The organism is Sphingomonas arabinosi, assembly GCF_036663715.1.
Lineage (GTDB): Bacteria > Pseudomonadota > Alphaproteobacteria > Sphingomonadales > Sphingomonadaceae > Sphingomonas.
Window position 1 is genome coordinate 136,435 of the sequence record NZ_JAXOJN010000001.1, and the last position, 115,343, is coordinate 251,777.

The 115,343-nt window shown below is 66.2% G+C and carries 102 protein-coding genes and 4 tRNA genes (2 of these 106 only partly in view); 63 read left to right on the forward strand and 43 right to left on the reverse strand.

Going from position 1 to position 115,343, the window contains the following annotated elements; genetic code table 11:
• Window positions 1–125 carry the beginning of an argininosuccinate synthase gene (locus tag U1708_RS00645; RefSeq protein WP_332741719.1) on the reverse strand. 1,120 nt of this gene lie to the left of the window's left edge, so only the first 125 of its 1,245 coding nucleotides appear in the window; the start codon lies at window positions 123–125; the stop codon falls past the left edge of the window.
• A gap of 146 nt (window positions 126–271) precedes the next feature.
• Between U1708_RS00645 and U1708_RS00650 the strand changes: the two genes are divergently transcribed.
• Entirely contained in the window at window positions 272–664 is a 393-nt protein-coding gene (locus U1708_RS00650) for an EF-hand domain-containing protein (protein WP_332741721.1), read from the forward strand.
• Window positions 665–1,232: 568 nt separating this feature from the next.
• Here the strand turns inward: U1708_RS00650 and U1708_RS00655 are convergent.
• The 3 genes from U1708_RS00655 to U1708_RS00665 are packed head-to-tail and all read right to left on the reverse strand — an operon-like array spanning window position 1,233 to window position 4,014.
• The gene (locus tag U1708_RS00655; protein ID WP_332741723.1) at window positions 1,233–2,459 is read right to left on the reverse strand and encodes a class I SAM-dependent methyltransferase; all 1,227 of its coding nucleotides are present in this window, start codon (window positions 2,457–2,459) and stop codon (window positions 1,233–1,235) included.
• A gap of 50 nt (window positions 2,460–2,509) precedes the next feature.
• Window positions 2,510–3,271, reverse strand: coding sequence for a molybdopterin-dependent oxidoreductase (locus U1708_RS00660; RefSeq protein ID WP_332741725.1), 762 nt, complete (start codon window positions 3,269–3,271; stop codon window positions 2,510–2,512).
• Window positions 3,268–4,014: a cytochrome b/b6 domain-containing protein gene (locus U1708_RS00665; protein WP_332741727.1), complete on the reverse strand. Its 747-nt coding sequence runs from the start codon at window positions 4,012–4,014 to the stop codon at window positions 3,268–3,270. Before U1708_RS00665 ends, U1708_RS00660 begins: the two co-directional genes overlap by 4 nt.
• Window positions 4,015–4,065: 51 nt before the next feature.
• Here U1708_RS00665 and U1708_RS00670 point away from each other — a divergent pair, with 51 nt between their 5' ends.
• A complete protein-coding gene (locus tag U1708_RS00670; RefSeq protein ID WP_332741729.1) occupies window positions 4,066–4,683 on the forward strand; it encodes a flavin reductase family protein in 618 nt (205 codons plus the stop codon).
• Window positions 4,684–4,746: 63 nt separating this feature from the next.
• On the forward strand, window positions 4,747–5,907 hold the full coding sequence (locus U1708_RS00675; RefSeq protein ID WP_332741731.1) for an MFS transporter: 1,161 nt from the start codon (window positions 4,747–4,749) through the stop codon (window positions 5,905–5,907).
• Between the two features lie 298 nt (window positions 5,908–6,205).
• Here the strand turns inward: U1708_RS00675 and U1708_RS00680 are convergent, their stop codons facing one another.
• A complete protein-coding gene (locus tag U1708_RS00680) occupies window positions 6,206–7,537 on the reverse strand; it encodes an MFS transporter (protein ID WP_332741733.1) in 1,332 nt (443 codons plus the stop codon).
• Window positions 7,538–7,723: 186 nt separating this feature from the next.
• Between U1708_RS00680 and U1708_RS00685 the strand changes: the two genes are divergently transcribed.
• From U1708_RS00685 to U1708_RS00735, 11 genes are all read left to right on the forward strand, one after another.
• Window positions 7,724–8,962 carry a ubiquinol oxidase subunit II gene (locus tag U1708_RS00685; protein ID WP_443029902.1) on the forward strand — a complete coding sequence of 413 codons (1,239 nt, stop codon included), beginning with the start codon at window positions 7,724–7,726 and terminating at the stop codon, window positions 8,960–8,962.
• 9 nt (window positions 8,963–8,971) lie between these two features.
• Complete coding sequence (cyoB, locus tag U1708_RS00690; RefSeq protein WP_307088283.1) at window positions 8,972–10,972, forward strand: cytochrome o ubiquinol oxidase subunit I; 2,001 nt, start codon at window positions 8,972–8,974, stop codon at window positions 10,970–10,972.
• 4 nt (window positions 10,973–10,976) lie between these two features.
• A complete protein-coding gene (cyoC, locus tag U1708_RS00695) occupies window positions 10,977–11,603 on the forward strand; it encodes a cytochrome o ubiquinol oxidase subunit III (RefSeq protein WP_332741737.1) in 627 nt (208 codons plus the stop codon).
• The gene (gene cyoD, locus U1708_RS00700; protein WP_307088286.1) at window positions 11,600–11,983 is read left to right on the forward strand and encodes a cytochrome o ubiquinol oxidase subunit IV; all 384 of its coding nucleotides are present in this window, start codon (window positions 11,600–11,602) and stop codon (window positions 11,981–11,983) included. The genes cyoC and cyoD overlap by 4 nt, the downstream gene beginning before the upstream one ends.
• Window positions 11,983–12,705 (forward strand): SURF1 family protein, encoded by a 723-nt coding sequence (locus U1708_RS00705; protein WP_332741740.1) that lies wholly within the window; start codon window positions 11,983–11,985, stop codon window positions 12,703–12,705. The genes cyoD and U1708_RS00705 overlap by 1 nt, the downstream gene beginning before the upstream one ends.
• Window positions 12,702–14,015: an ATP-binding protein gene (locus tag U1708_RS00710; RefSeq protein ID WP_443029903.1), complete on the forward strand. Its 1,314-nt coding sequence runs from the start codon at window positions 12,702–12,704 to the stop codon at window positions 14,013–14,015. Before U1708_RS00705 ends, U1708_RS00710 begins: the two co-directional genes overlap by 4 nt.
• 20 nt (window positions 14,016–14,035) lie before the next feature.
• Window positions 14,036–14,569, forward strand: a complete 534-nt coding sequence (locus U1708_RS00715) for a response regulator transcription factor (RefSeq protein WP_332741742.1) — start codon at window positions 14,036–14,038, stop codon at window positions 14,567–14,569.
• Window positions 14,570–14,605: 36 nt separating this feature from the next.
• Window positions 14,606–15,673, forward strand: a complete 1,068-nt coding sequence (locus U1708_RS00720; protein ID WP_332741744.1) for a spore photoproduct lyase family protein — start codon at window positions 14,606–14,608, stop codon at window positions 15,671–15,673.
• Between the two features lie 76 nt (window positions 15,674–15,749).
• The gene (locus U1708_RS00725; RefSeq protein WP_332741745.1) at window positions 15,750–16,544 is read left to right on the forward strand and encodes a DODA-type extradiol aromatic ring-opening family dioxygenase; all 795 of its coding nucleotides are present in this window, start codon (window positions 15,750–15,752) and stop codon (window positions 16,542–16,544) included.
• Between the two features lie 11 nt (window positions 16,545–16,555).
• Window positions 16,556–17,128 carry an NADPH-dependent FMN reductase gene (locus U1708_RS00730; protein WP_307088298.1) on the forward strand — a complete coding sequence of 191 codons (573 nt, stop codon included), beginning with the start codon at window positions 16,556–16,558 and terminating at the stop codon, window positions 17,126–17,128.
• A 1-nt stretch (window position 17,129) separates the two neighbouring features.
• A complete protein-coding gene (locus U1708_RS00735; protein ID WP_332741746.1) occupies window positions 17,130–17,984 on the forward strand; it encodes a pirin family protein in 855 nt (284 codons plus the stop codon).
• On the opposite strand, the gene U1708_RS00740 is transcribed toward U1708_RS00735, so the two are convergent.
• A complete protein-coding gene (locus U1708_RS00740; protein WP_332741747.1) occupies window positions 17,981–18,838 on the reverse strand; it encodes a peptidylprolyl isomerase in 858 nt (285 codons plus the stop codon). The genes U1708_RS00735 and U1708_RS00740 overlap by 4 nt on opposite strands.
• An 88-nt stretch (window positions 18,839–18,926) precedes the next feature.
• Between U1708_RS00740 and U1708_RS00745 the strand changes: the two genes are divergently transcribed.
• Both U1708_RS00745 and U1708_RS00750 read left to right on the forward strand, forming a co-directional pair.
• Window positions 18,927–19,017, forward strand: a tRNA-Ser gene (locus tag U1708_RS00745).
• A 365-nt stretch (window positions 19,018–19,382) separates the two neighbouring features.
• A complete protein-coding gene (locus U1708_RS00750; RefSeq protein ID WP_332741749.1) occupies window positions 19,383–20,606 on the forward strand; it encodes a methyltransferase family protein in 1,224 nt (407 codons plus the stop codon).
• Between the two features lie 83 nt (window positions 20,607–20,689).
• Here the strand turns inward: U1708_RS00750 and U1708_RS00755 are convergent, their stop codons facing one another.
• The 3 genes from U1708_RS00755 to U1708_RS00765 form a co-directional block, all read right to left on the reverse strand.
• The gene (locus U1708_RS00755; RefSeq protein WP_332741751.1) at window positions 20,690–22,063 is read right to left on the reverse strand and encodes a glutamate--cysteine ligase; all 1,374 of its coding nucleotides are present in this window, start codon (window positions 22,061–22,063) and stop codon (window positions 20,690–20,692) included.
• 64 nt (window positions 22,064–22,127) lie between these two features.
• Entirely contained in the window at window positions 22,128–22,901 is a 774-nt protein-coding gene (locus U1708_RS00760; protein WP_332741753.1) for a 16S rRNA (uracil(1498)-N(3))-methyltransferase, read from the reverse strand.
• A 354-nt stretch (window positions 22,902–23,255) separates the two neighbouring features.
• A complete protein-coding gene (locus U1708_RS00765) occupies window positions 23,256–23,417 on the reverse strand; it encodes a hypothetical protein (RefSeq protein WP_332741755.1) in 162 nt (53 codons plus the stop codon).
• A gap of 83 nt (window positions 23,418–23,500) precedes the next feature.
• On the opposite strand from U1708_RS00765, the gene ubiA reads away from it, so the two are divergent.
• Genes ubiA through U1708_RS00780 form a run of 3 tightly spaced genes read left to right on the forward strand, consistent with a single transcriptional unit; the run spans window position 23,501 to window position 26,606 of the window.
• Entirely contained in the window at window positions 23,501–24,442 is a 942-nt protein-coding gene (gene ubiA, locus U1708_RS00770; RefSeq protein ID WP_332741757.1) for a 4-hydroxybenzoate octaprenyltransferase, read from the forward strand.
• 9 nt (window positions 24,443–24,451) lie between these two features.
• The gene (locus tag U1708_RS00775) at window positions 24,452–25,798 is read left to right on the forward strand and encodes a TldD/PmbA family protein (protein WP_332741759.1); all 1,347 of its coding nucleotides are present in this window, start codon (window positions 24,452–24,454) and stop codon (window positions 25,796–25,798) included.
• Between the two features lie 43 nt (window positions 25,799–25,841).
• Window positions 25,842–26,606: a 3'(2'),5'-bisphosphate nucleotidase CysQ gene (locus U1708_RS00780; protein WP_332742576.1), complete on the forward strand. Its 765-nt coding sequence runs from the start codon at window positions 25,842–25,844 to the stop codon at window positions 26,604–26,606.
• A 25-nt stretch (window positions 26,607–26,631) separates the two neighbouring features.
• Here U1708_RS00780 and U1708_RS00785 read toward each other — a convergent pair whose 3' ends face one another.
• Window positions 26,632–27,954, reverse strand: a complete 1,323-nt coding sequence (locus U1708_RS00785) for an MFS transporter (protein WP_332741761.1) — start codon at window positions 27,952–27,954, stop codon at window positions 26,632–26,634.
• On the reverse strand, window positions 27,951–28,274 hold the full coding sequence (locus tag U1708_RS00790) for an antibiotic biosynthesis monooxygenase (protein WP_332741763.1): 324 nt from the start codon (window positions 28,272–28,274) through the stop codon (window positions 27,951–27,953). Before U1708_RS00790 ends, U1708_RS00785 begins: the two co-directional genes overlap by 4 nt.
• Window positions 28,275–28,466: 192 nt before the next feature.
• On the opposite strand from U1708_RS00790, the gene U1708_RS00795 reads away from it, so the two are divergent.
• Window positions 28,467–29,081, forward strand: coding sequence for a class I SAM-dependent methyltransferase (locus U1708_RS00795; protein WP_332741765.1), 615 nt, complete (start codon window positions 28,467–28,469; stop codon window positions 29,079–29,081).
• 258 nt (window positions 29,082–29,339) lie between these two features.
• On the opposite strand, the gene U1708_RS00800 is transcribed toward U1708_RS00795, so the two are convergent.
• Window positions 29,340–30,500 (reverse strand): phospholipase D-like domain-containing protein, encoded by a 1,161-nt coding sequence (locus tag U1708_RS00800; RefSeq protein WP_332741767.1) that lies wholly within the window; start codon window positions 30,498–30,500, stop codon window positions 29,340–29,342.
• A gap of 128 nt (window positions 30,501–30,628) precedes the next feature.
• Between U1708_RS00800 and rpoZ the strand changes: the two genes are divergently transcribed.
• The gene (gene rpoZ / locus U1708_RS00805; protein ID WP_055882033.1) at window positions 30,629–30,973 is read left to right on the forward strand and encodes a DNA-directed RNA polymerase subunit omega; all 345 of its coding nucleotides are present in this window, start codon (window positions 30,629–30,631) and stop codon (window positions 30,971–30,973) included.
• Window positions 30,974–31,526: 553 nt separating this feature from the next.
• On the opposite strand, the gene U1708_RS00810 is transcribed toward rpoZ, so the two are convergent.
• Together U1708_RS00810 and U1708_RS00815 are read right to left on the reverse strand one after the other, a co-directional pair.
• Entirely contained in the window at window positions 31,527–32,198 is a 672-nt protein-coding gene (locus tag U1708_RS00810) for an RlmE family RNA methyltransferase (RefSeq protein WP_056487962.1), read from the reverse strand.
• Window positions 32,195–33,238 (reverse strand): Ppx/GppA phosphatase family protein, encoded by a 1,044-nt coding sequence (locus U1708_RS00815; RefSeq protein ID WP_332741772.1) that lies wholly within the window; start codon window positions 33,236–33,238, stop codon window positions 32,195–32,197. Before U1708_RS00815 ends, U1708_RS00810 begins: the two co-directional genes overlap by 4 nt.
• Before the next feature lie 185 nt (window positions 33,239–33,423).
• Here U1708_RS00815 and U1708_RS00820 point away from each other — a divergent pair.
• A tRNA-Gln gene (locus U1708_RS00820) sits at window positions 33,424–33,497 on the forward strand.
• A gap of 460 nt (window positions 33,498–33,957) precedes the next feature.
• On the opposite strand, the gene U1708_RS00825 is transcribed toward U1708_RS00820, so the two are convergent.
• Window positions 33,958–34,044: transfer RNA gene (locus tag U1708_RS00825), tRNA-Leu, on the reverse strand.
• A gap of 113 nt (window positions 34,045–34,157) precedes the next feature.
• Here U1708_RS00825 and U1708_RS00830 point away from each other — a divergent pair.
• The 8 genes from U1708_RS00830 to U1708_RS00865 all read left to right on the forward strand — a co-directional run bounded on the left by U1708_RS00830 (window position 34,158) and on the right by U1708_RS00865 (window position 44,189).
• The gene (locus tag U1708_RS00830; RefSeq protein WP_332741774.1) at window positions 34,158–35,111 is read left to right on the forward strand and encodes a complex I NDUFA9 subunit family protein; all 954 of its coding nucleotides are present in this window, start codon (window positions 34,158–34,160) and stop codon (window positions 35,109–35,111) included.
• A 59-nt stretch (window positions 35,112–35,170) separates the two neighbouring features.
• Window positions 35,171–35,980, forward strand: a complete 810-nt coding sequence (locus tag U1708_RS00835; protein ID WP_307087468.1) for an undecaprenyl-diphosphate phosphatase — start codon at window positions 35,171–35,173, stop codon at window positions 35,978–35,980.
• 152 nt (window positions 35,981–36,132) lie between these two features.
• Entirely contained in the window at window positions 36,133–37,575 is a 1,443-nt protein-coding gene (locus U1708_RS00840; RefSeq protein ID WP_332741778.1) for an NAD(P)-dependent oxidoreductase, read from the forward strand.
• Entirely contained in the window at window positions 37,572–37,868 is a 297-nt protein-coding gene (locus U1708_RS00845; protein ID WP_307087465.1) for a nucleotidyltransferase domain-containing protein, read from the forward strand. Before U1708_RS00840 ends, U1708_RS00845 begins: the two co-directional genes overlap by 4 nt.
• Window positions 37,865–38,338 carry a HepT-like ribonuclease domain-containing protein gene (locus U1708_RS00850; protein ID WP_332741781.1) on the forward strand — a complete coding sequence of 158 codons (474 nt, stop codon included), beginning with the start codon at window positions 37,865–37,867 and terminating at the stop codon, window positions 38,336–38,338. The genes U1708_RS00845 and U1708_RS00850 overlap by 4 nt, the downstream gene beginning before the upstream one ends.
• A complete protein-coding gene (gene gltB / locus U1708_RS00855; protein WP_332741783.1) occupies window positions 38,335–42,843 on the forward strand; it encodes a glutamate synthase large subunit in 4,509 nt (1,502 codons plus the stop codon). Before U1708_RS00850 ends, gltB begins: the two co-directional genes overlap by 4 nt.
• Window positions 42,844–43,180: 337 nt before the next feature.
• On the forward strand, window positions 43,181–43,855 hold the full coding sequence (locus tag U1708_RS00860) for a glutathione S-transferase family protein (RefSeq protein WP_056054264.1): 675 nt from the start codon (window positions 43,181–43,183) through the stop codon (window positions 43,853–43,855).
• Window positions 43,842–44,189 carry a tRNA-binding protein gene (locus U1708_RS00865; RefSeq protein WP_332741786.1) on the forward strand — a complete coding sequence of 116 codons (348 nt, stop codon included), beginning with the start codon at window positions 43,842–43,844 and terminating at the stop codon, window positions 44,187–44,189. The genes U1708_RS00860 and U1708_RS00865 overlap by 14 nt, the downstream gene beginning before the upstream one ends.
• Before the next feature lie 151 nt (window positions 44,190–44,340).
• On the opposite strand, the gene U1708_RS00870 is transcribed toward U1708_RS00865, so the two are convergent.
• On the reverse strand, window positions 44,341–45,015 hold the full coding sequence (locus tag U1708_RS00870; protein ID WP_307087454.1) for a YiaD family glycine zipper/OmpA-like lipoprotein: 675 nt from the start codon (window positions 45,013–45,015) through the stop codon (window positions 44,341–44,343).
• A 195-nt stretch (window positions 45,016–45,210) separates the two neighbouring features.
• Here U1708_RS00870 and U1708_RS00875 point away from each other — a divergent pair, with 195 nt between their 5' ends.
• The gene (locus tag U1708_RS00875; RefSeq protein WP_332741791.1) at window positions 45,211–46,512 is read left to right on the forward strand and encodes a hemolysin family protein; all 1,302 of its coding nucleotides are present in this window, start codon (window positions 45,211–45,213) and stop codon (window positions 46,510–46,512) included.
• Between the two features lie 378 nt (window positions 46,513–46,890).
• Here U1708_RS00875 and U1708_RS00880 read toward each other — a convergent pair whose 3' ends face one another.
• The 3 genes from U1708_RS00880 to purD all read right to left on the reverse strand — a co-directional run bounded on the left by U1708_RS00880 (window position 46,891) and on the right by purD (window position 50,456).
• Complete coding sequence (locus U1708_RS00880) at window positions 46,891–48,102, reverse strand: MlaA family lipoprotein (protein WP_332741792.1); 1,212 nt, start codon at window positions 48,100–48,102, stop codon at window positions 46,891–46,893.
• A 177-nt stretch (window positions 48,103–48,279) separates the two neighbouring features.
• Window positions 48,280–49,071: a helix-hairpin-helix domain-containing protein gene (locus U1708_RS00885; RefSeq protein WP_332741794.1), complete on the reverse strand. Its 792-nt coding sequence runs from the start codon at window positions 49,069–49,071 to the stop codon at window positions 48,280–48,282.
• Window positions 49,072–49,193: 122 nt separating this feature from the next.
• Complete coding sequence (gene purD / locus U1708_RS00890) at window positions 49,194–50,456, reverse strand: phosphoribosylamine--glycine ligase (protein WP_332741795.1); 1,263 nt, start codon at window positions 50,454–50,456, stop codon at window positions 49,194–49,196.
• Here purD and xseA point away from each other — a divergent pair.
• From xseA to U1708_RS00915, 5 genes are all read left to right on the forward strand, one after another.
• Complete coding sequence (gene xseA / locus U1708_RS00895) at window positions 50,455–51,879, forward strand: exodeoxyribonuclease VII large subunit (protein ID WP_332741796.1); 1,425 nt, start codon at window positions 50,455–50,457, stop codon at window positions 51,877–51,879. The genes purD and xseA overlap by 2 nt on opposite strands.
• Window positions 51,880–51,893: 14 nt before the next feature.
• Complete coding sequence (locus U1708_RS00900; RefSeq protein WP_332741798.1) at window positions 51,894–52,094, forward strand: DUF2093 domain-containing protein; 201 nt, start codon at window positions 51,894–51,896, stop codon at window positions 52,092–52,094.
• Complete coding sequence (locus U1708_RS00905; RefSeq protein ID WP_332741800.1) at window positions 52,091–52,930, forward strand: M23 family metallopeptidase; 840 nt, start codon at window positions 52,091–52,093, stop codon at window positions 52,928–52,930. The genes U1708_RS00900 and U1708_RS00905 overlap by 4 nt, the downstream gene beginning before the upstream one ends.
• Window positions 52,931–53,202: 272 nt before the next feature.
• Window positions 53,203–56,226 carry a carboxypeptidase regulatory-like domain-containing protein gene (locus U1708_RS00910; RefSeq protein ID WP_332741802.1) on the forward strand — a complete coding sequence of 1,008 codons (3,024 nt, stop codon included), beginning with the start codon at window positions 53,203–53,205 and terminating at the stop codon, window positions 56,224–56,226.
• A 97-nt stretch (window positions 56,227–56,323) separates the two neighbouring features.
• Window positions 56,324–57,757 (forward strand): tetratricopeptide repeat-containing sulfotransferase family protein, encoded by a 1,434-nt coding sequence (locus U1708_RS00915; RefSeq protein ID WP_332741804.1) that lies wholly within the window; start codon window positions 56,324–56,326, stop codon window positions 57,755–57,757.
• On the opposite strand, the gene clpB is transcribed toward U1708_RS00915, so the two are convergent.
• Complete coding sequence (clpB, locus tag U1708_RS00920) at window positions 57,754–60,333, reverse strand: ATP-dependent chaperone ClpB (protein WP_332741806.1); 2,580 nt, start codon at window positions 60,331–60,333, stop codon at window positions 57,754–57,756. The genes U1708_RS00915 and clpB overlap by 4 nt on opposite strands.
• 180 nt (window positions 60,334–60,513) lie before the next feature.
• Between clpB and U1708_RS00925 the strand changes: the two genes are divergently transcribed.
• Entirely contained in the window at window positions 60,514–60,927 is a 414-nt protein-coding gene (locus U1708_RS00925) for an acyl-CoA thioesterase (RefSeq protein WP_307087438.1), read from the forward strand.
• 20 nt (window positions 60,928–60,947) lie between these two features.
• Here U1708_RS00925 and U1708_RS00930 read toward each other — a convergent pair whose 3' ends face one another.
• A complete protein-coding gene (locus U1708_RS00930) occupies window positions 60,948–61,106 on the reverse strand; it encodes a DUF1674 domain-containing protein (protein ID WP_332741809.1) in 159 nt (52 codons plus the stop codon).
• Window positions 61,107–61,209: 103 nt separating this feature from the next.
• Here U1708_RS00930 and U1708_RS00935 point away from each other — a divergent pair, with 103 nt between their 5' ends.
• The 6 genes from U1708_RS00935 (at window position 61,210) to U1708_RS00960 (ending at window position 68,800) form a co-directional block, all read left to right on the forward strand.
• Window positions 61,210–62,487 carry an RsmB/NOP family class I SAM-dependent RNA methyltransferase gene (locus U1708_RS00935; protein WP_332741811.1) on the forward strand — a complete coding sequence of 426 codons (1,278 nt, stop codon included), beginning with the start codon at window positions 61,210–61,212 and terminating at the stop codon, window positions 62,485–62,487.
• Between the two features lie 167 nt (window positions 62,488–62,654).
• A complete protein-coding gene (rpe, locus tag U1708_RS00940) occupies window positions 62,655–63,311 on the forward strand; it encodes a ribulose-phosphate 3-epimerase (protein ID WP_332741813.1) in 657 nt (218 codons plus the stop codon).
• A 17-nt stretch (window positions 63,312–63,328) separates the two neighbouring features.
• Window positions 63,329–65,044, forward strand: a complete 1,716-nt coding sequence (locus U1708_RS00945) for a heparinase II/III family protein (RefSeq protein WP_332741816.1) — start codon at window positions 63,329–63,331, stop codon at window positions 65,042–65,044.
• Between the two features lie 193 nt (window positions 65,045–65,237).
• Window positions 65,238–66,812 (forward strand): bifunctional phosphoribosylaminoimidazolecarboxamide formyltransferase/IMP cyclohydrolase, encoded by a 1,575-nt coding sequence (gene purH, locus U1708_RS00950; protein ID WP_332741818.1) that lies wholly within the window; start codon window positions 65,238–65,240, stop codon window positions 66,810–66,812.
• 273 nt (window positions 66,813–67,085) lie between these two features.
• Window positions 67,086–67,424 carry a P-II family nitrogen regulator gene (locus tag U1708_RS00955; protein ID WP_056053652.1) on the forward strand — a complete coding sequence of 113 codons (339 nt, stop codon included), beginning with the start codon at window positions 67,086–67,088 and terminating at the stop codon, window positions 67,422–67,424.
• 23 nt (window positions 67,425–67,447) lie between these two features.
• The gene (locus U1708_RS00960; RefSeq protein WP_332741822.1) at window positions 67,448–68,800 is read left to right on the forward strand and encodes an ammonium transporter; all 1,353 of its coding nucleotides are present in this window, start codon (window positions 67,448–67,450) and stop codon (window positions 68,798–68,800) included.
• A 117-nt stretch (window positions 68,801–68,917) separates the two neighbouring features.
• Here U1708_RS00960 and U1708_RS00965 read toward each other — a convergent pair whose 3' ends face one another.
• Window positions 68,918–70,312: a helix-turn-helix domain-containing protein gene (locus tag U1708_RS00965; RefSeq protein WP_332741824.1), complete on the reverse strand. Its 1,395-nt coding sequence runs from the start codon at window positions 70,310–70,312 to the stop codon at window positions 68,918–68,920.
• Window positions 70,313–70,412: 100 nt separating this feature from the next.
• On the opposite strand from U1708_RS00965, the gene U1708_RS00970 reads away from it, so the two are divergent.
• From U1708_RS00970 to U1708_RS01015, 10 genes are all read left to right on the forward strand, one after another.
• Window positions 70,413–71,939 carry an acyl-CoA carboxylase subunit beta gene (locus U1708_RS00970; protein WP_332741826.1) on the forward strand — a complete coding sequence of 509 codons (1,527 nt, stop codon included), beginning with the start codon at window positions 70,413–70,415 and terminating at the stop codon, window positions 71,937–71,939.
• Between the two features lie 57 nt (window positions 71,940–71,996).
• A complete protein-coding gene (locus U1708_RS00975) occupies window positions 71,997–72,281 on the forward strand; it encodes a hypothetical protein (RefSeq protein WP_332741827.1) in 285 nt (94 codons plus the stop codon).
• Window positions 72,278–72,496 carry a hypothetical protein gene (locus tag U1708_RS00980; protein ID WP_093400484.1) on the forward strand — a complete coding sequence of 73 codons (219 nt, stop codon included), beginning with the start codon at window positions 72,278–72,280 and terminating at the stop codon, window positions 72,494–72,496. Before U1708_RS00975 ends, U1708_RS00980 begins: the two co-directional genes overlap by 4 nt.
• Window positions 72,493–73,005, forward strand: a complete 513-nt coding sequence (locus U1708_RS00985) for a hypothetical protein (protein ID WP_332741835.1) — start codon at window positions 72,493–72,495, stop codon at window positions 73,003–73,005. Before U1708_RS00980 ends, U1708_RS00985 begins: the two co-directional genes overlap by 4 nt.
• Window positions 73,002–73,427, forward strand: a complete 426-nt coding sequence (gene mce, locus U1708_RS00990; protein ID WP_332741837.1) for a methylmalonyl-CoA epimerase — start codon at window positions 73,002–73,004, stop codon at window positions 73,425–73,427. Before U1708_RS00985 ends, mce begins: the two co-directional genes overlap by 4 nt.
• A 10-nt stretch (window positions 73,428–73,437) precedes the next feature.
• Window positions 73,438–74,223, forward strand: coding sequence for an enoyl-CoA hydratase-related protein (locus U1708_RS00995; protein WP_332741839.1), 786 nt, complete (start codon window positions 73,438–73,440; stop codon window positions 74,221–74,223).
• A 130-nt stretch (window positions 74,224–74,353) separates the two neighbouring features.
• Entirely contained in the window at window positions 74,354–76,630 is a 2,277-nt protein-coding gene (gene scpA, locus U1708_RS01000) for a methylmalonyl-CoA mutase (RefSeq protein WP_332741841.1), read from the forward strand.
• Between the two features lie 125 nt (window positions 76,631–76,755).
• The gene (gene bioB, locus U1708_RS01005; RefSeq protein WP_332741843.1) at window positions 76,756–77,742 is read left to right on the forward strand and encodes a biotin synthase BioB; all 987 of its coding nucleotides are present in this window, start codon (window positions 76,756–76,758) and stop codon (window positions 77,740–77,742) included.
• A 128-nt stretch (window positions 77,743–77,870) separates the two neighbouring features.
• The gene (locus U1708_RS01010; RefSeq protein ID WP_332741845.1) at window positions 77,871–80,051 is read left to right on the forward strand and encodes an ATP-binding protein; all 2,181 of its coding nucleotides are present in this window, start codon (window positions 77,871–77,873) and stop codon (window positions 80,049–80,051) included.
• 463 nt (window positions 80,052–80,514) lie between these two features.
• Entirely contained in the window at window positions 80,515–82,920 is a 2,406-nt protein-coding gene (locus U1708_RS01015; RefSeq protein WP_332741847.1) for a DUF3772 domain-containing protein, read from the forward strand.
• Here U1708_RS01015 and U1708_RS01020 read toward each other — a convergent pair.
• Window positions 82,905–83,987, reverse strand: coding sequence for a spore coat protein U domain-containing protein (locus tag U1708_RS01020; protein ID WP_332741849.1), 1,083 nt, complete (start codon window positions 83,985–83,987; stop codon window positions 82,905–82,907). The genes U1708_RS01015 and U1708_RS01020 overlap by 16 nt on opposite strands.
• A gap of 131 nt (window positions 83,988–84,118) precedes the next feature.
• On the opposite strand from U1708_RS01020, the gene U1708_RS01025 reads away from it, so the two are divergent.
• The 5 genes from U1708_RS01025 (at window position 84,119) to U1708_RS01045 (ending at window position 93,003) form a co-directional block, all read left to right on the forward strand.
• Complete coding sequence (locus U1708_RS01025) at window positions 84,119–85,441, forward strand: sugar porter family MFS transporter (RefSeq protein ID WP_332741851.1); 1,323 nt, start codon at window positions 84,119–84,121, stop codon at window positions 85,439–85,441.
• Window positions 85,442–85,533: 92 nt separating this feature from the next.
• Complete coding sequence (locus U1708_RS01030; RefSeq protein ID WP_332741853.1) at window positions 85,534–88,170, forward strand: TonB-dependent receptor; 2,637 nt, start codon at window positions 85,534–85,536, stop codon at window positions 88,168–88,170.
• A gap of 135 nt (window positions 88,171–88,305) precedes the next feature.
• Entirely contained in the window at window positions 88,306–91,140 is a 2,835-nt protein-coding gene (locus U1708_RS01035) for a M16 family metallopeptidase (RefSeq protein WP_332741855.1), read from the forward strand.
• A 46-nt stretch (window positions 91,141–91,186) separates the two neighbouring features.
• Entirely contained in the window at window positions 91,187–91,486 is a 300-nt protein-coding gene (locus U1708_RS01040; RefSeq protein ID WP_060525867.1) for a hypothetical protein, read from the forward strand.
• Window positions 91,487–91,728: 242 nt separating this feature from the next.
• A complete protein-coding gene (locus tag U1708_RS01045) occupies window positions 91,729–93,003 on the forward strand; it encodes a DegT/DnrJ/EryC1/StrS family aminotransferase (protein WP_332741859.1) in 1,275 nt (424 codons plus the stop codon).
• Window positions 93,004–93,024: 21 nt separating this feature from the next.
• Here the strand turns inward: U1708_RS01045 and U1708_RS01050 are convergent, their stop codons facing one another.
• The 3 genes from U1708_RS01050 to ykgO all read right to left on the reverse strand — a co-directional run bounded on the left by U1708_RS01050 (window position 93,025) and on the right by ykgO (window position 94,803).
• Window positions 93,025–93,729 carry a murein L,D-transpeptidase catalytic domain family protein gene (locus U1708_RS01050; protein WP_332741861.1) on the reverse strand — a complete coding sequence of 235 codons (705 nt, stop codon included), beginning with the start codon at window positions 93,727–93,729 and terminating at the stop codon, window positions 93,025–93,027.
• A gap of 329 nt (window positions 93,730–94,058) precedes the next feature.
• Window positions 94,059–94,673 carry an HAD-IA family hydrolase gene (locus tag U1708_RS01055; protein ID WP_332742578.1) on the reverse strand — a complete coding sequence of 205 codons (615 nt, stop codon included), beginning with the start codon at window positions 94,671–94,673 and terminating at the stop codon, window positions 94,059–94,061.
• Between the two features lie 4 nt (window positions 94,674–94,677).
• Window positions 94,678–94,803, reverse strand: a complete 126-nt coding sequence (gene ykgO / locus U1708_RS01060) for a type B 50S ribosomal protein L36 (RefSeq protein WP_003046794.1) — start codon at window positions 94,801–94,803, stop codon at window positions 94,678–94,680.
• 157 nt (window positions 94,804–94,960) lie between these two features.
• Between ykgO and U1708_RS01065 the strand changes: the two genes are divergently transcribed.
• From U1708_RS01065 to U1708_RS01085, 5 genes are all read left to right on the forward strand, one after another.
• Entirely contained in the window at window positions 94,961–95,587 is a 627-nt protein-coding gene (locus tag U1708_RS01065; protein WP_332741863.1) for a DUF4136 domain-containing protein, read from the forward strand.
• A gap of 11 nt (window positions 95,588–95,598) precedes the next feature.
• Entirely contained in the window at window positions 95,599–96,717 is a 1,119-nt protein-coding gene (locus tag U1708_RS01070; protein WP_332741865.1) for a M14 family metallopeptidase, read from the forward strand.
• Window positions 96,718–96,822: 105 nt separating this feature from the next.
• Window positions 96,823–97,509 carry a 2,3-diphosphoglycerate-dependent phosphoglycerate mutase gene (gene gpmA, locus U1708_RS01075; RefSeq protein ID WP_332741867.1) on the forward strand — a complete coding sequence of 229 codons (687 nt, stop codon included), beginning with the start codon at window positions 96,823–96,825 and terminating at the stop codon, window positions 97,507–97,509.
• A 195-nt stretch (window positions 97,510–97,704) separates the two neighbouring features.
• Complete coding sequence (gene purE / locus U1708_RS01080) at window positions 97,705–98,181, forward strand: 5-(carboxyamino)imidazole ribonucleotide mutase (protein WP_332741871.1); 477 nt, start codon at window positions 97,705–97,707, stop codon at window positions 98,179–98,181.
• Window positions 98,182–98,194: 13 nt separating this feature from the next.
• Entirely contained in the window at window positions 98,195–99,262 is a 1,068-nt protein-coding gene (locus U1708_RS01085; protein ID WP_332741873.1) for a 5-(carboxyamino)imidazole ribonucleotide synthase, read from the forward strand.
• Window positions 99,263–99,439: 177 nt separating this feature from the next.
• Here the strand turns inward: U1708_RS01085 and U1708_RS01090 are convergent.
• The 17 genes from U1708_RS01090 to U1708_RS01170 form a co-directional block, all read right to left on the reverse strand.
• Window positions 99,440–99,515, reverse strand: a tRNA-Phe gene (locus U1708_RS01090).
• A 53-nt stretch (window positions 99,516–99,568) separates the two neighbouring features.
• Window positions 99,569–99,757: a DNA gyrase inhibitor YacG gene (locus U1708_RS01095; RefSeq protein WP_307089428.1), complete on the reverse strand. Its 189-nt coding sequence runs from the start codon at window positions 99,755–99,757 to the stop codon at window positions 99,569–99,571.
• A 5-nt stretch (window positions 99,758–99,762) separates the two neighbouring features.
• Window positions 99,763–100,710 carry a ribonuclease gene (locus U1708_RS01100; RefSeq protein WP_332741876.1) on the reverse strand — a complete coding sequence of 316 codons (948 nt, stop codon included), beginning with the start codon at window positions 100,708–100,710 and terminating at the stop codon, window positions 99,763–99,765.
• Complete coding sequence (locus U1708_RS01105) at window positions 100,703–101,269, reverse strand: Maf family protein (protein ID WP_332741878.1); 567 nt, start codon at window positions 101,267–101,269, stop codon at window positions 100,703–100,705. Before U1708_RS01105 ends, U1708_RS01100 begins: the two co-directional genes overlap by 8 nt.
• A gap of 48 nt (window positions 101,270–101,317) precedes the next feature.
• Window positions 101,318–101,536 carry a translation initiation factor IF-1 gene (gene infA / locus U1708_RS01110; RefSeq protein ID WP_031441079.1) on the reverse strand — a complete coding sequence of 73 codons (219 nt, stop codon included), beginning with the start codon at window positions 101,534–101,536 and terminating at the stop codon, window positions 101,318–101,320.
• 180 nt (window positions 101,537–101,716) lie between these two features.
• Window positions 101,717–103,201 (reverse strand): DNA methyltransferase, encoded by a 1,485-nt coding sequence (locus tag U1708_RS01115; protein WP_332741881.1) that lies wholly within the window; start codon window positions 103,199–103,201, stop codon window positions 101,717–101,719.
• A gap of 104 nt (window positions 103,202–103,305) precedes the next feature.
• A complete protein-coding gene (locus U1708_RS01120; protein WP_332741883.1) occupies window positions 103,306–105,261 on the reverse strand; it encodes an alpha/beta hydrolase family protein in 1,956 nt (651 codons plus the stop codon).
• A gap of 244 nt (window positions 105,262–105,505) precedes the next feature.
• Complete coding sequence (locus U1708_RS01125; RefSeq protein WP_332741885.1) at window positions 105,506–107,662, reverse strand: sodium-translocating pyrophosphatase; 2,157 nt, start codon at window positions 107,660–107,662, stop codon at window positions 105,506–105,508.
• 91 nt (window positions 107,663–107,753) lie between these two features.
• Window positions 107,754–108,647 (reverse strand): thiamine-phosphate kinase, encoded by an 894-nt coding sequence (gene thiL, locus U1708_RS01130; RefSeq protein WP_332741887.1) that lies wholly within the window; start codon window positions 108,645–108,647, stop codon window positions 107,754–107,756.
• A gap of 103 nt (window positions 108,648–108,750) precedes the next feature.
• Window positions 108,751–109,206 carry a transcription antitermination factor NusB gene (nusB, locus tag U1708_RS01135; RefSeq protein WP_056488135.1) on the reverse strand — a complete coding sequence of 152 codons (456 nt, stop codon included), beginning with the start codon at window positions 109,204–109,206 and terminating at the stop codon, window positions 108,751–108,753.
• A 209-nt stretch (window positions 109,207–109,415) separates the two neighbouring features.
• Window positions 109,416–110,711: a histidinol dehydrogenase gene (gene hisD / locus U1708_RS01140; RefSeq protein WP_332741891.1), complete on the reverse strand. Its 1,296-nt coding sequence runs from the start codon at window positions 110,709–110,711 to the stop codon at window positions 109,416–109,418.
• A gap of 127 nt (window positions 110,712–110,838) precedes the next feature.
• A complete protein-coding gene (gene hisG, locus U1708_RS01145) occupies window positions 110,839–111,504 on the reverse strand; it encodes an ATP phosphoribosyltransferase (protein WP_332742581.1) in 666 nt (221 codons plus the stop codon).
• 103 nt (window positions 111,505–111,607) lie between these two features.
• Window positions 111,608–112,087: an RcnB family protein gene (locus U1708_RS01150; protein ID WP_332741893.1), complete on the reverse strand. Its 480-nt coding sequence runs from the start codon at window positions 112,085–112,087 to the stop codon at window positions 111,608–111,610.
• 219 nt (window positions 112,088–112,306) lie between these two features.
• Window positions 112,307–113,182, reverse strand: coding sequence for an alpha/beta fold hydrolase (locus U1708_RS01155; protein ID WP_332741895.1), 876 nt, complete (start codon window positions 113,180–113,182; stop codon window positions 112,307–112,309).
• A gap of 230 nt (window positions 113,183–113,412) precedes the next feature.
• Entirely contained in the window at window positions 113,413–114,312 is a 900-nt protein-coding gene (locus U1708_RS01160; protein WP_332741898.1) for a pirin family protein, read from the reverse strand.
• A 5-nt stretch (window positions 114,313–114,317) separates the two neighbouring features.
• Complete coding sequence (locus tag U1708_RS01165; RefSeq protein ID WP_443029904.1) at window positions 114,318–114,701, reverse strand: NUDIX hydrolase; 384 nt, start codon at window positions 114,699–114,701, stop codon at window positions 114,318–114,320.
• Between the two features lie 196 nt (window positions 114,702–114,897).
• A protein-coding gene (locus U1708_RS01170) for a glutathione S-transferase (RefSeq protein WP_332741900.1) crosses the window boundary here: on the reverse strand, window positions 114,898–115,343 show its 3' portion. 262 nt of this gene lie beyond the right edge of the window; the window shows 446 of its 708 coding nt (coding positions 263–708); its start codon lies beyond the right edge, outside the window — the gene reads right to left on this strand; it ends in the stop codon at window positions 114,898–114,900.

The following is a 115,343-nucleotide window of genomic DNA, read 5'->3' on the forward strand; positions in this document are numbered from 1 at the left end:
ACCTCGCAATTATACGTCTGCTGGAGCCATTTCAGGATCACGCTCGTGTCCAGGCCACCGGAATAGGCCAATACGACCCGATTGATGCCGGCGTCGCCGGCGGGACGATTGATCTGATCGGTCACGGCAGAATCCTTCGGGCAATATCCAATGCCCGCGCCCCTATGCGCTAGGGGGCGTCCATGCAACCGGCGCCTGCAACTATGGCGTTAATGGCGCGTACAACCGAACCGGTCTATCCGCCGCCCAAATCCTCTGGAGTTACCGCACCGTGCTACGCCAAACGCTTACCGTTCTCGCCCTTGCCGGCCTTGCGACCCCGGCGCTCGCGCAGGAAACCCGCGCGTCCGCTTCGGCCAAGTTCAAGTCGGAGTTCGCCGCGTCGGATACGAACAAAGACGGCGTCCTGACGCGCGCCGAAGTGCAGGCACGGATCGGCAACATGAAGGTCGGCGGGCAGGGGCGTCCGGACCCGGTCCACGCCAAGCGCCTCGCGGACCTGTGGTTCACCAGCGCGGACAAGAACAAGGACGGCAAGGTAACGCAGGCGGAGGCGCAGGCGCTGCTCGCGGCGACGTTCGCGAAGTACGACGCGAACAAGGACGGCAAGATCGGCGGCGACGAGCGCGCTGCGGCGAAGGCTGACGTGCAGGGGCCGCGCTGAGGCTTGGCAGTTCCCCTCGCTGGGAGGGAGGGGTTTAGGTGGGTTGGCTGTTTTGCTCGGGTCGTTGGTCCCAAGCGGCCGACCCACCCCCGGCCCCTCCCTTTCAGGGAGGGGGGCAGGTTAGCCCTTGCGTGAGGGCTGCTCGTCTTTCGATCATTTGGGTATGAGTCGGCGTCGGCGAGTGTGCTGCGACGAGGGTGATCGGGCAGGACCTGCGTCGAGTCACGACGGGTTCCCCTCGCTGGAAGGGAGGGGTTAGGGGTGGGTTGGCTTGTTTTGCTGGCGCTGCTGGTTCCAAGCGGCCGACCCACCCCCGGCCCCTCCCTTTCAGGGAGGGGGGCAGGTTAGCCCTTGCGTGAGGGCTGCTCGTCCTTCGATCGTTTGAGTATGAGTCGGTTTTGGCGAGCGCGTTGCGGGAAAGGCGGACGTGCAGGGGCCGCGTTACAACGCAACCGATCCCCCTCCCTGGAAGGGAGGGGTTAGGGGTGGGTCGGCCTGTTATGTGAGCGCCGCGTATTCCAAGCGGCCTACCCACCCCCAGCCCCTCCCTTTCAGGGAGGGGGGCAGGTCAGCCTTCGCGCAATGCCCGCTCGCCCTCGATCATGTAGTCGCGGGTTAGGGGGAGGGTCATGCGGCTTTTCGATAGCTGGATCTGGTAGTTGACCATGCCCCCGGTCCGGAACGCCGCGGCGGCGCCCGCGAGGTAGAAGGTCCACATGCGGTAGAATCGCTCGTCGTACAGCGCGACGATCGCATCCTTCGCGGCCACCGTGCGGTCGTACCATTGATCGATCGTCAGCGCATAATGGACTCGCAAGACTTCGATATCGGTCGGGAACATCCGCAGTCCCTCATACCCCTTCACGATCTCCGACAGGGCGGGGTTGTAGCCGCCCGGGAAGATATACTTGGTCGTGAAGGTGTCGGTGACGCCCGGCCCGCCCATCCGGCCGATCGTGTGGAGCAGCATCACGCCGTCCTCGGTCAGAAGGTCGCGGCATTTGCGGAAGAACGCCTTGTAGTGCGCCGGGCCGACATGTTCGAACATGCCGACCGAGACGATCCGGTCGAACGTCCCGGTCAGCGCGCGGTAGTCGATCAGCTCGAACTTCACCTTGTCGGCGACGCCTGTTTCCTCGGCGCGACGGCGGGCGACTTTCAACTGTTCCTCGGAGAGGGTGACCCCGAGCACTTCGGCGCCGGTCTTTGCGTGCAGGTACAGCGCCATGCCGCCCCAGCCGCAGCCGATATCGAGCACGCGCATGCCTGGCTGGATCGCGAGCTTGGCGGCGATGTGCGCCTTCTTGTCCGATTGCGCCTGCTCCAGGCTGTTGCCGGCATCGGTGAAGTACGCGCAGGAATATTGCCGGTCCGCGTCGAGGAAGAGGTCGTACAGCCGGTCCGACAGGTCATAGTGATGCGCGACGTTCTTCTTCGAGCGGCGCGCCATGTTCACCCGGTCGACGCGGTGGACGACCTTGTCGAGCAGCTTGATCGGCAGCGATGGATTGAGCCCGCCGCCACGCTCCCACGGGCTGTTGCCCTTGAGCAGGTTGACCAGATCGCGGATGTCGCCGCGCTCGATCACGAGGCGGCCGTCCATGAACGCCTCGGCCGCGCCGAGCGCTGGGTGGCGGACGATCGCGCCCGCCACGCCGGGCTGGGTCAGTCGGATCGTGACCGGGTTATAGGCGGGGTCGGGCTTGCCGAAATGCTTGGTCGTGCCGTCCGCATGGATGAGCGTGAGTTCGCCGGTTTTAACCTGCCGGGCCAGGAAACGATCGAAAAGAGCCATGCGCGTTAGCTAATGACTGGTACGGAATTGCGCTACCCCTAGGGCGCGGCTCAGATCCCCGCGTACCAGTCATAATCGACGTTATCCTCCCAATAGCCGCCCTTGCCCTTGCCGATCCCGGCGAGGCTGGCGACCGCGTCGATCGCCATGACGTATTTCGCGTGCTTGTAGCCGAGTTGCCGCTCGACGCGCAGCCGGACGGGGGCGCCGTGCGCGACGTCGAGCACCCGGTCGTTGAGCGCCCAGGCGAGGATCGTCTGCGGGTGGAACGCGTCTACCAGGTCGATCGACTCGTAATAGGGCGTGCCGCGATACAGGTCGGCGCAGGTGAAGACGATGTAGCGCGCGGTGCTCTGCAACCCGGCGGCGGTCAGCAGCGCGCCGAGCTTTGGCCCCTGCCATTTGCCGATCGCGCTCCAGCCCTCGACGCAATCGTGGCGCGTGATTTGAGTGCGTGCGGGCATCCGGCGGAGTTGGGGCAGGGCGACGGACAGCGGCCGGTCGACCAGTCCGCCGACCTTCAGCCGGTAATCCGCGAAGTTGTTCGCGACCATCGCAGTGTATCCGGGCGTACCCGGATCGCGCGTGCCGTTCGAGCGGAAGATCGGCGACATCTGTGCCGGCGTGAACTCGGGTGCGAGCGCGTTGCGGTTGGTCAGCGCGCGTTGCAGCCCGCGATTCATGTCCTCGCCCATGAACAGGATCTTCCGCGCCGCCGGGTTCTGGATGACCTTGTCGCAGCCGGTGAGCAGCGCGCCGGCACCGATCGTGGCGCCGGCGACGAGGGCGCGGCGGGTGATAAGCGAACTCATGCGACGTCCTCTTCGGCATGGGCGGGGACGGCCCAGCGCCCGGTGATCATCGATCGCACCTCGTTCCAGGTGCCCGCCAGGATGACCAGCGCCATGTGGACGACGATGAACAGCACCAGCCCGGTCGCGGCGATGAAGTGGATCGAGCGCGCCGACTGCCGTCCGCCGAAAATCTCGAGCAGCCACGGCCATGCCGCATCCATATTCGGCGACATGGCGAGCCCGGTCAGGATCATCACCGGGATCAGCACGAAGATCGTCGCCACGTAGGACAGCTTCTGGAGGATGTTATACGCGCCCGGCCGCTTCGGATCGTGGAAGCGGAAGGCGAGATGCTCCTTCACGTCGTGCGCGACCTCCCGCGGGGACAGCTCGGCGGCGCGCACGCGGAGGTCGCGGTGGAAATGGCGGTTGATCAGGCTGACGATCATGAAGCCGAGCAGCGCGAACGAGAGCACGAGCGCGAACAACAGATGCCAGCGCCGCGAGATCGCGAGGTTATAGCTCGCCGGGATCGTCAGCAGGTTGAGCAGCGTCACCAACCAGCTCGGCCACTGGTCTAGCGTGGTCCACGCGGTGTCGAAATTCGCGCCGTACCGCCCCCAATACAGCCGCGGGTGCGCCTTCAGAATGCCGATCCCGCTGCCGATCATGATGAACATCGCCACCACCGTCACCCAGTGCCAGACGCGGGTCGCCAGCCGGTGGCGCTTGATCGTTACGGGGGGAGAGGGATCGTTCATGCTCGGTCTTCGCTCTAGCCAGTCGAACCTGAACCTAGCAGGGATACGCGCATGACCGAATGGCATTCTTACGAACCCGCGAACGGCCACCGCCTGCCGCACGATCCCCTCAACGCGATCGTCGCGCCGCGACCGATCGGCTGGGTCAGCACCGTCTCCGCCGACGGCGTGGCGAACCTCGCGCCGTACAGCTTCTTCAACCTGTTCAACTACACCCCGCCGATCATCGGCTTCTCGTCGATGGGGTGGAAGGACAGCGTCGCCAATATCGAGGCGACCGGCGAGTTCGTCTGGAACCTGGTGTCCCGCGACCTGAGCGAGGCGATGAACACGACCGCCGCGAACGTTGCCGCCGATGTCGACGAGTTCGCACTGGCGGGACTCGAGATGGCCGCCTCGACCCAGGTGAAGCCGGCGCGCGTCGCGGCCAGCCGCGCGCAGTTCGAGTGCAAGCTGACGCAGTTGATCCGACTCGAGACGAAGGAGCGCCGCGAGCTCGATCAGTGGCTGGTGCTCGGGGAAGCGGTCGCGATCCACATCGACTCGGCGATGCTGGAGGACGGCGTGTACCAGACGGCGCGTGCGCAACCGATCCTGCGCGGCGGTGGCCCCGCGGATTACTTTGCGATCACAGAGGATTCCTTGTTCAAGATGCGCCGGCCGGGCTGATAGAGGGGTGATGTTGCGGCGCAGCATTTGCCGCCGCTCAGCCACTCACGAAAGCGATACCCCATGAAACCTGTCGATACGCGCATGGCGCTGCTCGCGCTCGCCGTCGGCGGGTTCGCGATCGGCACCACCGAGTTCGCCGCGATGAGCCTGTTGCCGCAGTTCGCGAGGGGACTCGGGATAGACGAGCCGACCGCGGGGCATGTCATCAGCGCCTATGCGCTCGGCGTCGTCGTCGGTGCACCGACGATCGCGGTGCTGGCGGCGAAGATCGAGCGGCGGGTGTTGCTGATCGGGTTGATGACGTTTCTGGGGATCGCCAACGGGCTGTCCGCGCTCGCGCCGACCTATCATCTGATGCTGCTGGCCCGGTTCCTCAGTGGATTGCCGCATGGCGCGTATTTCGGGGTCGGGTCGCTGGTCGCGGCGTCGATGGTCCCGCATGAGAAGCGGTCGCGGGCGGTGTCGCGGATGATGCTGGGGCTGACGATCGCGACGATTGCCGGGGTGCCGCTCGCCAACGGCCTCGGCCAGTGGTTCGGTTGGCGCTGGGGGTTCGGGGTCGTCGCGATCATCGCCGCGGCGACGGTGGCGATGCTGTTCCGCTTCGCACCGGTGCTGCGGCCTGCGAAGGATGCCAGCCCGCTCGGCGAACTCGCGGCGCTGCGCAACGGGCAGGTCTGGCTGACGCTCGCGATCGGCGCGATCGGCTTTGGCGGGATCTTCTGCGTCTACACCTACCTCGCTTCGACACTGACCGACGTTACCGGCGTGTCGTCCGCCTTCACCCCCGTCGCGTTCGCGCTGTTCGGCGTCGGCCTGACGATCGGCACGTTGGTTTGCGCGAAGGCGGCGGACGTGGCGCTGATGCCGGCGGCGGGGATCACGTTGCTGTTCGGGGCGGGGGCACTCGCGCTCTACGCGCCGGCGACGTCGAATCTCTGGACCATGTTGCCGGTGGTGGTGCTGATCGGCTGTGGGGGAGGGCTGTCGACGATTCTCCAGACGCGGCTCATGGATATCGCGGAGGAGGCGCAGACCTTGGCCGCGGCGCTGAATCACTCGGCGTTCAATACGGCCAATGCGCTTGGGCCCTGGCTCGGCGGGCTGGCGATCGCGGGCGGGTATGGGCTGCCGTCGACCGGGTGGGTCGGGACGGCGCTGGCGCTTGGCGGGTTTGCGATCTGGGCGCTGTCTTGGTGGTTGGATCGTCGGCGGGTTTGAACTGCTTCTGTGGTCTCGCGCGGAAGGGGGGAGAACAGGGTTACTAGCGCTGGCGTTGGTGGCTCCTGGACCCCCGCCTTCGCGGGGGAACGGTTTTTGCGGGGCGTTCTCGAAGCTACTTGGCTAACCACCACCCCGGCGGGGGCCGGGGCCCAATTGGGGGGGGGGGCTGTGGTAACCTTGGGTGGCGCTTCGTTACTACGACCTTGCCAATTGGGCCCCGGCCTTCGCCGGGGTGGGGCTTGTGGGGGTGATGCTAGTGGCAGCTAGTGGGGGGTGCTCGCACCCCCCCGAACGCTCAGCGTGCGATGTCGCGTTTGGCTAGTTGCTTGTTCAGCCCCAACGCGATCAGCGTGAACACCGCGCCTGAGAACAGGTAAGCGCCGCTTGCTGCCAGCCCGAGCTTGCTCGACAGCAGCAGGGCGGCCAGCGGGGCGAAGCCGGCGCCGAAGAGCCAGGCGAGATCGGTCGTCAGGGCCGAACCGGTGTAGCGGTGCTGCGGCGAGAGGCTTGACGCCACGGCGCCCGACGACTGGCCGAACGACAGGCCGAACAGCAGGAAGCCGATGCCCATGAACAAGCGCTCGCCCGAGTCGCCGCCATCGAGCAGCGACGGTGCGGCGATCGCGAACAGGGCGATCAGGACGGCGATGGTGCCGAGCATCGTCCGGCGCCCGAACCGATCCGCGAGCAGCCCCGATACCAGGGTCGCACCGAGACCGATGACCGCGCCGACCATCTCGACGACCAGGAAGCGACCCGGCGCCTCACGCGTGTACAGCACGATCCACGACAACGGGAACACCGTGACCATGTGGAACAGCGCGAAGCTTGCAAGCGGCACGAACGAGCCGAGCCAGATCGCCTTCCACTCCGACTGGATCGTATCCACGACCGGCGCCGGCTGAAGCTCGCGCTTCTCGTACATGTCTTGGAATTCAGGGGTGACGACGAGGCGGAGGCGGGCGAACAGCGCGACGACGTTGATCGCGAACGCCACGAAGAACGGATAGCGCCAGCCCCAGGCGAAGAAGTCCTCGGTCGGCAATGCCGCGACGAAGAACGCGAACAGGCCACTTGCGACCAGCAGGCCGAACGGCGCCCCGAGCTGTGGCAGCATCGCGTACCAGCCGCGATGCTTTTCGGGGGCGTTGAGCGACAGCAGGGACGCCAAACCGTCCCATGCGCCGCCGAGCGCGATACCCTGGCCGATACGCAGCAACGCGAGGATCGCGACCGACCAGTTGCCGACCGAATCATAGCTGGGGATAAACCCCATCGCGACGGTCGAGGTGCCGAGCAGGAACAGCGACATCGTCAGCTTGACGCTGCGCCCGTACGCGCGATCGACCGCGATGAAGATGATCGAGCCGATCGGGCGGGCGATGAACGCCAGCGCGAACACCGCGAACGAATAGATCGTGCCCTGCAACCGGTCGACATACGGGAAGACCAGCGTCGGGAACACGAGCACCGAGGCGATCGCGTACACGAAGAAGTCGAAGAATTCCGACGTCCGGCCGATCACGACGCCGATCGCGATCACGCCCGGCGAGACATGCTCGCCATCGCTGTGGATTTCGCGAACGTCGCTCTCGAAGCTCGTTTCTGGAACCGTGTCTGCAGTCATTCTTCAACTCGCTCTTGCAGGGACTTAGCCCGACGATACCCCGACGATACGCTGTTCCGACGGATGCGGGCAGGGGCAATCTATGCTACCCCGCGTAATGATAAAGCCATGCCGATGTTGCAGTGCAGCGCCCATTGGACAAATTGTCCACTGTAGTGCGGCGAAAGCTAGGCGTAGGGGGACGCAATGACCGTCGTGAAATCGCTTTCCCGCCTGAAATTATGGCTTACTGCCATGCCGTTGGCGCTGCTTACCAGTGGCTGCGACTGGGTCGTGATGTCCCCTTCGGGCGACATCGCGGTGCAGCAACGCGACCTGGTTCTCATCGCCACCGGGCTGATGCTGCTGATCATCGTGCCGGTGATCTGCGCGACGCTGTTCTTCGCCTATCACTATCGCCAGTCGAACAAGGCCGCCCGGTACGAGCCCAAATGGGATCACTCGGTCGGGCTGGAGCTGATGATCTGGGGTGCGCCCCTGCTGATCATCATCGCGCTCGGCGCGCTGACGTGGACGAGCACGCATCTGCTCGATCCGTATCGTCCGCTCGGCCGGATCAAGCCCGATACGCCGACGCTCGCGAACAACGTGCCGGTCGGCAATCTGGTCGACACGCAGCAGGCGGGCAACGGCGCGAACGGTGCGGGCAAGCCGCTCGAGGTGCAGGTCGTCGCGCTCGATTGGAAGTGGCTCTTCATCTATCCGGAATACGGCATCGCCACGGTCAACGAGCTTGCCGCGCCGGTCGATCGGCCGATCCGCTTCCAGTTGACCTCGTCGTCGGTGATGAATGCATTCTACATCCCTGCGCTTGCCGGCATGATCTACACGATGCCCGGCATGCAGACGACGCTGAACGCGGTCATCAACAAGCCCGGCAATTACGAGGGCTTCTCGTCCAACTATAGCGGCGCGGGCTTCTCGGGCATGCGCTTCCGCTTCCACGGCGTCGACGATGCGGGCTTCCAGGCCTGGGTCAACCAGGTCAAGCAGCGCGGCGGTGGTCTGAACCGTGCGAGCTATCTCCAACTGGAGAAGCCGAGCGAGAAGGTCCCGGTTCGCTATTACAATGCGGTCCAGCCCGACATGTTCAAGCTGGTCGTCGAGCAGTGCGTCCAGCCGGGCAAGCCTTGCATGTCCGAGCTGATGCACGGCGCAAAGGGGGGGGCTCACGGCGGCGACTCGCACAGCGGCATGGCGATGCCCGGCGTGAACAACGGCAAGGGCCCGCAGGATTCGTCCGAGCGTGTCGAAGGCGCCCTGATGAAGGATGCCGACGAGAAGGGCAGCGGCAACCACTGGACCGCGCCCGCCGACATAAAAAAGGACGGCGCCAATAGCGCGCCCGGCTCGCAGCAGAACCGCAATCACACGATGCTCACCCCACTCACACAGCCGGGCACGCGCCCCGTCGCGAACGGCTAGAGAACCATCATGAACGACACCCTGTTGAAGACTATCTTCGGCCGCCTGACCCTGGAGTCGCTGCCGCTGCACGAACCGATCGTCGTCGCCACCTTCGCGATGGTGGCGATCGGCGGGCTCGGGCTCGTCGCGGCGCTGACCTATTTCAAGGTCTGGGGCTATCTGTGGAAGGAATGGTTCACGAGCGTGGACCACAAGAAGATCGGGATCATGTACATGATCCTCGCGATCGTCATGCTGCTGCGCGGGTTCTCCGACGCGATCATGATGCGCGCGCAACAGGCGATGGCGTTCAACGGGTCCGAAGGATATTTGACCGCGCATCACTACGATCAGGTCTTCACCGCGCACGGCGTGATCATGATCTTCTTCGTGGCGATGCCGATGGTCACGGGCCTGATGAACTATGTCGTCCCGCTCCAGATCGGTGCGCGCGACGTGTCGTTCCCGTTCCTCAACAATTTCAGCTTCTGGATGACCACGGCCGGCGCCGTGATCGTCATGATGTCGCTGTTCATCGGTGAGTTCGCGCGGACCGGCTGGCTCGCGATGCCGCCCCTTTCGGGACTGGCGTATTCGCCGGACGTCGGTGTCGATTACTATATCTGGGCGTTGCAGATCGCGGGCATCGGGACGTTGTTGTCCGGCGTCAATCTGGTCGCGACCATCGTCAAGATGCGCGCGCCCGGCATGACCATGATGAAGATGCCGATCTTCACCTGGACGTCGCTCTGCACCAACATCCTGATCGTCGCCGCCTTCCCGGTGCTAACCGCGGTTCTCGCGATGCTGTCGCTCGATCGCTACATCGGCACCGCGTTCTTCACGAACGACGCCGGCGGCAACCCGATGATGTACGTCAACCTGATCTGGATCTGGGGTCACCCCGAGGTCTACATCCTGGTCCTGCCGGCGTTCGGCATCTTCTCGGAGGTTACCTCGACCTTCTCGGGCAAGCGCCTCTTCGGCTACAGCTCGATGGTCTATGCGACGCTCGTCATTACGATCCTCGCCTACCTCGTCTGGCTGCACCACTTCTTCACGATGGGCTCCGGCGCGAGCGTGAACTCGTTCTTCGGCATCACCACGATGATCATCTCGATCCCGACAGGGGCCAAGATCTTCAACTGGCTGTTCACGATGTACAAGGGCCGGATCCGGTTCGAACTGCCGATGATGTGGACGATCGCCTTCATGGTGACCTTCACGATCGGCGGCATGACCGGCGTCCTGCTCGCGGTGCCGCCGGCTGATTTCGTGCTGCACAACTCGCTGTTCCTGGTCGCGCATTTCCATAACGTGATCATCGGCGGCACGCTGTTCGGCATGTTCGCAGGGATCAACTACTGGTTCCCGAAGGCGTTCGGCTTCAAGCTGGACAAGAAGTGGGGCACGATCTCGTTCTGGTGCTGGGTCGTCGGCTTCTACTTCGCGTTCATGCCGCTCTACGTGCTCGGCCTGATGGGCGTGACTCGCCGGATGCGTTATTTCGACGATCCGAACCTGCAGATCTGGTTCGTCATCGCCGCCTTCGGTGCAGCGCTGATTGCAGCCGGTATCGGTGCCTTCCTGATGCAGATCTTCGTCAGCATCCGGAACCGCGAGAAGCTTGCCGATCTCAGCGGCGATCCGTGGGGTGGCCGTACGCTGGAGTGGGCGACCTCGTCGCCGCCGCCGGAGTATAACTTCGCGTTCACGCCGATCGTCCATGACCTGGACGCCTGGTACGACATGAAGGACCGCAAGCATGCCCGCCCGGTCTCCGGCTTCAAGGCGATCCACATGCCAAGCGGCACCGGCACGGGCGTCGTGCTCGCCGGATTGAGCGTGGCCTTCGGGTTCGCGATGATCTGGTACATTTGGTGGCTCGCGGGGCTGGCGCTGGTCGGCATCTTCGGCACGACGATCTTCCACACCTTCAACTACAAGCGCGACTTCTACATCCCGGTCGAGGACGTGATCGCCAGCGAGGACGCGCGCACCCGCCAGCTCGCGATCCAGGGAGCCTGACGCGATGTCCGCCAAACCGATGACCAACAACGGCGAGCTGTCGTTCTACGAGCTCGACGAGCATGAGCATCCGGAAGGCAGCAGCACGATGCTGGGCTTCTGGATGTACCTGATGAGCGATTGCCTCATCTTCGCGGTGCTGTTCGCGGCCTATGCCGTGCTCGGCAACAGCTATGCCGGCGGTCCCAGCCCGAAGGAGATCTTCGAGCTGCCGCTGGTGGCGGTGAACACCGCGATGCTGCTGTTCTCGTCGATCACCTATGGCTTCGCGATGCTGTCGATGGAGGAAGGGCGCCAGCGCATCATGCAGATGTGGCTGATCTTCACCGGGCTGTTTGGCCTCACCTTCCTGTCGATCGAGATGTACGAGTTCGCGACCCTCATCCATGAGGGTGCGGGCCCGACCCGCAGCGCGTTCCTGTCGTCGTTCTTCACGCTGGTCGGCACGCACGGCCTTCACGTCACGATGGGCCTGATCTGGCTCGTCACGCTGATGGTGCAGGTTCAGAAGCACGGCCTGATCGCCGCGAACAAGCGTCGCCTGATGTGCCTCAGCATGTTCTGGCATTTCCTCGACGTCATCTGGATCGGCGTCTTCACTTTCGTCTATCTGATGGGCACCCTACGATGAGCGACCCCCAAGCACCGGCGAACAATCCGCACGCCGATCACGACCACGACAACGGCGCCGCACACGGCACGCGTGGCAGCTATCTCAAGGGGTTCTTCCTCTCGGTCATCCTGACCGCGATCCCGTTCTGGATCGTGATGACCGACGCGTTCAAGGATCCGTCGACCGCCGCGCTCGTCGTGATGGTGTTCGCGGTCGCGCAGATCGTCGTCCACATGATCTACTTCCTGCACATGAGCGGCAAGTCGGAGGGCGGCTGGACGATGATGGCGCTGATCTTCACGATCATCCTCGTCGTCATCACGCTCGCCGGGTCGATCTGGGTGATGTACCACATGAACAGCAACATGATGCCGATGCAGGCCGCGGCAGACATGTGATGCAGACGCGACCGGGCCCTGCCGTCTATGTCGCAGGCCTGGTCGCGCTGTTGCTGTTCGCCGGGTTCATGGCGCTCGGCATCTGGCAGGTCGAGCGCCGCGCCTGGAAGCTCAACCTGATCGAACAGGTCGCGGCTCGTGCACATGCCGCGCCGGTCGCGCCGCCGGGACCTGCGTCGTGGGGCGCGATCACCGCCACTACCGACGCCTATCGCCGCATCCGGCTCGACGGCACCCTCGATAATTCGCGTGAGACGCTGGTACGCGCCGCGACCGCGCTCGGCAGCGGGTATTGGGTCGTCACGCCCTTGCGGACCGCCCAAGGCTTCACCGTCCTCGTCAATCGCGGCTACGTGTCGTCCGAACAGCGCGTCGCGCATGCCAAGCCGACCGGCCCGATGACGATCACCGGCTATCTCCGCATCACCGAGCCGGGCGGCGGCTTCCTTCGCAGCAACGATCCCGCGACGGGGAAATGGTATTCGCGCGATGTCGCCGCGATCGCCAAGGCGCGCGGTCTGTCGGACGTCGCGCCGTATTTCGTCGATGCGGACAAGTCCGGTACCGCGGCGCCGATCGGCGGACTGACGATCATCGCCTTTCCGAACAACCACCTCGTCTACATGCTGACCTGGTTCGCGCTCGCCGCGATGACGGTCTTCGCGTTCGTCGTGTTCGTGCGCCAGGATGCACGCAGGCGGCGAGGGGGCACGGACATATGACCTCGGCGTCCGCACGCCTGGGCTGGCAACGCTGGCTCGCGCTCGCCACCGCGCGGACCGACGCGACGGGCAACGCCAACATGCGACAGCTCGTGACGCTGCGCTGGATCGCGGTCGCGGGACAGCTCGTCACGATCGTGTTCGCGCGGTTCGCACTCGGCTTCGACCTGCCGCTCGTCCCGATGATGGCCGCACTCGCTGCCGCGGTCGCGCTCAACCTGGCGAGCATGCCGCTCTATGGATGGCGCAAGGGCGCCAACGTCCAGCTGCTGCTCGCGCTGCTGTTCGACGTCGGCCTGCTTACCACGCAGCTCTATCTGGCGGGTGGCGCGACCAACCCGTTCATCTCGCTCTACCTGCTCCACGTCGTGCTCGGCGCGGTGCTGCTCGATCGCTGGTCGAGCTGGGCGATCGTCGCCGTTACCGCCGCCTGTTTCGCCGTGCTGACGGTGTATTACCACCCGCTGATCCTGCCCCCCGATTACAGCGGCGAGTATTTCCTGCTCTACACGATCGGCTCGCTGCTCTGCTTCATGTTGATCGCGACGTTACTGATGCTGTTCATGACCCGCATCACCGGTAATCTGCGCGCTCGCGACACGCGCCTGGCCGACCTTCGCCAGCAGGCCGCGGAGGAGGACCACATCGTCCGCATGGGGCTCCTGGCGTCCGGCGCCGCACACGAGCTCGGCACGCCACTCGCATCGATAGCCGTGATCCTAGCCGACTGGCGCCGCATGCCGACGCTCGCGCAGGACGCCGACCTGCAAGCCGAGATCGTCGAGATGCAATCCGAGGTGCAGCGCTGCAAGGCGATCGTCACCGGCATCCTGCTGTCGGCCGGCGAAGCGCGCGGCGAGGCGCCCGAGATCATGCCGCTCCACCAGTTCCTCGATGCGATCGTGGACGAATGGCGTGCGGTGCACCCGTCGGTCGATTTCGACTATACCACCCGAGTCGGCGACGATCCGCAGGTCGTGTCCGATCCCGCACTCAAACAGGTGATCGCCAACGTGCTCGACAATGCCGCCGAAGCCTCGCCGCACTGGGTCGCGTTTCGCGGCGAACGCAACGACGGCAACCTCGCGCTGATCGTCCGCGATCGCGGGCCGGGCTTCAGCGACGAAAGGCTGGCAAGCTTCGGCAAACCCTATCAGTCGAGCAAGCGCGAACCCGGTCACGGTCTCGGCCTGTTCCTCGCGGTCAACGTCATGCGCAAGCTGGGCGGCGGAGTGTCCGTCGTGAACTGCGAAGGCGGCGGCGCGCAGGTGACGATCACCATGCCGCTCTCTGCGATCGCGCTGTCATGACAAGCACCGTGACGGACGCCATGACCGAACCGAAGCTGCTCGCGATCGTCGAGGACGACGAGACCTTCGCCCGCACGCTGCGGCGCTCGTTCGAACGCCGTGGCTATGACGTGATGCAGGCCGCCAGCCATGAGGAACTGGTCGAGCAACTGGCGAAGCGCACGCCGCGCTACGCGGTCGTCGACCTCAAGCTCGGTGGCGCGTCCGGCCTGGTCTGCGTCCAGACGCTACACGCGCACGATCCGGAGATCCTCGTCGTCGTCCTGACCGGTTTCGCGAGCATCGCGACGGCAGTCGAGGCGATCAAGCTCGGCGCGTCGCATTACCTCGTCAAACCCTCGAACACCGACGACATCGAAGCCGCGTTCGATCGCACCGAGGGCAGCGTCGACACCGAACTGTCGGAGCGTCCGACCTCGATCAAGACGCTCGAATGGGAGCGCATCCACACCACGCTCGCCGAAACCGACTTCAACATTTCGGAGACCGCGCGGCGCCTCGGCATGCACCGCCGCACGCTCGCGCGGAAGCTCGAGAAGCGCCCGGTAAAATAGCCGCAACGCTTGGGCGAAGGCGCGCGTTGTCGTTCGATGCCAGCGCCAAAACCCTCACGACTCTGGCAGCCGAAGCGACTGCTCGCGACGCCGTCCGCGCTGACCTGGGAGCACGGTGCCGAGATCGCCGCGCGCGCAACCGCGCTGGGTGTGCCCGTCACGACGTTGCCGAGCGACCGCCTCAAGCTCGACCTCCCCGACGATTCCCGCCGCGCCTATGCCGAAGCGAAGGCGACGCTGGCGCTGGTCGTCGCGCCGCCGTCGAAACGCAAGCTCCAGCCGATCGCCCCGAGCGCGGACTGGCGGATCGACCTCGCCGAGGGCTGCCCCGCGCATTGCGGCTATTGCTACCTTGCCGGCTCGCTCAAAGGCCCGCCGATCACGCGCGTCTATGCGAACCTGCCGGAGATCCTCGCAGAACTTCCCGCGCATCTCGGCCAGGGCACCGTCACGTCACGCTCGACCGCCCGCGCGCATGAGGGCACGACGTTCGAGGCGTCCTGCTACACCGACCCGCTCGGCATCGAGCACGTCACCGGATCGCTGTCCGCGCTGATCGCGCATTTCGGCGCGTGGGAGGCCGACGTGCAGTTGCGCTTCACCACCAAGTTCGACGCGGTCGATCCGTTGCTGGCGCTCGATCACCGCGGCCGCACGCGGATGCGCGCTTCGATCAACCCCGCCGCCTATGCGCGCTTCGAAGGTGGCACGAGCCCGGTTGCCGCGCGGTTGGCGGCGCTGCGGAAAATGGCGGACGCGGGCTACAAGATCGGCCTGACGGTCGCCCCGATCATCGCCGCCGAAGGTTGGCGCGAGGCGTATGGCGACTTGCTGGCGGAGGCGGGCAGGGTGCTCGCCGACGTACCGGACGTGACGATCGAACTGATCACCCACCGTTATACGCCGGGATCGAAGGCGGTGCTCGAGACCTGGTATCCCGGCTCGTCGCTCGACCTCAGCATGGCCGACCGCACCGAGAAGCGCACCAAGTTCGGCTCGGTGAAATACGTCTACGACGCCGACACGATGCGCGCGCTTCGCAGTTTCTTCCAGGACGAGATCGCGGCCAAGCTCCCTGGGGCCAGGATACTCTACTGGACGTGACGGCGCGCGCCTCCAGCAACGCAGCGTTGCCATTCACGGCCTTCCGATCGCCGCCGCCGCTGCCTAGGTTTGGACCATGACCAACGCCCGCCAGCCAACGCTCTTCATCCCGCACGGGGGCGGACCGTGTTTCTTCATGGACGATCCCGCCGGTAACTGGACCGGCATGGCGGACTTCCTCAAGTCGATCCCCGCATCGCTCCCCGCCAAGCCAAAGGCGATCCTCGTCGTATCGGGCCATTGGGAAACGCACGGCTTCGCCTTTACCGGCGCTGCAAAGCCGCCGCTGATCTACGACTATGGCGGATTCCCGGCGCATACCTACGAGCTTCGCTACGACGCGCCCGGAGACCCTGTGCTGGCCGCCCGCGCCGCCGACCTGATCCGCGGTGCCGGGCTAATCGCCACAGTCGACCCGACGCGGGGCCTCGACCACGGCGTCTTCGTGCCCATGAAGGTCGCGTTTCCCGACGCCGACATTCCGGTCGTCGAGATGTCCGTCGATCGCGATCTCGACCCGACGCTCCACGCTGCCGCGGGCCGCGCGCTTGCTCCGCTCCGCGACGAGGGTGTGCTGATCGTCGGTTCGGGCATGAGCTTCCACAACATGCGCGGTTACGGCGACCCGCGCTTCACCGCGCCGTCCGAAGCGTTCGACCAGTGGCTCACCGCGGCCGTGGAGTCCGAATCGACCGCTCGAACCGAAGCGCTGGCCGACTGGGCCGAAGCCCCCGCCGGTCGCCTCTCGCACCCCCGCGAGGAGCATCTCCTGCCGCTGATGGTCGCCGCCGGTGCTTCCGACCAGCGGGGCACGCAAGAGTATAGCGAACGCGTGCTGCAAACCGCGATCTCCGGCTACCGCTTCACCTAAAAGGAATGTCCATGCCCCTTCCCGTTCTGCTCGCGATCTCCGGCAGCCTGCGCCGCGGCTCGTACAACACCGCTATCCTGACCACGCTCGGCGAAGCGGTCGCCGACAAAGCCGCGCTCACGATCTTCGCGCTGAACGACGTGCCGCTCTACGATCAGGACGCCGACACCGACACGCCCCCCGAAGCCGTCGCGGCCCTGCGCGCGGCGATCGGCGCGGCCGACGGGATCGTCATCGCGGCCCCCGAATACAACCACGGCATCTCGGGCGTCCTGAAGAACGCGCTCGACTGGGCCTCGCGCCCGCACGGCAAGGCCACGCTGACGGGCAAGCCGGTCTTCACGCTGACCTCCTCGCCGGGCGCGGTCGGCGGCGCGCGCGCGCATGCGCAACTCAACGAGACATTGGCGTCGATCGGTGCCCGGACCGTGCTGCGCCCCCAAGCCGTTGTCGGCGCGGTGCACGAGAAGATCGCGGACGGCCGCCTCACCGACCAGCGCACGCTCGACTTCCTCGTCGGCGGGATAGACGACCTGCTCGCAGACATCGCCCGCCCCACCGCGGCCGACCGCGAGGCATCCTGACATGCGGCAGGTCCTCAACCAGTATCCGGCGCAGCGCGACGACATCGCCGATCTGGTCACCCGGCGCCCGCTGCCGGGGCCCGGCCTTCCGCAGGTCGATCCGTTCCTGTTCCTGAACCATCACGGCCCGCAGACCTATCGCCCCGGCAACACCGGCCTCCCGTTCGGCCCGCATCCGCATCGCGGGTTCGAGACGGTCAGCTTCATCCTGAAGGGCGAGATGGCGCATCTCGACAGCGGCGGTCACGAGAGCGTGATCCGCGCGGGCGGCGTCCAGTGGATGACCGCCGGCTCGGGCCTGATCCACGCCGAAATCTCGCCCGCGTCGTTCAAGCGCGACGGTGGCCCGCTGGAGATCCTGCAACTGTGGGTCAATCTTCCGGGCCGCCTCAAGATGACCAAGCCGGCTTATACCGGCCTCCAGCGCGAGGACATTCCTGCGATCCCGGTCGATGGCGGCGTAGTGAACCTGATCTCGGGCAGCTTCGGAGACCAGCGCGGCCCGATCGAATCGCTGACGAACGTAACGATGATGACCGTCGAACTGGAAGCCGGCGCCAAGGTCGACCTGCCGGCGCCAAGCGGGCGTGCGGTCTTCTTCTACGTTGTCGCCGGTTCGCCATCGGCCAACGGCACGCCTATCAGGCCGCAGCACCTCGCCACGTTCGCGCCGGACGGCGACACGATCGCCGTTACGACCGAAGCACCGGCCACGATCCTCTACGGCCACGCCGACCCGATCGGCGAACCGGTCATGTCTCACGGCCCCTTCGTCATGAACACCCGCGAGGAAATTGTCCGCGCGATCGAGGACTATAATGCTGGCCTGTTCGGCAAGCCGCCGGTCGTTCGTTAGGGCGCCTTGCGCACCGAGGGCAGCGCGGCACAGATGTCGGCGCCGCCCGCCGGCACCGTGAAGAACGGCCCCGCCCGGTTCTCGCGCGAGGCGATCCAGGCGACGAACCGGGCATTGTCCGCCGCGCGATATTCGAAGCGCGGTCGCTGGGCGGCAGGCAGTTCGCTCGCGAGGCGGGCGGACACGATCGGGCTACGCTCGCGTTCCGCCTTGTAGAAACCGAGATCGCCCGTCCCGCGCGGTAGCGACGACAGCCACTCGATCCCGTCGATCACCCGGCCCACCACCGCGATGTTGCGGTCCAGCGCGCGGGGCGAATGGCCGATCACGGTGTAGAGTTCCGCACCGCTCCCCGTGCTCGGCGCCAGATCGCGCGCGACGCCGACCATGCCGTAGCAATGCGGCAGCCACTCGGTCGCGCCATTGCCCGCCAGTGGCCAGCCGTCGCGGCTATACCCCGCCCATTCGGCATAGGGATCGCGCTGCGACAGCCGTGCCACTGTGGTCGGCCCGGCATGCGAATATTCCGCTGGCGGGTTGGCGACGACGCCTGCGGCCAACGGTTTCTTCTCGGTCGCATCGCCCCATTGCGCGACGTAATTGTCCTGTAGCCGGTAGACGCTGGCGCCGAGATCCCACCAATGCGCGGCGGCGAGCTTGCGGATGTTGGCGACGTGCACGGGCGCATATTTGGGCGCGAGCCGCACGGTGAACCGGTGGCCATTGGCCAGCGTGAACACGAGCAGTTCGTCGTCCGGCACCGCGACCCAATCCGCCGGCAATGGATCGGACGGCAGCGTGGCGGCGACCGGAACGGCTTGCGCGAGCGCGGCAGCGAGAAGAAGATTCAGCATCGCCGCAGACTGCCCGAGCGCCTCCCCGCACGCAATCGCTTGCGCGTACGTGAAACGCGCACTAGCAGACGCCCTTCCAGAGCAATGCGGAGCGGTGGCCGAGTGGTCGAAGGCGCTCGCCTGGAAAGTGAGTATACGTCAAAAGCGTATCGAGGGTTCGAATCCCTCCCGCTCCGCCACCCATTCACCGATGGATCAATCCGGCTCGGCGCGATCGCCGCGGTGCGCTGACCTTTTCGCGCGCCGATCCCGATCAGCGCGATTTGTCGATGATCCAGCCTGCCGGGGTGCTCCGCATCGGTCGGCTGCAGTGGCGGCAGATGCTCGTATCCCCGCCCCGGCCCTTGAACTCCGTGTGTCTGCGGGACCGTCGGTGTACGCCGATCATGCATTTGGCACGTTCGATGATTCTCTGGAACATCGCGATCTCCCCCGGTCGCAATGTAACGGCAGACGTGGCGCCCGCGATTAAATTCTCGTTCATGCAGGTCTCGAAATGGAACATCTTGGTCGGCGATTTGCCGGCAAGTTGCTTGCCTCGACTATGATCTGTGTCGTCACATCTTGGCCGTTCCCGGGGCTGGTCGGCGTGCTTGCATGGATCGGGTTTGCGCGGCATTTCGGCATGGACGGGACGTATTCGGCGCTGGTGAACGTCGTGGCCTGTGGGGTGCCTATGGTCGTCCGGTCGTTGCTGGTCGACAAGGTCCACCGCAGCCCCAGAAATGGGATCGACTGGTCCGCGCGACAGCCGTTGCGCGATGCGCTGGACCTGAGCCTGACGAAGCTTGCCGGATTATGGGCGACCTGGACGGCGATCGCGGTGATCTATGGCAACGGGCGCTTTTTTTGGCAGCGCAATTTCGCGTTCGCGATGTGGTGCTTCACCAACGCCGCGTCGATCCGGTTCGTGGCGTCGATATCCTATGTGCTGTGGATCGACCGCTATCTGGTCGAGCCGCGCGACGGCGCGTGGCATCTCGGCGCCTGGCTGACCGGGCAGGCGGGCGTCGACCGCGAGGCGATCCATGGCCATCTCCGCGCATGGGGGGTGAAGACGTTCTTCCTCGCCTTCATGCTGGCGATCGTTCCGCCGGGGTTCGGCGATTTCGTCCGCGGCGACGTCTCGATCGTTCTCCGCGATCCGGTGGCGCTGTCGGGCTGGCTGGTGACGTTGATGTTCCTGATCGACGTGGCGTTCGCGACGGTCGGCTATCTGCTGACGTTCCGGCCGCTCGATTCGCATATCCGCAGCGCCAATCCGTACGCGGCGGCGTGGATGCCTGCGCTGATGTGCTATCCGCCGTTCATCCTGATGAATACGGGCGGGCCTCTCGATTATCACCCCGGCACGTCGGACTGGGCGTACTGGTTCCAGGGGCATCCGGTCCTGCTTGCGCTGATCGGGACGGTGCTGGTCGGGTTGACCGCGATCTATGCGTGGGCGACGATGGCGTTCGGGTTCCGTTTCTCGAACCTGACCAACCGCGGGATCCTGACGCATGGGCCGTATGCGGTGTCGCGGCACCCGGCGTATCTGTCGAAGAATCTGTTCTGGTGGATCTCGACGATCCCGGTGCTAACGCTTGGCAGCGTGGTCGACGCGGTGCGGGCGACGTTGCTGTTGGCGGCGGTCAGCGGGGTATATTACTGGCGCGCAAAGACCGAGGAGCGGCATTTGAAGCTCGATCCGGGCTACCGCGCGTATTTCGCGTGGATGACGCGCAACGGGCTGGTGCCGCGGTTGTTCGCGAAGCTACGGGGTTAGGGGAGGGGCGGCCTTACGCTTTCTGCTTCTACGCTTGCGGCCAAGCCCTCCCCCGACCCCTCCCGCAAGCGGGAGGGGAGGAGTTAGAAGCTGGCTTCGTCGTAGACCTTCGAGACGTCGCCACCCCAGATGCCATTGTAGCGATCGAGCAGCATTTCGGCGGGCACCTTGCCGCTGCGGACGATCTCGCGCAGCGGGTCGAGGAAGCCGCTCTCGTTGTCGCCCGCCCGGTTGAAGCGTGCGCGTGCCGACAGGCCGGCGCCGGCGATGTCGAGTACCTGCCCTGCGATATCGCGCAGCTTGCCGCCGCCCGCGATCGGCGCGTCGAGCGCCAGCTTCGGGACCGCATCGCGGAGCGACTGGCGCTCGTCGATGGTCCAGTCCTTGACGAGGTCCCACGCCGCATCGAGCGCGCCCTGGTCGTACAGCAACCCGACCCACAAGGCCGGCAGCGCACAGATCCGGTTCCACGGCCCGCCATCGGCACCGCGCATCTCGAGGAACGTCTTCAGCCGTACCTCGGGGAAGGCGGTCGACAGATGATCGGTCCAATCGTCGAGCGTCGGCTTTTCGCCCGGCAGGACGCTGAGTTCGCCCTTAAGGAAGTCGCGGAACGACAGCCCTGCGGCGTCGATATACTTCCCCTCGCGGTAGACGAAGTACATCGGCACATCGAGCGCGTACTCGGCGTAGCGCTCGTACCCGAAGCCGTCCTCGAACACGAACGGCAGCATGCCGGTGCGGTGCGGATCGGTGTCGGACCAGATATGGCTGCGATACGACAGCATGCCGTTAGGCTTGCCTTCGGTGAACGGCGAGTTCGCGAACAGCGCGGTCGCGAGCGGCTGGAGCGCGAGCCCGACGCGGAATTTCTTCACCATGTCCGCCTCGGACGCGTAATCCAGGTTCACCTGGATCGTGCAGGTCCGCAGCATCATGTCGAGGCCCATGCTGCCGACGCGCGGCATGTGCCGCAGCATGATCGCGTAACGCCCCTTGGGCATCGTCGGCAGTTCGGCACGCGTCTTGTCAGGCCACATGCCGAGCCCGAGGAAACCGATGCCGAGTTTTTCGCCCGCGGCCTTCACCTGCTCCAGATGACGCCCGGTCTCGGCGCAGGTCTCGTGCAGGCTGTCGAGCGGTGCGCCGGAGAGTTCGAACTGGCCCGCGGGTTCCAGGCTGATGCTGCCGTCCGGACCCGACATGGCGATGGCGTTTCCGCCCTCCAGGACCGGCTTCCAGCCATATTGCTCCAGCTCGCCGAGCAGCGCGCGGATGCCGCTGGGCTCATCATACGACGGCGCGTGGTGATCGCCGTTCGCATAGACGAACTTCTCGTGCTCGGTGCCGATCCGCCACGCGTCCTTCGGCTTCTCGCCGCCCGCGAAGCTGGCGATCAACTGGTCGCGCGACTCGATCGTCGGGCTGGTCTTTTTCGGAGCGGGAATCGTCGTCATCACCGCGCCTTACGCGCCGATGAACGAGGGTGCTAGAGGGGATTCAGACCAATCGGTATCAATGTCATGCACCCGCCCGATCCGCACTCCAATCGGCGCTCCAGTCACCGGCGGCCGCCATCCATAACGCAACGGCGGCGCCCGCCGCGGTTTCCGCCCGCAGGATGCGTGGGCCGAGGCCGATGCCGACCGCGTTCGGGTGCGCGCGGATCGCCTCGCGCTCCTCGGCGTCGAAGCCACCTTCGGGTCCGATCAGGATCGCGGCCGGACCGGGTCGCGACCGCATCGCCTCCAGCGCCGGCACGCCGCCGGTCTCGTCCGCGAAGAACAGCGCGCGATCGGCGGGCCAGTCGCGAAGCAGGGCGGCGAGCTTCACCGGTTCGGTAACCTCGGGGAGCGCGGTGCGGCCGCATTGCTCGGCCGCCTCGATCATCTGCGTGCGCAGGCGATCGGTATTGGGCTTGTCGACGATCGTCCGCCGCGTGACGACGGGCTGCAGCCGCGCGACGCCGAGTTCGCACGCCTTCTCCGCCATCCAGTCGACGCGGCCCTTCTTGAGAGGCGCGGCGCACAGCCACAGATCGGGCACGTCCTCGCGCGGGCGAAGCATCTCGGTGACGTCCAGCACCAGGTCGCGCTTGCCGACGCTGGACGCGACGCCGAGCCATTCGCCGGTGCGGTCGTCGAACAGCTTTACGGGATCGCCGATCTTCAGCCGCATCACGCCTGCGAGATAATGCGCGGCGGGGCCGTCGACGTGGAGCGGACCGGGCGCGAGCGGCGTGTCGACGAAGAGGCGCGGCGTGGACTGCGGCGGCCATGCGGGAGTTGCGGGCATGGGGGGGGCTTAGCAAATCCTCCTCGGCACGGGGAGGGGGACCAGCGCAGCTGGTGGAGGGGGGCTTTCGCGCGCGTCACGCTTGCGTTTTGCCCCGGGCGTTGAAGCCGTGAGCCCTTTACCGCCGGGGTTACGCGCGTGGTGATCCCCCTCCACCCTTCGCCTATGGCGAACGGTCCCCCTCCCCGTGCCGGGGAGGATTTGTTCCTTTTTGCTCCCCTCCCTGGAAGGGAGGGGTTGGGGGTGGGTTGGCCTGTAACTGCCGACACGCTCGCCAAGCGGCCGACCCACCCCCGACCCCTCCCTTTCAGGGAGGGGGGAAGGTCCGCGCTTCCCTGCGCCCACATCGTCAGATCAACGCTTTCGTCGTGCCCACATCTTTCGCGCTACCAGCCACGCCACCGTCAAGACCATGATCCCGAGGATCAGCGCGCCCGCTACCGCGCCCGCGACCCGGAAGATTCCCCAGAACAGCGCCTCGACGAAACGGCCGACGGCGACAGAGAGGCCGATCATGCGAGGGGATCCGAACGCGACACTCCCTCGACCCTAGCCGGCAAAGGCTTGCGCGCCAAACCCCGTCTTCCTACGCCCCCGCCATGCAGACCAAGCCGAGCCACGCGGAAATCGTCCCTGACAGCGAACATACGGGCTTGGTCGGGCGCCTCCCGCCGACCCTCCGCGGCCTCGCGTTGCTGGCCCGTTTCGATCGCCCGATCGGCTGGTGGTTGCTGTTCTGGCCCGGTGCCTGGGGAGTCGCGCTCGCCGGCGGCGCGGTACAGCGCTGGGACCTGATCCTCTGGCTCCTGCTCGGCAGCATCGCGATGAGGGGGGCGGGGTGCGTGTTCAACGACATCGTCGACCGCGACCTCGACGCGCAGGTCGCCCGGACCCGCGCCCGGCCGATCCCGAGCGGGCTCGTGTCGATCACGCTCGCCTGGATCTGGCTCGTCGCGCTCTGCCTGATCGGGTTCGCCGTCCTGCTGCAACTGACGTTCTGCGCCGCGATCGTCGCGCTCGCCAGCCTGGCGCCTGTCGCCGCCTATCCGTTCATGAAGCGCATCACCTGGTGGCCGCAGGCGTGGCTCGGCATCGTCTTTTCCTGGGCGCTGCTGGTCGGCTGGAGCGACATCGCAGGTGCGCTCGATACGCCGATGTGGCTGCTCTATGCCGGGTCGATCGCGTGGGTGATCGGCTACGACACGATCTACGCGCTGCAGGACCGCGAGGACGACGCGATGATCGGCATCCGCTCGTCCGCGCTCCGCATGGGCAGCCATGTAAAGGCCGGCGTCGGGGTCTTTTACATCGCCGCGATCGCGCTCTGGGCCGCAGCCTTCTGGCAAGTCCGGCCCGACCCGCTCGCGATCGCCGCGCTCGTCCCCGTCGCGGTCCATCTCGCGTGGCAGGTGGTCACGCTCAAACCCGACACGCACGAGGGCGCGGGCACCGCCGCACTCGCCCGCTTCCGATCGAACCGGTTCGCCGGACTGCTCATGTTCCTCGCCTGCGTGGTTGTCGGCACGTCCCTCCATCCTTAAGTCGCTGATATGCTGACCCCAGACCAAGCCCGCGACCGCGCCCACGACATCGTCCAGCGCGCGAAGGCGGCGGGCGCCGACGCCGCCGACGCGGTCTTCGCCGCCGATGCCTCGCTCGACGTGTCGATCCGCCTCGGCAAGCTCGAGGATATCGGCCGCTCCGAAAGCGAGGATCTGGGCCTGCGCGTGTTCGTCGGCCAGCGTTCCGCCAGCGTCTCGACATCCGACCTGTCGACCGCCGCGATGGACGCGCTGGTCGAACGCGCGGTCGCGATGGCGCGCGAGGCGCCGGAGGATCCCTGGGCCGGTCTGGCCCCGGCCGATCGCCTGCTCCACGGCATCATTCCCATGCTCGGTCTCGACGACGGCGGCGAAGTGAGTCCCGAACAGTTGCGCGACGCAGCCCTCGAAGCCGAAGACGCCGCGCGTGCGGTCCCCGGCGTGTCGAACAGCGAAGGCGGCGGGGCGAGCGCCTCGCGCAGCGTCTGGGCGCTCGCCACCAGCCACGGTTTCGCCGGCGCGTACGCCGCGACCGGCTACGGCGTGTCCGCGAGTGTCTTGGCGGGTGAAGGCGGCGCCATGCAGCGCGACTACGCGCACAGCAGCGCCCGCCTCCGAGCGCATCTAGAAGCGCCAGACGCGATCGGCCGCCGTGCCGGCGAGCAGGCGGTCGCAAGGCTCAATCCCGGCCGCCTCGTCAGCGGCGCGACGACGATCGTCTACGACCGCCGCGTCGGCGGATCGCTGGTCGGCCACATGCTGGGCGCGATCTCCGGCCAGGCGATCACGCGGAAGACCAGCTTCCTGCTCGATTCACTCGGCAGCCAGGTGTTCGCGCACGGCATCACCATCTGCGACGATCCGCACCGCCCGCACGGCCTGCGCTCGCGCCCGTTCGACGGCGAGGGCCTGCCGGTCTCGCCGAGCGACATCATCGAGGACGGGATGCTCGAACGCTGGCTGCTCGACTCCGCCTCGGCGCGCCAGCTTGGCCTGGAACCGACCGGCCACGCCGCGCGCGGTGTCGGCGGCGGCCCCGGCGTGGCGACCAGCAACGTGTTCATGGAGCCGGGCCATGTCCCGCTCGAAACGCTGATCGCGGACATCACGTCGGGCGTCTACGTCACGGAGCTGATGGGCGGCGGCGCGAACGGCGTGACCGGCGATTACAGCCGGGGCGCAGCGGGCTTCCGGATCGAGAACGGCGAGATCACCACGCCGGTCGCGGAGTTCACGATCGCCGGCAACGTCAAGGACATGTTCCTGGCGATGACGCCCGCCAATGACCTCGAATTCCGCTACGGCGTCAACGTGCCGACGTTGCGCGTCGAGGGGATGACGGTGGCGAGTGGCTGACCGGTCTAGCGGACCCGAGCGGTCGCCCGAGTGGCTGCGGGCGATGGCCGACGCCGTCGCGGGGATCGCCGCGGAGGCTGGGGCGATGGCGCTCGACCGGTTCGACACCGATTTCCAGCGCTGGGAAAAGACCCCCGGCAGCCCGGTCTGCGAACTCGATATCGCGATCGACCGGATGCTCAAGGCAAGGCTGTCGGCGCTGCTGCCCGAAGCTGGCTGGCTGTCCGAGGAAACTGCCGACAATGCCGACCGACTCGCGCACGATCTGCTCTGGGTGGTCGACCCGATCGACGGCACGCGCGACTATATCCGCGCGAGGCCCGGCTGGTGCGTCTCGGTCGCGCTGGTCGACCGCGGCCGTCCGGTGATCGGCATCCTCGAAGCACCGTCGCGCGACGAACGCTGGCACGCGGTGGCGGGGCAGGGCGCGACGCGCAACGGCGTGCGGCTCCAGACCGGCGACCGCACCGACTTCGCCGGCAGCCGGACGCCCGTGGACGCGCTTCCCAAGGCGGATCGCGACCTCGTCATGGTCCACAAACCCAATTCCATCGCGCTGCGCATCGCGATGGTCGCTGCCGACGAGGCCGACCTCGTCGCGACGCTTCGCTGGGGCAATGAATGGGACATCGCCGCCGCGGTGCTGGTCGCGAGCGAAGCGGGAGCGGCCGTGAGCGACGCGCTGGGCGCGCCATTGGTGTTCAACAAGCCACGGCCGCAGGCGTTCGGCGTGCTGACGTCTGCGCCGGCGATACACGCGGCAGCGGTGGACCGTTTGGCCGACCGGGCGCGAGGGTCGCTGGCGTGAAGCCGGATCTCTCGCACCGCCGAGCCTAGGCGTCTTTTGCGTCCTTCAGCGCTACCCAGGCGTAGGCGATCATCACTGCGCACGCGGCACCCGCGACGAGATACGGCAGCGAGTGCTGCGCTTCGTACAAGCCGACCCCGATCGACGGGCCGAGGACGAAGCTCGCGCCGTTGATCGACGTCACCTTGCCCGCGACCGAGCCTTGCGCGTTGGCGCCGACCGCCAGCGACGACCCTGCCGTGAACCCCGGCCTTGTGAACCCGAAGCCGAGGCTCGCCAGCGCATAGGCGGTCGCGATCGTGTAGAGCGACGTCGCGATTCCCGTCAGCGCGGTGCCGGCAGCGGCCAGCACCAGTCCGGTCAGCACGAGTTGCCGCGGGGTCATGTTCAGTCGCGGAATGATGCCCCATTGTGCGAGCAAAGCGGCACCGGCGCCCATCATCAGGACGATGCCGGTCGGCTCCAGCGCGAGCGCGGGGGCGAGGTGGAGGCGGTCGATCACGAGGAAGCCGATCGCCTGGCCCGTCATCGCCTGAGCATGGCCCATCACCAGCCCGGCGATCATCCAGGCACGGATGCGCGGATCGGTGTAGCCGACATGCTCGACATACGAGCCGGTGGCGGCGGCGACCGAAGCGCCGGTCGGCGCGCCGCCGATCGAGGGGTAGGCCGAACTTGCGCCGTGCGTCTCGTGCGGGGGGACGATCTTGTCGTCGGGCAGCATTCGTCGGACGGTGATCCACACCGCCACCCCGAACACCGCGAACAGGAACGCAGGGCCCGCTAGCCCGATCTCGACCCCGCCGATCGAGCCGAGGATCAAATACGGCGCGATCGCCGGCCCCAATATCGTGCCGAGCCCGAATGCCGAGGCGAGCAGCGTGAGCGCCTTGGTCCGTTCCTCGCGCGTAGTCTCGCCGGCGACCAGCGCCTGGACCGCGGGCGGGGCCGCGGCGCCGAACGCACCGTAGATCAGCCGTCCCCCGATGAAGCACAGGAACGCGGTCGTGCCGCCGATCCAGGCGTTGATCCCCGCGAGCAGGAACACGCCGCACAGGGTCAGCGACACGCTGAACCCGCCGACGCCGAGCAGGATCATCGCCCGCCGGCCGTGCTTGTCAGACCGGTTGGCCCAGAACGGCGCGGCGATCACCCATAGCAGGGCCGAGACCGAGAACGCCGCCGCGACCGCGCTGTCGGCGACCCCGAGCGAGCGACCGAGCGCGGGCAGCACCGACTGCAACGCGGTATTCCCCGCCGCGATCGTCAGCATGACGAGGAACATCAGCGCGAAGAGGCGGTCGATCCTGGGGCCTTCGGTCGTGGTCCCGGTCGCCGGGCCGATCATGGTCGAGTCCAATCATAGGCGCGCTCGATCCGCGCGACGTTCACCGAATAGCTGTCGTACCAGAGCGATCGTCCCTGGTCGCGAATCGCGGTGTGCTCGGGATGGTCGCGCCATGCGATCGCCGCGGCGTCGTCTGCCCAGTAGCTTATAGTGATCCCCATACCGCCCGCCTCGCGCGCGCTGTCGACACCGCGATAGCCTGGCTGCTGCGCGGCGAGCGCGTCCATCGCCGCCGCCGCCCGGCCGTAACCGATCGGGTCCGCGTCGTTACGGATCGACACGAAAATAACCGCAATCCGTCCTGTACGATCGTCGTTCATGACCGGTTCTTAAGCGATGCGGTACGCTTGGCAAAGCGGGAGCCAAAGCGGGTGAACCGCTTGGCGCAGAACGACTTCCGCTTCGGTTCGTCGCCCGATGCAACCCGCGGGCCTTGAAACGCGTTCGGAATTCGTGCGACGGGAGGGCCAAAGCCTCGCCAGCGTGCGGGACCCCTGACCGTAAGGAACGCGATGCCCAGTTCGACCACCGCCACCCGGCGTGCACGCAGCCGACCCGCAGGCGTGCCGTCCCCGTGGCAGATGTTCTTTTCAGGGTTCCTGAAACACCCGGTCATGGTCGGATCGATCGTGCCGTCGTCGGACAAGCTGATTCGCAAGATGCTCGGTCCGGTGGACTGGGCGAACTGCAAGCTGTTCGTCGAATACGGTCCGGGCGTCGGCACCTTCTGCCGCCCGATTCTCGACCGCATGGCACCCGATGCCAAGCTGGTGGTGATCGACACCAACCCCGAGTTCATCCAGTATCTGCGCCACACGATCACCGACCCGCGTTTCTTCGCGGTGCTGGGGTCGGCGGACGAGGTCGAGACGATCGTCGCGGATCACGGTTTCGAGAAGGCGGACTATGTGCTGTCCGGGCTTCCTTTCTCGACGCTGCCCCCCGGCGTCGGTCCGGCGATCGCAAGCGCCACGCATTCGGTGCTGCGGACCGGCGGCGCGTTCCTGGTCTATCAGTTCTCGCCCAAGGTGAAGGACTTCCTGACGCCGCATTTCGTGTCGATCGATCACGACATGGAGTGGTGGAACGTGCCGCCGGCGCAGCTGTATTGGGCGTGGAAGGACTGACGCAGGCGCGGCCACGCCCGCGTCGATGCGCAAAGCGATAGCGCAGCGCAGCGTCAGACCCGGCCGGCGGGTCGGCTAAGCCGAACCCGTCCGACGGCGGCTGTGCCGTCGGCGCTGATGCTGGGCAAAGTCCGGCCGTCATCCTGACGAAAGTCAGGATCCAGAGCCAAAAGCGGCAGCTTCCGTTATCCTGGGTCCTGACTTTCGTCAGGATGACGGGAGTGTTGGTCTCAGTGTGGCACGCCTCGCTCGACGTCCCTACTCGTCGATCCCGAAGTTCAGCCCTCGCGACAAGCTCGGGTCCACTACGGCAACGATGAAATATGCCCCGAGCTGCTTGATGCGCTGCACCCAGCCGGTGTTCGCCTGGTACAGTTCCTTGGTCACTTCGGTCGATTTCGCGACCTCGCCGTCAATGTAGCCACGGACGTGCGCCGCGAACGCCGCATCCTCGATCCTCAGCATCAGTTCGAGGTTGATGAACAGGCTGCGCATGTCGAAATTCGCCGAGCCGATATGCACCGCGTCGTCGATCACATACAGCTTCGTGTGCAGCTTGGTCGGCTGGTATTCGAACACCCGCACGCCCTTGCGCAACAGCCCGGCATAGGTGAACCGCGCGGCGGCGATCGTGGCGTTGTTGTCCGATTTGCTCGCGGTGACGATCCGCACGTCCGCCTGCCGGCGCCCGGCTTTGTCGAGCCGCCGCAGCAGCGTGGGGCTGGGCGTGAAATAGCCGGCGATGATGTCGATCCGTCGTCCGGCGCGCATGTCGTCGCGCACCGCGCGCGCCCAGGGCGACAGTTTCCGCGTCGGTCCGCCGATCAGCCACCGTGTCGCACCCTTGGTCTCGCTCCAGCGCGATAGCGCCGCGTTCAGCCGGCGCAGCTTGCCCTTGGGCTCGTGGATCCAGTCCTTGAGCGCATCGAAATACCCTGCCAGGCGTCCCGCTGCCGGTCCCTCGACCAGCAGGCCCAGATCGCGCCAGGCTTGTTCGGCCGCCGTCCCGAAATAATCGTCCTCGATGTTGAACCCGCCGATGATGATCCGCGCCTCGTCGGCAAGCGCGAGCTTCTGGTGGTTGCGCAGCAGATAGCGGCGGCCGAACCGTGCGGAGAACCGGCAGACCGAGATGCCCGCGGTCTCGAGCGGTTCGAAAAAGGCCTGGGAGGCGTCGTCGCTACCGAAGCCGTCGACGATCAGCGCGACCTCGACCCCGCGTCCGGCAGCGGCGAGGAGCGCGGCATTCACGCGCTTTCCGGACTCGTCGTCGGCGTAGATGTAATAGAGTATGCGCAACGTCCGCTCGGCACCGTCGATCAGCGCAAGCACGGCGTCGATGCGCCGGGGGCCGGTATCGAGCAGCGTCATCTGGTTGCCGTCGACGGCGAAAGTCGGCTGTTCCGCGGGATCTTCCATGGTGCGCCTGATGGACACCGGGCGCGCGAGTGGCAACCCGGGGGCGGCATCCGCGCATTTCTTGACTTTGCGGGCCACCCCCCGTAGGCGACGCACTCTCATTCTATCGTTGTTACGAAGGAAGCCGCATGGCGCGCGTTACCGTCGAGGATTGTGTCGACAAGATCCCCAACCGGTTCGACCTGGTGTTGTTCGCGGCCCAGCGTGCGCGCCAGATCTCGGGCGGTGCAGAACTGACGCTCGATCGCGACCGCGACAAGAACCCGGTCGTCGCGCTGCGCGAGATCGCCGACGAGAACGTCAAGCCGGCGCATCTCAAGGAACAGGTCATCCAGGGCCTGCAGAAGGTTCGCGTCGATGACGACGACGAGGTCGATGCCGTCGGCAGCCTGGCGGCTTCGGCCGAAGCGTTGCGGCTTACCGCTGCTGCGCCGCCGCGGAACCAGAATCTTGGGGCGGATTACGAGGGTTGAAGCAGCAGGATTAGCGAAAGCTAATCCGCGGCTCGGCCGAAACCCCGGCCGGCGGGCATCGCCCGACCGACGACGCGGCTTTGCCGCGGCGCGCGAAATAGAGAGAGCCCGTGGACCCAAGTCCGCGGGCTTTTTCTATGCCCTCTCCCTGAAGGGGAGAGGGAAGGGGCCCGCGGCGCTTGCCGTGGGAAGGGTGAGGGCACGGGTGGGATGGTCCGGCCCAAAGCCGTCATTCCCGGCGGAGGCGGGAACCCATATTGGCCAGCCTCTCGTAGGATCGCGACCGCCTGAGCATATGGATCCCCGTCTGCGCGGGGATGACGAAAACGTGGGTCGTTGATCGACGCATCACATCTGGCGAGCCTCGCCCATGTTCTCCCGCGAAGGCGGGAGCCCAGCCTGGATCCCCACCTTCGCGGGGAAACATGCTTATGCTTCATTCCGGCCGCATCGCTTGCGACCACCCTAAGGCAGGGCGCCACGGCGAAGCCGCGTCGTCAGTCGTTGCTGCGCAACGCTGGCCGGGGTCGGTCCGCGACGCGGATTAGCCATGCTAATCCGCTGACCGACCCTTAAACCCCTGCGCGACAACAAACCACTCGACCGACCCCTTACGGCTAGCCGGTGGCTTGGCATGCTTCACCGTCTTGAAGTTCCGCTTCATCTCCGCGACCAGCTCGGAATCCGCACCGCCCGCAAACACCTTCGACACGAACGTCCCACCCGGCTCGAGTACCTCGCACGCAAAGTGCAGCGCAGTTTCCACCAGCGCCATCGTCCGCAAGGCATCGGTCTGTGGATGCCCGACGGTGTTCGCCGCCATGTCCGACAGCACCAGATCGGGGGCGCCGCCCAGCGCCTCGATCAGCTTCCCCGGTGCGGCATCGTCGAGGAAATCCATCTCGAAGATCGTCACGCCCTCGATCGGATCGACCGGCAGCAGATCGATCCCGACCACGGTCGCCTTGGGAATCCGCCGCCGGATCACCTGCGCCCAGCCGCCCGGCGCGAGGCCCAGATCGACCACGCGCTTCGATCCCCGGATCAGCTCGAACCGCTCGTCCAGCTCGATCAGCTTGTACGCCGCCCGACTGCGATACCCGTCGGCCTTGGCGCGCTTCACATACGGATCGTTCAACTGCCGCTCGAGCCAGCGCGTCGACTGCGCGGTCCGCTTGCGCGCGGTGAGCACGCGGACATGCCCGCCGGAACCGCCGCGGCTCATGCCGTCGCTCCCGTGGCTTTGCCGGGCTTGGGGGAGCCCATCAGTCCGCGCAGTATGCCTTCGCGAATACCGCGGTCGGCGATGCCGAGCCGTTCGGCGGGCCACAAATCCATGATCGTCTCCAAAATCGCACAGCCCGCGACCACCAGGTCGGCGCGCTCGTTGCCGATGCACGGCAGCTTGGCGCGCTCCGTGATCGACATATGGGATAGGTCGGCGCTGATCTTACGCATCGCCGAGGCCGGCACGATCAGCCCATCGACCACTGACCGGTCGTAATGGCTGAGCCCGAGATGCACGCTGCCGAGCGTCGTCACCGTGCCGCTGGTGCCGAGCAACCGTGGCCGCTCGATATGCCGGGGCAGGCGGCTGGCGAACCCCGCGAAACTGTCCGCGACCACGCTCCGCATCCTTGCATAGGCGGCGCGGCGTCCGTCTTCGCCTTCACCGCCGCCGGCATGCTCGGTCAGCGACACCACGCCCCACGGCGCCGAATGCCAGTCGAGCACGGTCGGAACAGGCGTCGAGGTATCGATCAGCACGAGTTCGGTCGATCCGCCGCCGATATCGAACACCAGTGCCGGATCTTCCCCCGGCTCGATCAGCGCATGGCAGCCAAGGACGGCCAACCGCGCCTCTTCCTCGGCGGAAATGATGTCGAGGTGGATACCCGTCTCGGCGAGTGCGCGCGCAATGAAATCCGGCCCGTTCGACGCCTGCCGACAGGCCTCCGTCGCGACCGAGCGCGCGAGCGTGACGTTGCGCCGTTGCAGCTTGTCCGAACACACGCGCAAGGCGGCGATCGTCCGCTCGATCGCCGCGTCGCTCAGCTTGCCGGTCGAGGCCAGACCTTCGCCAAGCCGCACGATACGCGAGAACGCGTCGATCACCGCGAACCCGCCAGCCTGGGGCCGCGCGATCAGCAATCTGCAATTGTTGGTGCCTAGATCGAGCGCGGCAAACGCCTGCGCATCGGCCCACCGCCCACGAGAGGGCCGGGTCGTCGCCGGACGGGCAGGACTACCCTGCCGGAACGGCATTCGGGCGGAAACATCCCCCATCGCCGTAAAACTCGCTATCTATGTCTGCCGCCGCGGGAAAATACCCGCCCGGTGCTTGGCAGTGAATGTAGCGCGGCGGCGCGATTACGCAAGCCAAGTGGCACATCGGCAACATCTTGGCGTTGACAGCGATAAACCGCCCCCGTAGAGCCCGCCCTCGCTGATGCCCCGTCGTCTAATGGTAAGACTGCGGTTTCTGATACCGCCTATTGAGGTTCGAATCCTCACGGGGCATCCAGCGCTTTGCCGCATTGAGCGGTCGAGGCATTTTAACAAATCGCGATAGTACCGAGCGAACTGGCGGTGGCACTGAACGCGCCCTCGGAGCGTCGACAAGTAGTGTAGCCGTGCACGACGTATCACGATCCTCCAAGCTTGGAGCGTGATCGATACGGGAAGGCGCGCGATCGTTCGGGCGGTTAGCCGTATCGGCGTCGCTCACGCCAAAATGACTTCCCGCGCCGCAAAGGCGAACCGACCGTCCGCCGGATCATGGCATGGATTGAATTTAGTCGGGACCGAGTGCCGATGGCACTTTACCCGTTCGCGGCCACCGTGAAAGCGCTCGTCCGCTATTGCAGGACCATGCCTGTCCCCGCCTGTCATCGCCGTGGGAACATTTGAGCAGCATTTCTACAAGCCGAGCGCAGCGCAGGCGGATCTGGTGATCCGCCCGGTTTGGGCTCGCTCGTTGTAGATGGTGCCCGGAAGAGGACTCGAACCTCCACGACCTTGCGATCGCCAGCACCTGAAGCTGGTGCGTCTACCAATTCCGCCATCCGGGCACGGGGTAGGAGGGCGCCTCTAGTGGAGGGTCGCGATGCTTGTCAACACGCCTCTTGCTGGGGCAAGGGGTTATTCGCGAATGGGCAGGCAAAACAAAGTGGACGGACGGGCGATGAACGACAAACTGGTGACGCTGATCGGGGGTGGCGGTTTCGTCGGCCGCTATGTCGCACAGGCGCTGCTGGCGACGGGCGCGCGCGTCCGCATCGCGCAGCGCGATCCGCGGCAGGCGTTCTTCCTGAAACCGCTCGGCGGGCTTGGCCAGACGCAGTTCGTCGGTGCCGACGTGACCAAGCCCGAGACGATCGCGCATGCGGTCCGCGGCTCGGACGTGGTGGTGAACCTGGTCGGCGTGCTCGCGGGTGATTTCCAGCGTGTCCAGGCGCTCGGCGCGCAGACCGTCGCGCAGGCTGCGGCGAAGGCCGGCGTCGGCGCGCTGGTGCACGTGTCGGCGATCGGCGCCGATCCCCAGTCCGCGTCGGCGTACGGCAAGTCGAAGGGGCAGGGCGAGGCGGCGGTGCTCGACGCGTTCCCGAACGCGACGATCCTGCGGCCGTCGATCGTGTTCGGCCAGGAAGACCAGTTCGTGAACCGCTTTGCCGGCATGATCGCCAAGGCGCCGGTCGTGCCAGTGTTGCGCGCGGGTGCGAAGTTCCAGCCGGTATTCGTCGGCAACGTGGCGGATGCGATCGTCGCGGCGGCGTCCGCGCCCGAGACGTTCGGCGGCCAGACGCTGGAGCTCGGCGGGCCCGACATCATCACGATGGGCAACCTCATCCGCTGGATCGCCAAGACGATCGGTCGCGATCCCTCGATCGTCGAGCTGCCGGACTTTGCCGGCGCGATGATTGCCAAGGCCGGCTTCCTGCCCGGCATGCCGATCACCAAGGACCAGTGGACCATGTTGCAGAGCGACAACGTCGTTACCGGCACCGACGGCTTGGCCGCATTCGGCATCGACGCGACGCCGCTGTCGACGGTCGCACCGGGCTGGCTGGTGCGCTTTCGCAAGGCCGGACGGTTCGGACGCCGCGCCGAAACGCGCGCGGAAGTCCCTGTTATCTGATCCAGCGCGTGCTACGCCGCCCCTGACATTGCCCTGACCTATCGCGCCGGAGCTCCCGCTTGACCGAACTTCTCACCGTCATCCTCCTCGGCATCGTCGAGGGGATCACCGAATTCCTGCCCGTCTCCTCGACCGGTCACCTGATCCTCGCGACGCGGCTGCTCGGTTATGATGCGGGGCGCTGGGAGGTGTTCAATGTCGTCATCCAGCTCGGTGCGATCCTCGCGATCGTCGTGCTCTATTGGCGGACGTTCTGGGCGGTCGGCATGGGGCTGATCAAGCGCGAGCCGAAGTCGTGGCTGTTCCTGCGCAACCTGGTGGTGGCGTTCATTCCGGCGGCCGTCATCGGGCTGGCGCTGCACAAATATATCGAGGCGCTGCTTGGCAATGCGGAAGTCGTCGCGATCGCGCTGATCGTCGGCGGCTTTGCGATCCTCGCGGTCGAGCGGTTCGCACCGCGCAGCGACATCAGCGGAGTGGCGGACATTCCATTGAAGACCGTGATCGGCATTGGTTTTCTCCAGTGTCTCGCGATGATCCCGGGCGTCAGCCGGTCTGGCGCGACAATCCTCGGCGCGTTGGCGCTGGGCGTCGAACGGCGCACCGCGGCTGAGTTCAGCTTCTTCCTCGCGATCCCGACGATGCTGGGTGCGAGTGCGCTCGAACTGCTGAAGAACCGCGATGCGATCGCGAGCGGCGGCGGGGTCGGGCTGGGCGCGATCGCGATCGGCGCTGCGGTGTCGTTCATCGTCGCGTTGCTGGTGGTGAAGTGGTTCGTCGGGATCGTCACCAAGCACGGCTTCGTCCCGTTCGCCTGGTACCGCGTGGCAGCCGGCTCGGCCGCGCTGGTATGGCTGTTGACCAAGTAAGTCCGAACTGGGACCAATAAAGGTAATTGAGAACGGCTCTCACCGAATTCTGCTTGAGAGTGCAATTATATATGACAGTACTCATGTCATATCTGTTGATTTAGCCGTGACAAGGCTCCGATCGCGCAATAACGCGGCTGTCGGAGGCTATCATGGCGAACGATTCGATGCTCAAATTTGTCGGTAGGGAGCAATCCTACCCCGACAAGCGCACCGCGGACGAGCGGGCCGATGATTTCCGCGAGATCGCGCAACGCTATGCCGTCGAACCTGCGGAAGAGCAGGCCGGACGCTGTTCGCAGTGCGGCGTACCCTATTGCGCGGTCCACTGCCCGCTGCACAACCACATCCCCGATTGGCTCAGGCTGACCGCGGAAGGGCGTCTGCGCGAGGCGTATGAGCTGAGCAACGCGACCTCGACCATGCCCGAAATCTGTGGCCGCATCTGCCCGCAGGACCGGCTGTGCGAAGGCAATTGCGTTATCGAATTTACGGGGCACGGCGCGGTCACGATCGGAGCGGTCGAGAAGTTCATCACCGATACCGCCTGGGAAAATGGCTGGGTCGAGCCGCTGGTCCCCGGCAAGTCGCGCGGCCAGTCTGTCGGTGTGATCGGCGCGGGGCCGGCAGGTCTGACCACGGCGGAATATCTGCGCGGGCATGGCTATGACGTGCACGTCTACGATCGCTACGACCGGGCGGGCGGGCTGCTCACCTACGGTATTCCCGGGTTCAAGCTGGAAAAGCCGATCGTCATGCGCCGCGTCGAGCGACTCAAGGCAGCCGGCATCGTCTTCCACGAAGGCTTTGCGGTCGGCGAGGATGCGAGCCTCGACGATCTCCGCCAGCGTCACGACGCGATCCTGATCGCGACCGGCGTCTACAAGGCGCGCGCTATGGACCTGCCCGGCGGCGGTTCGAACGGCGTGGTCGCGGCACTCGATTTCCTCGTCGCCTCGAACCGCAAGGGCTTCGGCGACGCCGTGCCCGCGTTCGACGACGGCAGCCTCGATGCCGCGGGCAAGGACGTCGTCGTGATCGGCGGCGGCGACACTGCGATGGACTGTGTCCGTACCGCGATCCGCCAGGGTGCGAAGTCGGTGAAGTGCCTCTACCGCCGCGACCGCGCCAACATGCCCGGCTCGCAGCGTGAGGTGGCCAATGCCGAGGAAGAGGGCGTCGAGTTCGTCTGGCTTTCGGGCCCGCAGAGCTTCGACGGCGGTGACGTGGTATCGAGCGTCAAGGTGCGGAAGATGCGTCTCGGCGCGCCCGACGCGAGCGGCCGCCGCGCACCCGAGCCCGATCCCGCCGGCGACTATTCCGTGAACGCCGATCTGGTCATCAAGGCGCTCGGCTTCGACGCCGAGGACCTGCCGACCCTGTTCGCGACGCCCGAACTCGGCGTTAGCCGCTGGGGCACCGTGCTGGTCGACGGCAAGACGCTGATGACCTCGCTCGACGGCGTGTTCGCAGCGGGCGACATCGTCCGCGGTGCAAGCCTCGTCGTCTGGGCGATCCGCGACGGTCGCGACGTCGCCGCGACGATGCACAAATGGCTGAAGACCAAGGCTGCGAACGCGAAGGTGGCGGCATGAGGCTGAACCCCGAAGAGGTCGCCGCGATCAAGGAGGCCGCCGCGGAGACGTTCGGCGAAACCGCGGTCGTGCGCCTGTTCGGCAGCCGGGTCGACGACGCCTTGCGCGGCGGCGACATCGACCTCCACATCGAGGTCGACGCGGTCGCGGATGAATGGCGCGATCGGGGCAAATTCGAGGACCGGCTGTTCCGACGGATCGATCCGCAAAAAGTCGACGTCGTGCTCACGATTCGTGGCGGTACGCCGCGCGGGTTCGAGCGGATCGCCTATCGTGACGGGATCGTGCTGTGACGGAGCCCGAAGACGACATCCTCGAGATCATCTGTGATCGGGTGCAGTCGCTCAACATCGCGCTCGACGAGGATATGCGGCTGCTCGGTACCGTGCCGAACGACCTGACCGCGTTCAAGGCCATGACGGAACATGGTCGTGTCGGATCGCGGGCCTTGCTAAAAACGGTCGAGCAACTGGAAGATCAGTTGATGCGGCTGTTTCGGACCATTCTTCAGGCGCGCGCTGTCGATACCAAGGACCTGTACGCCCGCGATGTCGCCAACCGAATGGTGTCGCTGCGAATCATCGATAGCGCCGACGACTGGATGGCAGTGGTCAAGCTGCGCAATCGTCTCGTCCACGACTATCCACTGACCAGCGAGGCGCGGTTCGCCAAGTTGGTCGAGGCGGTCCGGGCCACCGACATTCTCCGCGCCGCTAGCCAGCGCGCGCTCACCTACGTCGACAAGAAGGAATGGTTGGCATGACCAACGAAACCGAACGCGCCCGTCTCGCCGAGCACGGCATGTACCGCCCCGAATTCGAGGGCGATGCGTGTGGCGTCGGCCTCGTCGCCGCCACCGATGGGCGCGCGTCGCGGCGTGTCGTGCAGTCCGCGGTCGATGCGCTGAAGGCGGTGTGGCACCGCGGTGCGGTCGATGCGGATGGCAAGACGGGCGACGGCGCAGGGCTGCATATCGACCTGCCGCTGCGGTTCTTCGACGATGCGGTCGCCGCCTCCGGCCACAAGGTGCGGCCGAACCGGCTCGCGGTGGGGATGATCTTCCTGCCGCGTACCGATCTCGGCGCGCAGGAGGATTGCCGGACGATCGTCGAGAGCGCGATCATCGAGGCGGGCTACACCATCTATGGCTGGCGCCAGGTGCCGGTCGACGTGTCTGTGATCGGGATGAAGGCGCAGGCGACGCGCCCCGAGATCGAGCAGATCATGATCGCCGGGCCGCTGCCCGAGGAGCAGGACGCCGCCGAGTTCGAAAAGACGCTGTATCTCGTCCGCAGGCGTATCGAGAAGCGCGTGATCGCGGCGCAGATCCAGGGCTTCTACATCTGTTCGCTGTCGTGCCGGTCGATCATCTACAAGGGGCTGTTCCTCGCGGAATCGCTGTCGGTCTTCTACCCGGACCTGTGCGACCAGCGCTTCGAAAGCCGCGTCGCGATCTTCCACCAGCGCTATTCGACCAACACCTTCCCGCAATGGTGGCTGGCGCAACCGTTCCGCTGCCTCGCGCATAACGGCGAGATCAACACGATCCGCGGCAACAAGAACTGGATGCTCTCCCACGAGATCCGGATGGCGAGCCTCGCGTTCGGCGACAATTCGGAGGACATCAAGCCGGTGATCCCGGCCGGCGCGTCCGACACCGCGGCATTGGACGCGGTGTTCGAGGCGATCTGCCGTTCGGGCCGCGATGCGCCGACCGCCAAGCTGATGCTCGTCCCCGAAGCCGCCAGCCCGGACATGCCGCCCGAGCATACCGCGATGTACCAGTATCTCGCGTCCGTCATGGAGCCGTGGGACGGCCCAGCCGCGCTCGCGATGACCGATGGCCGCTGGGCGGTCGCGGGCATGGACCGCAACGCGCTTCGTCCGCTCCGCTATACGCTGACCTCGGACGGTCTGCTGATCGTAGGGTCGGAGAGCGGCATGGTCGTCGTTCCTGAATCGACTATCGTTGCCAAGGGCCGCCTGGGACCGGGTGAGATGATCGCGGTCGACCTCGACGAAGGGCGTCTGCTCCAGGATCGCGAAGTGAAGGATCGCATCTCGGGCGAGGCGGATTACGCCGCGATGATCGGCGAATTCCATACGCTCGCTGATCTTCCCTCGGTCGAGGATGCGGTCGTTCGCTACGACCGCGCCGAACTCGCGCGCCGCCAAGTCGCCGCGGGCCAGACGATGGAGGACATGGAGCTGATCCTGTCGCCGATGGTCGAATCCGCCAAGGAAGCGATCGGATCGATGGGCGACGACACGCCGCTCGCGGTGATCTCGGACAAGCCGCGGTTGATCAGCCAGTTCTTCCGCCAGAACTTCTCGCAGGTTACTAACCCGCCGATCGATCCGTTGCGCGAGCGCCACGTGATGTCGCTGAAGACGCGGTTCGGCAATTTGGCCAACATCCTCGACGTGCGCGACCAGCGCGAGCGCGTGCTGGTGCTCGATTCGCCGGTGCTGACCGGTGAGCATTGGTCGCGGCTTAAGGCGCATTTCGGTAATGCGGTCGCCGAGATCGACTGTACGTTCGACGTCGGCGGTGGGCCGGAGAAGCTCCGCGCGGCGATCCAGCGGATCCGTAACGAGGCCGAGCAGGCGGTCCGCCAGGGCAAGAGCGAGATCTTCCTCACCGACGAAGCCATCTCCGAAGACCGCGTCGGCATCGCCGGCGTGCTTGCGGTGGCGGCGGTGCACACGCATCTCGTCCGCCGTGGCCTGCGCTCTTACGCGTCGATCAACGTGCGGACCGCCGAGTGCCTCGACACGCATTATTATGCGGTGCTGATCGGCGTCGGCGCGACCACCGTGAACGCGTATCTGGCCGAAGCTGCGATCGTCGATCGGCAGTCGCGGGGGTTGTTCGGCGATCTCGAGCTCGCCGAATGCCTGCGCCGCCACCGCGTCGCGGTCGAGGAGGGGCTGCTCAAGATCATGTCGAAGATGGGGATCGCGGTGATCTCGTCGTACCGCGGCGGCTATAATTTCGAGGCCGTGGGGCTCTCGCGCAGCCTGGTGAACGACCTGTTCCCGGGGATGCCCGCGAAGATCAGCGGCGAGGGCTATGCGTCGCTGCACGTCAACGCGACCGACCGGCACGAGGCGGCATTCGATCCGGCGGTCGCGACGTTGCCGATCGGTGGTTTCTATCGCCAGCGCCACACCGGCGAGACGCACGCCTATTCTGCGCAACTGATGCACCTGCTCCAGACCGCGGTCGCGACCGACAGCTACACGAGTTATCTGCAATTCTCGCGCGGCGTGTCCGACCTGCCGCCGGTGTATCTGCGCGATCTGCTCCAATTCAACTTCCCCGCGGAGGGCGTGCCGGTCGACCAGGTCGAGGCGATCACCGAGATCCGCAAGCGTTTCGTGACGCCGGGCATGTCGCTCGGCGCGCTGTCACCCGAGGCGCACGAGACGCTGGCGATCGCGATGAACCGGATCGGCGCGAAGGCGGTGTCGGGCGAGGGCGGCGAGGACAAGTCGCGCTTCGTGCCGTACGCGAACGGCGACAATGCGAACTCGACGATCAAGCAGATCGCGAGCGGCCGCTTCGGCGTCACGGCCGAGTATCTGAACGCGTGCGAGGAGATCGAGGTCAAGGTCGCGCAGGGCGCGAAACCCGGCGAGGGCGGCCAGCTGCCGGGGTTCAAGGTGACCGAGTTCATCGCCAAGCTGCGCCATGCGACGCCCGGCGTCACGCTGATCTCACCGCCGCCGCATCACGACATCTACTCGATCGAGGATCTGGCGCAGCTTATCTACGATTTGAAGCAGATCAATCCGCGGGCGCGGGTGTGCGTTAAGCTGGTGTCTTCGGCGGGGATCGGCACCGTGGCGGCGGGCGTGGCGAAGGCGCATGCCGACGTGATCCTGATCGCAGGGCATGTCGGCGGCACCGGCGCGTCGCCGCAGACTTCGATCAAATATGCCGGCACGCCGTGGGAAATGGGGCTGTCCGAGGTCAACCAGGTGCTGACGCTCAATGGCCTGCGCGGTCGCGTGCGGCTGCGCACCGATGGCGGGTTGAAGACCGGGCGTGACATCGTCATCGCCGCGATCCTGGGCGCGGAGGAGTTCGGGATCGGCACGCTGTCGCTGGTGGCGATGGGCTGCATCATGGTGCGCCAGTGTCATTCGAACACGTGCCCAGTCGGCATCTGCACGCAGAACGATGCGCTCCGCCAGAAGTTCGTCGGCACGCCCGAGAAGGTGATCAACCTGATGACCTTCATCGCGGAAGAGGTGCGCGACATCCTTGCGCGGCTCGGTGTGAAGAGCCTCGACGACGTGATCGGGCGGACCGAGCTGTTGCGGCAGGTCAGCCGCGGGGCGGAGCATCTCGACGATCTCGATCTCAACCCCATTCTCGCCAAGGTCGATGCTGACGATTCGCAGCGCCGGTTCAGCCTGTCGACGTTCCGCAACGAGGTGCCCGACAGCCTCGACGCGCAGATCATCAAGGACGCGGCGGCGGTGTTCTCGCGCGGGGAGAAGATGCAGCTCACCTATTCGGTGCGCAACACGCACCGCGCGGTGGGGACGCGGCTGTCGAGCGAGATCACGCGGAAGTTCGGCATGTCGACGCTGGCGGACGATCACGTCACGATCCGGCTGCGTGGGTCGGCGGGGCAGTCGCTCGGCGCATTCCTGTGCAAGGGCATCACGCTCGAGGTGTTCGGCGATTCGAACGACTATGTCGGCAAGGGGCTTTCGGGCGGTACGATCATCGTGCGGCCGGCGGTGAGTTCGCCGCTGGCGAGCCAGGACAACACGATCATCGGCAACACTGTGCTCTATGGCGCGACCAGCGGGCGGCTGTTCGCGGCGGGGCAGGCGGGCGAGCGGTTCGCGGTCCGCAACTCGGGCGCGACCGTGGTCGTCGAGGGCTGCGGCGCGAACGGGTGCGAATATATGACCAACGGCATCGCGGTGGTGCTCGGCGCGGTCGGCGCGAACTTCGGTGCGGGGATGACCGGCGGAATGGCGTTCGTCTACGACCCCGACGGCGTGTTCGCAAAGCGCGCCAACCCCGAGAACATCACCTGGGACCGGGTGAAGTCGCTCCACTGGGCCGACGTGCTGCTCGACCTGGTGCGCGATCATGCCGACACGACCGACAGCAAATGGTCGAAGGGCCTGCTCGAGGACTGGGACCGGGTCGCGCCGCATTTCTGGCAGATCGTGCCGAAGGAAATGCTGACGCGGCTGAGCCATCCGCTGGATGACAGCGCGGAGTTGGTTGCGGCGGAGTAAACGACGCCACACAAACACCACCCCGGCGAAGGCCGGGGCCCAATTGGAAAAGTCGTGGTGACGAGGCGTGGTCTTCCGCCAGCAACGTCTCCCAATTGGGCCCCGGCCTTCGCCGGGGTGGTGCAAGTAAGTTGGTTTCGCGCAGAGGCGCAGAGGACGCTGAGGGGGTTCACCTGGAACCGGCTCTCCGCACTCCAACGCGCGTTGCTGAAATGCACGCTTCGCGACAAGCGCAACACCTCCGCGCTCTCTGCGCCTCGGCGCGAACCAAATCTTCTTACGCACCACCCAACCCGCGCTAGTGACACAGCCGCCCCCCACCGCCTAAACGAAGCGCATGTGGCAGCTTTATCAATTCCCCCTGTGTCCCTTCTCGCGAAAGGTGCGCCTGCTGCTGGGCGAGAAGGGGGTCGGCTACGAACTGGTGCGCGAATCGCCCTGGGACCGCCGCGACGAGTTCATGGACATGAACCCCGCTGGCCAGACCCCGGTAATGGTCGACGCCTCGCGCGGCGTCGCCCCGCTGATCGATTCGATGGCGATCTGCGAATTCTTCGAGGAGACCGTCGAGAAGGCGGCGATGATCAACGGCACCGCGACCAACCGCGCCGAGATCCGCCGGCTGGTCACGTGGTTCGACACGCATTTCTACCGCGACGTTACCGGACCGCTGCTCCACGAGCGCATGGTCAAGCGCCTCGCGCACCGCACCGCACCCGACGCCAAGGGCTTGCGAGAAGCGATGAAGGCCGCGGTCGGGCATCTCGACTATATGGATTACCTGCTCGATCACCGGAACTGGCTCGGCGGCGCGACGATGAGCCTCGCCGATCTCGCGGCCGCCGCGCAGATCTCGGTCACTGATTATCTCGGCGGGATCGACTGGAAGGGCCACGACCAGACCGCCCGCTGGTATCGCGGGTTTAAGAGCCGCCCGAGCTTCCGCCCGCTGCTGTCCGAGCGGATGGAGTTGATTTCACCCCCGGCGCACTACGACAATGTCGATTTCTGAGCCGATCGCCTACCCCGACTTCGAGAAGGTCGACATCCGCGTCGGCACGATCGTCGAGGCCGAACCCTTCCCGGAGGCGCGCAAGTCCGCGTTCAAGCTGCGGATCGATTTCGGCGACAAGATCGGCGTGAAGCGGTCGTCGGCGCAGATCACCGAACACTATACGCCGGAGACGTTGGTAGGCCGCCAGGTCGCGGCGGTGGTCAACTTTCCGCCGCGCCAGATCGGCCCGATGATGTCCGAAGTCCTGACGCTCGGCTTTCCCGATGCGGACGGGAAAGTGGTGCTGATTGCGCCGACCGGGCAGGTCCCGAACGGGGGACGGTTATTTTAGCAGGCTCGTCGCGCGCCTGCTGGCCTAGCCACGGATACAACTCTTCGTTCGCCCTGAGCGAAGTCGAAGGGCTGGTGCGCAACGGCTGGGCTTCGACTTCGCTCAGCCCGAACGGGTGGGGAGCGGCCAATCCGTCCCCACCCCCAATCCCTTACTGGCGCAGATCGCTCTGCGTGATCGGCACGATCTTCACCTCGACGCGACGGTTCGCAGCGCGACCCTCGTCGGTGTCGTTCGACGCGATCGGCTGCGTCTTGCCGTAACCGCGCGTGCCGATGCGCGCCGCCTGAACGCCATGACCCGAGAGATAATCCGCGACCGAGCGCGCGCGACGCTCCGACAGCGTCTGGTTGTATGCATCGCTGCCGGTCGAATCGGTGTGCCCGTACACGTCGACATAGGTCTGGTTGTACTGCGACAGCGTATCCGCGACCTGATCGAGCGTACGCTGGAACTGCGGCTGCACCGTCGCGCTATCATAGGCGAAGGTGATGCCCGACGGGATGTTGAGCACCAGGTCGTCGCCCTGGCGGATCACCTGCACGTCGGTCCCGGCGGTGCGCGCGCGTAGGTCCCGCTCCTGCTTGTCCATGTACGCGCCGACGCCCGCGCCAGCGAGACCGCCGATGCCGGCACCCAGCAGCTTCTCGGTCCGGTCGCTCCGTCCACCGACGACGTCGCCGAGCAGATAGCCACCGAGCGCGCCGCCGATACCGCCGAGTGCGGTCTTCGAAATCGTCTGGCGACCCGTCTCGGGATCGGTCGTGCAGCCGCTGGTGGCGATCAATGCGGCGATTGCAGCACCTGCGAACATCTTGGTTTTCATAGATAATCTCCCTGAGACGTGATGGATGACGGCTTTGTGCCCGATACGGCCGACAACCCGGCTTCGCGACGATTGTTCCGCCTGCGCACTGAACCGACCATGACCATCATCGCGCCGCGATGTCGAGTATCCGCACGGCTTTACGCAAGGACGGTTGTACGACGCGGCGTTGTCCTGCAAAGAGGCGTCGAGCCAATGGCACCGCTTCCCCCCTTCCCCTGGATCGACGTCGCGATCATCCTCGCGCTCGTCGCGTTGAACGGTGTGTTCGCGATGAGCGAACTCGCGATCGTCTCCGCGCGGAAGGCCCGGCTCGAGGCGATGGCGCGCTCGGGCAGGAAGGGCGCGCGCGCCGCCATCGTTCTCGCCGCCGACCCCGGCAAGTTCCTGTCGACCGTCCAGATCGGCATCACGCTGATCGGCATCCTCGCGGGTGCCTATTCGGGCTCCAGCCTCGGCATGCCGACCGCGGCGCGGTTGCAGGCCTGGGGCCTGTCCGCCTCAACCGCCGAGACCGCCGGCTTCGCGATCGTCATCGGCCTGACGACCTATGCGTCGCTGATCATCGGCGAACTCGTCCCCAAGCAGTTCGCGCTCCGCTCGCCCGAGGCGATTGCCTCGTTCATGGCGCCGGTGATGCGCTGGCTCGCGATCGGTACCGCGCCTATCGTGCTGGTGCTCGATTCGACCAGCGCGCTGATCTTCAAGCTGCTCCGGCTCAACCGCGAATCGGAAGAGCACGTCACCGCCGAAGAGCTCCACATGATCGTCGCCGAGGCGTCGAAGTCGGGAATCATCGAGGAGCATGAGCGTTCGATCATCTCGGGCGTCGTCCGCCTCGCGGATCGCCCGGTGCGCGAAGTGATGACGCCGCGCACCGAGATCGACTGGCTCGACTGCGACTGGGGACCCGACGAGATCCGCGAGACTTTGCTCGCGTCGCAGCACACCCGCCTGCCGGTCGGCGAAGGCTCGATCGACGCGGTCAAGGGCGTCGTCCAGGCGCGCGACATCGCTGCGGCGCTGTTCCGCGGCGATCCGATCGACCTGCGCGCGCTGATGCGGAAAGCCCCCGTCGTGATTGACCAGATCGACGCGATGGATGCCCTGCTGGCGTTGCGCGAGGCCGAGGTGCCGATGGCGCTGATCCACGACGAATACGGCCATTTCGAAGGCATCGTGACGCCGGCCGATCTGCTTGCCGCGATCGCCGGGGAGTTCAAGTCGGACGCCGACCCGGACGACGCGCCTTCGGTAGTGGTGCGCGACGACGGCTCTTTGTTGGTGGCGGGGACGATGGCGGCGGATTCGCTTGCCGACCGCCTCGGCATCGACCTTCCCGAGGACCGCGACTACGCGACGGTCGCCGGCTTGGCGCTGTCGGTTTTCCGCCACCTGCCGGGCGAGGGCGAGAGCTTCGTCGAGCAGGGCTGGAAGTTCGAGATCGTCGACCTGGACGGGCGGCGGATCGACAAGCTGCTGGTGAGTGAGGTCTGAGGGCTGGTTGAAGAGGCTGGGTAAAGCCGAACCCGCCCCTTTCACTCCACTCAGGCCCTCTCACTTCACCCCACCCCGGCGAAGGCCGGGGCCCAGTTGGCAAGGTTTCGGTAACGAAGCGCTACCCCTAGTTTCCGCCGTCCCCCAACTGGGCCCCGGCCTCCGCCGGGGTGGTTGAGCGCATGCGGTGTCCGTCGCTAAATTCGGCGCGCCTATCAAAATCCGTTCGTCCTGAGTAGCTGCTGAGCTTGTCGAAGCGGCGTATCGAAGGAAAGGCGCGCGGAACCTGTGCTTTGATACGAGTCCTCGATACGCTCCTGACGGAGCTACTCGGTCTCTACTCAGCATGAACGGAGAGGGGGTAAGGCTCTCCGTAGTTCAGGGACGAGCTTCGGATCCGCTAGTCGCGTCGACCCCTGGAGCAGCCGCCGCAGGCGCTGCCGCCGGCACATCGCCACCGGGAGCAACTGCCGCGGGCGCCGCCGCGGGCGCATCGACGGCAGGCGCACCGCTGGAGCTCTCGGCCGGCACCTCTGAATTCGTCCCCGAAGCGGCTGCCGCCCCGGGCTCTAGATCGCTCGGCACGAACGGCACCACGCTCGGCGGTGGCCCCGACATCCCCGCCGGATCGCCCTCGACGCGCCCGTGGAGGTGGTCGATCTCCGCCTGCCGCCGGTTGAGATAGAAGGCCCGCGTCGCCGCGTAGGGATCGGGCGAGTTGTCGTGCAGGTCCTTCAGCGTCTGGTCGAACTCGGACCGGTGGTCGAGCGCGCCCAGGATCCCCGCCGGGATCGTGTACGACGCGCTGGTGAAGGGCTTGCCGACGCCGACCGGCAGGATCAGCCGATCGACGGCGCCCCCCAGCAGGTCGCGAATCGTCGTCGGCCCGACCAGCGGCAGGAACAGGAACGGCCCGTTCTTGACGCCGTAATAGCCGAGCGTATTCGCGAACCCGTTCGAGCGCCTAGGCAGGCGGAACGGCTTGCGCTTGGCCATGTCTATCACGCCGGCCGCGCCGATCGTCGAGTTGATCGCGAACCGTCCGACCGTCTCCGCCGCCTTGCCCGGCTTGAACTGGAGCAGGAAGTTCAGGAAGACGATCGGCTCGCGCAGATTGTAGAGGAAATTGTGGATGCCGCGCCGGATCGGGCTCGGCACGGCCCGTTTGTAGGTCCGCGCGACCGGACCGATCACCGCGTCGTCGACCTTTTGCGTCACTGCGAACGACTCGGCATTGACCGCGCGCAACGGGTCGCCCGCGGTCTCCCTGCGGCCGGTGACGACGATATCCTTCGGAGTTCGCTCGGCAGGCAGCGTGCTCAACGGAGTGGGCCCGACCGGCGGAATGTCCTGCGTGGGTAGCCCTTGGGCGAAGATTTCGATCGCCGGAAGCGACGTGGCCAAGGCTAGTGGCGAGGCCGCCATCTGTACGGTCGCCATCTGTACGACGGCTGGAAAATCGCTGGCAAAAGGCGACGGAACCGCGCCGGGGAGGGCCGCGCTCGCGCTTTCGCCGGGTAACGAAACCGGCGCGGCCGTCAGGTGAACGGGTGCAGCGGTCAACAGCATTGCGCTCATCGTTACCAGCATGTGCACTCATCGCCCTGTATATCGGCCGCCCTCCTACATCGAGGTGCGACGCGCCCGACATGCCCGTCGGCGCGCGTGCAGCATAGAGCCAATCGTCATCGAAGCGTGCGGATCACGGTTAACGGAACAGTCCGATGGCAAGCCTGCTGTACACCGCCAATCGACCGCGCGCGGGGCTTAAAGCTTGCCGAATACCGCTTCGAAGCCCGCCTTGTCGCCGGCTGCAAGCAACCGTGCCTGTTCGATCCAGCGATCGCGACCCATCCGCCCGGTGAAGTTGCCAAGCTGCGCATCGATGCCCTGCGCCTCGCTCTCCGATAGCGCCGCCATCTGGCCGACCGTCGAAACGCCGAGCGCGCCAAGCTGCGCGGCGACCTTCGGCCCGAGCCCCTTCAACTGCGTCACGGGCCCGTCCGCATAGGATTGCGCCGACGCTGCCGGTTCGACCGCTGCCGGTTCGACCGCCGCCGGTTCAGCTGGAGCCGGCGCGGCAACCTCGGTCGCCGGGCTAGCCTCCAACGGCGACGCAGCGGCGATCGGTTCGTCGGCGAGACGATCGGGCGTTTCCTTCAACTCGTCGTCGCGCGGGACCGGCACTGGTTCGGGTGCGCTTCGAACCGGCGGCGCAGGTTCGGAGGGCGCGGGGGCCGGCGCGACGGGGGCAGGGGCCGGCGCGGGAACCGGCGCGCGCGCGATTTGCGTCTGCGCCTGCGATTGCTCGGCCTTGCGCTCCTCGACCGCTGGTTTCGTCGTGATCGGCTCGGGCGGGACGCCGGCTTCCTCGGCATTGGCGATCACGTCGTGCGCGGCCTTCACACGGCTGCGCTTGGCCTTGATGCCCCACATCAGGCCGATCACGACGAGAACCGCCAGCACCGCGATGATCGCGAAGTGGATTGCGGTCAGCGTTCCGATGCCGTCGGGCAACAGGCTCAGGCCTGAGGCGGAGGTCGAGGAAGTTTCGTTCATTCCCATACCGTAGCGATGCGAGTGAAGTGCGGCGAGAGGTAATCGGCTAGGTAGTCAAGTCTGGTCCTCCCCTCCGTCTGGCAAGCGCCAGCCGCCTCCCCGGCGGGGGAGGATCAGGGGCATCACCCGCGCGCGATTTCCCGCCAGCCGATGTCGCGGCGATAGAAGCCCTCCGCGAAATCGATCGCCTCAACCGCGCGATAGGCGTTCGCCTGCGCCGTCGCGACATCGTCGCCGGTCGCGGTCACCGCGAGTACGCGGCCGCCCGACGCGACCAGCCCGCCGTCCTCCAGCCGGGTGCCTGCATGGAACACGGTGCCGCCGGCGGCCCGCGCCGAATCCAGTCCGACGATCGCGCCGCCAGCCTTGGGTGTGCCCGGATAGCCCTCCGCCGCCATCACCACCGTCAGCGCAGTCTCGTCGCTGAACTGGGCCGCCGGCATCTCGCCGAGCCGCCCCTCTGCCGTCGCCAGCATCGTTGCGAGCAGGTCGCCCTGGAAGCGCATCATCAGCACCTGCGTCTCGGGATCCCCGAACCGCGCGTTGTATTCGATCAGCTTGGGACCCTGCGGCGTCAGCATCAGCCCGGCGTACAGCACGCCCGAGAACGGCATGCCCTCGGCCGCCATCGCCGCCACCGTCGGCGCGACGATCTCGTCGATCGCGCGCTTTTCCAACGCGGGCGTCAGGACGAGGGCAGGGCTGTACGCGCCCATCCCACCGGTATTCGGCCCGGTATCACCCTCGCCGACGCGCTTGTGATCCTGCGCGGAGCCGAACGGCATCAACGCCGCGCCGTCGGTCAGCACGAAGAGGCTCGCCTCCTCGCCCTCCAGGAATTCCTCGATCACCGCCTCGGCTTCCCCGTCGGCGAACAGCGCGTCGAGCGCGGCATCTGCCTCGGCGGCGCTGAACGCGATGACCACGCCCTTGCCCGCAGCAAGGCCGTCCGCCTTGATGACGACCGGCAGCGAGAAGGTTCGAGCGAGCGCGGCATCCGCCTCCGCGCGGCTCTTTACACGGACATAGCCCGCGGTCGGGATGCCGGCGCGCAGGCACAGATCCTTGGTGAAGCCCTTCGATCCCTCAAGCTGTGCTGCGGCCTTCGACGGCCCGAACACCGGAATGTCCGCCGCGCGGCAAGTGTCTGCCAGCCCGTCGACCAGCGGCGCCTCGGGCCCGATCACCACCAGCCCGACGTCGTGCTCGCGCACGAACGCGACGACGGCTGCATGATCCGTCGCATCCAGCGGCACGAGCGTCGCAACACGCGCGATCCCGGGGTTGCCCGGCGCGGCATACAGCGTATCGAGGCCGCGAGATTGCACCAGCTTCCACGCAAGCGCATGTTCGCGCCCCCCCGAGCCCAGCAGCAGGACGTTCATGCCCGATCCCTTTTCCGATGAATTGTCCAGCGACATGGGGCGGCTGGTAGCCGAGCAAGTCCCCGGCGACAACGCACTGGCGATGTCGGTCGGCGAACTCGCGTTCAAGCTGAAGCGGATGGTCGAAGGCGAGTTCGGCCATGTCCGGCTGCGCGGCGAGATCTCGGGCTGGAAACGTGTCGCCTCCGGGCATTGCTATATGTCGCTCAAGGACGACCAGGCGGTGATCGACGGCGTCATCTGGAAGGGCAATGCGTCGAGCCTCGCCTTCGTCCCGCAGGACGGCATCGAGGTGATCGCGACCGGCAAGCTCACCACCTATCCCGGCCGTTCGAAATACCAGATCGTCATCGAGCGGATGGAACTGGCCGGCGCCGGCGCGCTGATGGCGCTGCTCGAGAAGCTCAAGGTGAAGCTGGCGGACGAGGGGCTGTTCGACGGCGCGCGGAAAAAGCGGCTGCCGTTCATGCCGAAGGTGATCGGCGTCGTCACTTCGGGCACCGGCGCCGTGATCCGCGACATCCTCCACCGGCTGGAGGATCGCTGCCCGACGCACGTCATCGTCTGGCCGGTGAAGGTGCAGGGCGAGGGCTCGGCCGCGGAGATCGCCGCCGCGGTCCGTGGGTTCGACGCGCTCGTCCCCGGCGGCCCGGTACCGCGCCCCGACCTCGTCATCGTCGCGCGCGGCGGTGGCTCGGTCGAGGATCTGTGGTCGTTCAACGAGGAAGTCGTGGTTCGCGCGGTCGCTGCCTGCACGATCCCGATCATCTCCGCGGTCGGCCACGAGACAGACACCACTTTGTGCGATTTCGCCGCCGACCTGCGCGCGCCGACGCCGACCGCGGCGGCCGAGATCGCGGTACCGGTGCTTGCCGACCTGCGGCTGACGATCGACAGCCACCGCAACCGCACCGAACGCTGCGCCCGCCGTCATGTCGAGCGCGGTCGCGAGCGGCTCGATGCGCTCGCGCGGTTGCTCCCGAAGCGCGACCAGTTGCTCGGGCCTCAGCGCCAGCGCGCCGACGATTTCGGCCAGCGTCTGGATCGCGGGCTGGAGCGTCGCCTGACCTTGGCGCGCGGCAGTCTCGACCGCTCGGGCGCAGCGCTCCGCCCCGCCACCCTCGAACGTAAACTCGAAGCGAAACGCGCGCAGCTCGATGCAACCTGGCGCCTCGTCCAGTCGCTCAACCCCGACGCGATCCTCGACCGCGGCTATGCCCGCGTCACCGCGCGTCCCGGCGGCGAGACGCTCGCCTCCGCCAAATCGGCGCGCGATGCGGGCACGCTGACACTCCACTTCCGCGACGGCACGGTGGACGCGGTGACGGACACCGGCCTTGAGCGCCCCATCGCCAAAACCTATGCTGCCCCCAAGGCAAAGCCCGCGCCCGATGCGCCGCCGCGCCAGCCGACCCTGCTGTAAAGAAGAGCCCCACAATGCTGATGTCCAACTCCGACCGCGCCGCGCGCCTGCACTATATGGCCAATGGTTTCCGCGTGCTCAGCCCCGGCGACCACGTCGCCTGCGCCGCCACCGGCCACCGTATCGCGCTCGAAGACCTGCGCTACTGGAGCGTCGCCCGCCAGGAAGCCTACGCCACCGCCACCGCCGCCAGCGAAGCGATGGCGCCACGATGATCCGGGCGGCGCTGCTCGTCCTGCTGGTTGCAACCAACGCGACCGCCCAGCAACCGCCGCCCCCAAATACCGCGAGCCAGTCCGCTTTCCGCTGGACCGGCACGCTCAGCCAGGGCAGCCTGATCCTTGGCACCGCCCCCGCAGGCACGCGCACCGTTACGCTGAACGGCAAGCCAATCACGCTATCCCCCGATGGCCGCTTCATCGCCGGTTTCGACCGCGACGCGGGGCCGCAAGCAATGCTGGCGGCAACGCTCGCCGACGGTCGGACCGTAACCCAACCGCTGACGATCGCGCCTAGAGCCTGGCGGATCGAGCGCCTCAACACGCTTCCGAAATTCCCCGCGCCCGATCCGGTGTTCGCGAAACTCCGCCCGCCCGAGCTGGCCCAGATCGTCGCCGCCCGCGCGCGCACCACCGACGCGCAGGGCTGGCGACAGGCCTTCGCATGGCCCGCCACCGGCCGCATCTCCGGACTGTTCGGCGCGCAACGCGTCTACAAGGGCGAACCCGGCAGCTATCATTCGGGCACCGACGTCGCCGTCCCCACCGGCACGATCGTCACCGCCCCCGCCGACGGCGTCGTGATCCTTGCCGCAGACCACCCCTTCACACTGGAGGGCAACCTGCTCATGCTCGACCACGGCATGGGCCTCAACAGCGCATTCCTGCACCTGTCGCGGATCGACGTGAAACCCGGCGATCACGTGCGCCAAGGCCAGCCGATCGGCGCCTCCGGCATGACCGGCCGCGCGACCGGGCCCCATCTGCACTGGAGCCTGCGCTGGAACGACGCCAAGCTGGATCCGATGATCGTTGCGCAGCCGTTACGGTAACAAACCTGTCTGTTAATTGTGCAGCGCGGCATTCCTGCCCGGAATTTGGGCTGAATATAATAAAATAGGGCCAGCAACTGTGCCATTTCCGCTACAGGTGGCTCCAAAGCGACGCTTCGTTACAAAACTGCGCTTTACAACAATATGACGACTTGTTCATCTCTGCGTCATGTCTCTCGGGGGTCGCGAACACGCGATCGAAAGGGGACGGCAAACGCCTTGGACGCAAACGGTAAAAGTCGTTGCGGCCGGGTTCAGCGAGGGATTTGCAAGTGAGCAAGACATCGAACTATCTGCGCGGCGGTGCCGCGCTACAGGCGTTGGTCCTGATGGGCGCGGGCCTCGTTGGAACCGCGATCGTAGCGACACCTTTGGCGGCGCAGGATTACGTAAACGTCACAGCGGCGGGCCGCATTACCGACACTAACGGCAAGCCTCTCGCCGGCGCGACCGTCCAGATGCGTTCAAACGATCAAGGTTTCTCGCGCGAAGCCACGACCGACAGCAGCGGTTCCTATCGCGTGCCGCAATTGCCACCAGGCACGTATACCTACACGATCAGTGCTGACGGGTACGAGACGTTTTCCGATCCCAGCGTGTCCCTGTCGCAAAGTCAGGCCAGCAATAGCTTCCAACTGGGGGCCGCCACGGTCGCGGGTGCAGCGCCGTCGGGCGGTGATATCGTGGTGACCGGCCGCCGCGTCCAGACAGCCGACTTCGATCGTACGACGACCGGTGCAGTCATTAATGTCGGCGAGCTTCAGACCCGTGTTCCTGTGGCACGCTCGCTCCGCGACGTCATTCTGCTAGCACCGGGCACAACGCAGGGCAGTTCGGGGCAGAATGCGGCCTTCGGAAACCAGACGGGTATCAGCGGATCGTCGTTCACCGAGAACGCCTATTACGTTAACGGCCTGAACATCACGGAATTCCGTCAGGGATTCGCGCCCGTAAACGTACCGTTCGACTTTTACGAGACGGTGGACGTGAAAACCGGAGGTTTCCAGGCAGAGTTCGGTCGTGCGACCGGCGGTGTCGTCAATGCGACGACCAAGCGCGGATCCAATGAGTTCCATGGCAGTGTGCTGTTCAATTGGGAGCCCAATGGGTTAAGGTCTACTTCGCCTAACTCATATTTGGCAGACAACGATGGCGATAAGTCAAATAGAACGGAAACGACTTTTCAATTAAGCGGTCCTATCATCAAGGATCGACTGTTCTTTTATGGCTTGTACAATACGCGCAACGTAGAGCTTGAAGACGGTGCCACAGGAGCGGCGAATCCAGCAAATAATCGTTCGTCGCGGCAGCGGTCGACAAGCCCGTTCTACGGCGGCAAGATCGACGCAATTATCGCTGATGGACATCGTCTTGAAGGTACATACTTCAATACGACGCAGATAAATGACAACGTCACGTCGGTGTACAATTCCAATACCAACTCGCGTGGCGCATTTGTCGGAGGGTCGCGGGCCCGGCTTGGCGGGGAAAATTACGTCGGCCGTTATACTGGCACATTTGCGCCGTGGATCACGCTTTCCGCAGCCTATGGCGTAAATAAAAACCGTGCTGGCACGTTGCCACTGGATACGGTGAATCCAGGTGTCGTCGATCAACGTAGTGGTACGTCGGTCAGCATCGGCAATCCTGTGAACAGCATCACGACGAACGACGACAAGCGGGAGTTCTACCGCGGCGATGCCGATTTGTACTTCAAGCTTCTCGGGTCGCACCATGTTCGTGCAGGATACGATCGCGAGGACCTGACGGCGGTTCAACTGTCGACGACGATCGGCGCGGGCTTCTATAACTATTTTACCGTCAACAGCGCGACTGATCGTACGGGCTTGCCGATCGGCACGCAGTACGCGACGTCACGTTTCTTCGAGAATGGCGGCTCGTTCGGTACTCGTAACGAGGCGTTTTACCTTCAGGACAGCTGGTCGCTCATCCAGGATCGTGTCACTTTGCAGTTGGGCATTCGCAACGACCGCTTCACGAATAAGGATGCTGACGGCAAAGCATTCTATAAATCCGGTGATCAGTGGGGTCCGCGACTGGGGTTCACTGCCGATCCGTTCGGCGATGGCCGCAACAAGATCTTCGGATCATTCGGCCGGTATTTCGTGCCGCTTGCTGCTAACACGAACATCCGTGGAGCAGGCCGTGAGCTCGACTATACCGCATTTAATATCCTGAACGGGGTAAGTGCCAACGGTACGCCGATCCTCGGCGCACCGATCCTGACGGTCGCAAATTCGCGTCCTTGCCCCGATACGGGCATCGCGAACTGCAACGTGACGAGCAATGGTGACGTCACCGATCCCACCTCGTTCATCGCGCAGGGCCTAAAGCCGCAGTCGCTCGACGAATATATTGTGGGTTTCGAGCGTCGTATCGGTCAGCGGATGCGCGTCGGGCTGAACTTCAAGTACCGCAAGCTCGGCGAAGTTCTCGAGGATGTTGCGATCGATCAGGCTGCGATTGCCTATTGCACGGCTCAGGGCTTCACGGCAGCCGCGTGCGGAGACATCTACACGGGCTTCAGCCAGTATGTGCTGGTCAATCCGGGCCAGGATGCGTCGATCCAGCTGCTTGGATTGCCGGATGGCACGACTCCGGTCGTCGACTTTACGGCTGAGCAGCTTGGTTATCCAAAGGCCAAGCGCACGTACAAGGAAGTCACGGCAACGTTCGACCGTGAGTTCGACGGCGTTTGGAGCCTGAGCGGGTCGTACACCTGGTCCAGCCTCAAGGGGAATTACGAGGGCGGTGCCAAGTCTGACGTCGGTCAGGCGGATACCGGTGCGACGCAGGATTTCGATCAGCCAGGTTTGACGCTGGGTTCCTATGGGTTCCTGCCGGGCCATCGTCGTCACAGCTTCAAGCTGTACGGCAGCTATCAGGTCGGCGAATTCCTGACGCTCGGTGCGAACGGCTTCCTGCAATCTCCGAAGAAGTTCGGTTGCATCGGCGTGGTGCCGACCTCGGTCGATCCGTTCGCTGCGCAGTATCAGGCGGCTGGTAACTTCTGCCAAGGTGTCCCCACGCAGCGCGGCAAGTCGTTCGAGAGCGATTGGCGCAAGGAACTCAATCTGACGGTCAGCGTCCGCGTGCCGGCCGATTTCGATGCCAGCATCCGGCTCGATGTCTTCAACGTGTTCAACGCCAAGTCGACGCTTGAATTCGACGAGTTTGGTGATCTGGACAGCGGTGGCATCAACCCGAATTATCGGGCGCCGCTTGGGTATCAGCAGCCTCGTTCGGCTCGGATCCAGTTCCGCGTCGGGTTCTAATTCGAGACCATCGAGAAATACTCTAGAAGGGGTCGGGAAACCGGCCCCTTTTTTTGTCCGGATCGACCGTCTTCCTCGCAAGCAATACGAGTTTTAAATGAGCCAGCCACCCGCGCCGCTTGCCGATCTCCAACGTTTGCTGGGCGTACGCGATCGGCGCGGTATCAATACGCTGCTGGCGACGTGGCTAGACCGAGACCTCGCTGTCGGTGAGCGCTGGGGCATTTTCGCGGACATACTCGCGCAACACGGGGAGTGGACGCTGGCTCTCCGCGCGGTTCGGCGCCACCGCGCTGCGGCTCCCGACGATCGCATGCGCAGGTTCGCGGAAGCGGTGATGCTCGCCCGCGCGGGGCATAACGCCGACGCACGCGCCTGTGCCGCGCCGCTGCTCGAGGCGTCGCCACGAGACCTTCGGCTGGCGCATTTCATGGGGGCGCTGTCGTCCGAGGCGGGGCTGTTCGACGACGCCCGCCGGTATTTCGGGATGGTGCTCGACGCCGATCCGCGGTCCGGACAGACTTGGCTCGAACTGTCCGCGATCCACCGTTTTACGCAGAGCGATCCGTTGCTGGCGCGGTTGCGTCGGACCGTATCCGATGGCGTGCCGAACGGACCGCGTGCGCCACTGTTATACGCGTGGGGCAAGGCGTCTGACGATATCGGCGATATCGACGCGGCGTTTTCGGCGTTTGCGCAAGGGGCTGCGCTGACGTCGGCGGAGCGTCCGTACGACGCGGCGGCCGATCGGGCTCAGGCCGACATGGTCTTGACCGCGTGGGACGGCGTTGCGCTGCCGCATTTCGACGGCGCCGCAGGGTCCACGCGCCTGTTCGTGACCGGTCTGCCCCGGTCCGGCACGACGCTCGTCGAACACAGTCTCGCGAGCCATCCAGCAGTGGCGGGGGGCGGGGAGCTGAACCTGTTGTCGACGATCGCGCAGGAGGCGGGGGGCCTCGGTCCCGATGCCCTCGCTACGTCTGCTCGTGCTGGACGGCGCCAAGGCGCACTGGTGAAACTCTACGACCACTTGGTCGGCGAACGCTTTGCCCCGGGCGCACGCGTGGTCGACAAGACGCTCGATGCCAGCCGCATGCTGGGGCTGGTCGCGACACTGATGCCGGACGCGCCGATCATCTGGTTGCGCCGCGACCCGCTGGACACGGCCTGGTCGTGTTTTCACACCTATTTCGCACGCGGCGTACCATGGAGTTGGTCGCAGGAGACGATCGCCGCGCATTTCGCGCTGGAAGACCGGCTGTTCGCCTTCTGGCAGGCGCGCCTGGGGGGTCGGTTGCTCTGCGTCGACTATGAAGCGCTGGTCACCGACCCCGGGGTCTGGATTCCCCGGATCGTGGCGCATACCGGCCTGCCGCAGGACCCACATACGCTTGCGCCGCACAAGACCGAACGCGCGGTGCTGACCTCGAGCGTGGCGCAGGTTCGCCAGCCGATCAGCCGTAGCGCGATCGGGTCAGGTGACCGCTATCGGCATCACCTGACCCCGTTTCTCGACGCTTACATGCGTTAGGCGACGACCAACACCAGCTTTCCGTCGCCTTCGTCGACCTTGACGGTCGAGCCGTCCTTTACCTCGCCGCGCAGGATCATGTCGGCGAGCGGGTCCTGCAGATAGCGCTGGACCGCGCGCTTCAGCGGCCGGGCGCCGTATACCGGATCGTAGCCCACGCGGCCGAGCCACGCTCTCGCGGCATCGGTCAGGTCGAGCACGATCTTGCGGTCGGCCAGCAGCTTGTCGACGCGCGATACCTGGATGTCGACGATCGGTGCCATGTGCGACTGGCCGAGGCGGTGGAACAGGATCACCTCGTCGAGCCGGTTTAGGAACTCGGGCCGGAAGTGCGACCGGACGATCTCCATCACGTGCGGCTCGACCGACGACACGTCGTCGCCCTCCGCCATGTTCGCCAGATACTGACTGCCGAGATTCGACGTCAGGATGATCAGCGTGTTGCTGAAATCCACCGTGCGGCCCTGGCCGTCGGTCAAGCGCCCGTCGTCGAGCACCTGCAACAACACGTTGAACACGTCGCCATGCGCCTTCTCGACCTCGTCGAACAGGATCACCTGGTATGGCCGCCTGCGCACCGCCTCGGTCAGCACGCCGCCTTCCTCGTATCCGACATAGCCCGGAGGCGCGCCGATCAGCCGCGCGACCGCGTGCTTCTCCATGAACTCGCTCATGTCGATGCGGACCATCGCCGACGGATCGTCGAACAGGAACTCGGCCAGCGCCTTGGTCAGCTCGGTCTTGCCGACGCCGGTAGGTCCAAGGAACAGAAACGACCCCAAAGGCCGGTTCGGATCCTGCAACCCCGCACGTGCACGGCGAACCGCGGTCGACACCGCCCTCACCGCATGCGCCTGGCCAATCACGCGCTTGCCGATCGTCGCTTCCATCGCGAGCAGCTTGTCGCGCTCGCCCTGCAGCATCCGCTCGACCGGGATCCCGGTCCAGCGGCTGACCACGCCGGCGATGTCGTCGGCGGTCACTTCCTCGCGCAGCATCGCGCCCTTGGTTGCGCCCGCCGCCTCGTCGAGCTGGCGCTGCAACCCCGGAATCGTGCCGTACGAAAGCTCGCCTGCCTTGGCCAAGTCACCAGACCGCTGCGCCTGCTCCAGCTCGAGCCGCGCGGCATCGAGCTGTTCCTTCAGCCGCGCCTCGGCGTTGATCTTGTCCTTCTCACCCTTCCAGCGCGTCGTCAGCTCGGCGGATTGCTCCTCCAGATTGACGAGTTCTCCCTCCAGCGTGTCGAGCCGGTCGACCGAGGCGTCGTCGGTTTCGCGTTTCAACGCCTCGCGTTCGATCTTCAGCTGGATGATCCGCCGGTCGAGATTCTCGATCGCCTCGGGCTTGGATTCGACTTCCATCCGGATCCGCGACGCGGCCTCGTCCATCAGGTCGATCGCCTTGTCGGGGAGGAAGCGGTCGGTGATGTAGCGGTTCGACAGCGTCGACGCGGCGACGATCGCGCCATCGGTGATCCGCACGCCGTGATGGAGTTCGTATTTCTCCTTCAGCCCGCGCAGGATCGAGATCGTGTCCTCGACGGTCGGTTCGCCCACCATCACCGGCTGGAACCGCCGCTGCAACGCCGGGTCTTTCTCGACATACTTGCGGTATTCGTCGAGCGTGGTCGCGCCGACGCAGTGCAATTCGCCCCGCGCCAGCGCTGGCTTGAGCAGGTTGCCGGCGTCCATCGCGCCCTCGGATTTGCCCGCGCCGATCAGCTGGTGCATCTCGTCGATGAACAGGATGATGTCGCCCTCGGCGGCCTTCACCTCGTCGAGCACGCCTTTCAAGCGCTCCTCGAACTCGCCGCGATATTTCGCACCGGCGATCAGCGAGCCGAGATCGAGCGACATCAACCGCCGGTCCTTGAGCGTATCGGGCACGTCGCCATTGGCGATGCGCAGCGCCAGCCCCTCGGCGATCGCGGTCTTGCCGACGCCGGGTTCGCCGATCAGCGCAGGGTTGTTCTTGGTCCGCCGCGCGAGGATCTGGATGGTGCGGCGGATCTCCTCGTCGCGGCCGATCACCGGGTCCAGCTTCCCGTCGCGCGCCGCCTGCGTGAGATCGCGCGCGAATTTCTTCAGCGCGTCATAGCGGTCCTCGGCCCCCGCGGTGTCGGCGGTGCGGCCCTGACGCAGACCGTTGATCGCGGTGTTCAGCTCCTCGGGAGTCACGCCGCCGGCCTTCAAAGCCTTGCCCGCCGCGGTGTTGAGCGACAGCGCGAGCGCGACCAGCAGGCGCTCGACGGTGACGAAGCTGTCGCCCGCCTTGGTTGCGATCTGCTCGGCCTGGTCGAGCACGCGGACGGCGTCGTTGTCGATTCCCGGCGTGGTTTGCGCGCCGGAGCCCGACACGACCGGGATCTTGGCGAGCGCCAGATCGGTCTCCGAGGTCGCGCGCTTGGCGTCGCCACCCGCAGCCGCAATCAGTCCGGCGGCCATGCCCTGCTCGTCTTCCAGCAGCGCCTTCAACAGATGCTCGGGCGCGATACGCTGATGGTTCATGCGGATCGCGACGGTCTGCGCGGATTGAAGGAAGCCCTTAGCGCGGTCGGTGAATTTGTCGATGTTCATGACGAATTCCTGTGGGATTGGTTCGGTGTTGGCCGAAAGATGGTGTTGTATTTGGGCAACACAAGAGGCGGCGCTGACCACATGCTAGGCGCCGCGTGATAGGGCCGGAATAGCGATTATTGTCGGTATCCAAGCCTCGCCGTCATCGCTATGTTGAGGTCCGCATGCTATATGTCACGCGTGACAACAGCGATTCCCCATACCTACGCCATCGGCATCGAGCCGGAAGACATCGACTTCATGGGTCACGTCAACAACGCGAACTATCTGAAGTGGGTACAGGCTGCAGTGATCGACCATTGGCAGCGCCTCGCGCCAGCCGAGGCGGTGGCCGGGCACCTTTGGGTCGCGCTGAAACACGAGATCACGTATCGCAAGCCGGCGTTCCTCAACGACGACGTGATCGCGACGGTGTTGCTCGAGAAGGTCCAGGGCGCACGCGCGTTCTATGAGACGATCATCAAGCGCGGCGAGGATGTCCTTGCCGAGGTGAAGTCGAGCTGGTGCTGCCTCGATGCCGAGACGCTGCGCCCATCGCGCCTCGCGAACAACGTGGTCGAGCACTTCTTCCCGAAGACCGACGTCAAGGACTGACGAGCCGGTTGCGACCGGCCTCAGAAGTCGATCGCCATGCCCTTCAGCTCCCAATCCCCATAGCGCGTTGGATCGCGCGGCTCGGGATCCTTGTCCGGGACGATCGCCTCGGGCGTCGGCACCGGCGTATTCTTCGCCAGATATTCGGGTGGCTTAACGTGATCGGGGCGCTGGCCCATCGCGGCTCTCCGGATTGCGTGTTTGCTTCGTAGCCGCCACATGGGCCCTGTCGCGCCGCTTTGCCATAACAGCCGCGCGGCAAACCGAACGCGAAGGACCTTCATGCCCGACTATACCCACGCCCCCGAGCCGCTCGGCGTCCCCACCCGCCGCGCCGCGCTGCGCCTGCTCGACGCCGTGCTCCGCCGCGGCGAGTCGCTCGAATCTGCATTGCCCGCCGCCACGCGCGCGATCCACGGACCCGACCGCGGCCTCGCGCATGCGATCGCCGCCGAGACGCTGCGCCGCCTCCCCGATCTCGACGCGATGATCGATTCGGTCACCAAGACCAACCTGCCCGATGATGCGAAGGCGCGGATGGCGCTGCGGATCGCGCTGGTCCAGGTGCTGATCCTCGGCACGCCCTCGCACGCCGCGATCTCGACCGTGTTGCCCTTGGTCGACGGCGGCCCGCGCAAACTTGTCCACGGTGTCTTCGGCACGCTGTTCCGCGCCAACATGCTGCTCCCCGAAGTGCCGACGCTGCCGGCCCCCGTCGAACTGCGCTGGGAAGCCGCCTGGGGCGAGGAGATGGTCGACGCCGCCGGCCGCGCGATCGCCCAGGTGCCGCCGCTCGACCTGACGATCGCCGATCCGTCCGAAACCGAAGGCTGGCGGGAGAAACTCGGCGGCGAGAGTTTCATGCCCGGGCATCTGCGCTTGGGCGATCATGATTCCGTCCCCGACATGGCGGGCTTTGGCGACGGCGCCTGGTGGGTGCAGGACATCGCCGCCTCGCTTCCCGCCCGCTTGCTGGGCAAAGGGGAGGGCCATGTCCTCGATCTCTGCGCAGCCCCCGGCGGCAAGACGCTCCAGCTCGCGTCCGCCGGCTGGACCGTCACCTCGGTCGACAACTCACAGAGCCGGATCAAGCGTCTTCGTGAGAACCTCTACCGCACGCATCTGAAGGCCGAAGTCGTCAACGCCGACATCCTCGAATGGGCGCCGGCCGAGCCCGCAGACGCGATCCTGATCGACGCGCCGTGCAGCGCGACGGGCATCTTCCGCCGCCACCCCGACGTCCTCCACCGCGTTCGCCCCTCGATCATCGCCGAGACCGCGGCGTTGCAAGCGCGGATCTTCGCAAGGGCGGCCGACTGGGTGAAGCCCGGCGGCACTTTGGTGTACGCCACCTGCTCGCTCGAACCGTCGGAAGGCGAAGCGCAGCTCGACGCGTTCCTCGCCGCCCGCAGCGACTACATGATCGCCCCGGTCGACCAGTCCGAAATCCCCGCCGGCATCACCCCCACGGAGACCGGCACAATCCGCACGCTCCCCGGCATGCTGGCAGACCAAGGCGGCTGCGACGGCTTCTTCATCACCCGCCTAAAACGTAGCTGACCTTCTGCTTCCCCCCTCCCTGAAAGGGAGGGGCCGGGGGTGGGTCGGCTTCCGCATATCCGAACGTTGCGGACCAAACGGGCCGACCCACCCCCAACCCCTCCCTTCCAGGGAGGGGCGAGAAGCTAGGCCTTCGCACCAATCGAATCCCGCGCTAGGACAAAATCATGCAACCCGTCCGTATCGCCCCCTCGATCCTCTCCGCCAATTTCGCCAAACTCGGCGAGGAAGTCCGCGCCATCGACACGGCCGGCGCCGACTGGATTCACATCGACGTGATGGACGGCCATTTCGTCCCCAACATCTCGTTCGGCCCCGCGGTCATGAAGTCGGTCCGCGGCGTCACCACCAAGCCGTTCGACGTCCACCTGATGATCTCGCCCGTCGACGCGTATCTCGACGCGTTCGCGGAGGCCGGTGCCGACTGCATCACCGTGCATTACGAAGCCGGCCCGCACATCCACCGCTCGCTCCAGCACATCAAGGGCCTCGGCAAGCGCGCCGGCGTCGTGATCTGCCCCGGCACGCCGGCGAAGATGCTCGATTACCTGCTCGACATGGTCGACCTTGTCCTGGTGATGAGCGTCAACCCGGGCTTCGGCGGCCAGAGCTTCATCCCGAGCCAGCTCAAGAAGATTACCGCGATCCGCAACATGATCGAAAAGAGCGGCCGCGCGATCGATCTCGAAGTGGATGGCGGCGTCGACGCCGAATGGGCCAAGCGCTGCATCGAGGCCGGCGCCGACGCGCTGGTCGCGGGCACTTCGGTCTTTCGCGGCGGTCCCGATCACTACGCCCCCAACATCGCCGCGTTACGGGGGTGAACGACACGCCTGATCCCGTGACCGATCCCGCCCCAGACGGGATCGACGAAGGTCGTCGCCTGATCCGTCTCGGCGGCGACAAGGGGCTGTCGCTCGCCGATCGCCTCGCCGAGCGCTTTCACCGGCTGACGTGGCGCACGCCGCTGCACACGCTGCGCCTCAAGGGTCGTTATCCTCTGAAGCTGATCGCGGTCCCCGAAGACCCGATCCTCGGCGACATCCCCCGTGGCACGATGCTGCTGGAGGGCGTCCTCTCGTTCCGCGGCGAAGCGCGCGATATCGAGACGCTCGACCTTTCGAAGCCGCTTCCAAAGCCGTTCGCCGAATATTTCCACGGTTTCGCCTGGCTGCGCGACCTGTCGACTGTCGCGACCCGCTCGCGCGGCGCACCGATCGCCGAATATCTCATGGGCCTCTGGCTGACCGCGCACGCCGATACCCTGGGCGGGATCGCGTGGCGCCCCGACATGTGGGGCCGCCGCATCCTCGCCTGGACCGCCCACGCCCCGCTGATCCTGTCGTCGTCCGACCAGATCTATCGCTCGAAGGTGTTGAACGCGCTCGCAAAGGGCGCCCTCCATCTCGATCGCACCGCCGACAAGGCCCCCGCCGGCGCGCCCCGCATCGCCGCATGGTGCGGAGTCGTTGCGGCCGGACTGCTGATCCCCGGCGGCGAGCCACGCCAGGCATTTGGTGAGGTAGGCTTGCTCCGCGCGCTCGGCACCGGCCTGTTCGACGATGGCGGCTCGGTCTCGCGCAGCCCGGCGATGCTGCTCGATTCAATCCAGCTGCTGACGTTGCTCCAGGAAAGCTACGCCGCCCGCGGCCTCGAACTCCCCGAGACGGTCGCAGTGACGCTCACCCGGATGGTCGCGGCCCTGCTTGGCGTCGCACACGCCGATCGCGGGCTGTCGAGCTGGCAAGGCGGAGGCCCGGCAAGCGAAACCCAGGTCGCCGCCGTCATCGAAGCCAGCGGTGTCCGCACCCGCCCGCTTCGCCAAGCGCGCGATTGGGGGTATCAACGCCTCGCCGCCGGCAGCACCGTCTTGATCGTCGACGCCGCGCCGCCACCGATCGCGCGTCTCGTCGAAGGCGGCTGCGCGTCCACGCTAGCGTTCGAATTCTCGGACGGCCCGACGCGGATCGTCGTCAACTGCGGCGGCGCGCGCGCCGGCATCGCCCAACTCCCGCCCGCGATGGTCGAGGGTCTGCGCTCGACTGCCGCCCACTCCACGCTGACGATCGCCGACAGTAATTCTACCGCGATCCACGCCGACGGTACGCTCGGCCGTGGCGTCGCGGAAGTCGAACTCAGCCGCCAGGAATCGGACGCCGCCAGCCGGATCGAGGCGAGCCACGACGGCTATGTCCGCCGCTGGGGCTTCCTCCACCGCCGCCAGCTGATGCTCACCGGAGACGGCCGCGAACTCCGCGGCGAGGACGCGCTGTTGCCGCATGGCCGCAAGCGCCGTGTCGGATTGTCATTGTTCGCGATCCGCTTCCACCTCGGCGAAGGCGTGCAGGTATCCCCCACCGCGGACGGCCTGGGCGCGATCCTTCGCCTCCCCGGCGGCCCCTTGTGGCAATTCCGCTGCCGAGGCGGCGCGCTGGTGGTCGAGGACAGCGTCTGGATCGACGCCGACGGCCGTCCGGTCGCGACGCAGCAACTGATGATCACGGGTGAAGCTGCGGCCGGCGGGGCGAGCGTGAGCTGGGCCCTGAAAAAGGCCTGACCTCTTCCCCCCTCCCTGAAAGGGAGGGGCCGGGGGTGGGTAGGCCCGCTCGAGCTCCAACGGTTCGACCACATGGAACCCGACCCACCCCCAACCCCTCCCTTCCAGGGAGGGGAGAAGCGGCCTCTGTTCCCAAACCGCAACCGACGCTAAGGCACCGCCGCACGGTGGCCCCCCGAAACGAAAGACCCTCATGACCAGCATCCCGATCACCCTCCCTATTCGGCGCGCGCTCCTGTCCGTCTCCGACAAGACCGGGATCGTCGATCTCGGCAAGGCGCTCGCGAGCCACGGCGTCGAACTCGTCTCCACCGGCGGCACCGCCACGGCTCTGCGCGCCGCCGGCCTCGAAGTCCGCGACGTGTCGGAACTCACTGGCTTCCCCGAAATGATGGACGGCCGCGTGAAAACGCTCCACCCGATGGTCCACGGCGGCCTGCTCGCGGTCCGCGACGATGCCGGCCACGCCGCCTCGATGGCCGAGCACCAGATCGGCGCGATCGACCTCGTCATCGTCAACCTCTACCCGTTCGAGGCCACCGTCGCGAAGGGCGCCGACCGCGACACCGTGATCGAGAACATCGATATCGGCGGCCCCAGCATGGTCCGCTCGGCCGCCAAGAACCACGCCTATGTCGCGATCGTCACCGACCCCGCCGACTACGCGCTCGTCTCCGGCGGCACCACCACGCTCGAAGACCGCAAGAAGCTCGCCGCGAAAGCCTTCGCCACCACCGCCGCCTATGACTCGGCGATCGCGACGTGGTTCGGCACCGTCGACCAGGCCGAGGAATTCCCCGCCACACTGCCGATCACACTCAAGCGCGGCGACACGCTTCGCTACGGCGAGAACCCGCACCAGTCCGCCGCTTTCTACACCGCCACCGGCGCCGTCCGCGGCATCGGCCAGGCCCGCCAGCTCCAGGGCAAGGCACTCAGCTACAACAACCTGAACGACGCCGACGCCGCGCTCGAACTCATCGCAGAATTCCGCGACGCCGACCCCTCGGTGGTGATCGTCAAGCACGCCAACCCCTGCGGCGTCGCCACCGGCGCCACGCTCGCCGAAGCCTATGCCGCGGCCTTCGCCTGCGACACGGTCTCCGCATTCGGCGGCATCATCGCCGTGAACCGCACGCTCGACGCCGAGACCGCGCGCCAGATAACCGGCATCTTCACCGAAGTCGTCGTCGCCCCCGACGCCGACGAAGAAGCGATCGCGCTGTTCGCTGCCAAGAAGAATCTCCGCCTCCTGCTCACCGGCGAGCTCCCCGATCCGGCGCGCGCAGGTCTGACCGCGAAGTCGATCGCCGGCGGCTGGCTCGTCCAAGGCCGCGACAACGGTACGCCGGGTGAGCTGACCGTCGTCACCAAGCGCCAGCCAACCGAGCAGGAACTGATCGACTGCCGTTTCGCCTGGACCGTCGCCAAGCACACCAAGTCCAACGCGATCGTCTACGCCAAGGGCGGCAGCACCGCAGGCATCGGCGCGGGCCAGATGAACCGCCTCGAATCCGCGCGCATTGCCGCGTGGAAGGCGAAGGACGCCGCGGACAAGGCCGGCTGGTCGACCCCGCGCACGATCGGTTCGGCGGTTGCCTCCGACGCGTTCTTCCCGTTCGCCGACGGTTTGCTGGCGGCGGTCGAGGCTGGCGCGACCGCAGTGATCCAGCCCGGCGGCTCGATCCGCGACGCCGACGTCATCGCGGCCGCAGACGAAGCCGGCCTCGCGATGGTCTTCACCGGCATGCGCCACTTCCGGCACTGAGTTAGACACTCACCACTACTGTAATCCCCGCGGAGGCGGGGACCCATACTGGCGAACCTCAGCGATTATCTCTAAAGCCAGCCAGTATGGGTTCCCGCCTCCGCGGGAATGACGAAGGGATGGGGTGCCCATAAAACAGGCATCTCCACCGCACTGCACAAGTTTTAACCCCAAAACCCCCCTCCGCCCGCTCCCAAGCACACCCCACCCCTCCAAACCCCAACTGGCACGCACATTGCAAGGCCCCTCCCGTAACAAGGGGGAAGGGCCGCGATGAAACTCGTCATTGCCATCATCAAGCCGTTCAAGCTGGACGAGGTGCGCGAAGCGCTCACCACGATCGGCGTGGCCGGCATGACGGTCACGGAGGTCAAGGGTTTCGGCCGTCAAAAGGGCCAGACCGAGATCTATCGGGGGGCCGAGTACAGCACCAACATGGTGCCCAAGATCAAGATCGAGGTGGTCTGCGCCGCCAGCCTGTCCGACCGCGTGGTCGAGGCGATCCAGGCCTCGGCGAACACCGGTGCGATCGGCGATGGCAAGATCTTCGTGCTCGACGTCGGCCAGGCGGTGCGCATCCGCACCGGCGAAACCGACGATTCTGCGCTCTGAGGGGGGACATGATGAAGCATGACATGAAGACAGCCGCCTCGGCGGTTCTGGGGTTCGGAGCGGCGATGATCGCCGCCGCACCCGCCTGGGCACAGGAGGTCGCGGCGCCTGCCGTCGCACCGGTGGTGGCGACCGTGAACAAGGGCGATACCGCCTGGATGATGACCTCGACGGTCCTCGTCCTGATGATGATCCTGCCGGGTCTCGCGCTGTTCTATGGCGGTCTTACACGGTCGAAGAACATGCTGTCGACCATGACCCAGATCGGCGCCGTCGCGGCGCTCGCTATGCTGATCTGGGTGATGTGGGGCTATACGCTGGCGTTCGGTCCGGACGTGAGCAACCCGCTGCTCAGCAACTTCATCGGCAGCTTCGACAAGGCGTTCCTGGCCGGCGTCACGCCCGCCTCGCAGGCAGCGACCTTCACGGCTGGCGTCGAGATCCCCGAATATGTCTTCATCTGTTTCCAGATGACCTTCGCCGCGATCACCATCGCGCTGGTACTGGGCTCGGTCGTCGAGCGCATGAAGTTCTCAGCGGTGATGGTGTTCGGCCTGATCTGGCTAACGATCGTCTACTTCCCGATCGCGCACATGGTGTGGGCATCGTCGGGCTATTTCTTCAAGGCGGGCGCACTCGATTTCGCCGGCGGCACCGTGGTCCACATCAACGCCGGCGTCTCGGCGCTGGTCGCGGCGCTGATCCTCGGCAAGCGCATCGGCTATCCGAAGGAGCCGATGGCACCGCACTCGCTGGTCATGACCGGCATCGGCACCGGGCTGCTCTGGGTCGGCTGGTTCGGCTTCAACGCGGGTTCCGCGCTCGAGGCGAACGGCTCGGCCGCTCTCGCGATGCTCAACACCTTCGTCGCCACCGCATCGGCGGGCCTGTTCTGGATGCTTGCCGAGAAGCTCTCGGGTCACAAGGGTTCGGCGCTCGGCTTCTGCTCGGGCATCGTCGCCGGCCTCGTCGCCGTCACGCCCGCTGCGGGCAACTCCGGCCCGTTCGGCGCAATCATCCTCGGCGCGATCGCCTCGCTGATCTGCTTTATGGCGGTCTCGAAGCTCAAGCCGATGCTCGGTTACGACGACTCGCTCGACGCCTTCGGGATCCACGGCATCGGCGGCATGGTCGGCGCGATCGGCACCGCGGTGGTCTACGCCCCGTCGCTCGGCGGGCCGGGGGCTGCGGACTATGCGATGGGCGCCAAGCTCTTCGTGCAACTTCAGGCGGTGATCGTGACGATCATCTGGGCCACGATCGGCACCACGATCGCGATCTACGTCGCCAAGGCCGTCACCGGCCTGCGGGTCTCGCCGGAAGTCGAGCACGAGGGTCTCGACATCGGCGAGCACGGCGAGCGCGCCTACAACTGAACACCAGATCGGTAGCGGGCCGCCCGAGCCCGCACCCACGACGTTCCTCCTGCGGACATCCTAAGCCCGGTGCGCAAAACGCATCGGGCCTTTTTTTGTCGGTCGGGGAAGGGCAGTCTACACGACCTCGTACGGAACTGCGCCGCGGCGGTCCGGATCGACCCGGATCCCGCTGGCCGCCGGGGGAAATGCGCGCTGGTCGCAATCCGTGCGCAGGCAGATACGGCATGACGACCCGATCGGCGTCGCGATCCCGCCGGTCCCCAGAGCATCGGCATAGATGAACTCCGACGCGTTCGCCTCTTCGCACCCCAGCGCGACCGCGTAGCGCCGTGCGGGTCGCGTGTACGTCTCGGACGGCTTCACCAGCCCCTTCGCCATCGAAACGTAGCGGATGCCGTCGGTCGTCTCGATCAACTGCGTCAGGATGCGGTCGGGGATCGCCACCGCCTCGTGGACGATCCACAACGGACACGCCCCCCCGAACCGAGCGAACTGCAACCGCGTGGCGGAGTGGCGCTTGGTGATATTCCCCGCCATGTCGACGCGACAGAAGAAGAACGGGATGCCTAGCGCCCCCGGCCGCTGCAACGTCGAAAGCCGGTGGCAGGTCTGCTCGAAGCTCGTCCCGAAAATCCGCCGCAACCGGTCGATGTCATGCCGTACACTCCGCGCCTCGGTGCGGAAACGGGTGTAGGGCATGACGATCGCCCCGGCCGCGTAATTGGTCAGCCCCGCGGTCAGCAGCGCGCGCGCCGTCTCCGATGCCATCTCCGACGCAGCGACGATCCCGCCGATGACGTCGCCGAACTCGTGCCGCGCGACCTGGTGCGCGAGCGAGAACAGCGTCGTCTCGCCCGGTTGCGATCCGTCGAGCCGCAATGTCGCGCCGTCATAGTCGCGCAATGGTGCGGCGAGCGCGCCAGAGATCGCGACGGACACGCCGCGCGCCGCGAGCCGAGCCTCCAGCGCCGCGATCCGATCCGCCCCCAGCGTTTCGCCAATCTCCTCCGCGCGGAGATCGAGCGTGTCGACATAATTGCCCGCCGCGTGAAACCAGTCGCGCACGTCCTCCCACGGCAGCAACCCCGGTGCCCCCGATCCCGCCACCAGCCGATCGTCGAGCGCGCGCAACTGCTCCTGCGCGCGGCGATACGCGTCGTGCATCGCGACCAACCGCTGCGCCAGCAACGGCTGGTGCTTCACCGCCCGCCGCACCGCGGTCTCGTCGAGTGCGGGCGCCTCGACGCTGGTGTCCGACACCGCCTCCAGCGTCGCGATCAGCAGCGCGGTATCGTCCGCCGCATCGATGCTCCCCCAATCCGCCGGAAACTCGCGCGCGAGCGTGATCAGCACGCCCTCCGTCACCGGCCGATCGCCATTCTCGATCTGCGAAAGGTAGCTCACCGAAAGCCCGATCCGCGCCGCCATCGCCGCCTGACTGATCCCGAGAACGCGGCGCAGGTCGCGCAGGCGGTGTCCGACGAAGAGGCGACGTGCGGGGAGGGTCATGCCTCCACCTAGTTTGCAAACATGCTCCGTACAACTTTGCAACATTGCATTTGCGCGAAGCGTCCCGCTCTGTGAAGGCCAGCAACAGGACGGAGAGACGATGTCATCGACGATCGAAGAGCTTGAACGACGCCGCGAAGCCGCAAGAGTGGGCGGGGGTATCAAGCGGATCGCAGCGCAGCACGCCAAGGGTAAGCTCACCGCGAGGGAGCGCCTTGACGTGCTGCTGGACGAGGGATCGTTCGAGGAGCTCGACATGTATGTCGAGCACAATTGCGTCGATTTCGGCATGCAGGACCAGGTGATCCCCGGCGACGGCGTGGTCACCGGATCGGGCACGATCAACGGCCGCCTCGTCTTCGTCTTCAGCCAGGATTTCACCGTGTTCGGGGGGTCGCTCAGCGAACGTCATGCGCAGAAGATCTGCAAGGTGATGGACAGCGCGATGAAGGTCGGCGCGCCGATCATCGGCCTCAACGACAGCGGCGGCGCGCGGATCCAGGAGGGCGTGGCTTCGCTCGGCGGCTATGCCGAAGTGTTCCAGCGCAACGCGCTCGCGTCCGGCGTCGTGCCGCAGCTTTCGCTGATCATGGGGCCCTGCGCCGGCGGCGCGGTCTATTCTCCCGCGATGACCGACTTCATCTTCATGGTGAAGGATTCGAGCTACATGTTCGTCACCGGCCCCGACGTGGTCAAGACGGTGACCAACGAGGTCGTGACGCAGGAGGCGCTCGGCGGCGCAGTGACTCACACCACCAAGACATCGGTCGCCGACAACGCGTTCGAGAACGACATCGAAGCGCTGCTCGCCGCGCGCAATTTCTTCGACTTCCTGCCCGCGTCTAACCGTGACGGTGTCCCCGAACGCCCGACCGCGGACGAATGGGACCGGATCGAGGAAAGCCTCGACACGCTGATCCCGGCGTCGGCGAACCAGCCCTACGACATGCACGAGCTGATCCGGAAGACCGTCGACGAGGGCGATTTCTTCGAGACGCAGCCGGCGCACGCGGCCAACATCATCACCGGTTTCGGCCGCATCGAGGGCCGCACCGTCGGCTTCGTCGCGAACCAGCCGATGGTGCTGGCGGGTGTGCTCGACATCAACAGCTCGAAGAAGGCGGCGCGGTTCGTGCGCTTCTGCGATGCGTTCGAGATTCCGATCGTGACCTTCGTCGACGTCCCCGGCTTCCTGCCCGGCACCGCGCAGGAGCATAACGGCATCATCAAGCACGGCGCGAAACTCCTGTTCGCCTATGCCGAGGCGACCGTGCCGAAGATCACCGTCATCACGCGCAAAGCTTACGGCGGCGCGTACGACGTGATGGCCTCGAAGCACCTGCGCGGCGACCTCAACTATGCGTGGCCGACCGCCGAGATCGCGGTGATGGGTGCGAAGGGCGCGGTCGAGATCATCTTCCGGGGCAAGACGCCCGGAGAGATCGCCGAACGCACTGCGGAATACGAAGCGCGGTTCGCCAATCCGTTCGTCGCCGCATCGAAGGGCTTCATCGACGAAGTTATCCAGCCCCACTCGACCCGCCGCCGCATCGCGCTCGGCCTACGGAAGCTCCGCGGCAAAGCGCTGGAGAATCCGTGGAAGAAGCATGATAACATCCCGCTGTGAGTCATCCTTGTTCGGTTATGATAAGCACATTAGCATGTCATGCGAAGGAGTCGTGACATGCAGACCGAACGCGTGACGTTTCTGACTACGCCCGATCACAAGGCCGCGCTCGATGCCTTTGCCGCGAATAGTGGCATGTCGGTCGGCCGCGTCGTGCGCGAGGCGACGACGCGGTACATCACCGAACCCGCGTCGCACGGCGAGGAGGCTGCGTTGACATTGCTCGCTCCGGAGATCGAAGCCGCGGTCGACGACATGAAGGCGTCGATCCGATCGATGCGCGAGAACATTGCGCGCACCTGCGCTGTTGTGGATGCCGTGCTGGCGGGCGAAAGGGCATGAGCGCCGGTGAAAAGGCGTTTGGCGTTTTCAAGACGATCCTAACCCTGAAAGATCAGCTTGATGGCCTTGATCGGGACGTCGCTCAGCTTGGCGGGCGGCTCGCCGGTCTTGCCGGGGCGCATGGCGACCTGCGCGATCGGGTGTCTCGCCTCGAGGGGATGATCGAGGGTGCGGCAATGGCCGCTGGTCGGCAGCAGCGGAGGATCGAGGAATGATCGCGTTTCTTCTGCTCCAGGCGGCTGCCGTGTCGGCGCCTGCGCCAGCCCCGGCCTGGAAACTCGCCGATCGCACCAACGCGGCAGGCGTGCGCAGCATCTCCGCGTCGGTCACCGGCAATGACGGGCTCTCGCGGTTCGTCGTGAAGTGCGACGTCGGCTCCGAACCGATCGTGTCGATCCAGTTCATCCAGCCGCAGCCGCTCGGGTCGGGCGCGGACAAGCCCGTCGCCGTGCGCTTCGATGGTGGGCCGGCGTTCACCTATACCTGGCAGTTTCCGGGGACCGGTACGTACATCGCCGATCCCGCCGCGATCACCAAGCTGACCAGTTTCCTCGTGAAGTCGAAGACGGTGCGGGTCGAGACGACCAATGGCGCAAACTTTGCGGTACAGGCGAACTTCGTCGCGCCGACCGGCGATGCGATGATCCGGCAGGTGCTCGGCGTCTGCGGCTACACGCTGGGTGTCGTTCCCACGCCGCCGCCAGCACCCAAGGATGCGCCATGAGCCTGGGTCGCCTCAACCATGTCGGGGTCGCGACGCCGTCGATCGCGAAGTCGGTCGAGACGTATCGGCTGTTGCTCGGCGCGACCGCGATCGGCGAGCCGTTCGACCTGCCCGCGCAGGGGGTGAAGGTGTGCTTCATCGACGCGCCCAATACGCAGATCGAACTGATCGAGCCGTATGACGAGACTTCGCCGATCGCGGGCTTCCTGCGCAAGAATCCGGCGGGCGGGCAGCATCATGTCTGTTTCGAGGTGGCAGATATCCATGCGGCGGTCGCCGACCTGAAGGCGAAGGGCGCGACCGTGCTCGGCGAGCCCCGCATCGGCGCGCATGGCACGCCGATCGTGTTCGTTCACCCGAAGGACTTTGGCGGCATGCTCGTCGAGTTGATGGAGACGCCGGGCGATACCGGCGCGCACTAGGAGAGATCTGATGGCCGCGTACGAGCATATCCTGAGCGAACGGCGCGGCGACGTGCTCGTGCTGACGCTGAACCGGCCCGACCGGCTCAACGCCGCGCCACCGGCGATGTTCGAGGAATTGCGCGCGGCGCTTGGCGACCTGGATGGCGCGCGGGCGGTGCTGATTGCGGGCGCGGGGCGGGCGTTCTGTTCGGGGGCGGATGTCGGCGGCGGGGCGCTCGGCTCGGACAATCCGGGCGAGGCTACGTTTGCGGCGCTGACGGGCAGCTATAATCCGACGATGGCGGCGATCGCCGATCTGTCGGTGCCGGTGGTGAGCGCGGTGCGCGGGCCGGCGGCGGGGATCGGCTGCAGCCTCGCGCTTGCCGCCGATTTCTGTGTCGCGAGCGAGAGCGCGTATTTCCTCCAGGCGTTCGTGAATATCGGGCTGGTGCCCGACGGCGGAGCCTCGTGGATGCTGCCCCGTCTAATCGGCCGCGCGCGCGCGACGGAAATGATGATGCTTGGCGAGCGGGTGCCCGCGGCGAAGGCGTTGGACTGGGGCATGGTGCACAAGGTCGTCGCGGACGATGCGCTCGATGCGGAGGCGTTCGCGCTGGCCAAGCGGCTGGCGGCGATGCCGACGATCGCGCTCGGGTTGATGCGGCGGGCGATTACCGCGGCGTATGAGACGGACTATGCGACTGCGATGCAGGCGGAGGCGGCTAACCAGCGCGACGCGCGTGGGTCTGCGGACTCCATGGAAGGCGGTCGTGCGTTCCTCGAGAAGCGCAAGCCGGTGTTCACGGGCAAATGACCTCCGCCTCAAACACCACCCCGGCGGAGGCCGGGGCCCAATTGGGCAACGGCGCCTTGGCTGGTGCTACTCTCCGTTACAGCAACCTTTCCAATTGGGCCCCGGCCTCCGCCGGGGTGGTAGTTTCAGCATGACCGACAAGCCCGAATCCGCTCCAACCCTCGCCGACTGGCAAGCGCTCGCCGCCAAGGAAGTAAAGGGCGCCGACCTAACCTGGCCGACCCCAGAAGGCATCGACGTCAAGCCGCTCTACACCGCGGACGACGTCACCACCGACCCCGGCCTCCCCGGTTTCGCGCCCTTCACCCGCGGCGTCCGCGCGTCGATGTACGCCGGCCGCCCCTGGACGATCCGCCAATATGCCGGCTTCTCCACCGCCGAAGCCTCGAACGCCTTCTACCGCCGCAACCTCGCCGCCGGCCAGAAGGGCTTGTCGGTAGCGTTCGATCTCGCCACCCACCGCGGCTACGACAGCGACCACCCCCGCGTCACCGGCGACGTCGGCAAGGCAGGCGTCGCGATCGACTCGGTCGAGGACATGAAGATCCTGTTCGACGGCATCCCGCTCGACAAGATGTCGGTCAGCATGACGATGAACGGCGCGGTGATCCCGATCCTGGCCTTCTTCATCGTCGCCGGCGAGGAGCAGGGCGTCGACCGCAAACTGCTCGACGGGACCATCCAGAACGACATCCTCAAGGAGTTCATGGTCCGCAACACCTACATCTACCCGCCCGAGCCGAGCATGCGGATCATCTCGGACATCTTCGGCTACACGTCGCGCGAGATGCCCAAGTTCAACAGCATCTCGATCAGCGGCTATCACATGCAGGAAGCCGGGGCGACGCAGCTCCACGAGCTCGCCTTCACGATCGCCGACGGCATGGAATATGTGAAATACGGCGTCGCGTCCGGGCTCGACATCGACAAGTTCGCCGGGCGGCTGTCGTTCTTCTTCGCGATCGGCATGAACTTCTTCATGGAAATCGCCAAGCTCCGCGCCGCCCGCGTCCTCTGGCACCGCGCGATGACGCAGCTCGGCGCGCAGGACGAGCGCTCGAAGATGCTGCGCACGCACTGCCAGACCAGCGGCGTCTCGCTCACCGAGCAGGACCCGTACAACAACGTCATGCGCACCACGATCGAGGCGATGGCGGCGATGCTCGGCGGCACGCAGTCGCTCCACACCAACGCGCTCGACGAGGCGATCGCGCTGCCGACCGACTTCTCGGCACGGATCGCGCGCAACACGCAGATCGTGATCCAGGAAGAGACGGGGATGACCAAGGTCGTCGATCCGCTCGGCGGCAGCTATTATATCGAGAGCCTGACGCAGAGCCTCGTCGACGGAGCCTGGGCGCTGATCGAGCGGATCCAGTCCGAGGGCGGCATGGCGAAGGCGGTCGCAGCGGGCTGGCCCAAGGCGATGATCGAGGAAGCAGCGGCTGGACGACAGGCAAGAGTCGATCGCGGCGAGGACGTCATCGTCGGGGTGAACAAGTACAAGCTCGCCGAACAGGACGCGATCGAGATCCTCGACGTTGATAACGTCGCGGTGAGAGCGGGCCAGATCGAACGGATCAACCGGGTAAAGGCGACGCGCGACGAAGCGAAGTGCCAAGCCGCCCTGGACGCCCTCCGCGAAGGCGCACGCATTCCTCCCCGGAACGGGGAGGGGGACCAGCCAACGGCTGGTGGAGGGGGCGCTCCACAAACGGATACGCCCGAGGAAGCCCCCCTCCGTCAGCCTTCGGCCGCCACCTCCCCGCAACGGGGAGGATTTGAGAACAACCTCCTCGCGCTCGCCGTCGAATGCGCCCGAGCCCGCGCCACGCTCGGCGAAATCTCGTCGGCGATGGAGGACGTGTTCGGCCGCTATGGCACGCAGCCGACCCCAGTATCCGGCATCTACGGCGGCGCCTACGAAGACGACGCGCGCTGGACCCGCCTGACCGACGGCGTCGAGGCGACCGAACGCCGGATGGGCCGCAAACCGCGCATGCTGGTCGCCAAGATGGGCCAGGACGGCCACGACCGCGGCGCCAACCTCGTGTCGTCGATGTTCGGCGACCTGGGCTTCGAGATCGTCCCCGGCCCGCTGTTCCAGACCCCCGCCGAAGCCGCCGCGCTCGCGCTCGAAAACGACGTCGACATCGTCGGCGCCTCGAGCCTCGCCGCGGGCCACAAGACGCTGATCCCCGAACTGATCGGCTATCTCCGCGAGGCGGGCCGCGCCGATATCAAGGTGATCGCGGGTGGCGTTATCCCCGCACAGGACTATCAGGCGCTGCGCGATGCCGGGGTCCAGGCGATCTTCGGCCCCGGCACCAACCTGATCCAGGCCGCCGAGGACGTGTTGAAACTCCTCGGCCACAACATGGCCCCGCAAGAGGAAGCCGCAGAATGACGAATGCAATCGAACTCCCCTCCCTGGAAGGGAGGGGCCGGGGGTGGGTTGGCCCGTTGGCTGACGACACCGCGCCTCATGCGCCTACCCACCCCCAACCCCTCCCTTCCAGGGAGCGGAGCGAAGTGCGAACCGACTGGACCCGCCCCGAAATCGCAGCACTGTTCGACCTCCCGTTCGACGAACTCATGTACCGCGCACAGACCGTCCACCGTGCGCACCACGCGATCGGCGAAGTGCAGCTCTGCACATTGCTCTCGATCAAGACCGGCGGCTGTCCCGAGGATTGCGGCTATTGCTCGCAGTCCGCCTCGTCCGACTCCGGCCTGAAGGCGGAAAAGCTGATGGACGTCGACGCGGTCCTCGCCGATGCCGCGCAGGCCAAGGCCGCAGGATCGCAGCGTTTCTGCATGGGCGCCGCTTGGCGCAACCCGAAGCCGCGCGACATGCCGAAGGTCGTGGCGATGGTCGAAGGCGTCCGCGCGATGGGCCTCGAGACGTGCATGACGCTCGGCATGCTCGACGCTGACCAGGCCAAGCAGCTCGCCGACGCAGGCCTCGATTACTACAACCACAATATCGACACCTCGCCGGAGAATTACGGCAACGTCATCACCACGCGCACCTTCGGCGATCGGCTGGAGACGCTGGGACACGTGCGCGATGCCGGCATCTCGGTCTGCTGCGGCGGGATCGTCGGGATGGGCGAGACGCGCAGCGACCGCGTCGGCTTCGTCCACGCGCTGGCGACCTTGCCGCGCCATCCCGAGAGCGTCCCCGTCAACGCGCTGGTCCCGGTCAAGGGCACGCCGCTCGGCGACATGCTCGCCGGCACGCCGATGGCACAGATCGACGACATCGAGTTCGTCCGGACGGTCGCCGTCGCGCGGATCACGATGCCGCTGAGCATGGTGCGCCTGTCCGCCGGGCGCGAGAGCATGTCCGAGGCCACCCAGGCGCTGTGCTTCATGGCGGGCGCGAACTCGATCTTCACCGGCGACAAGCTGCTGACCACCGGCAACGCCGGCGACAGCGCCGACGCGACGCTGCTGGCGAAGCTGGGGATGAAGCCGATGGTCGGCCCCGAACCGATGCGGGCTGCGGCGGAGTAAAGACTTAGCTCCCCTCCCGTGAACGGGAGGGGTTGGGGGTGGGCTCGCGCTCACCGCAGACGATACCGTAGCAGGAGGCCGGGCGCCCACCCCCGACCCCTCCCGCCAGCGGGAGGGGAGTAGATAGTTTGTTCAAGAAAATCCTGGTCGCCAATCGCGGCGAGATCGCGTGTCGGGTCATGCGGACCGCCAAGGCGATGGGCATCAAGACCGTCGCGGTCTATTCCGACGCCGACGCGCGCGCGCCGCACGTGCTGATGGCCGACGAGAGCGTCCGGCTCGGACCGGCACCCGCCGCCGACAGCTATCTCAAGGCCGAATTGATCCTGCTCGCCGCCAAGGAAACCGGCGCGGACTGCATTCACCCTGGCTACGGCTTTCTCTCCGAGCGCGAGAGCTTCGCACTGGCCTGCGCCGAGGCCGGGATCGCCTTCGTCGGCCCGCCGGCCAACGCGATCGCCGCGATGGGCGACAAGATCGAATCGAAGAAGCTCGCCAAGGCCGCGGGCGTCAACGTCGTACCGGGCTATCTCGGCGAGATCGACAGCACCGATCACGCGGTCGAGATCGCGTCGGGCATCGGCTATCCGGTGATGATGAAGGCGTCGGCCGGCGGCGGCGGCAAGGGCATGCGGCTTGCCTATAGCGAACAGGACGTCCGCGAAAGCTTCGAGGCGACCAAGCGCGAGGGGCTGGCGTCCTTCGGCGACGACCGCGTGTTCATCGAGAAGTTCATCGAATCGCCGCGCCACATCGAGATCCAGCTTATCGGCGACCAGCACGGCAACATCGTCTACCTCAACGAGCGCGAATGCTCGATCCAGCGCCGCCACCAGAAGGTCGTCGAGGAGGCGCCGTCGCCGTTCGTGACGCCGAAGATGCGCAAGGCGATGGGCGAGCAGGCGGTCGCGCTGGCGCAGGCGGTCGGCTATTATTCGGCGGGCACGGTCGAGCTGATCGTCTCGGGCGCGGACACGACGGGGGAGGGGTTCTACTTCCTCGAGATGAACACCCGGCTCCAGGTCGAGCATCCGGTGACGGAAGAGATCACCGGGCTCGACCTTGTGGAGCTGATGATCCGGGTTGCTGCCGGCGAACCGCTTGGGTTCGGGCAGGACGAGGTGAAGCTGAACGGCTGGTCGATCGAGAACCGCGTATATGCGGAGGACCCGTATCGCGGGTTCCTGCCGAGCATCGGGCGGCTGGTGCGGTACAATCCGCCCGAAACTTCCCCCCTCCCGCAAGCGAGTTCGGGGTCGACAGTGCCCCGCACTGTCGAGGATGTGCCGGGGGCACATCCGACCCCGAACTGGGCCGGGGGTGGGCACGCGCTCTCCTCCACCGCCACGGTAGCGTTCGACGACAGCGCGAGCCCACCCCCCAGCCCCCTCCCGCTTGCGGGAGGGGGGGCAGAAGGACCCCGGGTCCGTGTCGACGACGGCGTCCGCGAGGGCGGCGAGGTCAGCATGTTCTACGACCCGATGATCGCCAAGCTCATCACCTGGGCCCCCACCCGCGACGGCGCGATCGCCGCGCAGATCGCCGCACTCGACGCGTTCGAGCTGGAAGGGCCGGGCAACAACATCGATTTCCTATCGGCGATCATGCAGCACCCGCGCTTCCAGTCGGGCGCGCTCACCACCGGGTTCATCGCCGAGGAATATCCCGAGGGCTTCCACGGCGCCCCAGCCGACGCCGAACTGCTGAAGACGCTCGCCGCCGTCGCCGCCTTCGCCGCCACCGCGGAAGCCGACCGCGCCCGCCGCATCGACGGCCAGCTCGGCAAGCGTCTCCGCCCGCCTGCCGATTGGGTTGTGACGATCGACAAGACCGACCACGCCGTGACGGTCTCGACTGATGGCATCGCGGTCGACGGCGAAGACCTTGACCTGTCGCTCGAATACACGCCGGGCGACCGGATGGTTGTCGCGGATGGTCACGGCGAGGACGGCGACGAGCACCTGACGATCCGCATCGCGAAGGCGCGGGCCGGCTTCAAGCTGACGACCCGCGGCGCAAGTCACGTCGCGCGCGTGCTCCCGGCCCGCGTCGCGCCCTACACCGCGCACCTAATCGAGAAGGTCGCGCCCGATCTGTCGAAGTTCCTGATCTGCCCGATGCCGGGGCTGCTGGTCCGGCTTGACGTCGCGGCGGGGGACAAGGTTGAGGCAGGGCAGCCGCTGGCGGTGGTCGAGGCGATGAAGATGGAGAACATCCTCCGTGCCGAGAAGACGGGCACGGTGAAGTCGGTCGCCGCGAAGACCGGGGATAGCCTGGCGGTCGATCAGGTGATCCTCGAGCTGGACTGAGCGACGCGGCGTCCAGTTCTGCCCCGGCCAACGCCCATCTCGCCCCGTCATGCCGGACTCGTTCCGGCATCCACCGTCCCGCACATTCGAGAGAACCGAGTATGCGGAACGGTGGGCCCCGGCCTCCGCCGGGGTGACGGAGAGGGGTGGCATTCCTCCCAGCACCTGCGAGTCGAGCGAACCGCGCATCCTTGTTCCCCCGCGAAGGCGGGGGCCCAGTCTGGGCTCCCGCCTTCGCGGGAGAACACGAAGCGCAGGCGACGGCCGTATCTGCTGCACAGCCTTCCGATAGCACCACCCCGGCGAAGGCCGGGGCCCAATTGGCAAGGTCGTCGTAACGACAGATCGACCTCAACCACTACCGGCCCCCAATTGGGCCCCGGCCTTCGCCGGGGTGGTGACAGCAGGCGCACGTTTCCCCACCCCCTCCCGTTTCCGCCCCCATCGCTGTACAGCACCCCGGATGACTCTCCTCCGCTACCTCGCCGCGCTCATCCTCCTAGCCACCGCGCTCCCAGCGATCGCGCAGGACGAGCCCAAGGTCGCAGCCGTCGCGGCCAGCCTCACCCAGGCGTCGACCGAGCTCCAGGCGATCGACGACGCCACCCCCGCTGCGCGCGACGACAAGGCGCGGCAGGCGTTGCGGGATCGCGCGCAGGCCGTGCAGACCATCGCCGCCGATGCGGTCCGCACGCTCACGCCCGAGATGGCGCTGGTCCAGGCGCGTGTCGCGGAACTCGGCGCCGCCACCCCCGGCGTCGTCGAGGCGCCCGAAATTCGCCAGCAACGCAAGCTTCTCGCGCAGAGCCAGTCGGCGATCGATTCCGCCATCAAGCGCGCGCGCCTGATCGGGATCGAGGCCAAGCAGCAGATCGACGATATCGGCGCGGCCGAGGCGGAGGAGCTCGGCCAGCAATTGTCCGAAAACACCGGTTCGCCGCTGTCGCCCGCGCTATGGGCGGCGATCGTCGATCACCTGCCGCGGGACACCGCGCGGCTGATGCGGTTCGCCAACGTCGAGATCCGACAGTTCGGCGCACGGTTCGACATGCGCGCCGGCACCGGCCTGCTCGTCGGGATACTCACCGCGCTGGTGCTGATCGTGCCGTTGCGGCGCTGGCTGCACGGCGTCGGCCGGCGCTACGCGACCGACCATGCGCCCGGCGGGCGGCTGCGACGCTCGGCCTATGCGCTGTGGCTGGTGGTGATCGGCACCGCGCTGCCGGGCCTCGCCGCATGGGCGATCGTCGCGTCGCTGCGCTGGGCCGGGCTGGTCTCGCCCGCCTGGAGCCGGTTCGGCGCGATCTTCGTCGGGATCTCGTGGTTCTGCGCGTTCGTCTCGTCGCTCGGTGGCGCGCTGCTGTTGCGCGGCCAGTCGACGTGGCGCCTGTTGCCGATCGGCGACCCTGCGTCGCACGCGCTGCGGCCGTACACGTGGATGGCGGCCGGGTTGATCTTCTTCGGCCAGTTGCTGATCGCGACCAACGCGCTGATCGGCATCAGCGCGCCAGCATCGAGCGCCGCCAACGCAGTCGTCGCGCTGCTGCACATCGTCCTGATCGGTGCGGTCCTGGTGACGCTCGGACGCCTGCGCGCCGCCGCGCTGCCCGATCCGACGAAGCCCGCGCGCAATACCTTGCTGGCGATCGTCGCGACGCTCGTCTGGCTGGTGCTGCTCGTCACGCTCGTCGCCGGGCTGATCGGTTATGTGAACTTCGCGCTGAAGGTCGCGACGTGGCTGCTGTGGGGCGCGATCGTCGGTGCGACCTTGTACCTGATGATGACCTTCACCGACGATGCGTGCCGCACGTTGCTGTCGAGCGGCAACCGCCTCGGACGCTCGGCAAACAGCGGCTTCGGCGTCGACAACAAGACCGTCGACCAGATCGGCGTGCTGCTGTCGGCGGTATTGCGGCTGTTGCTGATCATGCTCGCGGTCGGCGCGGTGATGGCGCCGTTCGGGGCAGGCGTCGGCTCGGCGTTCGAGCTGTTCGGAACGGTCGCGAACGGCGTCACGATCGGCCAGATCACGATCTCGCCGGGCGCGGTGCTCCGCTCGATCGCGGTGCTGTTCGTCGCGCTGGCGATCTTGCGCGGTCTGCAGCATTGGCTGGTGAATAGCTACCTCCCGACCACCGCGATGGATGCGGGCGCGCAGAATTCGGTGACGATGGTCGCGCGCTATGCCGGGATCATCGCCGCGGTGCTGTGGTCGCTCGGCGCGCTCGGCATCGGCATGGAGAAGCTCGCGGTAGTGCTCGGCGCGCTGTCGGTCGGGATCGGCTTCGGCCTCCAGGCAATCACGCAGAACTTCGTCTCGGGCCTGATCCTGCTCGCCGAGCGCCCGGTGAAGATCGGCGATCTCGTCCGGATCGGCAACATGGAGGGCGACGTGAAACGGATCAACGTCCGCTCGACCGAGATCCAGGTCGCGGACCGATCGACGCTGATCGTGCCGAACTCGGAGCTGATCACCAAGACGATCCAGAACATGACGCTGGCCGCGCCGATCGGCCGTATCCAGCTTCAATTCTCGGTACCGCTCGAGGAGGATCTGGACGCGGTGCGGACCATGTTGTTCGCGGCATTCGCCGAGAAGCACGAGGTGCTCGACGATCCCGAGCCCAAGGTGTTCATCGACTCGATCGACGCCGGCCGCGCCAAGTTCAACTGCTTCGCCTATGTCGCGTCCCCGCGCGACGCGTATCCGATCCGCAGCGAATTGCTGTTCACCCTGCTCCGCCAGTTTCGCGAGGCGGGGATCGAGGTGGGTTCGACTGCAACGAAGATGGAACTGGTCGGTTCGCTGCCAGGCTCGCCCGTTGCCGATCCGAACGCCGGTCCGAATCTCGGTCAGAATAGGGCGTAAGGCAGCGACACGGTATATTTCGATCCCGCCGCCATCGTTCCGCGCGGTCTGATCCGCACGTTGGTGACGGCTCGGGGCGTCGCGCTCGGATCATAGGTCCAGCTGCTGCCGTTGTTCGACGAGAAGTCCACATCGTCGGTGGTGCTGGATGGGCTGGTATAAATGACCGCCAGCGACGAGGCAGGAGAGCCTTCCGCGGTCACCACGTACGCGGTCGATGCGGTCCCGTCGCCGTCCAGCGCGACCTGGAGGCGGGCAGGGGTGGGCAGTGTGAACGCCAGCGTATCGCCGTCCAGCGCGAACGGATTGGGGTTCTCGATCTGCATCGTCATGCGCAGCTTCGCGCCGGGAATCGCCTTTGGATTGACGGTTGCGGCCGATGCTTCCCACGTGGTGCGTTGCGAAACCGTGACGATCGCGCCCCTTGCAACCGTCATCGTCACGTCGACCGATGCGACCTTGCTATCCTGGTCGTTTCTCCCGAGCAGGCATAACCCCAGCGTCCCGATGCCGTCGCAGAATTTCCAGGACCAACGGACCTGGAAGCTTCCCTTGTAGATGCCAGCGGGCGGGGCGGAGGCGCTCACCGGCTTGATATAGATCGGCACCACGGCCCTGCTACTGCCCAGCAACGACAGGGTCGTTCCCTCGAAATACGAACGGCTGGTATTCGCGACCAAAGGCGCGGTACCGTCCGAACTGGCCGATAGCGAATAGCCGACCGACCCGCCGGTGGGTGCGGTAAGCGTCAGCGTACCCGTCGTCAGCAGTGTCGCGCGCAGGTAATCGTCAGCGAGGAGCGCCAGGACGTTGGCGTTCGCGCATGTGAACGATCCCGTCGTCGCGATGAAGCCTGCGGTCGTAACCCCGGCGGGCGACAGCGTGCCAAGCCTTGCGGTCGAAGGCGTGACGACCTCACACGCGAAAGCCGGTGCCGCCGCAAGGCCGAGGGACAGGATCAGCGCCGCGACCAGCCGCTTCACGCCGCGTGCGGTCGTCGCCAGACCATGTTCGATACCCACCGCATCCCTCGCACCCATTTCGATGCTCCAGCGGTATTCCCGCATTCGTTAATGCGTTTTGAAGAACCGGAAACGGGTGTTTTCGCTGATCGAAACGACACGCGTCGGTCTTGCGAAGCCTTGCAAAACGTTCACAACGCGGCGATGACGATCATTCCTTCGCGATACCGCGCCCCATGAGCGCCCACGCCGAAACGCCGCGCTCCAGCACGATCCTGATCGCGAGCGTCGCCACTGCCGCGCTCTCAGGCCTGTTGTTCGGTTTCGATACCGCGGTCATCGCGGGCGTCACCGGCGCCTTGAAGGCGAAGTTCGCGCTCAGCGAGGCGTGGCTCGGCTTCACCGTCTCGTCGGCGCTCTGGGGTACGCTGATCGGCGCACTGTTCGTCGGATCGCTCGGCGATCGCTACGGCAGCCGCAACGTGCTGCGGATGCTCGCCTTCCTGTACGTCGTCACCGCGCTCGGCTGTGCGCTCGCGTGGAACTGGCACAGCTTCATCGGCTTCCGCTTCATCAACGGCATCGCGATCGGCGGCTCGTCGGTGCTCGCGCCCGCCTATATCGCCGAGCTGGCGCCACCCGCACAGCGCGGCAAGATGGTCGGCGGGTTCCAGTTCGCGGTGATCCTCGGCATCCTGCTCGCCTATGTCTCGAACGCGGTCATCGGTTCGCTCGATCTCGGCGACGTCGAGTGGCGGTGGAAGCTCGGGATCGTCGCCGCACCGTCGCTGGTGTTCTTCGCGCTGCTGTTCCGCATCCCCAATTCGCCGCGCTGGCTGCTCGCAAAGGGCCGCGACGTCGAGGCGAAGCAGGTGCTGGCGCTCGTCGGCATGAGCCCCGACGTCGCGCGGGCCGAGCTGAATGCGCCCAAGGGTAATGCATCGCTCTCCTGGGTGCGCCACCGCAAGCCGATCACGCTCGCCTTCCTGGTCGCGATGTTCAACCAGTTCAGCGGCATCAACGCGTTCCTCTATTACCTCAACGACATCTTCAAGGCGTCGGGCGGCAGCCTCTCGCCCGATCTCCAGGCGGTGATGATCGGTGTCGCCAACATGGTCTTCACATTGCTCGGCATGCTGCTCATCGACCGGATCGGCCGCCGCACGCTGCTGCTGTGGGGCTCGGCCGGCATGACCGCAGCGCTTACCGTCGGCGGCTTGGCGCTGCTCGGCGTATTGCCCAACTGGCTGCTGCTGCCGTCGCTGATCGTCTTCATCATGTTCTTCGCCCCCGGCTCCGGCGCGGTGATCTGGGTGTATATCTCGGAGGTGTTCCCGCAGAACGTCCGCGCGCGCGGGTCGAGCATCGGCTCGTCGAGCCATTGGGGCTGGAACGCGGTGATCGCGCAGGTCTTTCCCATCGCCGCGGCATGGTCCGCAGGCGCGCCGTTCCTGTTCTTCGCGGCGATGATGGCGGTCCAGTTCGTGACGGTATTCCTCTACTTCCCCGAGACCAAGGGCGTGCCGCTGGAGGACATGGAAGCGCATATGTCGCGATAAGCGGCAGGTGCGACGAAAGCGCCGCGGAACGGGCACAATCCTGCGACAATTGCCGCCTAATCGACACGCTCGATCATCGGGGTGGAATGGGTATGCGTAGTTTGGGTCTGGTTCTGGCGGTGAGCATGCCTGCAATGGTGGCCGCGCAACAGGCACCGTCGTCGCCCGCCGCTGCTGACGCCGCAGCCGACGCGCAGGCATCGGAGCAGGACGAGGGCGCCGAATCCGGTGAATCCGAGGAGATCGTCGTCACGGGTTCGCGCAAACTCCCCGGCGCGGTGGTCGGCGACATTCCGCCCGACCAGACGCTGGGTCAGGCCGAAATCCGCTCCTACGGCGTCTCCACGGTATCCGACCTGTTGAACGAACTCAGCCCGCAGACCACCAGCGGTCGCGGCAGCGGCGGTGCGCCCGTCGTCCTGCTCAACGGCCGCCGCATCTCCAGCTTCAGCGAAATCCGCGACATCCCGACCGAGGCGATCCAGCGCGTCGAGATCCTGCCCGAGGAGGTCGCGCTCAAATACGGCTATCGCGCGGACCAGAAGGTCGTGAACTTCGTCCTGCGCCGCCGCTTCCGCGCGGTGACCGCAGAGGCCGTCGACGCCCAGGCGACCGATGGTGGCGGCAATACTCCCAAGGGCTCGCTCGACTTGCTCAACATCGCGCGCGATCGCCGCCTGAACCTGCATGCCGAATACACGTCGAGCGAGCCGCTGACCGAATCCCAGCGCGATATCCTCCAGCCGGATCGAACCGCGAACAGCGCGCTCGGCGCGGATGGCAGTGTCGTCGACCAGCGGCCGTTCCGCACGCTCCAGTCCGCGACCAGCACTTTTACCGCGAACAGCGTGTATGCGCGCGACATCTTCGGCAATATCGGCGCGACGATCAACGGCCGCCTCGAATCGACCGACAGCCGCAGCCTCAACGGACTGCCCTTCGTCACGCTGAATCGGCCGGGCAGCACCCCCATCAACCGCGCGCTCGAGGACGACGGCGTCCTGCCGCTGACCCAGCGTACCTCGTCGATCGCCACGCATCTCGGCACCACGCTCAACGGCGATGTCGGCACGTGGCGCTGGAACGTCACGGGTAATTACGATCGCAGCGACACGCAGACCTTCACCGAGACCGGCCTCGACGCGAGCGACTTCAATGCCCGCATTCGCGCCGGCGATCCGACCGCGAACCCGCTCGGGAGCTTGCGTGCGAGCGACTTCGGCGCGCTGCCGGGCAACCGTGCCTACGCGTCGCAGAGCACCGGCGGAGTCGACGCGGTCGCGAACGGCACGCTGTTCTCGATGCCCGCCGGCGCGGTGTCGACGACGATCAAGCTCGGCGCCGAGACCGCCGACTTCAAAAGCCGCTCGTATCGCACCATCAACCTGATCGGCGTCGATACGCAGGGCCGGGTATCGCGCGATACGGTCAACGGACAGGTCAATGTCGACGTGCCGCTGACGAGCCGGTCGAAGGACGTGCTGCCGTTCCTCGGCACGCTGTCGGCGAACTTCAACCTCGCCGAGGATCATCTGTCGGACTTCGGTACGCTGCAGACGCTCGGCTATGGCGCGAACTGGTCGCCGATCGAGGGCGTGCGCGTGATCGCCTCGGTCACCGACACCGACGAGGCCCCGACCGCGCAGCAGCTCGGCAACCCGTCGATCACCACGCCCAACGTCCGCGTGTTCGACTATGTGCGCGGCGAGACCGCGACCGTCACGACGATCAGCGGCGGCAACCCCGGGTTGGTCGCGGACAACAACCACGTCAAGAAAGTCGGGCTCACCCTGAAGCCCTGGTCCGCGAAGAGCCTGTCGATCACCGCCAACTATGTCGAGAGCCGGGTCGACAACCCGATTGCGGCCTTCCCCGCAGCGACCGCGGCGATCGAGGCGGCGTTCCCCGATCGGTTCCAGCGCGACGCAGGCGGCGCTCTGTTGCAGGTCGATCGCCGGCCGATCAATTTTGCGCGCAGCGACCGCTCCGAACTGCGCTGGGGAATCAACTTCTCCGCGCCCCTCAAGTCGAAGGTCCAGCGTGAGCTGGAGGCATACCGTGCCGGCACCGGCCCCAACCCGTTCGAGGGCCTGCAGCCGCCCGGTGGCACGCGCCGTCCCGGTGGTGCGGGCGCTGATAGGCCGCGCGGCGACGGTGCGCGGGTCGGCGGCGGTCCAGGTGGCGGCGGGGGTGGCGGCGGGGGCGGTCGTGGCTTCGGTGGCGGCGGTCGCGGCGGGCAGGCCGGTGGTCGCGTCCAGTTCGCGGTCTACCACACCTGGCACTTCACCGATCGCGTCCTCGTTGCAGACGGCGGCCCGAGCCTGAACCTGCTCGACGGTGACGCGATCGGCAACAACGGCGGGCAGGCGCGCCACGAACTGGAGGCGCAGGCGGGCTACACCAACAACGGCATCGGCGCGCGCATCTCCGCCAACTACGCGACCGGCACGCGCGTCGACGGCGGCACGATCGCGGCACCCGAGACGCTCAACTTCGGCGGCCTCGCCACCGCCAACTTGCGGCTGTTCGCCGATCTCGGCCAGCGGCTGGAATGGGTGAAGGCGCATCCGTGGCTGCGTGGCACGCGCATCAGCCTGTCGGTGAACAACGTCTTCAACACCCGCCAGCGCGTCACCGACGCGACCGGCGTGGTGCCCAACACCTACCAGCCCGACTATCTCGATCCGCTGGGCCGTACCGTGCGCCTCAGCATCAGGAAGTTGTTCTAGGACGCGGCCGGCATCCCGACGGGCGCCGGCCAGCGCCCCAGTCCACTCGAAATCGACATATCTATCCTGTTGCCCGGCGACGAAGCGCGCTTATGGTGCGACGATATCGTCCGACACCGAGGGTAATGTTAGCCTATGACTTTGAAATTGACCGCGCTTGCCGGCGTCGCTGCAATCGCTCTCGTCTCGCCCGCAGCCGGTCAAGGTCAGCGCCCGGCAGCGACCGCGGCAAAGCCAGCGCCGGTCGCGGATTTGGTCAAGTCGGTCGATATTCCCTACCAGCAGTTCACGCTGAAGAACGGCTTGCGCGTCGTCGTGCACACCGATCGCAAGGCGCCGGTCGTGGCGGTTTCGGTCTGGTACAACGTCGGCTCGAAGTTCGAGCCCAAGGGCAAGACCGGCTTCGCGCATCTGTTCGAGCATCTGATGTTCAACGGCTCCGAGAACGCCCCCGGTGATTTCTTCGAGCCCCTGAAACAGGTCGGCGCGACCGACTTCAACGGCACCACCTATTATGATCGCACGAATTACTTCGAGACCGTGCCGACTGCGGCGCTCGACCGTGCGCTGTTCCTCGAATCCGACCGTATGGGCTACCTCACCGGTGCGATCACGCAGGGCGTGCTCGACGAACAGCGCGGCGTCGTCCAGAATGAAAAGCGCCAGGGCGACAACCAGCCCTACGGCCTGACCGAATACAAGATCACCGAGGGGCTGTTCCCCGCGACACACCCCTACGGCCACACCACGATCGGCTCGATGGCGGATCTCGATGCGGCCTCGCTGCAGACGGTGAAGGACTGGTTCAAGGATCACTACGGCCCGAACAACGCGGTGCTGGTGCTTGCCGGCGACGTCGACACGGCCACGGCAAAGCGGCTCGCCGAGAAGTATTTCGGCGGCATCCCCAGGGGCGCGGAGAGCATCGTCCCACCCGCACCGATCCCGACGCTGCCGGCACCGGTGAGCGAGACGATCAAGGACCGCGTCGCCGCGGTGATGATCAGCCGCAACTGGGTGGTCCCCGGCCTGAACGACAAGGACGGCACTGCGCTCAGCGTCGCGGCGGGCGTGCTCGGCGGTCTCGCCAGCAGCCGGTTCGACACCGCGCTGGTCAAGAAGGAGAAGCTCGTTACGCGCATCTCCGCCTCGAACAACAGCTTCAGCCAGCTCGGCATGTTCGAGATCCAGGCGATCGTCCGGCAGGGCGTCGACCCTGCAATGGTGACGAAGCGGATCGACGAGATTCTCGCCGACTTCCTGAAGAACGGCCCGACCGCGGACGAGGTCAGCCGAGTCGCCACGACGACCGCGTCGCGCACGATGCAGGGGCTCGAATCGGTCGGCGGGTTCGGCGGCAAGGCGGTGACGCTGGCCGAGGGCGCGCTGTATTCGAACGATCCCGGCTATTACAAGAAACAGCTGCTGCAACTGGCGGCCGAGACACCCGCGAGCGTGAAGGCCGCCGCGGCGAAGTGGCTCTCGCGTCCCGCCTATTCGCTGACCGTCGTGCCGGGGCCGCGCGATGCCTATGCCAACGCGGTCGTGCCGCCCAAGGTCGACGTCGTGCCCGCGCCCGAGGCGCCGCCAAAGGGCACGCGTGGGCCGTTGCCTGGCGTCGGCACCGTCGCCGGCCTGAGCTTCCCGACCGTCGAGCGCACGCGCCTCGCGAACGGTATCGAGGTGGTCTACGCACAGCGGACCGCGGTGCCGGTGACGCAGGCGGTATTGAGCTTCGACGCCGGTACCGCTGCCGACGTCGCGGACAAGCTCGGGACGCAGCAGCTGACGCTGGCGATGATGGACGAGGGCACGCCGACCCGCGATTCGGTTGCGCTGGCCGAGGCCAAGGAGCGGCTCGGCGCGGATATCGGCTCGGGCGCGTCGAGCGACCGGACCTTCCTGTCGTTGCAGGTGCCAAGCGCCAACCTCGCGCCGGCGATCGACCTGTTCGCGGACATTGCGCAAAACCCGGCCTTCGCCGATGCCGAGGTCGCCCGCGTGAAGAATCAGCAGCTCGCGCAGATCTCTCAAGAGCTGACCAGCCCAGGCGGGATCTATGCGCGCGTAATGCCGCCGCTGCTCCAGGGGCCGACCTCGCCCTATGCCAAGGCGATCGGCAGCGGCGATCCGAAGGCGGTCGCTTCGCTGACCCGGTCCGACCTGGTCGCGTTTCAGCACGCATGGCTGCGGCCCGACAAGGCGAAGATCTTCGTCGTCAGCGATCGTCCGCTCGCGGAGGTGAAGGCGGCGCTCGACGGTCGGTTCGGCACATGGACGCCGACCGGCGCGGCTGGCGCGAAGGTGTTCCCGGCGACGGTCACGCCATCGGGGCCGAAGATCGTGCTGGTCGATCGGCCGGACAGCCCGCAATCGGCGATCTTCGCCGGCATCCCGACCGGCCTGAAGGGCACGCAGGACCTGTTGCCGATCGCGACCGCGAACGATGCGCTCGGCGGCAGCTTCCTCGGCCGCGTCAACATGGACCTGCGCGAGACCAAGCACTGGTCCTACGGCGTGTCGGGGCGGTTCCAGCAGGTCGAGAACGCCGCACCCTACATCCTGTCGGCGCCGGTGCAGGCGGATCAGACCGGTCCGTCGATCGCGGCCCTGCGCAGCGATATCGGTGCGTTCCTCGGCAAGGAGCCTATGACGCAGGTCGAGTTCGATCGTGCGATCAACGGCGCGATCCGCTCGCTGTCGGGCAATTTCGAAACGTCCGATGCCGTGTTGAGCGCGATGCAGCAGAACGACCTTCTGAAGCGGCCCGACAATTACTACGCGACGATCACGCAGCGTTACCAAGGTCTTACCCTGCCGCAGCTCAACACGGCGATCCAGCAGGCGATCGATCCGAAGAAGACGATCTGGGTCGTGGTCGGCGATGCGAAGACGGTGCGGCCACAGCTTGACAGCATCGGCCTGCCAGTCGAGGTCATTCCCGCGGCGTCGGTTGCCGACGCCAAATAGCTTTTAGAGCCCCGGCGTTCGGGGCGGTAATTCAGGAGAGAAAGCAATGGCAAACGTCGATGGCAGCTGGGATTGCGTAGTCAAATCGCCTCTGGGCGACCAGAAGATGACGCTGACCGTGAACAGCGCCGGCAGCACCTTCACCGGTGCGGTGTCGGGCGCGATGGGCGGCATGGACGTCACCGGTGACGTCGATGGCGATACGATCACCTGGAAGCAGAGCATGACCGTGCCGATGCCGATGACGCTCGACTGCAAGGCGACCGTCGAGGACGACGTCCTCAAGGGCAGCGTCGCGGCGGGTGCGTTCGGCAGCTTCCCGCTGACCGGCACGCGGACGGCCTGACGCTTTCCAGCCGATGACGAATCAGCTCGCCGTTCCGACAGGAACGGTGAGCTTTTTTGTGTCTGTTCGTTCCCAACTCGAAGCCGTGATCCCCGCGAGAGCTGGAATTTCGTCGACGGCTCATCCCCGCCACCGCGTTGCAATCGCTTGTTAAACTGTAAAAAATCTCTTCATCGACACGGTGTAACTGCTTCTTAGGAGGCTGTACGCCAGGGTCTGCGGCACAACAGACCGGATCGCCGATGATACGCCTCCCCCTGATCGCGCCAAACCCGCCCCGTCTGAGCGAGCACCTCGATGCGTTGCGCCGGGTCGAGGCGTCGGGCGTGTTCAGCAACAACGGCCCAGAGGTTCGCGCGTTCGAGGCCGGGGTCACCGAAAAGCTGTTCGGCTGCCACGGCGCCAGCCTCGCGGTCGGCAACGCCACGCTGGGGCTGATGCTCGCGATCCGCCACGCGTCGGGGATGCGGACGGGCGGGCTGAACCCGAAACAAGGTACGCTGGCGCTGATGCCCGCGCTCACTTTCGCCGCGACCGCGCAGGCGGCGGCATGGGCGGGGCTGACTCCGCTGGTCTGCGACATCGATGCCGACGACTGGGGTGCGTGCGCGCTGGAGGAGGAGCGGTTGCTCCAGCGCTACGGCGAGCGGATCGGCGTGGTCGTGCCCTATGCGACGTTCGGCAACGCGATCGACCTCGACCGCTACGTGCATTTCCAGCGGCGCTACGGCGTCGGCGTCGTGATCGACGCAGCCTCGTCGCTCGGGACGCTGAACGATTCCGGGCTCGGGTTCGGCGCACGCGCACCGTTCGCGGTCGCCCATTCGATGCACGCGACCAAGACGTTCGCGGTCGGCGAGGGCGGGCTGATCCACAGCGGCGACGTCGGCCTGATCGCGACGTTGCGCTCGATGGGGAATTTCGGGTTCGAGGGCAGCCCCAACGCGACCCTGCCCGGCATCAACGCCAAGCTGCCGGAGATCACCGCGATCATGGCGCAGGCCAAGCGTGCCGAGATCGACGCGATCGCCGACCACCGCACCCTGCTGGAGGAGGCCTATCGCGCCACGCTGCCCGATTTCCGGTTCCAGGCGGTGTCGGGCCGGCGTCGCTCGATGCAGTTCATGCCGGTGCTGCTCCCCGAGCACATCGCACACCACCGCGACGCGATCATCGCGGCGATCGAGGCGGACGGGGTCGGCTGCGGCCGCTATTTCAGCCCGCATCTCGGCGAACAGCCCTGGTTCCAGGCGACTGCGATGATCGAGCCTACCCCGGTCGCGGACAGGATCGCCGGGCGGATGCTGTCGCTGCCAATCACCGATGCGATGACGGTCGAGGATGCACGGCGCGCGGCAACCACGCTGGCATCGGCCTGCGCCGCGATCGTCCGCCCGCGCGATCGACGGGCGTCGGTGCGCGGCGCGGGAGGAACGATCGCGTCGGGCGTCATCGTCGGCGTAAGGCGCGCGCGCCGCAGGATGGAACAGAGCCGGATGGCCCAGACCGCGGGGTAGACCGAGGTCCGGGCCGGTATCTCAGACCTTCGCGGCGTAGATCATCCGGCCGGCACCGAGGCGTGCGAACACCTGGTCCAGGTCACGTTCGCCGACCGCGAAGCAGCCTTGGCTGCGACCGAGCATGCCATGGCTCTCGATCATGTCCTTGTTGGCGTACCATGCCGAATGCACGACGATCGCACGGTCGAGCGCGTTGCTATTGGTCGGATCGAGCCCGATCAGGCGCTGCGATCGGCCATGCTTGCCGACGTAGTAATCGTCCGTGACGAACGCGCCCTCGGACGAGGCGTTCGAGCCGAAGCGGTTCGAGAAGCGCTCCAGATACCCGGTATGCGCCGGATCCGACCCGCTGCCATGCGCGACCAGCAAAGACGTGCTGCGCCCGCTGGCGAGGTCGATGAAGTGGAAGCGCGGCTTGCCCGACGGTGCCGCGAAATCGGCGATCGCGATCCGGTCGTGATGCTGGATGCGGCTGCCGTGACGGCTGAGCGACGCCATCGCCTGGCGCAGCAAGTCGGGCCGAACCACCTTCGGCGAGGTGACCGCGACCGTGGTGCGCGGCAGCGGCGGCTGCGTCATAGGCTTCAGATCGCGTGCCGTCAGTGGCCGCGAGAAGCGAGTCGTTGCGGATACCGCACCCGGCACCGCCAGAGCCCCCGCCAATACCAAACTATTCTTCAGAAGCGCGCGTCGTTCGCGCACAAGACCTTGCTCGTCGTGCATCGATTTTCCCGAAATTGCCCCGTTTCTTGCAACATCGTATAGCTGATTTTTTGTAAATATTCTGCAACCATTTCCACCGGTTGTGGGTCTGTTCCCTCGAACTACCCCGGCTTGGGGTCGGTTCGTCGACTCATCTTCGCGGCGGCATGTTTTAGAGAATCGCGCACTAGGGCGAAATTACGGGGATTCGAGGACGGACGTGACGATGCGGATAATGGCGCGGTCCGTCGGCACCGTGTTACCTCCCGTCATCCTGACGAAAGTCAGGATCCAGAGCTACGAGTGCTGGCGTTCTTTATCCTGGATCCCGACTTTCGTCAGGATACCGGCTAAGCCGCGATCGGGAGCCCAAGCTCGACCAACCGCGCGCGAAAACTCGCGGCATCGGTGAACAGCACCGATTCGATCCCCAACGCCCGCGCCGCCGCCACGTTCGCCGCATTGTCGTCGACGAACACAGCGTCCTCCGCCGCCAGCCCGAATCGCGCCAGCGCCAGCCGATAGATCGCCGCATCCGGCTTCACCATCTTCTCTTCGCCCGACACGACCACGTCGCGGAACCGGTCGAACAGATGCGCTTCACGCGCGCAGAAGGGTGGCCAGAACTCGTGGCTGAAGTTCGTGATCGCGAACAGCGGTACGCCGGCCGCGTCCAGTTCCTCGACGATCTCGTGCATCCCGGCGATTCGCGCACCGATGCTGTCGTTGAACCGCGGCCCCCAGGCAGCGATCAGGTCGGCATGATGCGGATGCAACGCCGCCAATTCCGCCGAGGTGTCGGCGAAGTCGCGTCCAGCGTCGTGCTGGAAATGCCAGTCGATCGTCACGACGTCGCGCAGGAACGCGTCGAGCGCCCGATCGTCGTCGATCAGGCGCTCGTACAGGATCCGGGGATCCCAGTCGTAAAGGACACGACCGACGTCGAAAATGACGGCGGTCTTCAGGAGTTTAACCCTGGCGTGCCTTGAAGCGACGGTTGGTCTTGTTGATGACGTAGGTACGGCCACGACGACGGATCACGCGGTTATCGCGGTGACGATCCTTGAGCGACTTCAGGGAATTGCGGATCTTCATGATCGATTCGCTTCTTTTCAAATCTAGGTGTGCGGAAAGACGGGATCGCCTAATGGCGGGGTGTGTCCAAGTCAAGCAACGGACACGCTCTTACCATCCGGGAACCCACTCGGCTGGTCGGAGCGTTACTATAGCGCAACATTCTAAGGAAGTCCCGATGGCGGTACGTTCGATCCTGGTCCTGGCGCTGGCAAGCGCATCCCTCACCGCGTGCGCGACCGGCCCGTCGCTGCCGCCGACCGAGGTGCTGCGCTATCATCTGGGCGAGCCGATCGATCGCGGCACCATCGCGGTCCAGCCGCTGACGGGCGGCGGCCCGGCCAGCATCGAGTTCAAGACCTATGCTGCCGCCGTGCAGGGTCAGTTGCTCCAGGCCGGCTATAGCGTGCCGGCACCGGGCGCGAAGCCGCTGCTGGTCGCGACCGTCGGCTTCACCCGCACCACGCAGGCGGGGCCGCCCCGGCGGTCGCCGATCAGCATCGGCATCGGTGGCGGCGGCTTCAGCGGTGGCGGCGGTCGTCGCGGCGGCGGTGGCGGCGTCGGGCTCGGCGGTGGCGTCGGCTTCCCGATCGGCGGCGGCGGCAGCACCGCGATCCTCGTCTCCGAGTTGTCGGTGACGATCAAGCGGACCGCCGACCAATCGCCCGTCTGGGAAGGCCGCGCGCAGTCGTTCGCCGATGCCCGCAAGGAGGATGCGACGACCGATATCCAGGCCGGCAAGCTCGCCCGCGCGCTGTTCATGGGGTTCCCCGGTGAGTCCGGCCGCACTATTCAGGTGAAATGAACGCCCAAACAATGAGCCCGGTCACCATCAACGCAGCCTTCGATGGCGGCAACATCCGCGTTGTCGCCATCCAAGGAGACCGAATCGACCTGGAGATCGTCACCGATTTCCAGTCCGACTTTTTCCAGTGGTTCTATTTCCGGGTGGCGGGAGCGGCTGGACGGACTCTGACCTACCGCATCCTGAACGCTGGCAAGTCGGCCTATCCGTTCGGCTGGCCGGGCTACAAGGCACGCGCCAGCACCGATCGGCAGGCGTGGCGGATGATCGAGACGCGCTATGCCGACGGCGTGCTCGAATTCGATTTCACCGCGGATACCGACCTCGCCTGGTTCGCCTATTTCGCGCCGTACACGATGGAGATGCACGAGGCTCTGGTCGCACGCACCGCGTTGCTGCCCGGCGTCATGCATCGCGAACTCGGGCAGTCGCTCGACGGGCAGGCGATCGATTGCTTCACGATCGGGTCGGGGCCGAAGCAGGTCTGGATCTACGGCCGCCAACATCCCGGCGAATCGATGACCGAATGGTGGATGGAGGGTGCGCTGGAGCGGCTGACCGATTCGGCCGATCCGATCACCACCGCGCTGCTGGCGAAGGCGACCTTCAACGTCGTCCCCAACATGAACCCCGACGGTACGCGTCGCGGTCACCTGCGCACCAATGCCGTGGGGGTGAACCTCAACCGCGAATGGCACACGCCGAGCCTCGAGAAGAGCCCCGAAGTCCTGTGCGTGCGCAACGCGATGGACGCGACCGGTGTCGACGTCGCGATGGACATCCACGGCGATGAGGCGATCCCCGCGAACTTCATCGCCGGCTTCGAAGGCATCGCCTCCTGGACCGACGCGCACGGCGAGAAATTCTACGAATACGGCCGGCGGCTCGCCGCGCACACGCCCGATTTCCAGACCGAGAAGGGCTATCCCAAGTCCGCGCCCGGATCTGCGAACCTGTCGATGTCGACAAACCAGGTCGCCGAGCGCTTTGGCGCGGTGTCGATGACGCTGGAGATGCCGTTCAAGGATCACGATGCGAATCCCGATCCCGAGTTCGGCTGGTCGCCCGAGCGCTCGAAGCAGCTCGCGCATGCGATGCTCGAGACGCTCGCCGACATGATCGATATCTGAACCCGATCTGAATGGGTTAGCGTGGGTCTGGTTGGGCTGGTCATCGAGACATCGGACCGTGCGTTGACCTAACCCTGCCTAACCTTCTTTTTACAGGAGCCCCGAATGCCGACCCTAGTCCTGATCCGCCACGGCCAGTCCACCTGGAACCTAGAGAACCGCTTCACCGGCTGGTGGGACGTCGACATGACCGCCAAGGGCGAGGCCGAGGCCAAGGCCGCGGGCGAACTGATGGCCGCCAAGGGCCTCGACTTCGACCAGACCTTCGTCAGCCTCCAGACCCGCGCGATCAAGACGCTCAACATCGCGCTCGAGGCGATGGGCCGCCTCTGGCTTCCGGTCGAGAAGGACTGGCGCCTGAACGAGCGGCATTACGGGGGTCTCACCGGCCTCGACAAGGCCGAGACCGCGGCCAAGCACGGCGATGCGCAGGTCCACATCTGGCGCCGCAGCTTCGACGTCCCGCCCCCCGTGCTGGAGGACGGTAGCGCGTTCGACCTGTCGAAGGACCGGCGTTACGACGGCATTACAATCCCCAAGACCGAGAGCTTGAAGGACACGATCGCTCGCGTCCTCCCGTACTGGGACGAGCGCATCGCGCCGGCGCTGAAGGACGGCCAGCGCATCCTGATATCCGCGCACGGCAACTCGCTCCGCGCGCTGGTCAAGCACCTCTCCAACATCCCCGACGACGAGATCACGAGCCTCGAGATCCCGACCGGCCAGCCGATCGTCTACGAACTCGACGCCGACCTGAACGCCACTGACCGCTACTACCTCAGCGAACGCTGACGCCACCGTCCCTATTTCTCCCCTCCCTGGAAGGGAGGGGCCGGGGGTGGGTAGGCCAGTTGGCGGATGTCGTGGTCACAAGCAGCCAACCCACCCCCAACCCCTCCCTTCCAGGGAGGGGAGCAGTTCACCAACAACATTGCTCTAACCCCCGCCCATCGCTAGGCACGGCGCTCCTTTGATCCGGGGACGGAAATGGCTCTAGTCGGCATCATCATGGGCAGCACCTCCGATTGGGAGACGATGCGCCACGCCGCCGAGACGCTCGACGCGCTCGACGTCGCCTACGAGACCAAGGTCGTCTCCGCCCACCGCACCCCGCAACGTCTCTACGACTACGCGACCACAGCCGCCGATCGCGGGCTCAAGGTGGTGATCGCAGGCGCAGGCGGCGCGGCGCACCTCCCCGGCATGGCCGCCTCGATGACGCATCTCCCGGTGCTCGGCGTGCCCGTCGAATCGAAGGCGCTCAAGGGCATGGATAGCCTGCTTTCGATCGTCCAGATGCCCGGCGGCATCCCGGTCGGCACGCTCGCGATCGGCAAGCCCGGCGCGATCAACGCTGGGCTGCTGGCGGCTGCGATCCTCGCCACCTCGGACAATGCGCTGGCCGAGCGCCTGAAGGCCTGGCGCGCCGCACAGACCGATGCCGTCGCCACCGACCCCGCCTGAAGGACGCCGAGACATGACGCCGCTTCCTCCCGGATCGACCATCGGCATCCTCGGCGGAGGCCAGCTCGGCCGCATGCTCGCGACCGCCGCGGCACAGCTCGGCTATCATACCCACGTCCTCGCGCCCGACCAGGAAAGCGTCGCTGCGCAGTCCGCCTCGACGATGACGCGCGCCGACTATCACAACCGCATCGTGCTCGCCGACTTCGCGGACGCCTGCGACGTCATCACCTACGAGTTCGAGAACATCGCGGTCGAGCCCGTCGAATGGCTCGCAGACCGCGTCCCCGTCCACCCCAGCCCCCGCGCGCTCCGCGTCGCACAGGAGCGGATCGGCGAGAAACGCTTCGTGGAGAGCGTCGGCGGTCGTCCGGCACCGTGGGCCGCGGTCGACAGCCTCGAAAGCCTGCAGGCGGGCCTGGAGGCGATCGGCACCCCCGCCATCCTCAAGACCGCCCGCTTCGGCTATGACGGCAAGGGGCAGGTCAAGCTCGACACACGAGCCGCAGCGCAGGCCGCCTGGGACGCGATCGGCGGCCCCGCGGTCCTCGAAGCCTTCGTCCCCTTCGAGCACGAGTTCTCGATCCTGATCGCCCGCGGTCTCGACGGCAGCATCGCCCGCTACGATTCGCCGCTCAACGTCCACCGCGACGCGATCCTCCGCCATTCCACCGTCCCCGCACCCGCCGCAGTGCTGGCCCAGGCCGACGAAGCTGCAGCGTTGGCGCAGCGGATCGCCGCCGAACTCGACTATGTCGGCGTGCTGGCCTGCGAGTTCTTCGTCGGTGCCGACGGCCCGGTCTTCAACGAGATGGCGCCTCGCGTGCACAATTCCGGCCATTGGACGATCGAAGGCGCGGAGTGCTCCCAATTCGAAAACCACATCCGCGCGATCTGCGGCCTCCCGCTCGGCGCGACGACGCTGACCGGACGTGAAGCGACCATGGAGAACCTGATCGGTTCGGATGCGGAACGCTGGGCGGAGTTGCTGGCCGAGCCCGGCGCGCACCTGCACCTGTACGGCAAGGGCACCGCGCGGCCGGGACGCAAGATGGGCCACGTCACGCGGATCCAGCGCTAAAGGCCCCATCAGGGATACCCCCCAATTCCGTTCGGCCCCCTTCCGTTCGCCCTGAGTGAAGTTGAAGGGTTCGACCCAAGCGAAGGTGCTTCGACTTCGCTCAGCACGAACCGAATTTGGGGTCCAAGCTCGCTGCCTTGCGAGTGAACCGGCAGCTTAAATCACGTGGTAAGAAAATGGTGCCCGGAGACGGGGTCGAACCGCCGACACTGCGATTTTCAGTCGCATGCTCTACCAACTGAGCTATCCGGGCACGTCCGGTCTGGGACCGGAGAAGCATCCGACCTTGCGATCGGAAGGGCGCGTTTAGTCGGGGTCTTCGGCGCTGTCCAGCCCCGTTTGCGAGATTGGCCGCCCGGGAATGCGATAGCCTTCGCCGAGCCACTGCAACAGGTCGCGGTCGCGGTGGCGGCTCGAGCAGAACGGCTTGTATTCAGGCACCGCGGGCTGGTCGCAGATCGGGCATTTGACGGTAGGGGTGGTTGGGGCGGTCATGGGCATCAGGCGCTCTCCAGTTCGTGGACGACGCCCGTGCGGCGCGCGAGTTCCGCCAGCCACTCGGGACGCGCCATGAGGCGTGAGTGGACGGCGGCGGGCAAGGTGTGGCGGCGCGATGCGGTTGGTGGGGTGCGTTCGAGCGTGCGGAGCGTCGCGCGGGCTGCTGCACCCACTGGATCGGCGCGTAGGATCTCCGGGATCGACGCACGCGGACGAGGTCGGACGATCTGAAGGAAGCCGAAGCCGTTCATCGCGGTCCGCTCGAACGGCTGCGGCAATGATTCGTCGATCGCGGCGGCGACGGCGTTGCGTTGCGCCTTGCCCTGCAACGTCGGAAAATCGATGCCGATCGAGCCACCGATCCCGTGTCGACGAATCGCGCGGGCGACGGCATGCGCGGCGGCGATGGCGAGCGTGTCGAGCGGCGGCGCACCGTCGACGTCGAACAACGTCATCGCCGGTGTCGGCGACAGGCGGAGCGCGCCGAGCGGAAAGACTATCTCGCCACTGACAGCCTCGTCGAGCAGTTCGGACCAACCCGCCGCTTCCAGTGCGTCGGGTTCGTGCGCTCGCGGACTGCGGACAGGCAGGCCGGTCGCCACGAGGCGTTCGTACAGCGTCGGTGCGGGGCAGGGGGCCAAGTCGGTCGGAACCGCCTTAGCGAGTTTGGCACGACCGGTCTCTGGCAGGGCTTCACGGACGATCTCGACGGTCAGGCTCGCGCCTTGCGTGATGCCCGTGGGGAGATGATTGATCAGAGCCTCTCCGCCCTCGAGAACGACGCGACCGCGTCGGCCCGGCAATAACTCCACGAGCCTTGCGCGGGCGACGAGGCCGACCTTCAGCGCTGCACTATCGTCGAGTTCGATCGCGGCTTCGATAATCTGATCATCGTCCACCAGCGCGGCGCGCGCTTCGCCGATGCCGGCTTCGTAGAGCCACTTAGGCAAGCGCGACGCCAGCGGTCTTCAACAGTGCGCGCGTCTCGAACAGCGGCAGACCGACCACACCCGAATGACTGCCCGACAAGAAGCGGACGAAAGCCTCCGCGCGACCCTGGATCGCGTAGCCACCAGCCTTGCCGAGCCCCTCGCCGCATGCGAGATAATCGTCGATCTCGGCAGGGGAGAGTGGTTTGAACGCAACGATCGTGCCGGCGATCCGAGTGCGCACCTTGCCGGTCGCGTCGATCACGCAGACCGCGGACAGGCAATGGTGGCGTCGGCCCGACAGCTTGCCGAGCAGGTCGCGCTGGATTTCGAGCGTGTCAGCGGGCGGCAGGATACGGCTGCCGAGCGCGATCGTCGTATCGCCGGCGAGCACGATCTCACCCTCGGCGCGCGCGACGGCACTGGCCTTCTCGATCGCGAGGCGCAGAGCATAGGCGCGGGGCGGTTCGGCCTTGCGCGGGCTCTCGTCGATGTCAGGAGATTCCACGCGCGACGGCACGACGCCGAGCCGCGCGAGCAGATCGCGGCGGCGGGGCGAGGAGGAGGCCAGGACCAGCATTGGTGCCTCGATGTTTGGGCTACGCACCGCGCAAACGGCGCGTGGCGCTTATTTGAAGCGGTAGGTGATGCGACCCTTGGTCAGATCGTACGGCGTGAGTTCGCACAGCACCTCGTCGCCGACCAGCACGCGGATGCGATTCTTGCGCATCTTGCCGGCGGTGTGACCGAGAATCTCGTGGTCGTTTTCGAGCTGAACCCGGAACATCGCGTTGGGGAGGAGTTCCACCACGCGGCCGCGCATCTCGAGCAGTTCTTCCTTGGCCAAATATAATCTCTGAATTGGGGGAATTTCGGGACGAGCGCCCTTACCGCAGGTTCGCGAAAAAGGAAAGCACGGCCGAAGGCGGACACGGACGTTATGCCCGAACCCGCTTGCTTGCATCCCATATCGGCCGTCGGTGACCATTGGACAAGGGCATCGGTCGAGGACACTGGACGTGCGCCGTCATAGCAAACTCGGCTGGAGCGCGATGGCCTCGCGCGCCGCACGCCGGAATGCGGCGCGGTCGACATTGGGGATACGTGGCCGCTTGCCCTGGAACAGGTCGGCGAGCGTCAGGATCTGGAGCTTGGGGAACGCTTCGTCGACACCGGCGCGGTAGATCCCGACCGCGGCGGCACGGCGCTCCATCTCGCGGGTCGGCTTGGCGTTCATGATGAGGATACCGATCGGCGCCTTTTCGCGCGCGATCGTCGCGGCGAGCGTCTCGACCATCGCATTGTCGGGATTGAGGCCGCCCTTCACCGACACGATCGCACGGTGCGTCACCATTTTGCCCGACGCTTGATCATGATCGTTGAAATAGATCAGCCCGTCGATCCCGCCATCCGCGCCTTTCTTCCGGCCGCCGAACGGCAGCGCATCGACCATCGAGACCGCCCACCACTGGAACTGGTATTTGTCGCGCAACGCGAGGTCATAGGCCGAAGCGAGATCCTTCGGCGTACCCTCGACGGTAAAGGTGACGCCGGGAAACGCGTCCTTCATCCGCTTTTCGATCAGCGAAATGGCGAGATGCGTCACGTCGATCCCGATCCATTGCCGCTTGAGCTTTTCTGCCGCGTGTACGGCGGTGCCGCAACCGCAGAACGGGTCGAGCACGACATCGCCTTCGTTCGACGACGCGGTGATGATGCGCTCGAGCAGTGCCGTGGGTTTCTGAGTCGGATATCCCAGACGCTCCTTCGACGACGCGTTGATGATCGGAATGTCCCACCAGTCGCCCAGCCTGACGCCGTCAGCCAAATAGATGCGATACGGCTCGGCACCCTTGCGCTTCTGCCAGCGAAACCAGCGTCCGTCATCGTCCTCGCGGTAATGCGAATCGCGCTTTCCGGATGTTTCGCCATACGGGATGCGGATGTCGTTGAAGCGCCTCTGGTCGGTCTTGCCGTAGAACAGCAGCGTGTCGTGGAGCCGCTGGAACCGGTTGCTGGCTGCGGTATACCGCCGGTAGCACCAGATGATCTCGTTCGCGATCTGGCGCTTGCCGAAGATCGCGTCGAGCAGCAGCTTCAGGTAATGGCTCGCGGTCGGATCGCAGTGGAGATACAGGCTCCCGGTCGGCTTCAGCACGCGGTGCAACTCCAGCAGTCGCACCGCCATCATCGCCAGATACGCCATCATGTCGTTGTCGCCGAGGAACCCGCGCATCGCGTTGAGCAGGTCGAACGCCTTGGTGCTACCGCTGCGTTGCACTTGGTCGAAGGCGTCCTCCGCAGTCTCGTTCCAATGCCAGGTATCCTCGAACGCCTCTATCTGCGCATTCGACGACTTGCCGTCGGGTTCCTTGAACAGGATTCCGTAATTGGCGTTCGAATTGAACGGCGGATCGAGATAGATCAGGTCGACGCTCTCGTCGGCGATTTCCTTGCGGAGGACGGCGAGATTGTCGCCGTAGAAGAGGTGATTCTCGGGACGATTGCGCATCGTCGGAAGATGCGGGGATAATCTTACCCACGTCCAAGCGAGATGCATCCGTAGTCGGCGGATATGCTCCGATGTGGCGCTTTCGACGTGCAGTAACGCCCACGCTACGCCGGATTATACTTCGCCAGGAACGTGCCCATTGCCTTCAGGAATTCGAGCCGGTCCTCGCCGCGCGTGAAATGATGATCGCCGAGCGGTTGTTCGATATACTCGTACGGCTTGCCCGCCTCCCTTAGCGCGGCGGCCATCATCCGCGATTGCTTCACGGGCACGCGCTTGTCCTCCTTGCCGTGCAGCATCAGGATTGGGATCGAGAAGGTCTGTGCACCGAAACGCGGAGAGACGCTGCGATAGTCCGGCGCTTGTTTCTTCAGCCAGTCGCCGCGAGTCTTTCCGTACAGGAACTTGCCGTCGTAGCGCTGCATCGCCTGAAGATCGGACACGCCGGCATAGGAGATCGCGCAACGATACGGCGCCGCGTCGCCGGTCCCGTTCCGCTGCGCCGCGCGCATCGCCGCATAGCCACCATAGGACGCTCCGGCCATGCAGACGCGCTTCGGATCGGCGATGCCGAGCTTAGCCAGATGCGTGATCGCATCATCGAGATCGTCCTGCATTTTCAGGCCCCATTGCCCCTCGCCAAGCTTTGCGAAACTGGTGCCATACCCTGACGAGCCGCGGTAATTGGGCTGGATTACGGCATAGCCGGTCTCCGCCAGATACTGCGTCCACCAGTCCCAATCTTCCGAATCGCGCGCGAACGGGCCGCCGTGCGGCAAGACGATCAGCGGCAGATTTTTCGCGCCGTGCCCGCGCGGCAGGGTCAGCAACGCCTCGATCTCGACGCCGTCGCGTGCCTTGTACCGGATCGTCGATACCGGCGACAATGTCCGCGCCTTCAGGTCGTTGTTCTGCCAGGAATAGCGCTGCATCGATTCGTTCGCGGGATCGTAGAAATACAGCGCCCCCGCCTGCGACGGCGAGCCGACCTGCACCAGGAATTTGGACCGGGTGCGATCCCAGGAGACGATGCGCGCGCGTCGCTCGCCGACCGCCTTGTCGACCGCGTCCTGAATTTCCTTCAAATTGGGGTTCAGCCAGACGGTATGCCCGAAGCGATCGGTGACGGTGATGCCGTCGATGTCGTCGCCGGTCGCGTTCTCGACCACGCCATCGACGTCGTAGCCGTCGGCACCGTACAGCTTCTTGCCTAGCTTCAGGTCGGGCAGCGACACCTCGAACACCTCGTCGCGACCGCCTGAATCGTCCGTCGCGATCGCCGTGCCGTCCGCGCGGAACGTGACGGGGATGACGATATCCTGCTTGCCGCGGGTCGAGGCGATGACCTTGAACGGATCGCGATTGGCGCTGCGGTACAGAAGCGAGCTCTTGCGCGTGTCGTCGTCGTAGCGATAGCCCATCCGGACGACGCCCGCGCCATCGGCATACCAGTCGAAGACGTTCGTCTGGCCGCCGGCGACGGTCTTGGCCTTGCCTGTCGACAAATCGATCTCGGCGACCGCGGGATACCATTGGCTTTCGCTTTCGATCCCGGTCTGGCGCGACAGCAGGACACGCGGTGTGCCGTCGCGCGCCGCCCACAGGATGTCGTCCGCGCGGACGCCCGAATTCTTCCAGTCGATCCGGTTGATCTTGGTCATGTCGGCTTTGACGCCCAGCGTGCGCGTGACGTAGATTTCCTCGCCGTACAGCATGTCCTGCGAACCGATGCCGACCGCCAACCAGTCGTCACCGACCCAGCGCCACCAATTGATGTCGACGGTCGAACCGACCTTGGCCGCGACGACCTTGCCGCCGGGGAACAGTGGCGCGACGACCAGCACCTGCGCCCCGTCGATCGCCATCTTCGCCGCGATGCGCGTGCCGTCGGGCGACAGTTTGGGATTCGCGATGGTCGGAAGCTTGGCGAAGGTCTCGACCGGCACCCGGTCCGAGGGCGTGGCGCTCGCCTTCGGCGTCGAGGCGGGCGGTGGCGCGGTCTGCGCCGCCACGATCGCCGGTATCATTGCACCGGCCAGCAGGCCCATACGCCACGTCATGAATAGTCTCCCCCCGGCCATTCCCCAACGACCGTTTGGACAGAGTATCGCGTTCGGTAGCCGGTACAAGAGGAGGCCGCAGCGTATCGGCGCAATGCCGATGTCGATCGGACTGGGCGGAAATCGCTCCCGCGGCGCATAGTCCTGGTATCGCGCGGGAATGAATGAGAATATTCACGGAACGGGCAATAAATGGATCGCCGAGCGGCCAGCGTAACTTGGCCGCGCGGCAATCTCTTTAGGATCAGCCGACCCCGCTGCCGGCCAGTGCTGCGAGCAACAGCAGCGCGACGATGTTGGTGATCTTGATCATCGGGTTCACCGCGGGGCCGGCCGTGTCCTTGTAGGGATCGCCGACCGTATCACCGGTGATCGCGGCCTTGTGCGCCTCGGACCCCTTGCCGCCGTGGTTGCCGTCCTCGATATATTTCTTGGCATTATCCCATGCGCCGCCGCCGCTCGTCATCGAGATCGCGACGAACAGCCCGGACACGATCACGCCCAGCAGCATCGCGCCGAGCGAGGCAAAGCCGGCAGCCTGGCCCGCGACCGCGGTGATGATGAAATACACGGCGAGCGGTGACAGCACCGGTAGCAGCGAGGGCACGATCATCTCGCGGATCGCGGCCTTGGTCACGAGATCGACCGTCCGCGCATAGTCAGGGCGACTGGTGCCGAGCATGATGCCGGGGTTGTTGCGGAACTGTTCGCGGACCTCCTCGACGACCGCGCCGGCCGCGCGACCCACTGCGGTCATGCCGAATGCGCCGAACAAATAGGGGAGCAGCGCGCCCAGGAGCAGCCCAACGATGACGTACGGGTTGGACAGGCTGAAATCGACCGTGACGTCGGGGAAGTAGGTCGCCAAGTCGGTGGTATACGCGCCGAACAACACGAGCGCGGCAAGTCCTGCCGAGCCGATCGCATAGCCCTTCGTCACCGCCTTAGTGGTGTTGCCGACCGCATCGAGCGCATCGGTCCGCTGGCGAACGTCATCGGGCAAGCCGGCCATCTCGGCGATCCCACCGGCGTTGTCGGTGACCGGACCATAAGCATCGAGTGCGACGACCATACCGGCCTGGGCGAGCATCGCAGTCGCGGCGAAGGCGATGCCGATGATCCCCGCCAACTGGTACGCGACGATCACCGCAACGACGATCACGAGCGTTGGAAGCGCGGTGGATTCGAGGCTGATCGCCAGGCCCTGGATGACGTTGGTACCGTGGCCCGTCTCCGACGCCTTGGCGATCGACTGGACCGGGCGGTGGTTGGTGCCGGTGTAATATTCGGTGATCCACACGATCAGCCCGGTCACGACGAGGCCGATCATCATCGACCAGAACAGGTCCATCCCCGTGAAGCTCTGCGTCAGCGATGGCGCCGCCTGCGTGGTCAGGTCGTCGGTGGCGGGATCGAGGAAGCCGGCACCGCCGATCACGCGGTGGAGGTCACCCAGCACGTACTGCGTGGCGAGGTAGATCGCCGGGATCGACAGGATTGTCGAGGTGAAGAAGCCCTTGTAGAGCGCGCCCATGATCGAGCCCTTGCCGAGCCGGACCATGTACGTGCCGATGATCGAAGTGACGATGCACACCCCGCCGACGAGCAGCGGGAGGGTCATCAGCCGCATCAGCTCGGCGCCGCTCGCCTGGATCAGCAGCGCGATCGAGATCATCGTGACGCCCAGCGTGACGACGTAGGTCTCGAACAGATCGGCGGCCATGCCCGCGCAATCGCCGACATTGTCGCCGACATTGTCCGCGATCACGGCGGGGTTGCGGGGATCGTCCTCGGGAATGCCCGCCTCGACCTTGCCGACCAGGTCCGCGCCGACGTCCGCCGCCTTGGTGAAGATACCGCCGCCCAATCGCGCGAAGATCGAGATCAGCGACGCGCCGAACGCGAGGGCTGTGAGTGCCTCGACGATGATCCGGTCGTTGGGGGCGTGGCCTGCGGGACCGGTGAGGTACCAGAAGAACGCACTGATCGCGAGCAGGCCGAGACCCGCCACGAGCATGCCGGTGACCGCGCCCGAACGGAACGCCATCGTCAGCCCGGCCTGTAGCGACGTGCGCGTGGCCTCGGCGGTGCGGACGTTGGCGCGAACCGAGATGTTCATGCCGACATAGCCCGCGACACCCGACAACACCGCGCCGATGACGAAGCCGATCGTCGAGATCATGCCGAGCGTGAAGAGGAGAATCGCCGCGACGATGATTCCGACGATCGCGATCGTGGTGTATTGCCGCCCGAGATAGGCCTTCGCGCCTTCCTGGATGGCGGCGGCGATGTCCTGCATCTTCTCGTTGCCGGGGGACGCGGCGAGCACCTGTCGACTGGTGGCGAAGCCGTACAAGACGGCGACGACGCCGCAGATCATGGCCAAATAGACGATCGTCATACGGCGCTATCCCTCTTTTCAAGTCCTCTCCGGTCCCGACTTTGCCGAGTCCCGATGCAGGGAACCTATCAGTGCAGGGGCATTGCGCAAGTTATCCGCGCGGCGCGTGCTCATAGCCTAGACTTGGCGGGAGCGGGACGGGCTTGCCCGAGTCGTGGAGCGTGAGCCCGGAGCCGGTCGAGAACGTACCGATCCGAGCGGCGTCGGTGACGAAATCTTGCGGTGCAGCGAAGAGGAGCTGATAGTCGTCGCCGGCCGTCGCCGCGGCCAGCCGGTCGCCGGCAAAGGCGCGGTAGGCGTCGGAGAGGGGAATGCGGGCAAGATCGATTGTGACCGCAACGCCGCTGGCGCGCGCCATGCGGACGGCGTCGATAAGCAGGCCATCGGATACGTCCATCATCGCATGCACGTGCGGAGCGAGAATGCGCCCATCGGCAAGTCTCGGCTGGGGGCGTCGGTACGCAGCGAGGAGTTCGGACGGGCCGTTCTTGCCAAGTGCGATCGCAAGCCCCGCGCCCGCATCGCCGATCGTACCGGTGACGTAAAGCGCATCCTCGGCCTTCGCCCCGTTGCGGGCAGGGGCGGCGGCGTCGCTGCCGAATGCGGTGACTGTCAGGACTCGCGGTGCATTCGGCGGGAGCGTAACGGTGTCGCCACCGATGATGCGCGTATCGAACGCGGTCAGGACTTCGGCCAGCCCTTCGAGAAAGGCGCGGTCCCATGCGTCGTCGCCGAGCGGGAAGTTGAACAGGATGCCTTCGGGTCTCGCGCCCTTGGCGGCGAGATCGGAAAGGTTGGTCGCGACCAGCTTCCACGCGACGTCCTGCGCGGGGTCGGTCGGGAGGAAGTGCACGCCCTCAACAAGGGTGTCGGTGGTGACGACGAGCGGGCCAGAGTCCAGTAGCGCGGTGTCGTCGGCCAAGCCACGCGCGGCCGGATGAAGCGGGAGGTTGCGAAGGGCAGCAATGAACTCGGCTTCAGTCACTCTACTGCTCCCTCTCCCCTCCGGGGAGAGGGCTGGGGTGAGGGGCCGTTCCAGGCGCCGCACTGCTTGGTAGCCCCTCACCCCGGAGGGGAGAGGGAGTTCGTCAGGCGCGCACTTCTTTCGCGATCCCGTCGAGCAACCCGTTCACGAACCCCGACTCCCGCTTGTCGTAGAACGCATGCGCGACATCGACATATTCGCTGATCACCGCCGCGACCGGCACGTCCTTGCGCGCGAGCAGTTCATACGTGCCGACGCGGATGATCGCCTTCATCGGCTTATCGAGCCGCGCGAGCGTCCAGCCCTTGGCCAGCTTGCCCTCGATCAGCACGTCAATCTCGCCGGCGCGGGCGTTGGCGCCAGTGACCAGGTCGTCAAAGAAATCGACGTCGGCCTCGGCATATTCGACGTCTTCGATCGTCGCGCCGAGCCGGTGCTGGTGGAATTCATTGAGCAGGACGGGCATCGCGGTGCCCTCCATCTCGTGCTGATAGGTCGCCTGGACGGCGGCGAGGCGAGCGGCGGCACGCGCCTTGGTGCGGGGGGCGGTTCGAGTCATAAGCGGTTGCCTGTAGGCGCGGGGGGGCTGTGTGTCAGCCCTTTGCGTTTTGGGCTTGGTCGCAGAAGATTGGTTCACGCGGAGACGCGGAGACGCGGAGGTGTCGACCTTGTCGCGTAGCGGCCCTCTGATCACTGGCCAATGATGAGATCGAAGCGGCTGCGCCGCACGCAACACCTCCGCGTCTCCGCGTCTCCGCGCGAACAAAATCAGTGGTTGAGGCGAAGCCGCAGTGCCACCGATTTTGCGTGTGCCGGGAGCCCCTCCGCATTGGCGAGCGCAACGGTTGCCGGTCCCAATTCGCGCAGGGCGGCTTCGTCGAGCGCCAGGAAGCTGGTGCGCTTCATGAAGTCGAGCACCGACAGCCCGCTGGCAAAGCGCGCCCGGCGACCCGTGGGGAGGACGTGGTTCGGGCCGGCGACGTAATCGCCGATCGCCTCGGGCGTGTAGCGGCCGAGGAAGACCGAGCCGGCGTGGCGGATCCGGTCGAAGAAGCCCTGCGGGTCGGGGATCGCCAGCTGGAGATGCTCGGCGGCAAGGCGGTCGACCAGCGGGATCGCGTCGGCCAGCGTCTCGACGACGATGATCGCGCCGTTGGCGTCCCACGCGACGCGCGCGACCGCTTCGGTCGCGAGTTCGCGCAGCTGGCGATCGACCGCGGCCACGACTTTGTCGGCGAATGCCGCGTCGTCAGTGAACAGGATCGACTGCGTGGTCACGTCGTGCTCGGCCTGGCTGAGCAGGTCGGCAGCGGTCCATTCGGGATCGTTGAGGGCGTCCGCGACGACGACGATTTCGCTAGGCCCCGCGACCATGTCGATGCCGACGACGCCGTAGACTTGCCGCTTGGCCTCGGCGACCCAGGCATTGCCGGGGCCGGTGATGACGTCGACCGGTTCGATCCGGCCCGCGCCATAGGCCAGCGCCGCGACCGCCTGCGCACCGCCGACGCGCCACACTTCGTCGACCCCCGCGAGGTGCGCGGCGGCGAGGACTAGCGGGTTGATCTGGCCGTCCGGGGTCGGTGTGACCATCGCAAGGCGTCCAACGCCGGCCACCTTGGCGGGGATTGCGTTCATCAGCAGCGACGAGGGGTAGGCGGCACGTCCGCCGGGGACGTAGATGCCGGCGGCGTCAACGGGCAACCAGCGTGCGCCAAGCCTCACACCCGCAGAGTCGACCGAGTCGCTGTCGAGCGGCTGCTGCTTCTCGTGATACGCACGGATGCGAGTGGCGGCGAGCTCGAGCGCGGTGCGAAGGTCGGGATCAAGCGCGTCGAAGGCGGCCTTGCAGTCGGCGGCATCGATCTGCCAGCCGGTCGTCTCAAGATCGTGGCGATCATGCTTCTGCGTCAGATCGCGGAGCGCGGTCTCGCCGTCGCGACGGACGGCGGCGATGATGGCGGCGACGTCCTGCGTGACGCCTGCGTCGGACTCACGACGATCCTCGACGAGCGCGGTGAAGCGCGTCGCGAAGTCCGCGTCGGATGTAGATAGGCGGATCACTTGCCCCCCTCCCGCAAGCGGGAGGGGCTGGGGGTGGGCACGCGCTCACCACAAGCGTTCCGGTTGAACATAGCGCGAGCCCAACCCCCGACCCCTTCCCGCACGCGGGAAGGGGAGAAGAGCGCGGTCATGCTGCGATCTCCCGCGCTTCGACAGCGCGACGGAACGCCTCGACCAGCGGTACGACCCGAGCACGTGTCTTCATCGCGGCGCGGTTGACCACCAGGCGACTGGTGACTTCCATGATCGTCTCGACTTCGACCAGGCCGTTCTCCAACAGCGTGCGGCCGGACGACACGAGATCGACGATCCGCGGCGCCAATCCCAAGGTCGGCGCCAACTCCATAGCGCCGTTGAGCTTCACGCACTCCGCCTGCACGCCACGTGCCGCAAAATGCGCCGCCGTCACATGCGGGTATTTGGTCGCGACACGAACATGGCTCCAGCCGCGCGGATCGTCCTTCGCCGCCATCTCGGCGGGCTCGGCGACCGACAGCCGGCAATGGCCGATGCCGAGGTCGACCGGCGCATACAGCTCCGAATAACCGAACTCCGCGATCACGTCCGACCCGACGATCCCTAACTGCGCCGCACCGTGCGCGACGAACGTGGCGACGTCGAACGCGCGCACCCGGATCAGCGAGATCGCCGGATCGTTGGTCGCAAAGCGCAACGCCCGTGAGTTCTCGTCCGAGAACGACGCTTCCGGATGCACCCCCGCGCGCGCGAGCAACGGCAAGGCCTCGGCGAGGATGCGTCCCTTGGGGACGGCGATGATGATTTGGGGGATGATCTGAGAATCTGACACGCGCCCGGCTTTACGGTTGGGCCGGAGCGGGTGCAACCGTCGCCAGACGGCTACCGGCCCGGGATCGCTCCCGGGCCGGTGATCGAGATCAATAGAAGAAGCCGTTGTTGACCTGGGCGACGCGGCCGTTGCGCGTGTCGATTAGAACGACGTCGCGGCCGTAGCGGACCCAGCGCTGATAGCCGTAGCCGGGACGGGGCAGTCGATAGGTTTGGTAGTCGTTGATCCAGTAGTTGCGGCCGTAATAGGCGGGCGCAAACCGATAGCCGACAGTCACCGGGCGATAGCGATAGCCGCGCGGGCCGACATAGGCGGGGCGGCGATAGACGTTGCCGTGCGTGCGGCGATAGTCGCGCCAGTCCTCGCGCGCTTCACGGCGATCTTCGCGCAGTTCCTGGCGGGCTTCGCGGATATCGCCGCGGTCGCCGTAGCGGCGTGCGCGCTGAAGGTCGCGCTGGCTCTCGCGGATTTCACGCTGGTCACGGCGGACTTCGCCGTAGCTCTGTGCGGTGGCGAAGGTGGGGACGAGGGTGGCGGCGGCAACGGCCGCAAGGATCATCTTACGCATGACTGCTCTCCTGTATCTGGCGCCGTTCGAAACGGCATGACACGGGTTTTGCTCCCGCGCCGCTGAACGATCGCAGAATGTGGTCGTCAGGATTTAGACAGGTGGCAAAGGTTTGGAATTATATGCGGATATGCAGCGGGATACGCCCCCCCCCCCCCCCGGCCTTCGCCGGGGGGTATCGTAGGTGAAGGGTACGTACATCGCTGATCGGCGGTCGGGTCAGATTCCCCAGCGGCGCATTGCTTGAATCACCGCTTCGGGCTTTTGCCACGGCACGAAATGGCCCGCATCGATCTTTTCGATCGTCAGGTCGGGAACATAAGCGGCCAGCTCGAGCTGGCTCGGGAGCAGCGCGCTGTCCTGCATACCCCAGATCACCAGCACCGGCATCGCGGTCGGCGGGAACGGCGCGTCGAGAAAGGCGGGGCGCGGCGGGGTTTCGTCCATTGCGGGGACGACGATCGCGCTGGCGCGGTACCAGTTGAGCATCGCGGTGATCGCGCCGGGCTGGCCCCATTCGTCGAGATAGGCGGCCTTGTCCTCGGCCATCGCGGCGAGATCGGCGTGTTTGGAGAAACTCGTGTCGAAGAAAGTTTCGAGGCCGATCGACTCGATGTGCTTTTCGAGATCGGGGTTGCGGAAGGCGCGGATATACTGGCTCGCGGCGCGCTGTTCGAGATCGTCGAACATGGTCCGCTGGAAGACGAGCGGGTGGGGGGCGTTGATGATGACGAGCTTCGCGATGCGCTCGGGGTAGCGCAGTGCGGCCATCCACGCGACCGCGCCGCCCCAGTCGTGGCCGACCAGCGTGAAGCGGTCGATGTTCAGGTGATCGGCAAGCGCGATCAGGTCTGCGACGATCTTGTCGGGGGTGTAGCTGTCGATGCCCTCGGGTTTGGAGGAGCGCGCGAAGCCGCGTTGGTCGGGGGCGACGACGTAATGGTCGCGGGCGAGGTCCGGGGCGATGGCGCGCCAGGTACGGTGGGATTCGGGGAAGCCGTGGAGGAGGATGACGGGTGGGTTGGCCGGGTCGCCGGTTATCGCGACGTTTAGGTCGGCGCCTGTGGATAGTGGGATGCGTTGCAGGTCCGACATTATTCCCCTCCCGCTTGCGGGAGGGGTTAGGGGAGGGCCTACCCGTCGCGCTGCCTGCTGGTCATGCCCTCCCCCGACCCCTCCCGCAAGCGGGAGGGGAGCAGAAGGCGTATCTCCCCTCCCGTCTACGGGAGGGGTCGGGGGAGGGCTCGCGGCCAGTCGCAAGCGGATCGCTCGTTGATGGCGCGTGCCCACCCCCTACCCCCTCCCGCTTGCGGGAGGGGGGGGAGTCACGGATAGCTGACCGTCTTTGGAATCGCGGGGATTTCGATCCATTCCTTTTCGTCGCCGGGCACTTTCGGGAAATTGCCCGCATTCCAGTCGCGTTTCGCCTGTTCGATCCGATCGCGGTTCGAGCTGACGAAGTTCCACCAGACGTGGCGCGGCGTCGTGAAGGCGTCGCCGCCACACAGCATCGCTCGGCCGCCATGCGCGGACCGTAGCGTTGCCGCGATACCGGGGCGGAGGACGTACAGCACCTGGGGCTCGAGCGTCACGCCTTCCAGCGTCGCCTCGCCCATTGCGAGGTAGATCGCGCGCTCCTCGGCGGCCGCGTCGATCGGCACGCTCGCGCCCGGATCGAGCGCGATGTCGGCGTAGATCGTCCCCGAATAGGTCGTGGTCGGCGCGGTCTGGCCCCAGAGGCTCCCCATGATGATCCGCGAGCGCGCGCCGTGCGCCTCGATCGTCGGCAACTGCGCCTTGGTGACATGCTCGAACGCGGGATCGATCTCCTCGACCGCCTCGGGCATCGCCAGCCAGGTCTGGATTCCCGACAGGTTCGGCCCTTCCGCACGCTCGTCGCCGGGCGAGCGTTCGGAATGGACGATGCCGTGGCCCGCGGTCATCAGGTTCACCGCGCCGGGCTCGATCCGCGCCTGCGTGCCGAGCGAATCGCGGTGATCGATCGCGCCGTCGAACAAGTATGTGACGGTCGACAGGTTGATATGCGGATGCGGGCGCACGTCGATGCCCTGGCCGATTTCGAGATGCGCGGGGCCCATCTGGTCGAAGAACAGGAACGGGCCGACCATCGTCCGTTCCTTGTTCGGCAGCGTGCGGTGAACCTTGAAGCCGCCGAGATCGTGCGTCGACGGCAGGATGGTCTGGAGGACGAAATCGTCGAGCATGCGCGTTATCCCTTGGCAGGTTCCGTGGCGTCGAGGAGCTCGACCAGGTCTGCGGGATAGAGCGTTTCGTCGTGGGTCGCGATGTCGTTTCGGGAAAACCAGCGGTGACCGACGAGCAGTTGCTTCTCCTGTTCGGTGAGATTGCCCGCCTTCACCTCGCAGGTGTCGACGTCGATCCGGAAATAGCGTTCGTCCGCGATGACCTCGACGCCTTCGAAGGTCAGGAAGTCGACGGTGCGTTGCGCGACTTCGGGTCCGCAGTCGATGTCGAGGCCGACTTCCTCCCACAGCTCGCGGCGGGCGGCGGCGGCGTAGCTCTCGCCTGGGTCGACCGCGCCGCCCGGCGTGCACCAGAGCGGTGGGCGATCGGCCGGGGTGAAGCGGAACATCAGGACGCGGTTTTGGCCGTCGACGAGCAGGATACGCGCGGCCGGGCGCGGGACACGTTTCGATCCTCCCCCGCCAGGGGGAGGTGGCGCCGAAGGCGACGGAGGGGGAGGACACGGAACGCCGATCATCGCTTACCGCCCCCTCCGTCTCGCTCCGCGATCCACCTCCCCCTGGCGGGGGAGGATCGAAGGTGCGTCATTCTGCATCCAGCTCGGGATAGGCGCGGAAGATGCCGTCGGTGTTGAACGCCAAGCGCCGGTCGCTTTTCAGATACGCCTTGATCCCCGGCAGGTCGGCGACCTGATCGTGGAGGCGGACGAGGTTCGGATACGCGGGCTCGAGCGTCTTCATCCGCTTGGGGAACATGTACCGCAGCCCCTCGACCAGCTGGAACAGCGAGGTGTCTGCATAGGTCCAGCGATGATCGATCAGCCAGTCACCCGGATTGGCCTGCGCCGCATCCTCGAAATGCCCGAGATATTTCGGCAGGCGCTCCTCGCGGAACTGTTTCGCCGCCCGCGCGGCTTCGGGTTTCTGGTCCTCGTAATAGTCCATCATCGCGACCGGATGGTGGACGTTGTGGACCTCCGCGACGAGGTCGGCGATCGTCAGCTGGAGCTGGTTGAGCCACAGCCGGTCCG

Coding starts and splice junctions, on each gene's coding strand:
- U1708_RS00965 (WP_332741824.1), bottom strand. CDS start 70,312: ATGACCCTCCCCGCACGTCGCCTCTTCGTCGGACACCGCCTGCGCGAC.
- U1708_RS01155 (WP_332741895.1), bottom strand. CDS start 113,182: ATGTCGGACCTGCAACGCATCCCACTATCCACAGGCGCCGACCTAAAC.
- clpB (WP_332741806.1), bottom strand. CDS start 60,333: ATGAACATCGACAAATTCACCGACCGCGCTAAGGGCTTCCTTCAATCC.
- U1708_RS00870 (WP_307087454.1), bottom strand. CDS start 45,015: ATGAAAACCAAGATGTTCGCAGGTGCTGCAATCGCCGCATTGATCGCC.
- U1708_RS00710 (WP_443029903.1), top strand. CDS start 12,702: ATGACCTCGGCGTCCGCACGCCTGGGCTGGCAACGCTGGCTCGCGCTC.
- U1708_RS00885 (WP_332741794.1), bottom strand. CDS start 49,071: ATGAACGAAACTTCCTCGACCTCCGCCTCAGGCCTGAGCCTGTTGCCC.
- U1708_RS00840 (WP_332741778.1), top strand. CDS start 36,133: ATGGCGAACGATTCGATGCTCAAATTTGTCGGTAGGGAGCAATCCTAC.
- U1708_RS00935 (WP_332741811.1), top strand. CDS start 61,210: ATGCCCGACTATACCCACGCCCCCGAGCCGCTCGGCGTCCCCACCCGC.
- U1708_RS01050 (WP_332741861.1), bottom strand. CDS start 93,729: ATGCACGACGAGCAAGGTCTTGTGCGCGAACGACGCGCGCTTCTGAAG.
- cyoC (WP_332741737.1), top strand. CDS start 10,977: ATGTCCGCCAAACCGATGACCAACAACGGCGAGCTGTCGTTCTACGAG.
- cyoD (WP_307088286.1), top strand. CDS start 11,600: ATGAGCGACCCCCAAGCACCGGCGAACAATCCGCACGCCGATCACGAC.
- U1708_RS00655 (WP_332741723.1), bottom strand. CDS start 2,459: ATGGCTCTTTTCGATCGTTTCCTGGCCCGGCAGGTTAAAACCGGCGAA.
- U1708_RS00750 (WP_332741749.1), top strand. CDS start 19,383: ATGATCTGTGTCGTCACATCTTGGCCGTTCCCGGGGCTGGTCGGCGTG.
- U1708_RS00670 (WP_332741729.1), top strand. CDS start 4,066: ATGACCGAATGGCATTCTTACGAACCCGCGAACGGCCACCGCCTGCCG.
- U1708_RS00720 (WP_332741744.1), top strand. CDS start 14,606: ATGCCAGCGCCAAAACCCTCACGACTCTGGCAGCCGAAGCGACTGCTC.
- U1708_RS00845 (WP_307087465.1), top strand. CDS start 37,572: ATGAGGCTGAACCCCGAAGAGGTCGCCGCGATCAAGGAGGCCGCCGCG.
- U1708_RS01125 (WP_332741885.1), bottom strand. CDS start 107,662: ATGACGATCGTCTATTTGGCCATGATCTGCGGCGTCGTCGCCGTCTTG.
- gpmA (WP_332741867.1), top strand. CDS start 96,823: ATGCCGACCCTAGTCCTGATCCGCCACGGCCAGTCCACCTGGAACCTA.
- U1708_RS00765 (WP_332741755.1), bottom strand. CDS start 23,417: ATGATCGGCCTCTCTGTCGCCGTCGGCCGTTTCGTCGAGGCGCTGTTC.
- U1708_RS00775 (WP_332741759.1), top strand. CDS start 24,452: ATGCTGACCCCAGACCAAGCCCGCGACCGCGCCCACGACATCGTCCAG.
- U1708_RS00715 (WP_332741742.1), top strand. CDS start 14,036: ATGACCGAACCGAAGCTGCTCGCGATCGTCGAGGACGACGAGACCTTC.
- U1708_RS00675 (WP_332741731.1), top strand. CDS start 4,747: ATGAAACCTGTCGATACGCGCATGGCGCTGCTCGCGCTCGCCGTCGGC.
- U1708_RS01095 (WP_307089428.1), bottom strand. CDS start 99,757: ATGACCGCCCCAACCACCCCTACCGTCAAATGCCCGATCTGCGACCAG.
- U1708_RS01040 (WP_060525867.1), top strand. CDS start 91,187: ATGGCAAACGTCGATGGCAGCTGGGATTGCGTAGTCAAATCGCCTCTG.
- U1708_RS00970 (WP_332741826.1), top strand. CDS start 70,413: ATGTCATCGACGATCGAAGAGCTTGAACGACGCCGCGAAGCCGCAAGA.
- U1708_RS01105 (WP_332741878.1), bottom strand. CDS start 101,269: ATGCTGGTCCTGGCCTCCTCCTCGCCCCGCCGCCGCGATCTGCTCGCG.
- U1708_RS00830 (WP_332741774.1), top strand. CDS start 34,158: ATGAACGACAAACTGGTGACGCTGATCGGGGGTGGCGGTTTCGTCGGC.
- U1708_RS00880 (WP_332741792.1), bottom strand. CDS start 48,102: ATGCTGGTAACGATGAGCGCAATGCTGTTGACCGCTGCACCCGTTCAC.
- U1708_RS00760 (WP_332741753.1), bottom strand. CDS start 22,901: ATGCCCGCAACTCCCGCATGGCCGCCGCAGTCCACGCCGCGCCTCTTC.
- U1708_RS01085 (WP_332741873.1), top strand. CDS start 98,195: ATGACGCCGCTTCCTCCCGGATCGACCATCGGCATCCTCGGCGGAGGC.
- U1708_RS01160 (WP_332741898.1), bottom strand. CDS start 114,312: ATGCTCGACGATTTCGTCCTCCAGACCATCCTGCCGTCGACGCACGAT.
- nusB (WP_056488135.1), bottom strand. CDS start 109,206: ATGACTCGAACCGCCCCCCGCACCAAGGCGCGTGCCGCCGCTCGCCTC.
- cyoB (WP_307088283.1), top strand. CDS start 8,972: ATGAACGACACCCTGTTGAAGACTATCTTCGGCCGCCTGACCCTGGAG.
- U1708_RS00705 (WP_332741740.1), top strand. CDS start 11,983: ATGCAGACGCGACCGGGCCCTGCCGTCTATGTCGCAGGCCTGGTCGCG.
- U1708_RS00930 (WP_332741809.1), bottom strand. CDS start 61,106: ATGGGCCAGCGCCCCGATCACGTTAAGCCACCCGAATATCTGGCGAAG.
- U1708_RS00660 (WP_332741725.1), bottom strand. CDS start 3,271: ATGAGTTCGCTTATCACCCGCCGCGCCCTCGTCGCCGGCGCCACGATC.
- U1708_RS00955 (WP_056053652.1), top strand. CDS start 67,086: ATGAAACTCGTCATTGCCATCATCAAGCCGTTCAAGCTGGACGAGGTG.
- U1708_RS01150 (WP_332741893.1), bottom strand. CDS start 112,087: ATGCGTAAGATGATCCTTGCGGCCGTTGCCGCCGCCACCCTCGTCCCC.
- U1708_RS00790 (WP_332741763.1), bottom strand. CDS start 28,274: ATGAACGACGATCGTACAGGACGGATTGCGGTTATTTTCGTGTCGATC.
- U1708_RS01035 (WP_332741855.1), top strand. CDS start 88,306: ATGACTTTGAAATTGACCGCGCTTGCCGGCGTCGCTGCAATCGCTCTC.
- U1708_RS01025 (WP_332741851.1), top strand. CDS start 84,119: ATGAGCGCCCACGCCGAAACGCCGCGCTCCAGCACGATCCTGATCGCG.
- U1708_RS00665 (WP_332741727.1), bottom strand. CDS start 4,014: ATGAACGATCCCTCTCCCCCCGTAACGATCAAGCGCCACCGGCTGGCG.
- mce (WP_332741837.1), top strand. CDS start 73,002: ATGAGCCTGGGTCGCCTCAACCATGTCGGGGTCGCGACGCCGTCGATC.
- U1708_RS00740 (WP_332741747.1), bottom strand. CDS start 18,838: ATGCTGAATCTTCTTCTCGCTGCCGCGCTCGCGCAAGCCGTTCCGGTC.
- U1708_RS01115 (WP_332741881.1), bottom strand. CDS start 103,201: ATGCGCAATCGTCCCGAGAATCACCTCTTCTACGGCGACAATCTCGCC.
- ykgO (WP_003046794.1), bottom strand. CDS start 94,803: ATGAAGATCCGCAATTCCCTGAAGTCGCTCAAGGATCGTCACCGCGAT.
- purE (WP_332741871.1), top strand. CDS start 97,705: ATGGCTCTAGTCGGCATCATCATGGGCAGCACCTCCGATTGGGAGACG.
- U1708_RS01120 (WP_332741883.1), bottom strand. CDS start 105,261: ATGACGTGGCGTATGGGCCTGCTGGCCGGTGCAATGATACCGGCGATC.
- U1708_RS00995 (WP_332741839.1), top strand. CDS start 73,438: ATGGCCGCGTACGAGCATATCCTGAGCGAACGGCGCGGCGACGTGCTC.
- U1708_RS01065 (WP_332741863.1), top strand. CDS start 94,961: ATGGCGGTACGTTCGATCCTGGTCCTGGCGCTGGCAAGCGCATCCCTC.
- xseA (WP_332741796.1), top strand. CDS start 50,455: ATGCCCGATCCCTTTTCCGATGAATTGTCCAGCGACATGGGGCGGCTG.
- U1708_RS00795 (WP_332741765.1), top strand. CDS start 28,467: ATGCCCAGTTCGACCACCGCCACCCGGCGTGCACGCAGCCGACCCGCA.
- U1708_RS00730 (WP_307088298.1), top strand. CDS start 16,556: ATGCCCCTTCCCGTTCTGCTCGCGATCTCCGGCAGCCTGCGCCGCGGC.
- U1708_RS00685 (WP_443029902.1), top strand. CDS start 7,724: ATGACCGTCGTGAAATCGCTTTCCCGCCTGAAATTATGGCTTACTGCC.
- U1708_RS00725 (WP_332741745.1), top strand. CDS start 15,750: ATGACCAACGCCCGCCAGCCAACGCTCTTCATCCCGCACGGGGGCGGA.
- purD (WP_332741795.1), bottom strand. CDS start 50,456: ATGAACGTCCTGCTGCTGGGCTCGGGGGGGCGCGAACATGCGCTTGCG.
- U1708_RS00860 (WP_056054264.1), top strand. CDS start 43,181: ATGTGGCAGCTTTATCAATTCCCCCTGTGTCCCTTCTCGCGAAAGGTG.
- U1708_RS00875 (WP_332741791.1), top strand. CDS start 45,211: ATGGCACCGCTTCCCCCCTTCCCCTGGATCGACGTCGCGATCATCCTC.
- U1708_RS00810 (WP_056487962.1), bottom strand. CDS start 32,198: ATGAGCCGCGGCGGTTCCGGCGGGCATGTCCGCGTGCTCACCGCGCGC.
- U1708_RS00915 (WP_332741804.1), top strand. CDS start 56,324: ATGAGCCAGCCACCCGCGCCGCTTGCCGATCTCCAACGTTTGCTGGGC.
- U1708_RS01070 (WP_332741865.1), top strand. CDS start 95,599: ATGAGCCCGGTCACCATCAACGCAGCCTTCGATGGCGGCAACATCCGC.
- U1708_RS00960 (WP_332741822.1), top strand. CDS start 67,448: ATGAAGACAGCCGCCTCGGCGGTTCTGGGGTTCGGAGCGGCGATGATC.
- U1708_RS01045 (WP_332741859.1), top strand. CDS start 91,729: ATGATACGCCTCCCCCTGATCGCGCCAAACCCGCCCCGTCTGAGCGAG.
- U1708_RS00900 (WP_332741798.1), top strand. CDS start 51,894: ATGCTGATGTCCAACTCCGACCGCGCCGCGCGCCTGCACTATATGGCC.
- ubiA (WP_332741757.1), top strand. CDS start 23,501: ATGCAGACCAAGCCGAGCCACGCGGAAATCGTCCCTGACAGCGAACAT.
- gltB (WP_332741783.1), top strand. CDS start 38,335: ATGACCAACGAAACCGAACGCGCCCGTCTCGCCGAGCACGGCATGTAC.
- U1708_RS01020 (WP_332741849.1), bottom strand. CDS start 83,987: ATGCGGGAATACCGCTGGAGCATCGAAATGGGTGCGAGGGATGCGGTG.
- U1708_RS00980 (WP_093400484.1), top strand. CDS start 72,278: ATGAGCGCCGGTGAAAAGGCGTTTGGCGTTTTCAAGACGATCCTAACC.
- U1708_RS00680 (WP_332741733.1), bottom strand. CDS start 7,537: ATGACTGCAGACACGGTTCCAGAAACGAGCTTCGAGAGCGACGTTCGC.
- U1708_RS00785 (WP_332741761.1), bottom strand. CDS start 27,954: ATGATCGGCCCGGCGACCGGGACCACGACCGAAGGCCCCAGGATCGAC.
- U1708_RS00800 (WP_332741767.1), bottom strand. CDS start 30,500: ATGGAAGATCCCGCGGAACAGCCGACTTTCGCCGTCGACGGCAACCAG.
- scpA (WP_332741841.1), top strand. CDS start 74,354: ATGACCGACAAGCCCGAATCCGCTCCAACCCTCGCCGACTGGCAAGCG.
- U1708_RS00985 (WP_332741835.1), top strand. CDS start 72,493: ATGATCGCGTTTCTTCTGCTCCAGGCGGCTGCCGTGTCGGCGCCTGCG.
- rpe (WP_332741813.1), top strand. CDS start 62,655: ATGCAACCCGTCCGTATCGCCCCCTCGATCCTCTCCGCCAATTTCGCC.
- U1708_RS01030 (WP_332741853.1), top strand. CDS start 85,534: ATGCGTAGTTTGGGTCTGGTTCTGGCGGTGAGCATGCCTGCAATGGTG.
- rpoZ (WP_055882033.1), top strand. CDS start 30,629: ATGGCGCGCGTTACCGTCGAGGATTGTGTCGACAAGATCCCCAACCGG.
- U1708_RS01015 (WP_332741847.1), top strand. CDS start 80,515: ATGACTCTCCTCCGCTACCTCGCCGCGCTCATCCTCCTAGCCACCGCG.
- U1708_RS00815 (WP_332741772.1), bottom strand. CDS start 33,238: ATGCCGTTCCGGCAGGGTAGTCCTGCCCGTCCGGCGACGACCCGGCCC.
- U1708_RS01165 (WP_443029904.1), bottom strand. CDS start 114,701: ATGTTCCGCTTCACCCCGGCCGATCGCCCACCGCTCTGGTGCACGCCG.
- U1708_RS00780 (WP_332742576.1), top strand. CDS start 25,842: ATGGCCGACGCCGTCGCGGGGATCGCCGCGGAGGCTGGGGCGATGGCG.
- U1708_RS00905 (WP_332741800.1), top strand. CDS start 52,091: ATGATCCGGGCGGCGCTGCTCGTCCTGCTGGTTGCAACCAACGCGACC.
- purH (WP_332741818.1), top strand. CDS start 65,238: ATGACCAGCATCCCGATCACCCTCCCTATTCGGCGCGCGCTCCTGTCC.
- U1708_RS00865 (WP_332741786.1), top strand. CDS start 43,842: ATGTCGATTTCTGAGCCGATCGCCTACCCCGACTTCGAGAAGGTCGAC.
- U1708_RS00755 (WP_332741751.1), bottom strand. CDS start 22,063: ATGACGACGATTCCCGCTCCGAAAAAGACCAGCCCGACGATCGAGTCG.
- U1708_RS00735 (WP_332741746.1), top strand. CDS start 17,130: ATGCGGCAGGTCCTCAACCAGTATCCGGCGCAGCGCGACGACATCGCC.
- U1708_RS00975 (WP_332741827.1), top strand. CDS start 71,997: ATGCAGACCGAACGCGTGACGTTTCTGACTACGCCCGATCACAAGGCC.